The 115343-nt window shown below is 66.9% G+C and carries 110 protein-coding genes and 1 tRNA gene (2 of these 111 cut by a window edge); 42 read left to right on the forward strand and 69 right to left on the reverse strand.

All coding sequences use genetic code 11. The features are described 5' to 3' along the window. Together recG and RIE32_04185 are read right to left on the reverse strand one after the other, a co-directional pair. On the reverse strand, positions 1-662 hold the 5' end (the start) of the coding sequence (gene recG, locus RIE32_04180) for an ATP-dependent DNA helicase RecG (protein ID MEQ9095439.1). It extends 1495 nt beyond the left edge of the window; 662 of the gene's 2157 nt are visible here — the first part of the coding sequence; it begins with the start codon at positions 660-662; its stop codon lies off the left edge, out of view. Next, positions 659-1003: a DUF971 domain-containing protein gene (locus RIE32_04185; GenBank protein MEQ9095440.1), complete on the reverse strand. Its 345-nt coding sequence runs from the start codon at positions 1001-1003 to the stop codon at positions 659-661. The genes recG and RIE32_04185 overlap by 4 nt, the downstream gene beginning before the upstream one ends. A 54-nt stretch (positions 1004-1057) precedes the next feature. Between RIE32_04185 and pyrF the strand changes: the two genes are divergently transcribed. After that, a complete protein-coding gene (pyrF, locus tag RIE32_04190) occupies positions 1058-1939 on the forward strand; it encodes an orotidine-5'-phosphate decarboxylase (GenBank protein ID MEQ9095441.1) in 882 nt (293 codons plus the stop codon). A gap of 125 nt (positions 1940-2064) precedes the next feature. Here the strand turns inward: pyrF and RIE32_04195 are convergent, their stop codons facing one another. Together RIE32_04195 and RIE32_04200 are read right to left on the reverse strand one after the other, a co-directional pair. Next, a complete protein-coding gene (locus RIE32_04195) occupies positions 2065-2709 on the reverse strand; it encodes a hypothetical protein (protein ID MEQ9095442.1) in 645 nt (214 codons plus the stop codon). A 349-nt stretch (positions 2710-3058) separates the two neighbouring features. Then, the gene (locus tag RIE32_04200; GenBank protein ID MEQ9095443.1) at positions 3059-3619 is read right to left on the reverse strand and encodes an NADH-quinone oxidoreductase subunit I; all 561 of its coding nucleotides are present in this window, start codon (positions 3617-3619) and stop codon (positions 3059-3061) included. A gap of 123 nt (positions 3620-3742) precedes the next feature. Between RIE32_04200 and RIE32_04205 the strand changes: the two genes are divergently transcribed. The 10 genes from RIE32_04205 (at position 3743) to egtD (ending at position 15604) form a co-directional block, all read left to right on the forward strand. After that, positions 3743-4765: a hypothetical protein gene (locus tag RIE32_04205; GenBank protein MEQ9095444.1), complete on the forward strand. Its 1023-nt coding sequence runs from the start codon at positions 3743-3745 to the stop codon at positions 4763-4765. Positions 4766-4867: 102 nt separating this feature from the next. Then, the gene (locus RIE32_04210) at positions 4868-5023 is read left to right on the forward strand and encodes a small basic protein (GenBank protein MEQ9095445.1); all 156 of its coding nucleotides are present in this window, start codon (positions 4868-4870) and stop codon (positions 5021-5023) included. A gap of 72 nt (positions 5024-5095) precedes the next feature. Continuing rightward, positions 5096-6277, forward strand: a complete 1182-nt coding sequence (locus RIE32_04215; GenBank protein ID MEQ9095446.1) for a pyridoxal phosphate-dependent aminotransferase — start codon at positions 5096-5098, stop codon at positions 6275-6277. Positions 6278-6317: 40 nt separating this feature from the next. Further along, positions 6318-7721, forward strand: a complete 1404-nt coding sequence (locus RIE32_04220; GenBank protein MEQ9095447.1) for a hypothetical protein — start codon at positions 6318-6320, stop codon at positions 7719-7721. A gap of 22 nt (positions 7722-7743) precedes the next feature. Further along, positions 7744-8784, forward strand: coding sequence for a MoxR family ATPase (locus tag RIE32_04225; GenBank protein MEQ9095448.1), 1041 nt, complete (start codon positions 7744-7746; stop codon positions 8782-8784). Next, positions 8781-10877 carry a SpoIIE family protein phosphatase gene (locus RIE32_04230; GenBank protein MEQ9095449.1) on the forward strand — a complete coding sequence of 699 codons (2097 nt, stop codon included), beginning with the start codon at positions 8781-8783 and terminating at the stop codon, positions 10875-10877. Before RIE32_04225 ends, RIE32_04230 begins: the two co-directional genes overlap by 4 nt. A gap of 31 nt (positions 10878-10908) precedes the next feature. Further along, a complete protein-coding gene (locus tag RIE32_04235; GenBank protein ID MEQ9095450.1) occupies positions 10909-11658 on the forward strand; it encodes an ATP-binding cassette domain-containing protein in 750 nt (249 codons plus the stop codon). After that, positions 11655-13148, forward strand: coding sequence for a glycine betaine ABC transporter substrate-binding protein (locus RIE32_04240; GenBank protein ID MEQ9095451.1), 1494 nt, complete (start codon positions 11655-11657; stop codon positions 13146-13148). Before RIE32_04235 ends, RIE32_04240 begins: the two co-directional genes overlap by 4 nt. A gap of 114 nt (positions 13149-13262) precedes the next feature. Further along, a complete protein-coding gene (egtB, locus tag RIE32_04245) occupies positions 13263-14570 on the forward strand; it encodes an ergothioneine biosynthesis protein EgtB (GenBank protein MEQ9095452.1) in 1308 nt (435 codons plus the stop codon). Further along, positions 14570-15604: an L-histidine N(alpha)-methyltransferase gene (gene egtD / locus RIE32_04250; protein ID MEQ9095453.1), complete on the forward strand. Its 1035-nt coding sequence runs from the start codon at positions 14570-14572 to the stop codon at positions 15602-15604. Before egtB ends, egtD begins: the two co-directional genes overlap by 1 nt. 24 nt (positions 15605-15628) lie before the next feature. On the opposite strand, the gene acs is transcribed toward egtD, so the two are convergent. Both acs and RIE32_04260 read right to left on the reverse strand, forming a co-directional pair. Next, the gene (acs, locus tag RIE32_04255; protein ID MEQ9095454.1) at positions 15629-17653 is read right to left on the reverse strand and encodes an acetate--CoA ligase; all 2025 of its coding nucleotides are present in this window, start codon (positions 17651-17653) and stop codon (positions 15629-15631) included. A gap of 48 nt (positions 17654-17701) precedes the next feature. After that, entirely contained in the window at positions 17702-18472 is a 771-nt protein-coding gene (locus RIE32_04260) for a hypothetical protein (GenBank protein MEQ9095455.1), read from the reverse strand. A gap of 176 nt (positions 18473-18648) precedes the next feature. Between RIE32_04260 and gap the strand changes: the two genes are divergently transcribed. Both gap and RIE32_04270 read left to right on the forward strand, forming a co-directional pair. Continuing rightward, entirely contained in the window at positions 18649-19680 is a 1032-nt protein-coding gene (gene gap / locus RIE32_04265) for a type I glyceraldehyde-3-phosphate dehydrogenase (GenBank protein ID MEQ9095456.1), read from the forward strand. A 116-nt stretch (positions 19681-19796) separates the two neighbouring features. Next, entirely contained in the window at positions 19797-21068 is a 1272-nt protein-coding gene (locus RIE32_04270) for an NF038122 family metalloprotease (protein ID MEQ9095457.1), read from the forward strand. A gap of 17 nt (positions 21069-21085) precedes the next feature. Here the strand turns inward: RIE32_04270 and RIE32_04275 are convergent, their stop codons facing one another. After that, a complete protein-coding gene (locus RIE32_04275; protein MEQ9095458.1) occupies positions 21086-21943 on the reverse strand; it encodes a hypothetical protein in 858 nt (285 codons plus the stop codon). Between the two features lie 390 nt (positions 21944-22333). Between RIE32_04275 and RIE32_04280 the strand changes: the two genes are divergently transcribed. Next, entirely contained in the window at positions 22334-23224 is an 891-nt protein-coding gene (locus RIE32_04280) for a TerC family protein (protein MEQ9095459.1), read from the forward strand. Positions 23225-23236: 12 nt separating this feature from the next. On the opposite strand, the gene RIE32_04285 is transcribed toward RIE32_04280, so the two are convergent. Further along, positions 23237-24091 (reverse strand): 3-hydroxybutyryl-CoA dehydrogenase, encoded by an 855-nt coding sequence (locus RIE32_04285; protein ID MEQ9095460.1) that lies wholly within the window; start codon positions 24089-24091, stop codon positions 23237-23239. A gap of 110 nt (positions 24092-24201) precedes the next feature. On the opposite strand from RIE32_04285, the gene RIE32_04290 reads away from it, so the two are divergent. Genes RIE32_04290 through RIE32_04305 form a run of 4 tightly spaced genes read left to right on the forward strand, consistent with a single transcriptional unit; the run spans position 24202 to position 26226 of the window. Beyond that, positions 24202-24510, forward strand: a complete 309-nt coding sequence (locus RIE32_04290; protein ID MEQ9095461.1) for a tetratricopeptide repeat protein — start codon at positions 24202-24204, stop codon at positions 24508-24510. A gap of 21 nt (positions 24511-24531) precedes the next feature. Further along, a complete protein-coding gene (locus RIE32_04295; GenBank protein MEQ9095462.1) occupies positions 24532-25179 on the forward strand; it encodes a RecX family transcriptional regulator in 648 nt (215 codons plus the stop codon). A 37-nt stretch (positions 25180-25216) separates the two neighbouring features. Continuing rightward, positions 25217-25810, forward strand: coding sequence for a hypothetical protein (locus RIE32_04300; protein ID MEQ9095463.1), 594 nt, complete (start codon positions 25217-25219; stop codon positions 25808-25810). Further along, positions 25807-26226, forward strand: a complete 420-nt coding sequence (locus RIE32_04305) for a rhodanese-like domain-containing protein (protein MEQ9095464.1) — start codon at positions 25807-25809, stop codon at positions 26224-26226. The genes RIE32_04300 and RIE32_04305 overlap by 4 nt, the downstream gene beginning before the upstream one ends. Before the next feature lie 8 nt (positions 26227-26234). Here the strand turns inward: RIE32_04305 and RIE32_04310 are convergent, their stop codons facing one another. Further along, positions 26235-29726 carry a PAS domain-containing protein gene (locus RIE32_04310; GenBank protein MEQ9095465.1) on the reverse strand — a complete coding sequence of 1164 codons (3492 nt, stop codon included), beginning with the start codon at positions 29724-29726 and terminating at the stop codon, positions 26235-26237. Between the two features lie 404 nt (positions 29727-30130). Here RIE32_04310 and RIE32_04315 point away from each other — a divergent pair, with 404 nt between their 5' ends. Together RIE32_04315 and asnB are read left to right on the forward strand one after the other, a co-directional pair. Beyond that, on the forward strand, positions 30131-30721 hold the full coding sequence (locus RIE32_04315) for a hypothetical protein (protein MEQ9095466.1): 591 nt from the start codon (positions 30131-30133) through the stop codon (positions 30719-30721). A 116-nt stretch (positions 30722-30837) separates the two neighbouring features. After that, on the forward strand, positions 30838-32805 hold the full coding sequence (gene asnB, locus RIE32_04320) for an asparagine synthase (glutamine-hydrolyzing) (protein MEQ9095467.1): 1968 nt from the start codon (positions 30838-30840) through the stop codon (positions 32803-32805). 14 nt (positions 32806-32819) lie between these two features. On the opposite strand, the gene RIE32_04325 is transcribed toward asnB, so the two are convergent. Next, complete coding sequence (locus RIE32_04325; protein ID MEQ9095468.1) at positions 32820-33755, reverse strand: mechanosensitive ion channel family protein; 936 nt, start codon at positions 33753-33755, stop codon at positions 32820-32822. 30 nt (positions 33756-33785) lie between these two features. Next, positions 33786-34634, reverse strand: coding sequence for a DUF481 domain-containing protein (locus RIE32_04330; GenBank protein ID MEQ9095469.1), 849 nt, complete (start codon positions 34632-34634; stop codon positions 33786-33788). Between the two features lie 162 nt (positions 34635-34796). Here RIE32_04330 and RIE32_04335 point away from each other — a divergent pair, with 162 nt between their 5' ends. Next, positions 34797-35516 (forward strand): peptidoglycan recognition family protein, encoded by a 720-nt coding sequence (locus tag RIE32_04335; GenBank protein ID MEQ9095470.1) that lies wholly within the window; start codon positions 34797-34799, stop codon positions 35514-35516. 24 nt (positions 35517-35540) lie between these two features. On the opposite strand, the gene RIE32_04340 is transcribed toward RIE32_04335, so the two are convergent. Next, positions 35541-36347, reverse strand: a complete 807-nt coding sequence (locus RIE32_04340; protein ID MEQ9095471.1) for a YggS family pyridoxal phosphate-dependent enzyme — start codon at positions 36345-36347, stop codon at positions 35541-35543. Between the two features lie 82 nt (positions 36348-36429). Here RIE32_04340 and RIE32_04345 point away from each other — a divergent pair, with 82 nt between their 5' ends. Further along, positions 36430-36921, forward strand: coding sequence for a redoxin domain-containing protein (locus RIE32_04345; protein ID MEQ9095472.1), 492 nt, complete (start codon positions 36430-36432; stop codon positions 36919-36921). 28 nt (positions 36922-36949) lie between these two features. Then, positions 36950-37022: transfer RNA gene (locus RIE32_04350), tRNA-Ile, on the forward strand. 22 nt (positions 37023-37044) lie between these two features. On the opposite strand, the gene RIE32_04355 is transcribed toward RIE32_04350, so the two are convergent. After that, positions 37045-38733, reverse strand: coding sequence for a DUF1338 family protein (locus RIE32_04355; protein MEQ9095473.1), 1689 nt, complete (start codon positions 38731-38733; stop codon positions 37045-37047). An 83-nt stretch (positions 38734-38816) separates the two neighbouring features. Here RIE32_04355 and RIE32_04360 point away from each other — a divergent pair, with 83 nt between their 5' ends. Continuing rightward, positions 38817-40124, forward strand: coding sequence for a hypothetical protein (locus RIE32_04360; GenBank protein ID MEQ9095474.1), 1308 nt, complete (start codon positions 38817-38819; stop codon positions 40122-40124). On the opposite strand, the gene RIE32_04365 is transcribed toward RIE32_04360, so the two are convergent. Beyond that, positions 40121-41461: a M24 family metallopeptidase gene (locus RIE32_04365; protein ID MEQ9095475.1), complete on the reverse strand. Its 1341-nt coding sequence runs from the start codon at positions 41459-41461 to the stop codon at positions 40121-40123. The two genes, RIE32_04360 and RIE32_04365, sit on opposite strands and share 4 nt — an antisense overlap. A gap of 79 nt (positions 41462-41540) precedes the next feature. On the opposite strand from RIE32_04365, the gene mscL reads away from it, so the two are divergent. Genes mscL through RIE32_04385 form a run of 4 tightly spaced genes read left to right on the forward strand, consistent with a single transcriptional unit; the run spans position 41541 to position 44253 of the window. Then, positions 41541-42005 carry a large conductance mechanosensitive channel protein MscL gene (gene mscL / locus RIE32_04370; GenBank protein MEQ9095476.1) on the forward strand — a complete coding sequence of 155 codons (465 nt, stop codon included), beginning with the start codon at positions 41541-41543 and terminating at the stop codon, positions 42003-42005. 28 nt (positions 42006-42033) lie between these two features. After that, positions 42034-43137, forward strand: a complete 1104-nt coding sequence (locus RIE32_04375; GenBank protein ID MEQ9095477.1) for a PCRF domain-containing protein — start codon at positions 42034-42036, stop codon at positions 43135-43137. Between the two features lie 42 nt (positions 43138-43179). Continuing rightward, positions 43180-43530 (forward strand): hypothetical protein, encoded by a 351-nt coding sequence (locus RIE32_04380; protein MEQ9095478.1) that lies wholly within the window; start codon positions 43180-43182, stop codon positions 43528-43530. A 33-nt stretch (positions 43531-43563) separates the two neighbouring features. Continuing rightward, positions 43564-44253: a nicotinate-nicotinamide nucleotide adenylyltransferase gene (locus tag RIE32_04385; protein MEQ9095479.1), complete on the forward strand. Its 690-nt coding sequence runs from the start codon at positions 43564-43566 to the stop codon at positions 44251-44253. Positions 44254-44353: 100 nt separating this feature from the next. Here RIE32_04385 and metK read toward each other — a convergent pair whose 3' ends face one another. After that, on the reverse strand, positions 44354-45544 hold the full coding sequence (gene metK / locus RIE32_04390) for a methionine adenosyltransferase (protein MEQ9095480.1): 1191 nt from the start codon (positions 45542-45544) through the stop codon (positions 44354-44356). A 195-nt stretch (positions 45545-45739) separates the two neighbouring features. Between metK and purM the strand changes: the two genes are divergently transcribed. The 3 genes from purM (at position 45740) to RIE32_04405 (ending at position 48609) form a co-directional block, all read left to right on the forward strand. After that, the gene (purM, locus tag RIE32_04395; protein MEQ9095481.1) at positions 45740-46921 is read left to right on the forward strand and encodes a phosphoribosylformylglycinamidine cyclo-ligase; all 1182 of its coding nucleotides are present in this window, start codon (positions 45740-45742) and stop codon (positions 46919-46921) included. A gap of 400 nt (positions 46922-47321) precedes the next feature. Beyond that, positions 47322-48236 (forward strand): prepilin-type N-terminal cleavage/methylation domain-containing protein, encoded by a 915-nt coding sequence (locus tag RIE32_04400; GenBank protein ID MEQ9095482.1) that lies wholly within the window; start codon positions 47322-47324, stop codon positions 48234-48236. Positions 48237-48330: 94 nt separating this feature from the next. Beyond that, positions 48331-48609: a hypothetical protein gene (locus tag RIE32_04405; GenBank protein MEQ9095483.1), complete on the forward strand. Its 279-nt coding sequence runs from the start codon at positions 48331-48333 to the stop codon at positions 48607-48609. Between the two features lie 105 nt (positions 48610-48714). Here the strand turns inward: RIE32_04405 and RIE32_04410 are convergent, their stop codons facing one another. From RIE32_04410 to RIE32_04600, 39 genes are all read right to left on the reverse strand, one after another. Continuing rightward, positions 48715-49899: a hypothetical protein gene (locus tag RIE32_04410; protein MEQ9095484.1), complete on the reverse strand. Its 1185-nt coding sequence runs from the start codon at positions 49897-49899 to the stop codon at positions 48715-48717. Beyond that, positions 49896-50444, reverse strand: coding sequence for a 2-amino-4-hydroxy-6-hydroxymethyldihydropteridine diphosphokinase (gene folK, locus RIE32_04415; GenBank protein MEQ9095485.1), 549 nt, complete (start codon positions 50442-50444; stop codon positions 49896-49898). Before folK ends, RIE32_04410 begins: the two co-directional genes overlap by 4 nt. 77 nt (positions 50445-50521) lie before the next feature. Then, the gene (locus RIE32_04420; protein MEQ9095486.1) at positions 50522-51385 is read right to left on the reverse strand and encodes a FliA/WhiG family RNA polymerase sigma factor; all 864 of its coding nucleotides are present in this window, start codon (positions 51383-51385) and stop codon (positions 50522-50524) included. Positions 51386-51913: 528 nt separating this feature from the next. Next, positions 51914-52789, reverse strand: coding sequence for a P-loop NTPase (locus RIE32_04425; GenBank protein ID MEQ9095487.1), 876 nt, complete (start codon positions 52787-52789; stop codon positions 51914-51916). 41 nt (positions 52790-52830) lie between these two features. Further along, on the reverse strand, positions 52831-54312 hold the full coding sequence (gene flhF, locus RIE32_04430; protein MEQ9095488.1) for a flagellar biosynthesis protein FlhF: 1482 nt from the start codon (positions 54310-54312) through the stop codon (positions 52831-52833). 125 nt (positions 54313-54437) lie between these two features. After that, the gene (flhA, locus tag RIE32_04435) at positions 54438-56555 is read right to left on the reverse strand and encodes a flagellar biosynthesis protein FlhA (GenBank protein ID MEQ9095489.1); all 2118 of its coding nucleotides are present in this window, start codon (positions 56553-56555) and stop codon (positions 54438-54440) included. After that, entirely contained in the window at positions 56555-57649 is a 1095-nt protein-coding gene (flhB, locus tag RIE32_04440) for a flagellar biosynthesis protein FlhB (GenBank protein MEQ9095490.1), read from the reverse strand. The genes flhA and flhB overlap by 1 nt, the downstream gene beginning before the upstream one ends. Then, positions 57642-58427, reverse strand: coding sequence for a flagellar biosynthetic protein FliR (fliR, locus tag RIE32_04445; protein MEQ9095491.1), 786 nt, complete (start codon positions 58425-58427; stop codon positions 57642-57644). Before fliR ends, flhB begins: the two co-directional genes overlap by 8 nt. A 27-nt stretch (positions 58428-58454) precedes the next feature. Further along, positions 58455-58709 carry a flagellar biosynthetic protein FliQ gene (locus RIE32_04450; protein MEQ9095492.1) on the reverse strand — a complete coding sequence of 85 codons (255 nt, stop codon included), beginning with the start codon at positions 58707-58709 and terminating at the stop codon, positions 58455-58457. A gap of 10 nt (positions 58710-58719) precedes the next feature. Next, positions 58720-59715 carry a flagellar type III secretion system pore protein FliP gene (fliP, locus tag RIE32_04455; GenBank protein ID MEQ9095493.1) on the reverse strand — a complete coding sequence of 332 codons (996 nt, stop codon included), beginning with the start codon at positions 59713-59715 and terminating at the stop codon, positions 58720-58722. Beyond that, positions 59712-60416 (reverse strand): flagellar biosynthetic protein FliO, encoded by a 705-nt coding sequence (locus RIE32_04460; GenBank protein ID MEQ9095494.1) that lies wholly within the window; start codon positions 60414-60416, stop codon positions 59712-59714. Before RIE32_04460 ends, fliP begins: the two co-directional genes overlap by 4 nt. A gap of 90 nt (positions 60417-60506) precedes the next feature. Next, positions 60507-61124 carry a flagellar motor switch protein FliN gene (gene fliN / locus RIE32_04465; GenBank protein ID MEQ9095495.1) on the reverse strand — a complete coding sequence of 206 codons (618 nt, stop codon included), beginning with the start codon at positions 61122-61124 and terminating at the stop codon, positions 60507-60509. A gap of 158 nt (positions 61125-61282) precedes the next feature. Then, positions 61283-61813 carry a hypothetical protein gene (locus RIE32_04470; GenBank protein ID MEQ9095496.1) on the reverse strand — a complete coding sequence of 177 codons (531 nt, stop codon included), beginning with the start codon at positions 61811-61813 and terminating at the stop codon, positions 61283-61285. Positions 61814-61840: 27 nt separating this feature from the next. Continuing rightward, positions 61841-62587 carry a flagellar motor protein MotB gene (locus RIE32_04475; protein MEQ9095497.1) on the reverse strand — a complete coding sequence of 249 codons (747 nt, stop codon included), beginning with the start codon at positions 62585-62587 and terminating at the stop codon, positions 61841-61843. A gap of 3 nt (positions 62588-62590) precedes the next feature. Beyond that, positions 62591-63376, reverse strand: a complete 786-nt coding sequence (locus tag RIE32_04480) for a motility protein A (GenBank protein MEQ9095498.1) — start codon at positions 63374-63376, stop codon at positions 62591-62593. A 117-nt stretch (positions 63377-63493) separates the two neighbouring features. Continuing rightward, a complete protein-coding gene (locus RIE32_04485; GenBank protein ID MEQ9095499.1) occupies positions 63494-63691 on the reverse strand; it encodes a flagellar FlbD family protein in 198 nt (65 codons plus the stop codon). A 24-nt stretch (positions 63692-63715) separates the two neighbouring features. Next, positions 63716-65476, reverse strand: a complete 1761-nt coding sequence (locus tag RIE32_04490; protein MEQ9095500.1) for a flagellar hook-basal body complex protein — start codon at positions 65474-65476, stop codon at positions 63716-63718. A 39-nt stretch (positions 65477-65515) separates the two neighbouring features. Further along, complete coding sequence (locus RIE32_04495) at positions 65516-65962, reverse strand: hypothetical protein (protein MEQ9095501.1); 447 nt, start codon at positions 65960-65962, stop codon at positions 65516-65518. After that, positions 65959-66381: a flagellar hook capping FlgD N-terminal domain-containing protein gene (locus tag RIE32_04500; GenBank protein ID MEQ9095502.1), complete on the reverse strand. Its 423-nt coding sequence runs from the start codon at positions 66379-66381 to the stop codon at positions 65959-65961. The genes RIE32_04495 and RIE32_04500 overlap by 4 nt, the downstream gene beginning before the upstream one ends. Positions 66382-66418: 37 nt before the next feature. Continuing rightward, positions 66419-67582 (reverse strand): flagellar hook-length control protein FliK, encoded by a 1164-nt coding sequence (locus RIE32_04505; GenBank protein ID MEQ9095503.1) that lies wholly within the window; start codon positions 67580-67582, stop codon positions 66419-66421. Then, the gene (locus RIE32_04510) at positions 67545-68270 is read right to left on the reverse strand and encodes a hypothetical protein (GenBank protein MEQ9095504.1); all 726 of its coding nucleotides are present in this window, start codon (positions 68268-68270) and stop codon (positions 67545-67547) included. The genes RIE32_04505 and RIE32_04510 overlap by 38 nt, the downstream gene beginning before the upstream one ends. Positions 68271-68303: 33 nt before the next feature. Continuing rightward, positions 68304-68762 (reverse strand): flagellar FliJ family protein, encoded by a 459-nt coding sequence (locus tag RIE32_04515; protein MEQ9095505.1) that lies wholly within the window; start codon positions 68760-68762, stop codon positions 68304-68306. Positions 68763-68765: 3 nt separating this feature from the next. Beyond that, entirely contained in the window at positions 68766-70121 is a 1356-nt protein-coding gene (locus RIE32_04520; protein ID MEQ9095506.1) for a FliI/YscN family ATPase, read from the reverse strand. Next, positions 70118-70822, reverse strand: a complete 705-nt coding sequence (locus RIE32_04525) for a FliH/SctL family protein (protein ID MEQ9095507.1) — start codon at positions 70820-70822, stop codon at positions 70118-70120. The genes RIE32_04520 and RIE32_04525 overlap by 4 nt, the downstream gene beginning before the upstream one ends. A 22-nt stretch (positions 70823-70844) precedes the next feature. Then, entirely contained in the window at positions 70845-71882 is a 1038-nt protein-coding gene (gene fliG, locus RIE32_04530) for a flagellar motor switch protein FliG (GenBank protein MEQ9095508.1), read from the reverse strand. A gap of 24 nt (positions 71883-71906) precedes the next feature. After that, positions 71907-73616, reverse strand: coding sequence for a flagellar M-ring protein FliF C-terminal domain-containing protein (locus RIE32_04535; GenBank protein ID MEQ9095509.1), 1710 nt, complete (start codon positions 73614-73616; stop codon positions 71907-71909). Between the two features lie 152 nt (positions 73617-73768). Continuing rightward, the gene (fliE, locus tag RIE32_04540; protein MEQ9095510.1) at positions 73769-74077 is read right to left on the reverse strand and encodes a flagellar hook-basal body complex protein FliE; all 309 of its coding nucleotides are present in this window, start codon (positions 74075-74077) and stop codon (positions 73769-73771) included. Positions 74078-74127: 50 nt separating this feature from the next. Then, positions 74128-74544: a flagellar basal body rod protein FlgC gene (flgC, locus tag RIE32_04545; GenBank protein ID MEQ9095511.1), complete on the reverse strand. Its 417-nt coding sequence runs from the start codon at positions 74542-74544 to the stop codon at positions 74128-74130. 16 nt (positions 74545-74560) lie between these two features. After that, positions 74561-75010 carry a hypothetical protein gene (locus tag RIE32_04550; protein ID MEQ9095512.1) on the reverse strand — a complete coding sequence of 150 codons (450 nt, stop codon included), beginning with the start codon at positions 75008-75010 and terminating at the stop codon, positions 74561-74563. A gap of 51 nt (positions 75011-75061) precedes the next feature. Beyond that, the gene (locus RIE32_04555) at positions 75062-76579 is read right to left on the reverse strand and encodes a sigma-54 dependent transcriptional regulator (protein MEQ9095513.1); all 1518 of its coding nucleotides are present in this window, start codon (positions 76577-76579) and stop codon (positions 75062-75064) included. A gap of 5 nt (positions 76580-76584) precedes the next feature. After that, entirely contained in the window at positions 76585-77505 is a 921-nt protein-coding gene (locus RIE32_04560; GenBank protein MEQ9095514.1) for an ATP-binding protein, read from the reverse strand. 2 nt (positions 77506-77507) lie between these two features. Beyond that, positions 77508-77990 carry a flagellar export chaperone FlgN gene (gene flgN, locus RIE32_04565; GenBank protein MEQ9095515.1) on the reverse strand — a complete coding sequence of 161 codons (483 nt, stop codon included), beginning with the start codon at positions 77988-77990 and terminating at the stop codon, positions 77508-77510. 122 nt (positions 77991-78112) lie between these two features. Further along, positions 78113-79033 (reverse strand): hypothetical protein, encoded by a 921-nt coding sequence (locus RIE32_04570; GenBank protein ID MEQ9095516.1) that lies wholly within the window; start codon positions 79031-79033, stop codon positions 78113-78115. Between the two features lie 36 nt (positions 79034-79069). After that, positions 79070-79951, reverse strand: a complete 882-nt coding sequence (locus tag RIE32_04575) for a serine/threonine-protein kinase (protein MEQ9095517.1) — start codon at positions 79949-79951, stop codon at positions 79070-79072. Between the two features lie 409 nt (positions 79952-80360). Beyond that, a complete protein-coding gene (locus tag RIE32_04580; GenBank protein ID MEQ9095518.1) occupies positions 80361-81029 on the reverse strand; it encodes a peptidoglycan recognition family protein in 669 nt (222 codons plus the stop codon). A 193-nt stretch (positions 81030-81222) separates the two neighbouring features. Continuing rightward, complete coding sequence (locus RIE32_04585) at positions 81223-81456, reverse strand: hypothetical protein (protein ID MEQ9095519.1); 234 nt, start codon at positions 81454-81456, stop codon at positions 81223-81225. Positions 81457-81663: 207 nt separating this feature from the next. Beyond that, positions 81664-82179: a tRNA (cytidine(34)-2'-O)-methyltransferase gene (locus RIE32_04590; protein MEQ9095520.1), complete on the reverse strand. Its 516-nt coding sequence runs from the start codon at positions 82177-82179 to the stop codon at positions 81664-81666. A 5-nt stretch (positions 82180-82184) separates the two neighbouring features. After that, positions 82185-83513 (reverse strand): TlpA disulfide reductase family protein, encoded by a 1329-nt coding sequence (locus tag RIE32_04595; GenBank protein ID MEQ9095521.1) that lies wholly within the window; start codon positions 83511-83513, stop codon positions 82185-82187. Between the two features lie 189 nt (positions 83514-83702). Further along, the gene (locus RIE32_04600) at positions 83703-84557 is read right to left on the reverse strand and encodes an RNA methyltransferase (protein MEQ9095522.1); all 855 of its coding nucleotides are present in this window, start codon (positions 84555-84557) and stop codon (positions 83703-83705) included. A 111-nt stretch (positions 84558-84668) separates the two neighbouring features. On the opposite strand from RIE32_04600, the gene RIE32_04605 reads away from it, so the two are divergent. Continuing rightward, on the forward strand, positions 84669-85544 hold the full coding sequence (locus RIE32_04605; GenBank protein MEQ9095523.1) for an undecaprenyl-diphosphate phosphatase: 876 nt from the start codon (positions 84669-84671) through the stop codon (positions 85542-85544). Between the two features lie 8 nt (positions 85545-85552). Here the strand turns inward: RIE32_04605 and RIE32_04610 are convergent, their stop codons facing one another. The 3 genes from RIE32_04610 to RIE32_04620 are packed head-to-tail and all read right to left on the reverse strand — an operon-like array spanning position 85553 to position 87641. After that, on the reverse strand, positions 85553-85828 hold the full coding sequence (locus RIE32_04610; GenBank protein ID MEQ9095524.1) for a hypothetical protein: 276 nt from the start codon (positions 85826-85828) through the stop codon (positions 85553-85555). A 9-nt stretch (positions 85829-85837) separates the two neighbouring features. Beyond that, on the reverse strand, positions 85838-86803 hold the full coding sequence (locus RIE32_04615) for an alcohol dehydrogenase catalytic domain-containing protein (GenBank protein ID MEQ9095525.1): 966 nt from the start codon (positions 86801-86803) through the stop codon (positions 85838-85840). Between the two features lie 34 nt (positions 86804-86837). Then, entirely contained in the window at positions 86838-87641 is an 804-nt protein-coding gene (locus tag RIE32_04620) for a HEAT repeat domain-containing protein (GenBank protein ID MEQ9095526.1), read from the reverse strand. Between RIE32_04620 and RIE32_04625 the strand changes: the two genes are divergently transcribed. Next, complete coding sequence (locus tag RIE32_04625) at positions 87640-88317, forward strand: hypothetical protein (protein ID MEQ9095527.1); 678 nt, start codon at positions 87640-87642, stop codon at positions 88315-88317. The genes RIE32_04620 and RIE32_04625 overlap by 2 nt on opposite strands. A gap of 12 nt (positions 88318-88329) precedes the next feature. On the opposite strand, the gene RIE32_04630 is transcribed toward RIE32_04625, so the two are convergent. Then, a complete protein-coding gene (locus RIE32_04630; protein ID MEQ9095528.1) occupies positions 88330-89070 on the reverse strand; it encodes a hypothetical protein in 741 nt (246 codons plus the stop codon). A gap of 9 nt (positions 89071-89079) precedes the next feature. Beyond that, the gene (locus RIE32_04635) at positions 89080-89910 is read right to left on the reverse strand and encodes an ATP-binding cassette domain-containing protein (GenBank protein MEQ9095529.1); all 831 of its coding nucleotides are present in this window, start codon (positions 89908-89910) and stop codon (positions 89080-89082) included. 100 nt (positions 89911-90010) lie between these two features. Here RIE32_04635 and RIE32_04640 point away from each other — a divergent pair, with 100 nt between their 5' ends. From RIE32_04640 to RIE32_04650, 3 genes are all read left to right on the forward strand, one after another. Next, complete coding sequence (locus tag RIE32_04640) at positions 90011-91015, forward strand: NAD(P)H-binding protein (protein MEQ9095530.1); 1005 nt, start codon at positions 90011-90013, stop codon at positions 91013-91015. Between the two features lie 166 nt (positions 91016-91181). Then, a complete protein-coding gene (locus tag RIE32_04645; protein ID MEQ9095531.1) occupies positions 91182-92177 on the forward strand; it encodes a hypothetical protein in 996 nt (331 codons plus the stop codon). A gap of 118 nt (positions 92178-92295) precedes the next feature. Further along, the gene (locus RIE32_04650) at positions 92296-94779 is read left to right on the forward strand and encodes a VacB/RNase II family 3'-5' exoribonuclease (GenBank protein ID MEQ9095532.1); all 2484 of its coding nucleotides are present in this window, start codon (positions 92296-92298) and stop codon (positions 94777-94779) included. Here the strand turns inward: RIE32_04650 and RIE32_04655 are convergent, their stop codons facing one another. Continuing rightward, positions 94780-96219, reverse strand: a complete 1440-nt coding sequence (locus tag RIE32_04655) for a DUF839 domain-containing protein (protein ID MEQ9095533.1) — start codon at positions 96217-96219, stop codon at positions 94780-94782. A gap of 204 nt (positions 96220-96423) precedes the next feature. On the opposite strand from RIE32_04655, the gene RIE32_04660 reads away from it, so the two are divergent. Further along, entirely contained in the window at positions 96424-97122 is a 699-nt protein-coding gene (locus tag RIE32_04660; protein MEQ9095534.1) for a hypothetical protein, read from the forward strand. On the opposite strand, the gene RIE32_04665 is transcribed toward RIE32_04660, so the two are convergent. From RIE32_04665 to RIE32_04675, 3 genes are all read right to left on the reverse strand, one after another. Next, the gene (locus RIE32_04665) at positions 97119-98123 is read right to left on the reverse strand and encodes a 2-hydroxyacid dehydrogenase (protein ID MEQ9095535.1); all 1005 of its coding nucleotides are present in this window, start codon (positions 98121-98123) and stop codon (positions 97119-97121) included. The genes RIE32_04660 and RIE32_04665 overlap by 4 nt on opposite strands. A 110-nt stretch (positions 98124-98233) precedes the next feature. Then, a complete protein-coding gene (locus RIE32_04670) occupies positions 98234-103669 on the reverse strand; it encodes a S8 family serine peptidase (protein MEQ9095536.1) in 5436 nt (1811 codons plus the stop codon). 327 nt (positions 103670-103996) lie between these two features. Beyond that, positions 103997-105250: a glycosyltransferase N-terminal domain-containing protein gene (locus RIE32_04675; protein MEQ9095537.1), complete on the reverse strand. Its 1254-nt coding sequence runs from the start codon at positions 105248-105250 to the stop codon at positions 103997-103999. Between the two features lie 172 nt (positions 105251-105422). Here RIE32_04675 and traT point away from each other — a divergent pair, with 172 nt between their 5' ends. Next, complete coding sequence (gene traT / locus RIE32_04680; GenBank protein ID MEQ9095538.1) at positions 105423-106268, forward strand: complement resistance protein TraT; 846 nt, start codon at positions 105423-105425, stop codon at positions 106266-106268. Between the two features lie 114 nt (positions 106269-106382). Then, positions 106383-107204, forward strand: a complete 822-nt coding sequence (locus RIE32_04685) for a DUF1932 domain-containing protein (protein ID MEQ9095539.1) — start codon at positions 106383-106385, stop codon at positions 107202-107204. 1 nt (position 107205) lies between these two features. On the opposite strand, the gene RIE32_04690 is transcribed toward RIE32_04685, so the two are convergent. The 5 genes from RIE32_04690 to RIE32_04710 all read right to left on the reverse strand — a co-directional run bounded on the left by RIE32_04690 (position 107206) and on the right by RIE32_04710 (position 111423). Further along, complete coding sequence (locus RIE32_04690) at positions 107206-107988, reverse strand: hypothetical protein (GenBank protein ID MEQ9095540.1); 783 nt, start codon at positions 107986-107988, stop codon at positions 107206-107208. Between the two features lie 327 nt (positions 107989-108315). Then, complete coding sequence (locus RIE32_04695) at positions 108316-109041, reverse strand: lysophospholipid acyltransferase family protein (protein ID MEQ9095541.1); 726 nt, start codon at positions 109039-109041, stop codon at positions 108316-108318. A gap of 45 nt (positions 109042-109086) precedes the next feature. Next, positions 109087-109224: a hypothetical protein gene (locus tag RIE32_04700; GenBank protein MEQ9095542.1), complete on the reverse strand. Its 138-nt coding sequence runs from the start codon at positions 109222-109224 to the stop codon at positions 109087-109089. Positions 109225-109239: 15 nt separating this feature from the next. Continuing rightward, positions 109240-111126 carry a ferrous iron transporter B gene (locus RIE32_04705; protein MEQ9095543.1) on the reverse strand — a complete coding sequence of 629 codons (1887 nt, stop codon included), beginning with the start codon at positions 111124-111126 and terminating at the stop codon, positions 109240-109242. 18 nt (positions 111127-111144) lie between these two features. Continuing rightward, positions 111145-111423, reverse strand: coding sequence for a FeoA family protein (locus RIE32_04710; GenBank protein MEQ9095544.1), 279 nt, complete (start codon positions 111421-111423; stop codon positions 111145-111147). Positions 111424-111570: 147 nt separating this feature from the next. Between RIE32_04710 and RIE32_04715 the strand changes: the two genes are divergently transcribed. Then, the gene (locus RIE32_04715; protein MEQ9095545.1) at positions 111571-112773 is read left to right on the forward strand and encodes a GC-type dockerin domain-anchored protein; all 1203 of its coding nucleotides are present in this window, start codon (positions 111571-111573) and stop codon (positions 112771-112773) included. A gap of 478 nt (positions 112774-113251) precedes the next feature. Here the strand turns inward: RIE32_04715 and RIE32_04720 are convergent, their stop codons facing one another. Continuing rightward, positions 113252-113758, reverse strand: coding sequence for a hypothetical protein (locus RIE32_04720; protein MEQ9095546.1), 507 nt, complete (start codon positions 113756-113758; stop codon positions 113252-113254). A gap of 103 nt (positions 113759-113861) precedes the next feature. Here RIE32_04720 and RIE32_04725 point away from each other — a divergent pair, with 103 nt between their 5' ends. Then, positions 113862-115217 (forward strand): replication-associated recombination protein A, encoded by a 1356-nt coding sequence (locus tag RIE32_04725; GenBank protein MEQ9095547.1) that lies wholly within the window; start codon positions 113862-113864, stop codon positions 115215-115217. Continuing rightward, positions 115217-115343, forward strand: the beginning of a protein-coding gene (locus RIE32_04730; GenBank protein MEQ9095548.1) for a prepilin-type N-terminal cleavage/methylation domain-containing protein. Its footprint extends 563 nt past the window's final position; only the first 127 of its 690 coding nucleotides appear in the window; its start codon is at positions 115217-115219; its stop codon lies beyond the right edge, outside the window. The genes RIE32_04725 and RIE32_04730 overlap by 1 nt, the downstream gene beginning before the upstream one ends.

The following is a 115343-nucleotide window of genomic DNA, read 5'->3' on the forward strand; positions in this document are numbered from 1 at the left end:
GAAACGGCGACCTCGTCCTCGTCCGCAGGCGTGTGCTGCATGCGATACGCCTCGCGAAGCTCCGGCAGGGCGTGGTGGTCGCGGAACTCCTCGGTCAGGTGGTCGTCGATCAACGGCAGCGCCGCGGGGAGCGCACTCGCAATGGCGGCGGCGATGGCGGGGCTCTTCAGACCCTCGCCGGCCGGGTATACGGGCACGAGGCGGCGGTCGAGTTCGCCGGTGGCCTCGGCGGCCGCTTCTTCGGACTCGGGCAGCACGTCGAAGGCGGGGTTGGCCATCTGCGGGTGGTGGTTGTAGAGGGCAACCTTGCCCTGCACACGCAACCGCACGCCGGGCTGGATCTGCTTGCGAAGATACCCGCCGTTGAACCAGACAAGGTCGATCGATCCGCTGTCGTCGGTGAGCTTGGCCTGAAGCCGCTGCTTGGGAAACCGGCCGGCCATCCGCGTGGAGGTGATCTCCCCCACCGCCGAGCCCTGCTCGCCCTCCGCGAGTTCGCCGATAGGCCGCGTAGGTTCGTGCCATTCGTGCCGGGCAGGCAGGTGGGCGACCAGCTTGCCGATGTTGGTCAGCCCGAGCGCAGCCAGTTGCCTGGCCCGGCGGGGGCCCACGCCGGGCAGCTCGATGAGCGGGCTGGTCAGGCTCAGAGTCTGCTCGGTCATCCTGGAGCGTCTTCCTGCTCGCTCGCGGCCGGGTCGATCGAGCGGAGGTAGTCCCAACTGAAGATGCCGGTGCGGTGCCCGTCGGAGAACGTCACGCGGATGGCGTACCTACCGACGAGCTGGGCGTCGACGGCGCGGAGCTCGGAGCTCGACCCGCTATCGGGCACGACCACGAGCGGATTGGACTGCATTTCATCGCGCAGTTGGCGCATGTCGGCCGAAGGAGACATGCGGCGCAGGTAGGCCAGCGGATAGAACGACTCGGCCCCGTCCTGCCAGCGTACCAAGAGGCCCTTCTCGCGATCGAGTTCCAGGCTGGTGGGGGCGGGTTCCTGGGTCATCGGGCTCGTCTCGGGCAGCCGCACGCAGCGTGTGGGCGCTCTATCGTCAAGGGCATGCAAAACGATAGCGCCGCAACCGAGTTCGACCGCACGCTCCATCTCGCCCACGCCCGCTGCGGCGCTCCCCTTTGCGTCGGCATCGATCCGGTGCTGGAGCAGCTTCCCGCGCAATTCGCCGATGGCGAGCCCGCCTCGCGTTTCGAAGCGTTCTCCAAGGGCGTGGTCGAGGCCATTGCCCCCGCCGCCAGCGCGGTGAAGTTTCAGTCGGCCTGCTACGAGCGTTTGGGGGCGCCCGGCCTGATCGCACTGGAAGCAAGCATCCAGGCCGCTCGCGAGGCGGGGCTTGCGGTAATCCTGGACGCCAAGCGCGGAGACATCGGCATCTCGGCACGTCACTACGCCGCCGCGGCGGCGGGCCTGGGCGCCCACGCGATCACGGTGAATGCCTATCTGGGCATCGAGACCATCGAGCCCTACCTCGAGGCCGGCCTTGCCGTGTTCGTGCTGGTCAGGACGAGCAATCCGGGGTCGGCCGACGTGCAGGACGTGCCGTTGCGCTCCGGCGGCACCCTTGCCATGCACGTGGGCCAACTCGTGGCCGAACTCGGACGGTCGAGGCCAGGCGTTCACGCGGTCGTCGGGGCGACGCAGCACGCCCAATCGGCCGTGCTGCGGGCAGTGATGCCCGACCAGCTCTTCCTGTTGCCGGGGCTCGGGGCTCAGGGCGCGAGCGTCTCGGACCTTTGCGCTTTTGCGAAGCACCCGAGCCACACCGGCGAAGATCCGACGCGCGGGCTGCTGCCGACGGCCAGTCGATCGGTAATCTACCCGGCGCCGGGTCCGTCGTGGTTTGACGGCGTGGCCGCGGCTGCCGCCGAACTGAACGGCCACCTCCGTACCGCCATGGCCGTACCGGCCGGCGCTTCGGTTCAATAGAACGCGCACCTGCCGGGTTGTTCGCCACACAATGCGCGCAATGAAAAACCGACAAGCCCATGAGGCCTTGCCGGTGATGGGTCAGTTATCTCGGTCGAGGGAGGCGACCGAGGCGAATTCGAGCCTTAGCGGCGGCGACGGGCGGCCGCAAGCCCACCGAGGCCCAGCGAGGCGGGAGCAGGGATGACCTCGCCACTCACCTGAGTCGAGACGCCGGTGAAGTCGGCGTCGAAGAAGCCGGACGAGCCGCTGATAAACAGCTGGACCAGGGCGCCGTCGTAGGGCGCCTCGCCGGGCAGGTCGGTCGAGAACGAGCCGGCGGTCGGGCCGTCGAACGTGCCGTCGCCGCTGACGTCGTTAAAATCGACGCCGGACAGCAGGCCGTTGAAGGCGATGATGCCGCCCGAGCCGAGCTGGACGAACTCGCCGTCGATGGTGCCCGACAGGGTCTCGCCGTGGACATCGACAATGGTGAACGTGCCGTCGCCGTCAGCGGTGCCGGCACCGGTGATCATCACGTCGATGTCGAAGCTGAAGTCGGCGGCGCCGGTTCCAGCAAACCCGGGCTCGAAGACCGCGGTACCGCCGGGGCTGGCCAAGCGGGTCACGTCGCCCGACGTGGTCGCGTCGGAAGCGCCGGTAAACGAGCTATCGCTCGCGGTGAACGAACCGTTGACGTCGGTGAAGCCAAACGTCAGTATGGCCTGAGCGTTGGCAACGGCGGCCGTGGCGGCAACGCCAGCAACAGCAATAAGCGTGGTACGACCCATCTCTGCATCTCCTCATGGGCAAGGCGCCCGTTCGGTCCATCCCGACATTCGGCCTGTGCGGCCGCCCAGTCTCCCTTTGGGATCGGGACAATCTCCTCTTAGCTTACAGGCTAACCGATCTTCTGCTAGGAATCCAGAGAGTTTTCTGACCTTGACCGCCAAATTATGCGGACGCAGTCTTCAAAACTACCCATTTTCACGGTTGCACGACGTGCAAGGGCAAGACCTGAAAATTATCGGTCGTTTGTTGACGGAAACCAACAAGTCCCATAACCAGCACTGCCCGCCGTCGCACATTCGCAACATGACGTGGCTTGGTTGTGTTTGGGTGTGGTCGTGCAGGCCGAGTTCACATCGGCTTCTTGTCGATGGTCACGTCGTAGACGTGCAGGAGCTTCTCCTTATCGAAGATCAGCTCCTGGCGGCTCTGGCCGGTGATGTCGTACTCGGTCGTGAGCTCGATGGCGTCGACGGGGCAGGCCTCTTCGCACATGCCGCAGAAGATGCAGCGAAGCTCATCGATCTCGAACTTCTTGGGGTACTTCTCGCGGTCGTCCCAGGGGCTCTCCTCGGCCACGATGTGGATGCAATTGGCCGGACAGATGGTCGGGCACATCATGCAGGCCACGCACTTGACGCGGCCTTCCTCATCGCGGTTCAGGCGGTGCACGCCGCGGAAGTTGCTGGCGTTCTGGCCGCCCTCCTCTACGGGGAGGTCCTCCCGCCGCACCTCGGGGTACTGCATGGTGCGGTTGGTGTTCTTGCCGGGCAGGACGCCCTGGCCGAAGCTGGTGAAGAAGTGCCGCATCGTGGTGCCAAAGCCGACCACGACCTCTCGGACGTAGAGCCGCTCGGTGGTCGTCATGGGCGGGGGTGCGATCCGCAGGATGTCCTGTTCTGGCACGGTCATGGGGCCGATGATAGGGCATGGAATGATCGGGTCGACGGCGGCGTGGCGGGAAACGCCGCCCCGGAAGAAATCGCCCGGAAAGCCGATGGACGACGCGGCCTCGGGCCGAGATAGACTGTTGGTATGGCAAGCCGCCGCCCCCCACTATTTGAGTTGCTCCAGCAAGATGATGGCTCTCGCCAGGGCCGCCCAGGCGGCAACGGACGATCGGGCGTGCTTTCTGGCCATCCATCGAAGCCAAGCGAAACGCCCGCGCACGACTCATCCACTGGCGCGGGACATGCGGCCGGGGCGGTCGAGAGCAAGCCCCAAAAATCTGAGAAGTCCACCGCCATCGAGGACATCGGTTCGCCGGCGGTCACGCCCGAACGCCCGGCCCGCAAGGAGAATCCCGCCGCCGCGCCCAAGGCCAAGCCCGTTAAGCCCAAGCCTGAATCGAGCCAACCGACGCCCAAGCCCGAGCGTGCCGCGGGGGCAGCCGACTGGTCGGGCATGCATCCTCAGAGCTCGGTGCGCGTGCGGATGCTGTGGCTGTATGGCGCATTGGTCGCGGTTGTGCTGCTGGTCGTGGGCGTCTGGGCCCTTGGATACAACCTGGGCGAACGCAACCAGAAGGCCGAACTGGGCGCCTACCTCGATCGGGCCGGCCAGGCGGGACCGATCCGGGATCCGCTGGATGATCCGGCGCAACAGGACCAACCCACCGACCCGACGCCGCTGTCGGGCATCGAAACCGTTGAACGCCAGACCCCTGACCAATCTCCGCCGGTGCAGGCCGAAGCCGAGCAGCCGACTCAGCAGCCCGAAGCCAGGCCGTCGCCCCCGGCGGCGGTCGATGTCCTGACCGACGTACGTGAGGCGGGCAACAACTACCTGAAGCTGGCCAGCGGGATGGATCTCGAGCGAGCCCGCGGCCTGGCGCTGCATCTGGCCCGGAACGGGGTGCCCGCGATGGCCATCGACGAGGGGCGCCTGGGCTATGGGCTTTATACCGCCATGGCGGTGCCCAGCGGCCAGTATCGTGCGATGGGCCCCCAGCGTCGCGAGCACGAGGACCGGGTCGTTCGCCTGCTCGACCAGACGCCCCAGGAACTCGGCGGCCCATATACCCCCCGCGGGCAACTCTGGATCCGCTTCGACGGCTGAGGACGGTGGAGCCAGCGGGCTGGCCCGAGGAACGCACCTCGTCTATCATCTCCGCCCGGGCCGGCGAATCGGCCGGGGCTGTTCTTGCTTGGAGAATCGGTCATGAGCCTTCACAGTTCGCTTCGCACGGGTGGCGCCTTGGTTCAGAAGCGGTCGGTCCTTACGCGGGCCGAGCGAGTCGCCAAGCTGCTGGCCGAGAAGAAGATGCCCAAGGACGAAAAGAGGGCCCTGGGCCTTCCGAAGGTCCGCGTGCATTGATCTGGCTTACTCCATCCCATCGATTCCTCGCCGGACAGCGCTTTTGCCGTTGATGGAGGGAACGATGGGGGCATGGATGTACGCCGCCTCGTAACCGAACGCGCCCAGGCCGTTGACGCCTCGGGCATCCGCCGAATCTTCCAACTCGGCGCCCAGATCGAAGACCCCATCAACCTGAGCATCGGGCAGCCGGACTTTCCGGTGCCCGAGCCGATCAAGCGCGCCGCGATCGAGGCGATCGAAGGCGATCAGAACGGCTATACGCAGACTCAGGGCATCGCGCCATTGCGCGAGAAACTCGTGGGCTGGCTGTCAAGGGACCTGGGCTGGACGTTCGGCGGCCCGGGTGACCCGGAGGTGCTGGTCACCAGTGGCACCAGCGGAGCCTTGTTTCTGGCGTTCATGGCGCTGGTCGGGCCGGGCGACGAGGCGATCATCCCGAACCCCTACTTCGTGATGTATCCGCACGTGGCCACAATGTGCGGCGGAAAGGCCGTGCGCTGCGACACGTATCCGGACTTCCGCATGACGGCCGAGCGTGTCGAGCCGCTGATCACCGACCGGACCAAGCTGGTGCTGTACAACGCGCCTTCGAACCCGGCGGGCGTGGTTGGCAGCGTGGATGAATGCCGAGAGTTGCTGGAGCTGTGCCGCCGCAAGGGCGTGCTGCTGATCAGCGACGAGATCTACGACGAATTCACGTTCGACGACTTCGAGTCCGACGCGATGGTGGGCGAGCCGGGCTCGCCCCGGTGCCCCTCGCCCGCACGGTTCCTGGGCGCTCAGGACGACGTGCTGGTCATCCGAGGCTTTGGCAAGACGTATGGCGTGACGGGCTGGCGGATGGGCTATGCCGCCGGGCCGGCCGAACTGATGGGCCACATCGCCAAGTTTCAGCAATACACATACGTGTGTGCGCCGTCGATGGCCCAGCATGGGTGCATCGCGGCGATGGACGTGGACATGACCGAGACCGTGCGCGCGTACAAGCAGCGTCGCGATTCGCTGGTCGAAGCCTTGAGCCAGTGGACGGAGGTGGCCGTGCCGGGCGGAGCGTTCTATCTGTTTCCCCGCGTGCCGGAAGGGAAGACCGGAACCCAGTTCGTCGAAGAGGCCATCGCCCGGAAGCTCCTGGTGATCCCCGGGGGCATCTTCAGCGACCGGGACACGCACTTCCGCCTGAGCTTTGCCTCGTCGCCCGAAACCATCGAACGGGGAATCAAGGTGCTGGAGTCGCTGTACGCGGGCGTCTAGGTGACGAGTCGATATTATCGCCCTGAAACCGGAGAACACCATGATCGCTCGCACGCTCGCCCTGGCCTCGATCATCCTGACGACCTGCGGAACCGCCCTGGCACGTGATCCCGAGCAACTCAGCCGCTGGGCCGAGGAGGGCAAGGCCCGGGCCGAGAAAATGCGCGGCCTGCTGTTCCTCCGCGACGTGCCGGTGGAACTCATGTCCCGAGCTGAGATCGAGCAGGAGATCCTGGAGATCGTCGATCGCGATATGCCCCCCGAGTGGCGCGTGCAGATCGACCGTGGGTACAAGGCCTTCGGCCTCGTGCCGATGGACTCGGACGTGCTGAACGACATGATCAAGCTCGTCGTCTCGCAGGCGGGCGGGTTCTACGACCCCGAGGCCAAGCACGTCATCCTGCCGGACGATCTGGAAGAGTTCATGGGGCAGATGGTCGGCCAGATGGCCGCGGGCGCACCGGGGTTCATGGACCCGATGATGCGCAACATCCTGACGCACGAGTTCACCCACGCGTTGCAGGACCAGCACCATGACCTGAACATGATCATGGGCCTGGCCATGGACGACGACGACGTGAAGCTGGCGCTGACCGCTCTGGTGGAGGGGGATGCGACGCTCATCGGTACGGGCGCCATGATGGATGCCGGCGGCGACATGACCCAGTTGCTCAAGCAGGACCCAGCCGCCATGGGCGCGATGATGGGCGCCGGCGGGGGCATGATGGGCGCCGAGGCCAACGCCATGCCCGCGATCCTGAAAGAGACGCTCATCTTCCCGTACGTGCACGGGTACGTACTGGTCGCGACGATGGTGCAGGATGGCGGCTTCGAGCGCGTGGACGCGGCGTTCGATGACCCCCCGCTCTCGACCGAGCAGTTGCTGCACATCGAGAAGTATCTGGGTGAACAGCGCGATGAGCCGGTGGAGATCACCCTGCCAACCGTCAACCTCGCCGAACTGGGGTGGAAGCCGGTGGCCCAAAACACGTTCGGCGAATTCCAGACCCGGGTGCTGCTGGGCAACTCGCCCGACGCGATCATGGCCGCCGAGGGCTGGGACGGCGATCGGTTCCAGGTGTGGGAGCACGAGGACGGACGCCTGGCCGCAGCGTGGATCAGCGTTTGGGACAGCGACGCCGACGCCAAGCAATTCGCCGAGGAGTTGGCCTATCACGAGGGCAAGCGATTCGAGGGAGATGCCGCCCGCCAGAAGCGGCGGGACGAGCAGGGCCGCCTGGAAATCGCCGTGGGTTCTCGCCAAGACCTTTCCTGGGTCACCATCGAGGGCGATACGGTCTTGCTGACGCGCGGCTTCCCGGCGGATACGGCGGGTGTCGTCGAAAGCTCGATTCGCGGGTTGTCGACGCGGTCCATCAAGACGTGGGCAAGCGTGAAGGCCGCGGCTGAGGCGGGCGAGCAACTGGAAGTGCCCGTTCCCTGAACCTGTCGCCGACGGAGACTGCATGGACGCGGATCAATCCACGCCGGAAGCCACCCAGGCCGCTGCCGAGAAGTTTCGGAGCGATTACGCCGCCGTGCGCGATCAGGTCGCCAGGGTGGTCGTGGGCCAGCGCGAGATCGTCGATGGCTTGCTGACCTGCCTGTTCACGGGTGGGCACGCGCTGCTCGAGGGCGTACCGGGCATCGGCAAGACGCTCATGGTGCGCACGCTGGCCAGCGCGCTGTCGCTCGACTTCGGCCGGGTGCAGTTCACGCCCGACCTGATGCCCGCGGACATCACCGGCACCACGGTCATCGACGAGGTGAAAACCGAGGGCGGGCACGTCAAGCGGCAGTTTGCTTTCCAGCGTGGGCCGATCTTTGCACAGATGGTGCTGGCCGACGAGATCAACCGCGCGACGCCCAAGACGCAGAGTGCGCTGCTCGAAGCCATGCAGGAGCGCCGGGTGACGGTCGCGGGCACGACGCACGAACTGCCAGCGCCGTTCTTCGTGCTTGCGACGCAGAACCCCATCGAGCAGGAGGGCACGTACCCGCTGCCCGAAGCCCAACTCGATCGCTTCTTCTTCAAGCTGCAGGTGGGCTACGCGTCTCGCGAGGAGATGGGCGAGATCATCGCGCGAACGACCGGGGCCACCCATGCCGACGCCGAGCCGGTGCTCGACTCGGCAACCATTCTGGAGCACCAGAAGCTGGTTCGGCGCGTGGCGGTCACCGATCGGGTGCGGGACTACGCCATCCGTATGGTGCTGAGCACGCACCCGAAGGGTCGCGATTCGGACGGTCGCTTTGCCACGCCCATGGTGAATCAGTACGTGCGGGTCGGCGCCTCGCCGCGTGCGGCCCAGGCACTCATCCTGGGCGCCAAGTGCAGGGCCCTGGTCGACGGCCGCCCTTCCGTGGCGATCGAAGACGTGCAGGCCATCGCCCTGCCGGCGTTGCGGCATCGCATCGTGGTGAACTTCGAGGCCGAGGCGGAAGGCGTCCACAGCGATCCGATCGTTGAGAACATCGTTCAGACGCTGCCGTTGGAGGGCGGGTGAGCACAGGACTCGTGGGCAGCCCGGGACTCCTGGGGCGCGTGTCGATCCGCGTGGTGCTCCCGTTGCTGATGGGCCTGCCCGTAGCGCTCGCCGCCTTCGTGCTGGTGGAGCTGTGGAGCGAGAACACCACCGAGACGGCGCGTCGCTTGAACGCCTCGGAGATGGCCCAGATCCACGGCCGGATCAACGAACGGCTGGCCACCCTGCTCGAAACGCCGGCCCGGGCAACACGCGTGCAGCGTGGGCACATCATCGATGGTCGACTGGACGTGGCCGATCTGCGTTCCTGGCGGCAGCCCCTGTTCGAGTTCACAACCGCGATGGACATGCTCAGCGGGCTCAGCTGGGGCAGCGCCAATGGGCAAGCCGTCTGGGTGTTCCGCTATCCCGGCAAGCTCCACACCGAGTTTGCCATCGCAGATGACCGAACCGCGGCGGAGAACGGATCGAGCGAGACGGGGTACGTCGTCGAATACGCCGTGGACGCGGCCGGCGACATCATCGACCGCACGGGCGGCTATCCGTACGACCCGCGCGTCCGACCGTGGTACGTCGGGGCGGTGAAGCTGGGGCGGCCCACGTTCCTCGAGCCCTACGCGTGGCTCAACGTTGATGGGCAGGCCACCACGCTTGGCCTGCCGTTCGTCGAGCCCGTCTACGCCCGCCCGGATGTCGAGGGCAGCACCGGTGATCTGATCGGCGTGCTCTCGGCAGAAATCGGGCTGGAAGATCTCTCGGCTTTTCTGCGCACGCTTCGGGTCGGCCAAGCGGGCTTCGTGCTGGTGATCGACAGCGGCGGACGCTTGATCGCCCACTCGTTGCCTCCCGAGCAGGTGCCCACGATCGCCGAGGTCGACGGCTTGCCGGTGGCGCCCATCGCGGCTCAGAGCGGCGACGCCCGGGTGCGCGACGCGGCGAACCACGCGGCACGGGTGGTTGCCGAGGATCGTGAATCAAACGACTCCGGCGAATCTTCCTCGCCCTCCACGCCGCCGACGAGCATCGCCTCGATTGCGTCACAACCGATGCTCGTGCGTGTCTCGAGCTATCAAGAAGCACCGGGGCTGGACTGGCGGATCATTACCGCCCTGCCAGAAGCCGAGCTGCTCGATCCCGTGACGGCTACGCGTTCGAGCAGCGACCGCGCAATCACGATTGCATTCGTATCGACGTTGTTGCTCGGCTTAACGCTTGGATTGCTGGCGACGCTTCCGGTGTCGCGCCTGGTGCGAGAGATTGGGCGCGTCGGCGAGGGCGAACTCGACGAGAAGATCGAGCCCGGCGCGACGGCCGAACTTGGCCGGATTGCCGAAGCGGTGAACGTCATGGCCGAAGACCTCAAGGACCGCGTGCGACTGCGCGAGAGCCTGCAGGTCGCGATGGAGGTGCAGAAGAACCTGCTGCCGCAGGGCCCGCCCACGATCGAGGGACTCGGTATCGCCGGCCACAGCTCGTATTGCGACGAGACTGGCGGCGACTACTACGACTACCTGCACATCGAGGGCCTGGATGATCGGTGCGCCGCTCTGGCGATCGGCGACGTGGTCGGGCACGGCGTCGCGGCGGCCATGCTGATGGCGACCGCCAGGGGAATCTTGCGCAGCCGTTGCCACGAGCCCGCGAGCTTGGGCGATCTCTTGACGCACTTGAATGAGCTGCTCGTCCACGATACCGGGGGCGAGCGATTCATGACCATGCTCCTGGTCGTGCTGGATTCATCAGACGGACGCATGTCGTGGGCGTCGGCCGGCCACGGTCCGCCGCTGGTGTACATCGCTCGGGAAGATCGGTTCCTGGATCTGGAAGGCGGGGGCATCCCGCTCGGATTATTCGGATCAAGGCCTTACGAGACGTACGAGACCCAGGCACTGGCCCCGGGCGACGTGGTCGTGCTGGCGACCGATGGCATCTGGGAAGCCAAGCGTCTCGATGGTGAGTTCTATGGCATGGAACGCCTGCGGAGCATCGTGCGCCAATCGTCGAGCCAGGACGCACAAGCCATCGCCGACGCCATCCGCGAGGATCATCTGACGCAATGCGGGGAACACAGCAACGACGACGACGTGACGCTCGTCGTCACCCGGCTTTCCTGATCTGCCGCCCGCCGACGCGCTAACCTCGTCCATGTTCGGGCTGCAAGGCATCCGCAAGTCCTTCGGCGACACGCCCGTGCTCGCCGGAATCGACCTGGTGATCGAGCCTCGCACCACGGTGGCCTTGATCGGCCCCAGCGGGTGTGGAAAGTCGACGCTCCTGCGGTTGATGAATGGCCTGCTCGTGCCCGATGCGGGCACGGTCGAGTTCGATGGACAGCCGATGCGCGGCGAGGCTTTGACGCCCGCACGACGTCGCATCGGATACGTGGTGCAGGAGGGCGGGCTTTTCGCCCATCTCACGGCGCGAAACAACGTCACGCTGCTCGGGCGACGGCTTGGCTGGAATCGAAGCCGGGCGCGTGAGCGATCGGCGGAGCTTGCCGAGTTGGTGCAACTGGATGCGTCTTTGCTGGATCGGTACCCGCACGAACTCAGCGGCGGCCAGCGCCAGAGGGTGGCGCTCATGCGGGCCCTGGCCAACGACCCCGAAGCCCTGCTGCTTGACGAGCCCCTGGGCGCCCTTGACCCGATGGTGCGGGCCGACCTCCAGGATGATTTGAAGGAGCTGTTCGACCGCCTCGACAAGACCGTTGTGCTCGTGACGCACGATCTGGCTGAGGCTCAACACCTGGCCAGCCGCGTGGTGTTGCTGCACGAGGGCCGCATCGCTCAGGATGGTCCGCACGAGACGTTGCTCCAAGAGCCGGCAAGTGATTTCGTCCGAAGATTCGTCAGCGCGCAGCGACGGCTGCACGGGCTGGAAGGGGCGGCGTCGTGATTCGTCTTGCCGTCCTCGCGCTCGTGCTGCTGGCGACGACCGTTCGTGGTCAGGAAACGCTGACGATTGGTTCAAAGAGCTTTACCGAATCGGTGCTGCTCGGGGAACTCCTGGCCGAGAAGGCCCGCCGCAAAGGGCTCTCGGTGGAGCACAAGGCCTCGCTTCGAGGCACGCGCCTGGTGTTCGAGGCGGTCCGCTCGGGGGCGGTCGACGTCTATCCGGAGTACACCGGCACGCTGTTGCGCGAGGTATTCGCCGACCGGGGGCTGTCAACCGAAGCCGAACTGCGCGCGGCTCTGGCCGAAGCCGGGCTGGCGATGAGCGACCCGATCGGCTTCAATAACACCTACGCGATCGGCGTGATGCCCCCCACCGCCGAGGCCCTTGGGCTGACGAACATCAGTGATCTGCGATCGGCGCCCGACCTTCGCTTTGGCTTCACGAACGAGTTCATCGAACGCAACGACGGGTGGCGGGCGCTGCGCGATGCGTATGGACTTCCGCAGACCGACATCCAGGGCATCGACCACGACTTGGGCTATCAGGCGCTGGGGAGCGGCGCCATCGATGCGAAGGAGATCTACACGACCGATGCCAAGATCGAGAGCATGGGCATTGCCGTTCTGGGAGATGATCTGGGGCATTTCCCCCGCTACGACGCCGTGTGGATCTACCGCATCGATCTTGCCGAGCGCATGCCCGACGCGGTCGCGGCCATCGAATCGTTGACCGGGGTTCTCGACGAGGCGGCCATGTCGGCGCTCAACGCCCAGGTCGACGTGGAAGGCCGCGAAGAACGCGACGTCGCGCGAAACTACTTCGACACCGGCGGCGTCTCGGCCGGCGTACTTGGCCTGAACGAACGGATCCGCCAGGCCGCGGGCGAGATTCCGCTGCGTACGGGCGAGCACGCCATCCTCGTGGGTGTATCGATGTTGCTGGCGATCGCAATCGCCGTGCCCATGGGGGTCGTGGCGGCTCGCTCGCGCGGGTTCGAGCAGGTCGTGCTGGGCGTCAGCGGCGTGCTGCAGACCATCCCCAGCCTGGCGTTGCTCGCGCTGCTGGTCAGCCTGCTGGCGATCACCGGACAGATTCCCACGATCATCGCGCTGTTCGTCTACTCGCTGTTGCCCATCGTGCGGACCACGCATGCCGGTCTCACGCAGATTCCACAGTCGGTGCAGGATTCGGCTCGCTCGCTCGGACTGCCGCGTGGTCGCATGCTGCTGGACGTCGAACTTCCGTTGGCCGTACCCAGCATCTTCGCGGGCATCAAGACGGCGGTAGTCATCAACGTGGGCACGGCCACGCTGGGTGGCTTCATCGCCGCGGGCGGCTACGGCGTGCCGATCCTTGCCGGTATCCGCCGCGTCGACACCGTGCTCATCCTGGCGGGGCTCGTGCCGGCGGCGCTGATGGCCATCATGCTGACGCTGCTCCTGGACGTCGTGGAACGCGCGATCTCACCAGCCGTCGCACGCAAACGTTAGAAGTTCCTCATGCGCTGCGGGCAATCCACAATGTTCGTCGACCGGGGTGACGCTGCCCGAAGTTCGGGCTAGCCTGTGGCGATCCGCAACGCCCAGCACGAAAGGACGGGCGCCATGGGACTCAGCATCGCACGGGCTCCGCTCACTGGCGCGTCGCTGGCCGAACGATACGAGGCCGTTCGTGCCGCGACCGACGCGCTGCGTTCGCCGCTTCACGCGGAGGATTGCGTCGTCCAATCGATGACCGACGCGAGCCCGACCAAGTGGCACCTGGCGCACACGACGTGGTTTTTCGAGCAGTTCGTGCTGTCCCGCGTAGGTCCCGATCGACGCTTCGATGATCGATTCGCGTATCTGTTCAACAGTTATTACACGCAGGTCGGTGATCGCCAGCCCCGGCACGCCCGGGGCCTGATGACGCGGCCCAGCCTCCAGATGGTGCTCGACTATCGCGCCCACGTGGACGAGCGAATGCTCGAGTTGCTCTCGCACGACGGGCTGGACGAAGAAACCACCCGCATCACCGAGATCGGGCTCAACCACGAGCAGCAACACCAGGAACTGCTGCTGACCGACATCCGCCATGCGCTGTGGTGCGGCATTGCCTGCGAAACGTATGACCCGGCGCCCCACGAGCCCGACCCGCGACCGGAAGACCGCGGTCGCTGGATCGAATTCGAGGCGGGCTTGCTGTGGGTGGGCTGCGACGGCCCGGACTTCTGCTACGACAACGAACAGCCATGCCACAAGGTCTACCTGCGACCGTTTGCCCTGGCCAGCCGACCGGTGACCTGCGGGCATTTCATCGAGTTCATCGAGGACGGCGGTTACGACCGCGAGCACCTGTGGCTGGACGAGGGTGCAGCGGCCGTGAAGGCCGAGGGCTGGAGAGCACCCATGTACTGGGAGCGCGAAGGCAACCGGTGGCGCGTGTGCACGATGCACGGCGTGCGCGACGTCGACCCGGCCGAGCCGCTGACCAACGTAAGCTTCTTCGAGGCCGAAGCGTTCGCCCGATGGGCGGGCTGCCGGCTGCCGACCGAATTCGAGTGGGAAGCGGCGTGCCTCCGCGATCTGGAGCGCGCCGGAGCCCACTGGCGCGACGCGGTCGACCGCGGCCACATGCTCGAGCGGGGCGTTTTTCACCCCGCCACGCCGGCGCCCGGGCCGGGCCAACTTGAGGGCATGTTCGGATCGGTCTGGGAATGGACGCGCAGCGGCTACGACCCCTATCCGGGCTATGCGGCCGAGCCCGGCGCCCTCGGCGAATACAACGGCAAGTTCATGAGCAGCCAGTACGTGTTGCGCGGGGGTTCGTGCGCGACCGCGGCGAGCCACATCCGTCCCACGTACCGAACGTTCTTCCACCCCAACAAGCGCTGGCAGTTCAGCGGACTGCGACTGGCCAAGGACACCGCCTGATGACTTCCACCGATTCTTCTGCCGAGCGCCGCGCCGTGGTGCTCGAAATCGATACTGCGCAGCAAGGCACGCCCCGCGAAGAAGCCACGGGCCGTGCCGAGGAATTGTCGGCCTTTCGAGTCGATGCTCTGCACGGACTGGGCCAGCCGCAGAAGTCGATTCCAAGCAAGTACCTCTACGACGCGATCGGCGCGACCCTGTTCGAGGACATTACCGAGCAGCCCGAGTACTACCCGACCCGAACGGAGACGGCGCTGCTTCGCATGCACGCCGCGGCGATTGCCGAGGTCGTGGGCCCGGGCGTGACGATCGTCGAGCCGGGCAGCGGCGCGGGCGAGAAGGTCGAGATCCTCATCGAATCGCTGGCCTCGCCGCGCGCGATGGTGCCGGTCGACATCGCACGCGAGCAGCTTCGCCGCGTCGCCCGCACGCTGGCCGGGCGGCATCCGTCCCTGGAGATCGTCCCGCTGTGGGCCGACTTCACGCGCCCCATCGATCTGCCCGAGCGGATCGAGAGCCTGCACCCAAGACTGGTGTTCTTTCCCGGCTCGACGATCGGCAACTTCCTGCCCAGCGTCCAGCGCGAGTTGCTGGACTCGCTGGCCCAGCTCGCGGGCCGCGATGGCGCCGTGCTCGTCGGCTTCGATCGCATCAAGGACGAGTCGGTGCTCATCCCGGCCTACGACGACGCGGCGGGCGTGACTCGCGCTTTCGAACTCAACATCCTCGAGAGGCTCAATCGCGAACTGGACGCCGATGCCGATCCCGCCAACTTCCGCTATGAGGCCCGGTGGAACGCCGAGCACGCGCGCATCGAGATGCATCTGGTCGCCGTGCGCGAGCATGCGATGACCGTCGCGGGCCAGCGGTTCACCTTCGCCGAGGGCGAGAGCCTGTGGAACGAGAGCAGCCACAAGTACGACATGGCTCGAATCGAAGCGCTCGCCACCAGCGCAGGCCTTCGCGTTGAGCAGGCCTGGAGCGATGACCAGGATTGGTTCACGCTCGCCCTGTTGCGTCCGACCGGCACATGAGCCCAGGCCGAGCGATGATCGGCGTTACTCGTCGCCGCGAAGCTTGGCCAGCACGGTGAAGTCTTCGAGCGTCGAAGTATCCTGGCCGGTATCGGCCTCGCCCGCGGCGATCGATCGCAGCAGACGCCGCATGATCTTGCCGCTGCGGGTCTTGGGGAGCGCTTCGGCGAATCGCACCTGGTCGGGCCGGGCGATGGCGCCGATGACGTCGGCAACGTGCGCACCCAGCTGCTTCTTGAGTTCGTCGCTGGGCTCGACGCCGCCGGCCAGCGTCACGAACGCGGCGATGCCCGTGCCCTTGATCTCGTGGGGCACTCCCACCACCGCCGCTTCGACGACCGCATCGTGGGCGACCAGCGCGCTCTCGACTTCCATCGTGCCCAGCCGGTGGCCGCTGACGTTGATGACGTCGTCGATGCGGCCCATGATCCAGAAGTTGCCCTCCGTGTCTTTTCGCGCGCCGTCGCCGGCGGTGTACACGGGCTTACCATCGATCTTCACCGTCGAGAAGTAGGTTTCGATGAACCGATCGCGGTCGCCGAACACGCCGCGCAGCATGCCCGGCCAGGGTTTGCGGATGACCATCAAGCCGCCGCGCTCGCAATCGACCTCGCTGCCGTCGGGATGGACGACCGCCGCATCGACGCCGAAGAAGGGCCTGGTGCACGAGCCCGGCCGCGTCGGGATGGCGCCGGGCAGGGGCGTGATGACGTGGCCGCCGGTTTCGGTCTGCCAGTAGGTGTCGACGATCGGGCACTTGCCCGAGCCGATGACCTCGCGGTACCACGTCCACGCGGCGGGGTTGATGGGTTCGCCCACGGTGCCCAGGACCTGCAGCGACGAGAGGTCGTGCTTGGCCGGGTGCTCGTCGCCCCACTTCATGAAAGCGCGGATGGCCGTGGGCGCGGTGTAGAAGTGCGTGACCTTGTGCCGTTCGACGACGTCCCAGAAGCGGTCCTCGTGCGGCTCGTTGGGCGCGCCCTCGTACATGAGCGTGGGCACGCGGTTTGGCAATATGCCGTAGACGATGTAGCTGTGCCCGGTGATCCAGCCGCAGTCGGCGGTGCACCAGTAGACCTGGTCCTGGCCCGGCGTCAGGTTGAAGACTTTCTTCGCGGTGTGCGCGGTGTAGAGCAGGTAGCCCGCGGTGGTGTGCACGATGCCCTTGGGCTTGCCCGTCGAGCCGCTGGTGTAGAGCAGGAAGAGCATGTCCTCGGCGTCCATGGGCTCGCACGGGCACTCGGGGTCGGCCGCCTCGGTCAGGTCGCGCCAGCAGTGGTCGCGCCCCTCGATGCAGTTGATCTCGTTGTCGCATCGCTTCAGCACGACCACGCCGGTGACCGGGGAAGCGTCGCCCATCTTTTCGATGGCCTGATCGACGTTGTCCTTGAGCGGCACGACCTTGCCCCGCCGCCAGCCGCCATCGCAGGTCAGGATGATCTTGCTGTTCGCGTCGGTCACGCGGTCGGCGATGGCCTGGCTGCTGAAGCCGCCGAAGATGACCGAGTGCGGGCAGCCGATGCGGGCGCACGCGAGCATGGCGACGGCCAGCTCGGGCACCATGCCCATGTAGATGGTGACGACCTCGCCCTTGGTCGCGCCCAGCTTCTTGAGGGCGTTGCCCAGGCGGGCGGTCTGCTCCTGCAGGTCGCGGTAGGTCAGGCGGCGGACCTCGGGCGCCCCGCCGTCCATGGGCTCGCCCTCCCACAGGATCGCCACGTCGTCGCCGTGGCCCTCCTCGACGAACCGATCCACGCAGTTGTCGCAGGCGTTGAGCTTTCCGCCGTCGAACCACGTGGGCTCGGGGAAGTCGCCGGTGAGCACGCTCTTGAACGGCTCCATCCATTCCAGCCGCCGGGCGACCTCGCCCCAATAAGCCTGGGGATCCTCGATCGACCGGCGGTGCTCGGCTTCATAGGCCTGGAGCGAATCCACGTGCCAGGGAGCGCCGCCGACGGCCGAAGCCTTGGGCGGCTGGAACACGCGGTCCTCGTGGAGGCTGCTCTGGATGTCCTGGTCGGCATTGGGGCGTGGGTCGCTGGTGGCCATGGGGGCAGCATATGGGCCCGCCAGTGCCTCCGCCGGGTTACGGACCGGTCAGGGCCCGCCCCCGGGCCTGAGATCCGCCGCCAGGTCCGGGTTGTTTGCGAAGAGGATGCCCAGGACGATCCACACGGCGAACAAGGACGCCCAGTAGTTCACCTTGCGTACCCCGCGCTGGCTCCCGATCGTGCAGTAGTACAGTACGAACGCCAGCCAGCAGATGCCCCCCACCAGCGGCACCCAGAACATCACCCCGAGGATGCCCCAGAACTTGTCGTCGTCGCGGAACGCCCCGCCGACCATGTAGATGTAGCCCACGAAGTTCCAGATGACCGCGACGATCAGGGCGATAGCCGTCGCCTCGGGCGACGCGAGCGCGATCAGCGGCAGCAGGACGAGCATCGACAGGGCGATGATCACCGAGACCTTCCCGCCCGACATGCGCGGCGCACTGCGGGATCGCTTGGGCTTGTCCTTGCCGACCTTCGTGCTCATCGCCCGGCCCGAGGCCGAATCGAAGCCGCACTGCATACACACGACGGCGCCCGACGCCCGGCCCATGCCGCACTTGGGGCACGGGTTGGCGTCGACCGCGGGGGCCTCGCCCAGGTAGTCGTCCATGCTGAAGCCCACGCCGCCGCCGGTCGGTGGCGCGGCCGGCGCTGCGGCTCGTGCGGCCGTGGGCTTGGCGGCGGGCTTGGCCCGGGCGGGCTTGCGCTTGGCCTGGACGCACGACTGGCAGGCATAGCGCCCGTTGGAGTCCTTCAGGCGCGGGCGATCGGCGCAATCGGTCCCGCAGACGACACAGATCTTCTCAGATGGCACGGTTCGAGGTCCCCCAGATTGCCGCGGGAGGCTCCCGGCGACCGGCCCGAGCATAGCCGCCCGAGCCGTCCACCCCCACGGGCACCCCCCACCTACCATGCCGCTCGTCGCACGGTTGCACCGGCCGGAGGCCAATCCGGGCCCCGGCGCTCTTTTTTTCGGGAGATTTGCACGCTATGGCCATCCGCTTGGGCATCAACGGTTTCGGACGCATCGGCCGCCTGGTCTACCGCATCGCCGCCCAGAGCCCCGACGTCACCGTCGTGGGCGTCAACGACCTGGTGCCCGCCGACAACCTGGCCTACCTGCTCAAGCACGACACCATGCACGGCCGCTTCCGCATCGACGGCAAGCTGGCCGACGTCCGGGTCTCGGGCAACGACTTCACCGTCAACGGCGAGACCACCAAGGTCTTCGAGGAGCGCGACCCGTCCAACCTCAAGTGGGGCGATCTTGGCGTGGACGTCGTGATCGAGAGCACGGGCTTCTTCACCGCCGGGCCTGACGCCCAGAAGCACATCGATGGAGGCGGCGCCAAGCGCGTCATCATCAGCGCGCCAACGAAGACCACCGACACCGTGCCCACGCTCTGCTACAAGGTGAACCACGAGCAGTACGACCCCACGAAGCACACCGTCATCTCCAACGCCAGTTGCACCACCAACTGCCTGGCGCCCATCGCCAAGGTCATCGACGACAACTTCGGGCTGGCCGAGGGCCTGATGGCCACCATCCACGCCGTCACCGCCACCCAGCCCACCCAGGACGGCCCCTCCAAGAAGGACCTGCGCGGCGGCCGCAACGGCTACATGAACATCATCCCCGCCAGCACCGGCGCGGCCAAGGCCGTCACGCTCTGCTTACCCAACCTCAAGGGCAAGCTGACGGGAATGAGCTTCCGCGTGCCGACGGCCGACGTGAGCTGCGTGGACCTGACCTTCAAGACCGCCAAGGCGACTTCCTTGCAGGCCATCAACGAGGCGATGAAGGCCGCCGCGGCCGGCCCGATGAAGGGCGTGCTCGACTACACCGAGGAACCGGTGGTTTCGAGCGACTTCATCGGCGACCCGCACAGCAGCATCTACGACGCCGACGCCGGCATCGAGCTCAATGACAAGTTCTTCAAGGTCGTGAGCTGGTACGACAACGAGGCCGGCTACGCGAATCGCTGCGTGGACATGGCCCGCTACGTCATGAGCCGCCAGTAGGCCTCCGGGCGCCCAAAAAAGGCGTGCATCCACCGGCGTTTTCGGGTATATTGCACCGGAAGCGACGCCGGTGCTGGCGTTGCGCGCTCGGACCGCGGGGGTAACTGGAGGCCTCGATGCACCATCCGTCCATCGCACCCACGCTGGCCCTGGCCGGTTCACTCGTTCTCGCATCGGCCGGCTTCGCCGATCCCGACCCAACCCCCACCACGCCCCTTATCGAAGTCTTTAAGCCCATCTGCGCCGGGGCCCGCCCACCGCAGGCGACCATCGACGCCATCGGCGCGCGGCACGCGGCGGGCATGCAGGGGGCCGACCGGACCATCATCGTCCCGACCACCGACGCCGGGCTGCGCCTGCGCTTCGAGGTCGCCGGCCCCGCGCCCGCCGGCACGACCGAGGCGCTCGCCGCCATCGCCGACCTGTACGCCGGGATCGTCGCCGACGACGTCGAGCTGACCATCGAGATCCTCTTCGAGCCGCTGGGGACGATCCACGGCCTTCCAATCCTCGGCGCGGCGGGCGACAGCTACCGCTCGCTGCCCTACGCGGCGGTGCGCGCCACGCTGATCGACACGATGGACGGCGACGACGTGATCGAGGCGAGCCTGCCCGACACCACCTCGCTGCGCATCATCTACGGATTGGAGCCCGGCGCGCGTACCGAGGACCGCGACGCGCTGCTCACCGGCGTGGCGCTCCGCGCGCTGCTGGACGGCCAGGCGCCCGCGCCGCTGCCGGTCTCGCTCAGCTCGACCGCGCCGTGGGACACCGATCCGGCCGACGGCGTGGCGCCCGATTCATACTGCCTGCGCAGCGTGATGGCGCACGAGATCGGGCACGTCCTGGGCTTTCAGTCCAACGTCGACCTGCTCTTCGGCGCGACGCTGCTTCCGCTGGACATCTACCGCTTCCGCCAGAGCGACGACGGGGCCGACCTCAACCCGGACACCTACGCCCGGTTCATGACCGCCCCGCGGACGGTGTACTTCGACGCCCCCGGCGCGCCCGACCAGGACGAGGCCATCCTCGACTTCATCGCCGCCGAGATCCCCATGGCCGACGGCGAACCCTGGCAGGGCTCGCACCTGCGAAAGATGGATCCGCCCCTCGGCGCCATGGACCCGGACATCGTCGGGGGCGAGACGGATTACCCCGGCTACCTCACCGCCGCCGACCTGCGGCCGCTGGACGCCCTGGGCTGGACGATCACCCTGGCGTGCCCGGCCGACTGCGACGGCTCTGGCACGCTGGACTTCTTCGACTTCCTGTGCTTCCAGGACGCATTCGACGCCGGCGATCCTTCGGCCGACCTGGACGGCGACGGGGTGCTGACGGTCTTCGACTTCCTCGCGTTCCAGAACGCGTTCGACGCGGGCTGCGGGTGAGCCCGACCGGGCGCGCCTCAGCCGTCGGTCTGCAGGACCGCGTCGGCGGGCGGGTCGAAGTCCGCCTCGTCCAGCGTGTTCACGCGCACGAGCGTGGCTTTGAGGTCGAACACCTCGTCGCCCAGCCAGAAGCCGTCGACCCGGACACGGTGGAACATCTTCAGGCCGTTGCCGCCCTCGACCTCGCGCCAGTCGCTGAAGGCCATGTACAGCGGCTCGGTGGGCAGCCCCTGCGTCAGCCCCACGGGCCGCCCGGTCTGCGCGTCGTAGTGGGAGCGGTGCATCGGGTCATCCGGATCGGGCTCGGCCGTAAACGAGAGCACGGCGGTCTGCTGGCCCTTGAACGCCAGATCGTGCATCCGCTCGAGCGGGGCCGCGCCATCGTCGTGGCTGTTGGTCGGGTTGATGACCGCCAGCGGGAGCGAGGTGAACTCCAGCACCTGGCCGGCCATCTCGTTCCAGCCGTACTCCAGTTCGGGATCCATCACGTAGAGCTCGGCCGGCTCGCCCTCCATCGACCGCCAGTAGCGTTCGCCGTTGACGCCGAACTGCCCCGAGTCCGGGCCGAGCACCATGTCGTAGAACGCCGGCCCCGATCGCGACCACCGGAGGTGGAACTCGATCGGATTGCCATCGCTCTGGCCCTCGAAGCGGACCTCCATCGTCCGGACGCCGTCGATAGCCTCCGCGCCGCCGACGAATGCGACGACCCGCTCGGCCACGGCTCGCGCCTCGGGCTCCATGGTTTCGAGCGCGGCCAGCGTGGGCGAGGGGCCGGCCTGGATCGATTCGTCCGCCTGATCGGGGCCGGTGTCGCAGCCGGTGGCGACCAGGGCCAGTCCCAGGATTATCGCAGCGATGGGTCTTGTGCGCATGGCCGATGCTATCTCGGCGGCGGCCCCCCGCCGCGGGACGCGAGCTTCATATATGGTGGCGCGAGTTTCATATGTGGTGTCGCCGTTCTCACCCCTGAAACCCGCGCCGCCACATGGGAGGACGCCGCCACCACATGTGAGACCCGCGCCACCACCCATGAAGACCGCGCCGCCACATGTCAAACCCGCGCCACCACCCCTGAAGATGTCGTCACCACATATGAAACTCGCGCCACCACATATGAAACTCAGACTTTCTGGGCTTCTTCGCGGATCGTGAACCCCACTGGCGGCATCGTCAGGCCTGTTTTTCCTATCAAGCCCCTATCAGATAGCAGCCGCCATCACGTTCGGCCCCGGTCCGCGCCCGCCGGCCGATAAACTCCGCCCATGCTCGACGCCTTCCTCTCTTCGCTGCCGGCCCTGGACGCGCTCGCACCCCTGCTGTCCCTGCTGGCCGACGACCCCGTCGCCCCCACCCCCACCACCCCCAAGGACGTGGCCTTCTTCAGCGCGGCCGGGCTCATCGCCCTGCTGACGCTGACGACCCTCGAGATCGTGCTGGGCATCGACAACGTGGTGTTCATCGCCATCCTGGCCAACCGCCTGCCCGAAGAACAGCGGGCAAGGGCCCGCACGGTGGGCCTCATCCTGGCGATGGTGATGCGGCTCATTCTCCTGGCGCTCGCGTTCCTGATCATCCAGCTCAACGAGCCCTTCTGGACCATCCCCTGGGTCGAGATCCCCCTCTCGGGCAAGAGCCTAATTTTGCTGGGCGGGGGGCTGTTCCTGATCGCCAAGGCCACCATGGAACTGCACCACATGGTCGAGGAGGGCGGGGCCAACAAGGACGATCCCAGCGCCCGGCCGGGCATCAAGAAGCAGGCGGCGGCGACCTTCGGCAGCGTGCTCGTGCAGGTGCTGCTGCTGGACCTGGTGTTCTCGCTCGACTCGGTCATCACCGCCGTTGGCATGACCAGCAACTACGCCATCATGGCGACGGCCGTCGTCATCGCCATCGGTGTGATGATCGCCTTCGCCGGCCCCATCGCCCGCTTCGTGCAGAAGCACCCGACGATGAAGACCCTGGCGCTGGCCTTCCTGGTGCTGATCGGCGTGCTGCTGGTGGCCGAGGGCGCCGGCCAGCATTTGCCAAGGGGCTACATCTACTTCGCCATGGCCTTCGCGCTGATCGTCGAGGTCATCAACATGAAGGCCGGGCATCGCAAGGCCAGGAAGAACCTGCCCGAGGCAGCGAGCGAAACCGAGATGCCCGCGTGAGACGGCCGCGGGCTACTTCGAGTAGTCGAACACGCCGCGGCCGGTCTTGTTGCCCAATCGCCCGGCCGTCACGAGCTGCTCGAGCTTGGGGCATGGGCGGTAACGCTCGCTGTGCAGGCCGTCGGCCAGCACGTTCATGATGTGGGCGCAGGTGTCCAGGCCGATGAAGTCCGCCAGTCGCAGCGGGCCCATCGGGTGGTTCATGCCCAGCTTCATGATCTCGTCGATGTGCTGCGGCTCGGCCACGCCCTCCATCCAGGCGTAGAAGGCCTCGTTGATCATGGGCATAAGGATTCGGTTCGAAACAAAGCCCGCGCGGTCGTTGGCGGGCACGGCGGTCTTGCCCATCTTTTCGGAGAGTTTCAGTACCGTGTCGGTCACGCCCTGGTCGGTCGCCAGACCGTTGATGACCTCCACCAGCCCCATGACCGGGACCGGATAGAAGAAGTGCATGCCGATGACCTTCTCGGGGCGCTTGGTGGCCGCGGCGATGGCGGTGATGGAGATGCTGCTGGTGTTGGTGGCCAGGATGGCGTCCTTGGCGGTCACCTCGTCGAGCTTGGCGAAGATGTCACGCTTGACTTGCTCGTTCTCGACGACGGCCTCGATGACGATCTGGCGGTCGGCCAGGTCGCCCATGTCGGTCGCGTAGGCGATGCGGCCCAGGGCGGCGTCGGCGTCCTTCTGCTCCATGCGGCCCTTCTCGACGGCCCGCGACAGCAGCTTGGCGTGGGTGGCCTTGCACCGTTCGACCTGGTCGGCCGAGGCGTCGAAGACCTTGACGTCCAGCCCCGCCACGGCGGCGACCTGCGCGATGCCCCCGCCCATCTGACCCGCTCCGACCACGCCAACCTTGTCCACCGCCATGCGTACACTCCTTGGAGAACCCGAACAACGCCGGCCGCGACCGCACCCGGCAAGGACGGCAACACTAGCGGCCGCCCCGCCGGCTGGCACCTGATCGGAGGCTGCCCCGCATGGACCGAATCGCCCAGCTCAGCTCGATGCTCCAGGTCGACCCCGGCGACACCTTCGTGCTCTATTCGCTGGGCCAGGAGCACGCCAAGGCCGGCCGCCACGAAGAGGCCATCGGCTACTACGAGAAGTGCATCGAGGCCGACGCGAGCGAGCACTACGCGTACTTCCACATGGCCCGCTCGCTGGAGGCCCAGGGCGAGGAGGAACGGGCGATCGAGGTGCTGACCCAGGGCTTGGCCCGGGCCACCGCCGACGGCAACCAGAAGGCCGCCGGTGAACTCCAGACGTACCTGGCCCAGCTTGCCTGAGCGCGACCCGGGGGGCATGCCGTGCCCGAGATCAAGACCATCTCGCTGACGCCCACGGGCCCCAACCGCTGGAAGCTGGTCACGCCCGAGCACAAGAACGCCACGCTCGACGACGCGGCCGTGGTCGACGGGCAACTGGTCAGCGGCGACCCGTGGACGCCGGCGGTCCAGGAACGCGTGCGGCGCGTGCTGGCCGAGGCGGGCGCCCGCATCGCCGCCGCCCGCCTGCTGCGGGTGCGGGCTCGATCCAGCAGCGAGCTGCGCGAGCGCCTGCGGAAGCGATTCCCGCGTGAGGCCGCCGACCAGGCCGTCGAGGCGCTGGTGCGCAGCGGCGCCGTCGATGATCAGCGGCTGGCCCGCGATATGGCCGAGCACATGGGCGAACTCCGCCCCCACGCCCGCGAGGCCATCCGCCATCGCCTGGAGCGCGCCCGACTGGACGCCGACCTGCTCGAGACGGCGCTGGATGCCCATGCGCCCAGTTCGGGGGAAGCCGCCCGCGCCGACGAGGCGGCCCGGGCGCAACTGCGCCGGCTCCGGTCGCTGTCGCTGACGCCCGATGCCACGCGGCGGCGCCTGTTCGCAGCGCTGGCCCGGCGCGGCTTCGACGCCGAGACCACCGCCGACGCCGTCGACCGCGTGCTCGGGCCGGCCGAGACCGAGTTCTAAGGCCTGCCCCTGCCGCCCGGGCTGAATAGCATGGGTCATGCCCAGACTTCCCCGAATCGTCGCCGCGTCCGTGACGACCCTCGCGATCGCCGCCGCTTGCGGCTGCGTCGCCCATCGTCCGACGGCAGAGACCTACGGCAAGATCGCCGGCGTCGCGCCGCTGCCGGCGCTCACGCAGGAATCGACCGTGGCGCAATCGCCCGACTCGGCCATCGCCGGCCCCAGGGGCAACGTGCTGGACCGCAGCCAGTGGGCCCCCATCGCGCTTCTGGCGCCCAACGACCTGACCCTGCATCCGCCCCACTACGCCCCCGCCCGGCTGCCGACCACCGGCGATTGGCGTTACGACGGCACGCTTCCCACGCTGCTCAGCGTTCGCCAGTACGGCAGCAGCAATGCCCACCAGCTCAAGAGCCTGGCTTACGAGCCGTTCCTGCAGGCCTGTGACCTGGTCATGATCCCGGTGCGGATGTTCACCCAGACCCCGCCGAACCGCCTGGACGCCTCGCCCGACACCAGCTACATCCGTGCGCCCGAGGCGTGGGACGACCAACTGCCCGCCACGGGCCGGCCCATTGGTCAGACCGGCGGCATGGTCATCTCGCGACCGGCCGAGGCGCGGCAGTTGTGAGCGGCTCGTTCGACGATCAGGGCCTGCCAGCGGGCTATCCGTTCAAGCCCAGTTACGAAATCGCGCCCCGACGCGCCGCCGAGATGATCGCCAACGGCGAAGCGCTGCTGGTCGATGTTCGCCTGAACGAAGAACTGGACGTTGCTTCGCTTCCCGGTGTCGATACACGAGTTCATGCGCCGCTCCACGAATTGAACGAGCACCTGGACGATATCGAAGATGCGGCCGATGGCCGGCCCATCCTCACGCTCTGCCACCACGGCGTGCGGTCGATCAAGGCTGCGCTGGCGCTGCGCAGCTGCGGCTTCGAAAATGCGCTTTCGATTGCCGGCGGCATCGAGAACTGGTCCCTGGCAATCGATCCGTCGGTGCCTCGATACACTCGCGACGGAGCCCACTGCACGCGGGTTGATTGATTGTCTTCCTACGCCGCTTCGCGCGCCGCGCGAGACTGGTTGATGGTCGCGACAAGGCGCTCACGATCGACCGGCTTCTCAAGGTAGGCGTCGCACCCCGCGTCAATGCATCGCTCGCGGTCGCCACGCATGGCGTGAGCCGTCAACGCAACGATGGGCAGATCGCATCCCAGCCTGCGAAGCAACCGCGCCACTGCATATCCATCCATCCTCGGCATCTGCATGTCGGTCACGATGACGTCTACCGGCAGCGGCGTGCGAAGCGACTGTTGGCCGCCCTTGCTCGAGGTAAGCAGTTCGACCCCCTCCACGCCGTCTCGGGCCGTATAGACAGACGCGCCGGCACGGGCAAGGTGGGTCTGGATGAGCCGGAGGTTGTCCGGCCCGTCCTCGATCAGCAGCACACGCACGCCAGCCAGCGGTCCCTGACGTTTGGTTGGATCCGCATCGGCTCGCTTGTGCAGTTCGATTGGCCCCGCCGGGATCGCATGCACGTCGTCCGGCGCCTCGACCCGGATCGAGAGCGTGAACGTGCTGCCCCGGCCCGTTTCACTCTCGACCGAGATGTCGCCATGCAGCATCTCGGCGAGCCGCTTGCTGATGAGCAGGCCCAGGCCCGTGCCACCGAAGCGGCGCGTCATCGAGGCGTCGGCTTGCGTAAAGGCCGAGAAGACACGATCCAACTGTTCCGGCGTCATACCGATGCCGGTATCCTCGACGGCGATGTGCAACACCCCGCCATCGGAAGCTTGCTCGAAACTCATCGAGACACGCACGCGACCTTCCGAGGTGAACTTGAGTGCGTTTCCGACCAGGTTCACGAGGATCTGCCGCAACCGGGTCGGGTCAGTCCGAACGGTTTCGGGAATCGGCGTCATGCAACGCATGCTGAAGTCGATGGCCTTCGATCGGGCATTGACGCTCATGAGTTGTCCCACGCTCCGCAGAATCTGCACCGGACTTGCATCGATGCATTCGACACCCATCCGACCTGACTCGATCTTGGACACGTCGAGGATGTCGTTGAGGATGGTCAGCAGGTGCTCGCCGTTGCGCTTGATCGTATCGAGGTAGGCTGCTCGATCCTGGGCGGGGAGTGACGGATCATCGAGCAATTCGGCGTAGCCAAGGATGGCCGTCATCGGCGTACGGATTTCGTGGCTCATGTTGGCCAGGAACTCCGTCTTGCTGCGATTTGCATCCTCGGCTCGGAGCTTCGCTTCATGTAGCTCGGCTTCGCGCTCAACCTCTGCCGTGACGTCCCGAGCGGTACCGAACAAGCCCGTCACACGGCCTTCTGCATCGCACCTGGCCCGACCTTCGACGGCGACGTATCGAACGCCGTTCGTGGGGTTGTTTCGCTCCAGCGTGAGCGCGTAAGGGGTCCCCTGCTCCTTGGCCCGCTCGATAGCGATTCGCAGTCGCTCGGCGTCTTCGGACCGGTAGCAGCCGATTGCGACCTCGCTCGTCGGCACGACCAATTCAGGATCCAGCTCGAAGAGTTCGAAGAGCTGACGCGACCACGTGACGCCCTCGCTTCGCGCGTCGTAGCTCCAGCTTCCCATTCGGGCGATCGATTGGGCAACTTCGAGCGCTCGATTCGATGACTCCAGCGCGTCCCGCTGGGCACGTTCTTCGGTGACGTCCTGGAAGGCGCCGACGAGCCGTACGACACGCCCATCCTGGTAAACCGGCTCCCCCACGGCTCGAACCCAACGACGAAGTCCCTTTGCCGTCACGAATCGGCACTCCAGGTCCCAGGACTCGCCATGCTCCATGCCTCGCTGGACGGCATCGATGATCTCCGAACGGGAGGGCTCTTCGTAGAAGTCAACGGCGCGCTCCAGCGTGGGCACATACGTGCCAGGCACCTCGTGGATGGCGCAGACCTGATCCGACCAGTACAGACGCTCGGTCGCGACGTCGTACTCCCAGCCTCCGATCGCAGTGATCCGGACCGTGTTGGCCAGCACCATCTCCCGGCGTGCCAGTTCGTTCTGCGCCTCGACCTGATCGTGCACGTCCATCTGGATACCAACGAGCCGGTGCACCTGCTGGCGTCCCATCGCGTGCGTTGCCTTGCCGAACATCCGCACCCAACGCCAGGCGCCGTCGCGATGGCGGACGCGGAATTGGGTATCCACGTGCGGCGACGCACCGTTCGAGTGACGCTCGATGGCGGTTTCCAGGGACACGATGTCGATCGGATGCACCCGGGTGAGCAGGGTCGTCGCGTCATCGAGGAGGTCACCGGCCCGCTCACCCATCATCGCACACCAACGCTCGTCGAAACTGAAACGCCCCGTATCCAGGTCCCACATCCACAGGCCCATGCGGCCGGCTTGGAGGGCAAGGTCCATCTTCTCGTTCGCCTCACGAAGCCGCAACTGAGCCGATTCCTGATCGGTCACGTCCGCATGCGTGCCCACCATGCGCAGCGGTTTGCCCCGGGCATCGAACTCCACGACACGCCCGCTGGCGCGGATCCACCGCCATCCCCCGCCGTACTGACGCATCCGGAACACCACGTCTTCGAACGGCCCGTGTCCCCGCAGGTGCATCGACAGCCTACGAAGCGTTGGGACGACGTCTTCGCGATGCACCCGGCTGGACCAGCGAGTAACGTGTTCAGCGTCACCCGCCGGTTCGATGAAATCGCGGGTCCACTGATCGTCTAGCGAGAGCGCCCCACTCTGGACGTCCCATTCCCAGGTGCCCAGTCGACCAACACTCAGGGCCAGTTCTGTTCGCTCGGCCTGCTCGAGCAGCAACCGCTCCATGCGATGATGCTCGGTCAGATCGCGGGCAGCGGCGTAGACGCGATCGCCCCGCCGACTCGCACGCCATTCGAGCGTCCGCCACGGCTCTTCTCCGACTCGGCAGCGATTCGCGAACACCGTAGCACTGCCATCGTCCTCCAGAGATTCCAGGCATCGCCGCGTCCGGTCGACATCGGCGGGATGAACCAGGTCGAGCAGTGATCGGTTGAGCATCGATTCGATGTTGACTCCCAGGATCCGGGCCCACGCATCATTCATCTTGGTGATCGTGCCATTCGCGTCGGTGATGCACAGGAGTTCGGCCGAACTCTCGAAGAAGCCGGCCAGTTCGGCCAGCACGCACTCGTGCTCCAGTTGCGAGAGCTTCCGCTCGGAAATATCTGTTTCGACGGCGACGAACCCGACTAGGTTGCCCCGATCATCGTGCCGCGGCTGCATGTCGACGAACACCCAGTAGTCGCGACCGTCCTTGGTTCGATTGAGCAACTCGCCCTGGAACGCCCGACCACTCGACAGCCGCTCGAACATCGCCTGGATCGTCCGCGGGTCGGTCTTCTCGCTGAAGAGCACATGGCCCGGCACGCGACCGGCCATGTCCTCGAGCGTGTACCCGGTGATTCGCGTGAATCCGCTGTTGACCCAGAGCGTCCGCCGCTGCGCGTCGGTGATGATGATGGCGTTGGGCGTTCGCTGGGCCAGGCCGTACAGCAGCTCGGGCATGTCCGCCGGCGCGTTGATCGCCGCGGGTCGCCGCCGGCGCAGCGCCCAAGGCCCAGCGCACGCTGCGCCGGCCGCCGCCGAAGCGAGGCCACTCCAGAGCGATCCCGCTGCCCAGCCCGCGGCCGCCGTGCCGCAAAGGGCAACCAGCAGCCATGCGGCGCCCCACGGTGCGCGAACACCAGACCGGCGGGCTTCAGATGGAAACGGCTGCAAACGCACGAGCACGACTCCACGGCGGCCAAACAATTCCTGGGCCCGATAACACGAGCCGTCATCACCCTGCCTACTCGCAGAATCGGACGAATCGTCTCCGGCCTGAAGCGGACCTTTCCCCCGCCCAAGCGATGCTGCCGGGCGGCCTGGCAGCCGCGGGACGGGCCCATGGCGGCCCCTATCATGCCCGGATGCCTCGTCAGCTCATGCGCTTCTACCAGCGCAGCCGGCTCCTGAACATCAACCTCAATCTCGTGCTGGCGGGGCTGATCGCCATTGCGCTGGCCAAGTTTCCCATCATGCTCATCTCCGACTGGCTGGGAAAGGACCAGAAGCTCCTCATTACCCTCATCGCCTACGGCCTGGACACCGTCCTGGACGTGGCGGCCTACTTCGGCCTGCACTGGGTCGCCAACCACTGGAAGCCCTCCGCCGTCCACGGCAAGGGCCCCAAGCCCGAGCGGCCCGCCCACCGCAAGAACTTCCTGATGGACGCCGGCCGAGTGCAGGCCGAACGCATGATCCTGGTGCCGGTCTTTGCCGCCGTCTCCATGGGCATGATGTACGGCCTTCAGCGGTTTGGCGGCGTCTCGGCCTCGTGGGCATTCGTCTACAGCTTCGTGACGGCCATCCTGGTCACCCGTACGCTGCACACCATCAGCGGCATCTGGACGGGCACGTTCAAGGGCGACCACCACTTCGCCGAGGCAACCGCTCCGCCCGACCCCGCCGCGCCAAAACCCATGAAGAAGTCGGCCGAACGAGAGCGTGAGGCCGTCTAGGGCAGCCAAGGCCTACAACCCCCACCATGTGCGGCATCGCCGGCGTATTGCGAATCCATGAACCGGGGCACGAGCCACCCCACCCCCTCGAGGCCATCCCCGAGGCGTGGCTCGACGTGCTCGACGAGGGCATTAAGCACCGCGGCCCCGACGGCCAGGGCCGCTTCCGCGATCGCGCCATCCGCCCCGATGGCAGCGTCGTCGACGTCGCGTTCGTCCACCGCCGCCTGAGCATCCTCGACCACGAGGGCGGCCACCAGCCCATGGTCCACGACGGCGAGCGCCTCCGCCCCGACCTGACCTACCAGCCCGGTGAAGAACCCAAGCTGGCCCACGAGCTATGCCCCGACAAGCCGCTGGTCGCCGTCGTCTTCAATGGCTGCATCTACAACCAGCACGAGCTGCGGACGGAGCTGACGCAGCAGGGGGCGTGGTTCGAGACGGACCACTCGGATACGGAGGTGCTGGTGCATGGGTGGCGGAGGTGGGGCTTGCTCACACAAGATCGCGTCGATGGCATGTACGCACTTCTAGCGTGGGACCGCACTACCGGCCAGCTGGCCGCCGCCCGAGACCTGGCGGGTGAAAAGCCACTTTTTTCTGCACGCGCCCCCCGCGATCGCATTGTGCTATACGCGTCATCGGCCCCGCCAATCGAACGCTGGACGGCTCAAGACGACTCGGAAAACACCCAACCCATCCGCTTCCTCCTTGCTTGGGTGCCATTCGGCTTTCACTATCTCAACCCCACCTCGACACGTAAGACATTCGAAGGGGTGTGGCGGCTTCACGGTGACGGCCCATCAAAAGGCGCCGAATCACGGGGGTCGCGCAGCCCGGACGACCAACGTGACCGCCGCTGGAGCCGCCCCGTTCGCGGCGGGCTCGGGTACGCATTCTCACATCATGTCGCGGTACAGGAGATGCTCGAACGATCGGTTTCCGAACGCCTGGAAGCGGACGTCCCGCTCGGTGTGTTCCTCTCAGGGGGGATCGACTCTGGGTTGCTAGCCGCGATCGCTAAAAAGCACATCGACGAACTGCACACGTTTACGCTCCGGATGCCGGACCCGGGGATCGATGAATCCGAAGCGGCAGCCGAAACCGCACGAACACTCGGTACGAACCACACGGCGTTGGATTGTGAAGCAAACCCGGCCGACGATCTCGTCGGCCTGGTCCAACGGCTGGGCTTGCCGCTGGGCGATAGCTCACTCTTGCCGACCTACTGGCTATGCCGAGCTGCACGCGAACATGTGCGTGTCGCGTTAAGCGGCGATGGCGGCGATGAACTCTTTGGTGGATACCGACGCCACCAGATCGCACCAATGCTCAAACGACACCGGAAAATATTGCGATGCATCCCTGCGCATTTGATTGGTCAACGTGCGTCGAAAGGGAAGAACGCGTATCTAGCAAGGCTCTTGAACGCCGCTCGTCATTGCGGCTACGACGAGTTGTTGGCTATTTTCCAGACTCCTGACCTCCGCCGACTGCTCGGCCGCGACGCGGTGCTCAACCTCCACTATCCAGGCTCCATCGGCGGCAGCGACCCTCTCACACGCGATTTTGCCTACTACCTCCCCGATGACCTCCTCCGCAAGACCGACACCGCCTCCATGTCCGTCGCGCTCGAAGTCCGCGCGCCGTTCCTCGCACGCGAGCTCGTCGAGGCCGCGTTACGTACGCCGCTGGAAGTCCTCATGCCCAACAACGAGCGCAAAGGCCTCCTCAAGCGAGTCGCCCGCAAGTACCTCCCCGACCACATCGTCGACCGTCCCAAGCAGGGCTTCGCCATCCCCATCGGCCAGTGGTTCCGCGACGACTACGGCGGGCTGCGGCAACTGCTCTACGACCACCTCGAGTCGGCCGACCCGTTTCCCGGGCTTGCCGGAGCGGGCGTCGACATCAACATGGGCTTCGTGCGTCAGATGCTGCGCGAGCACGACGCCGCGGGAGAGAAGTCGATCAACCCCTGGCACGGGCGCGACCACTCGCAGCGGCTGTACATGCTGCTGGTGCTCAGCATCTGGGCAAGATGGCTCGACGGGTTGCGACCCGTCGAGCCATCGGATGAATCCTGAGTTGTCGTGCCGGCTCAGCCCTTGTCGAGGGTGACCTTGATGGCGCCGGGCACGTGGAGGTCGCGCTGCGGGAAGGGAATCCCAATGTTCGCCTTATCGAGCGCATACTTCACGTCGCGCGTCAGGCGCTCCTTCACGGCCCAGAAGTCGGCCGCGTTCACCCACACGCGCACCGACCAGTCGATCGATGAATCGCCCAGCCCGCCAAGGTAGACCACAGGCTCTTCGTCGGGCAGGCGCCCCTCGACGTTGCGAGCCGCCTCCATCAGCGTGGCGCGGGCCTGGTCGATGTCGGCGTCATACGCCGTACCAACGGCCACGTCCACGCGGCGTGTCGCGTGGTGCGAGATGTTCTCGATCGTGCTGCCGAAGATCGAGCTGTTGGGCATGATGATGCGCCGCTTGTCGGGCGTGTCGAACGTGGTCGTGAACAGCTCGATCTCGTCGACCTTCGCCGTCACGCCGTTGACGTTGATGACGTCCCCCACTCGATAGGGCCGGAACACCAGCAGCATGACGCCGGCGGCGACGTTGCCCAGCGTACCGGACATCGCCAGACCGATCGCAAAGCCGAGAGCCGCAAGCACGGCCGCGAAGCTGGTCGCCTCCACCCCGAAGGTCTGGAGGATGGTGACGGCGCCCATCACCATGATGGCCCACTTCACCAGGTTCCCGAAGAACTTGGCCAGCGTAATCTCGACGCGGGCCTTGGTGATCGCCTTGACCGTCAGGCTCTTGGCCCACTTGGCCACGAGCAGAACGATAATGATCAGAACGATCGCAACCACGATGGGCTGCAGCACCGTCCACACTTCGGCCATCGTCACCTGATCGACCTGACCGCTGCTGAGCTTCTCCCACAGGCCCGATGCGGCCTGCTGGAGTTCGGTCGGCGGAGGCGTTGCATCGCCCTGAGCGGCCACGTCGGCCCCTTCATCTTGCCATCGCATGATCGTGTTCTCCCACGGTAAATGAAGCGACTAGAACGTCGCCAGAATGGTCACGAAGTAGTTGACGTCGTTTTCCTTCGAATCGCCAGAGTCAGAGTCGTACTCGTGCTCCACGCCCATGCGCAAACGCAAGTCGGCGTCTTCAGAAAGCAGGACGTCATAGGACGCGTAGCTCACCGCACGCAGCTCGCCAAAGTCGTCAAGGGCCGGGAAGACCTCCGTACCCGCGGCGAACGTGTTCCGCTCGTTGATCTCCCAGAGGAAGTCCAGACCCAGCAGGGCTTCGGGATGCCACTTGTCGTCCGTTCCGCCAAACTCACGCGTCGCACCAGCACCGATCCGGCCCGTGAGGGTCGCCCGGTCCTGCCCGCCGTCCAGAAGGGCTCGCTCCTTCAGGAACTCGTACCCCAGACCGCCGAAGAGTTGCAGACGCGTGTCCCAGTCCTCGAACTGGTCGTACTCGTAGATGCCCAGCACGAACGTGAAGTAACGCTCGCCGGGGTACTTCCAGTCGTTCTCGAAGCGGGCGCGGCCCTCGTTCTCCGAGGCGGTCCCATCGTCCTCGCCGTACAAGTATCGCGCCCGAAACATGGTGCGCAGCTCGTCGGTCTCGCGCTGGGTCTCAAAGACCGCCCGCAAGTCGAACGACTCGGAGTTTCCGCTTGAGCCGGTCAGGCCCAGTTCCACAGACCGGGTCCACCCGGTCCAAAAGCTCGTGGGTTCGGAGGAATCTTCGACGCCCTCGACGGCAGCGTCCTCGCCTTCGTCCTGATACGGGAGCTCCACAACGGGCAGGCCAAACTCGCTGCCAAACGCCGCGGTCGCGGTCATGGCGACCAGCAGGCAGCCAGCAATACGGACTTTGTTTGAATCACGCATGGGGTTCCTCCTGAGCCAGCGTTGACCGTTTCCACCAGGAAGAACCGGTTGTCCCCCGCCGACTGAGTAGATTTTTAGACGCCGACTTTATCACCGGTTGGGCGACCCGTCGAGAATGAATCTCTCGATGCGAACGGGGCTCTATTCCGATACACTTGTCCTATGGCCGACCACGCTCCCACACGGCGCCAAGTCATTTCGGGCGGTCTGGCGCTGGGCGCCCTCGCCCTGGCGGGCTGTGCGCCCTCGCGGACCCGCGTATCGGGCCCGCCCTCGCCCGTCTGGCCCACAAGCCGTCGCCTCACCAGCGGCGTGTACCCTCCGCCCGAGGGCGCGACGCGTCCCATCGAGATGCCAGCGCCTACCGGCGCGCCCCGCGTTATGCCCCGCAGCGCATGGACCGGTACCCAGCCCACGCTGGCGCTGGCCAATCGCATGGGACGGGTCGAACGAATCACCATCCACCACGATGCAATGGACGCCGCGGGTTTCCGGTCGGCGGGCGAGGCTCGCCAGCGGTTGGCTGACATCCAGCGCGCCCACGTGGGCAATGGCTGGGCAGACATCGGGTACCATTACGTCATCGATCCGACCGGGACCATCTGGGCCGCCAGGCCCGTGCAGTTGCAGGGCGCCCACGTGCGCGACTGGAACGAGCACAACCTGGGCATCATGATGATGGGCAACTTCATGCACGAGCGCCCCACGAGCGCAGCGCTCGCGTCGCTGCAATCGCTCGTGCGCAGCGAGAGTGCCCGCTACCGAGTGCCCGCCGCACGAATCAGTACGCACCGCGAGTTGGCCACCACCGCGTGCCCGGGCGACAGCCTGCAGCAGCAGATCGATATCGCACGTAATCGCCGCATCGCCGGCTTCGCCTAATTCGCCTCGAGTATTGTTTGATCCTTACTCAGCCGATTCGGACGCATCCGCTTCCGATGGCTCGCTGAAGATGGCGCTCCCGACCCGTACGAGGTTAGCGCCTTCTTCGATTGCGACCTCGTAGTCGCCGGACATCCCCATAGACAGGATGTTGAAGTCCTTGCCGACCAATCCCTCGCTGACAACATCCTCAAACAATTCACGACACCGCGCGAAGGTCGGTCGGCTGTCTTCGGGCTTGTCTCCATCGGGTGCCATGGTCATCAGGCCGCGCAGGTGGAGGTGGATCATCGAGTGGATCTGCTCGACGACGTGGAGCACGGCCGGCGAAGGGCAGCCGGCCTTCCCGGCTTCGCCCGAGCAGTTGACCTGCAGCAGGATCTCGACGGGGCGGTCACGCTTCAGCCCCACCTCCTGCAACTCCTCTGCGACGCGCAAGCTGTCGACGCTGTGGATCAGTCGGCAGACATCGGCAACCTGCCGTGCCTTGTTGCGCTGCATCTGCCCGATCATGTGCCAGCGGATAGGCTCGTGCTTCGATGCCGGGTCTCCCCCAAGGGCCGCGCCCATCGAACGCATCCGCGAGGCCTGCTCTTCGAGCATCGGGGCACGCTGGAGCAGCTGCTGGACGCGGTTCTCGCCAAAATCCCGGTGACCGGCCTGCACCAATTGGAGGATCTGATCCGGCTCGGCGTACTTGGTCACGGCGACCAGCAGCACCTGCTGGCCGCGACGACCGGACTTGGCCGCGGCACGTTCGACGCGTTCTCGCACCGAGGCGTATCGGTGGAGGAGGTCACCCTCTTCCGTTGCGGGTCCTGCGGTCGGCATGTCCTAGCATATGCGCCGCCCCGCCAAGGCGCGTCCACTCGATCGACCCGATTTCCTGGATTCCCTCTCGGAGCCTTGAAGCATGCCCGCAACGACCACCCTGCCCGCCCGACACGAGCCGATCGCCGCTGGCGACGTCGCGCCAGACTTCACCCTGCTCGACCAGGACCGCAACGAGTGGACGCTCTCGGAAGCCTTGAAGCAGGGCGACGTGGCCTTGTGTTTCTACCCAATGGACTTCAGCCCGGTCTGCTCGACCGAGATGCAGTGCGTCAACGACGAGTTCGATCGCTGGAAGGACAAGGGCGTCCAGGTCGTGGGCGTCTCGTGCGACAGCTTCTTCACCCACAAGGCGTGGGCCGACGCCATGGGCCTGAAGCAGACCCTCGTCGCCGACATGCACCGGGCGGTCTCGAAGGCCTACGGCTTCTACTGGCCCGACCTCAACGTCTCCAGCCGTGGCACCGTCCTCGTAGGCCGAAACGACGATGGCGCCCCGGTCGTGCGGTGGGTCCAGCAGCGCGAGATCAAGGACGCGATGAATCTCGACGACTTGCTCGCGCAGCTCGCTTGAACCGACGAATCTCGCAAGCCCTCGCCACAGCCCCGTAGCTCAGCGGTTAGAGCAGGCGACTCATAATCGCTCGGTCCCCGGTTCGAATCCGGGCGGGGCTATTTACTTCAGAAGACAATGGCTTCAGACCACGCGCTGCACCCGCGTGGCGCGTTCCAGCCGCTCGCGCTCGGGCTTGGTCACCCTGTCCAACAGCCCCAACGCTTCATACACGCCAAGACGTGAACCGGCATCCACTGCCGCATATGCCGCATCGGTATCGATCAACCGCTTGCCCATGATCTCCTCGAGTTGCTCGCGTGAGTACTCGGGCCGGTTCGCCGCGGTCGATGCCGTGCCGTACTGGCTCAGGTTGCTCGCAAAGATGCCCGCCGCGCTGACCGGCAGAAAGTCCTCGTACCGCAGCCCCTCGCGCGTTGCATATCCACGCCGCACCAGCTCGGCCATGTCCGTGGTGTCGATCGACCCCGCCGCCGCGCGCCCCGCGTCCGTCGGTGCATACTCGGCGTACACAAGCCCTTTCTCGAGCAACTCCTCCAGTGAATCTGGGAAGCTCGCAAACGCGTCCCGTTGCATGCGCAGAAACGCCTCTTCATCGCGCTCGGCAAGTCCGGGCTCGTTCGCACGTGCTTCCTCGAACGCCGCCAGGCACTGGTCGTACATCGCCCGCCCCGCCAGCGTCGTCGCATAGAAGCGCTGCTCGATCTCGCCGAACCGGGCGGTGTGCGACGACTCGACCTCTGAGCCATCCGCCTCCACGAACACCACCGGCTCTGTCAACGCCTTGTATGCGTCCTGACGCAGCAGCACGGGCGTGTCGGCCGATGGCCCCTCGGTGAAGTCCTTGAACCCCGAGTGCGGCAACTTCGTCAGGTCCAGGTCGTCCTGCTCCAGGCGATCCGCCAGCGCCCGCACGAACGTCGCCAGCTTCGCCGAATCGACGTCGGCTTCGCCCGCACCTGCGATGCGCTCGGCACCCAGGTGCTTGAAGTGCAGCGTCAGCCAGTCCGGCCCGCTCATCAGCATCATCCGCTCGAGCGCCCGCGTCGCACGCTTCTCGTATGTCGCCCGATCGCTCTGGCCCATGCAGAACTTCATCGCCGCCGTGTACACGTCCATGCAGAGCGTGTTGGGCGTCAGGTGGTTCAGGTGATGCCGCTCGAAGCACGCGATGTCCGCGGCGATCTTGAACCCACCCTCGCAAAGGTCTTTGTAGAGTTGGTGGTCGCGGGCGCGCCCCGTCCACTTGAAGATCCGTCCCGTCGCTTCGGCGATTAGCTCGTTCGCATCATCCCAGCTCAGCCCGCCCTCGCCCTCGCACTTGTCGATGAGCGCAATCGCACGATCCGAGAACACCTGTCGATCCGCGAGCGCTTCCTCGATTCGTTTCTTCGTGGCCTCGTCGAAGTAGTCGGTCATCAGCAGCGACGTAAACACGCGATGCTCGGGCTTGTGCGGCGAGCGGAACGCCGTCGCGATCACAGGCTGGCTCTTGGCCCCGATCGCCGTCATGTCATAGAAGTTGTGCGGTTCCATGCCGAAGCACCCGAAGAACCGCGCAATCAATCGGTACTCGTCGGGCCGACCGATCCGGATCGCCCCGTGTCGCTCACCACTGGTCCGCTCGATCTCCTCATCGCTGACCGCAAACCCCGGGTGCCGCGCAGCCAGCACATCGCACACCGCCCGATTGCACACTGCGTTGACCGCCAGCGCCTTGTCATACAACGGCACCTCGGCCCCGAACATCGCCGAGAGCTCGGCGAAGAGGTGGTTCTGCATCTCGATCCGGTCGGCGAAGGTGGACGACATCTCACGCTCCGTTGAAAGGCGGTCGGGACCAAACACAATCCTACGCACGGCCACCTATCGTCCCGACTCAAAGGGAGAACCCAATGCGTCCGAACCGAAACACGCATCCGCGCCGTACCGGCTCCGCAGCCATCGCAGTCGTGATTATCGTCGCGGCCATTCTGGCCGCAGCCGCCGCTGGCGCGTTCCTCTTCCTGCGCCCTAGCGTTCCTCCCCTCCCCCAAGCCGACTACGCCCAGCAGGTCAGGGAGAAAGCATTACGTGAAGCCGGCGTCACCGAGCAGAATGCGGCCCGTGCCGAGGCCGCCCTCGCCGAGTTTTATCGGGTCTACGAGTCCGATCTGGCCGCGTTGTACTCGCCCGGCAGTGTTCAAGAGTTCTGGCCGGTCTATTCGGACTTCGCCAAGTTGGATGCCGATCCGCAGGCTCGCCAGGAGTTCGATGAGGCCGTGGCCGCCACCAAGGCGTCACGGGTGACCGACAGCATGGACCGGCTCGCATCCGCAGCCGGTCTCGAGCCACGACTCGATCCCAGTGGCGTCAGCGGACTGAAACTTCGCCGCCTCTCGTTCGTCGACCGGCTCCAACTCCGCGACGCCATCCTCAACGACGATCCCCAGGCCGCGGCCGAAGCCTTTTCACGAGCCCAGAAACTCGCCAACGTCATCGGCAAGCCTGGGTACTCGAAAATGGACCTGCTCGCCGCTGGCGGAACGAGGTCAAGCGTCGAGAGCGTCATCCTGGACGCCCTGACGAGCGGCAGGATCGACGCCGAGATGGCCAGGGCGCTCCTCGACGCCACGATCCCCCACGATTTCGCCACCCTCGACCAATTGCTCGAAGGCGAACGCGCGATGCTCCGCATGGAGATCCTCGACCGATCCAAGAACTCCGGCCGCGACGACCAGTCGCTCGCCGAAGCGGAAGCCAAGACGCTCGAGTCATGGAATACTCCGTTGGACGAGCGACTGAAGGCATCCAAGACTCTCAGGGATTGGCAATCAGATGACTGGAAGCGATCGGAGCTCATCAAAGAGCGAGCGCCCAGCTATTACGGCTTCCTGGAGACGGCCACATACGCGGATCACATCCACCCCGGCTTCCATCTCGCGCTCGCGATCGAGACCTTCCGCCCGGAGCAAGGCAGCCTGCCAGACTCGCTCGACGCACTCGTGCCCGACTACCTCAAAGCGATCCCAGACGACCCCATGACCGGTGAGCCCTGGGTGTATCGCGTCGACGAAGAGAGCCCGCAGGGCTACACGCTCTACGCCGTCGGCTTGGACGCCGAAGACAACGGCGGCCACCAGCCCATGAATCCCGAGGCCGCGCTCAATGCGGTGAACGGCCCCGGCACCGACTTCGTGGTCTTCTTGCGTCGTCCACGCTAATCGAGCCGCTTCGCGATCGCGTCAGTGAGAACCTCACACTCACCCTCGCGAACGATCACATCATCCTCGATCCGCACCCCCTGGATCTCTTTCCGCAGCGAATCGACCACGCCCCACTGCACCGCGTCGCCAAACTTCTCCCGCGTCTCGGCCACGTCGATCAGGCCGGGGATGAAGTACAGCCCGGGCTCAACGGTGAACCCGTGCCCGGCCTCCAGCGGGATGTCGACGCGAACCCCCACGCCGCCCGGCCCCTTCCGCGGCGCCCGCCCGGGCAGCCGTCCGCCGGCGCCGCGCACGCCCAGGCCGATCATGTGGCCCACGCCATGCGGGAAGAACAACCCCGCCACGCCGCGATCGACCAACTCAGCCGCGTCACCCTTGATCGCCCCCAGCCCGATGAGCCCCTCCAGCACCACCTCGCTGCACCGCCGGTGCACCTCGTGCCATTCGGTGCCCGGCACGCACATCGCCAGCCCCACCTCCTCGGCCTCGGTCACGATGTTGATCACGTCCTTCTGTGTCTGCGTCGGCTCGCCCACCGGCCACGCACGGGTCACGTCGCCCGCGTAGCGCTTGTGGGCCGCGCCCGCATCGACCAGCACACACTCGCCCTTGCTGATCACGCGCTCTCCGGGCGCAAAGTGCAGCACGGCCGCGTTGGGCCCGCTGCCGACGATCGTGTCATACGGTGTGCCGTCGCCCCCGTTGCGGAAGAACTCCGCCTCGATCTCGACCTGCAACTGCCGTTCAGTCATGCCCGCCGCCTCGCCGCTGGTCAAGACGCGGTGGGCGTACGCGTGCCCCGCCGCCGTCGCCGCGCAGGCCTTGCGCATCAGTCCGATCTCGACATCATCCAGCACCCGTCGCGAGTGAAGGAATGCCTCAGCCAGCTCCGCGCTCAGCTCTTGATCCACGCCGCCGCCATACCCACCAACCGGGCAGCCCAGCATCGCCACCGCACGCCCGCGCCGTTGCGCAAGCCACGGCCCCAACTCGGCCAGCGGCACCCCCTCCCACGTCACGTCGCCCTCCCACGTCCGGTGTGCCTGCGTCACCTCGGGCGCGAACGCCCACCAGCAGTCGCCGTCTTCCTCGAGGTCCACCGCCAACACCCCGCCCGGACACTGCTGCTCGGTCAGGTAGTAGTAGTCACTGTGGGCCATGAACGGATACACCCGGTCATGCTGCCCCGGCACCGGGATCATCTCACCAGCCCCCAGCAAGACAACGGGCAAGGCCCCAACACTGACCTCCTGCGCCCGCTCACGAAGGGCGGCATGCGTACGGCGGCGACGGGCGAGCAAATGATCGGCAACGGCTGAGTCGTTCTTCATATACGCCAGTGTATCGCGACCGGCATCCGGGTTTCGCTATGCTCTCAAGCACGCACTCGACGCCCAAAAGGAGGTCGCCATGGGCCTGATCAAGGAATTCCGAGAGTTCGCCGTCAAGGGCAACATGATGGACATGGCCGTGGGCATCATCATCGGCGGCGCCTTCGGCATCCTCGTCCGCTCGATCGTGGACGACCTCATCATGCCCATCGTCTCCATCCCAGGCAAGGCCGACTTCTCGAACTACTACATCGGGCTCACCGAGAAGGTCCGCCAGGCCAACGCCGACGCCGCTGTGCCGCTGCCGCTCGTCGAGGCTCGCCAACTCGGCCCGGTCTTCGCCTACGGCAACTTCATCACCGTCTTGCTCAACTTCATCATTATGGCTTTCGCCGTCTTTCTCATCGTCAAGGCCATGAATACCGCCCGCCGCCACTTCGAGCAGGAAAAGAAGGCCGAGGCGGCCGCCCCGCCGGTGCCCCCGGCCGAAGTCCAGCTCCTGACCGAAATCCGCGACGAACTTCGTGGCAGGCGGGTCGAGTGATCGCCCCGCCCCCCGCCAACAATCCCCCGTGACCACTGCCGCCGACTCCCTCGCACCCGCCGTCCGCGCCAAGCTCGAAGCACTGAGCGAGCAGTATCGCGCAGCCGGACGCCAACTCGAAGACCCCGACGTGCTCGCAGACCACGAGAAGGTCCGCGATCTCTCCATCCGTCGCTCGGCCCTGGCCCCAGTGGTCGAAGGCTACCACCGATACACGCACCTGCTGGCCGAGGCGGCCGAACTCCGCCATGCCATCGACTCGGGCGAAGACGCCGAACTGGTCGAGATGGCCAGGGCCGAACTGCCCACGCTCGAAGCCAGGGCCGCCGAAGAGATCGAGGCCGTCAAGGCCGCCCTGGTCTCAAGCGACGACAACCTCGTCGGCTCGGTCATCCTCGAACTCCGCGCCGGCACCGGCGGCGACGAGGCCCAGATCTGGGCCAAGGACCTCCTGGAAATGTACCAGAAGTACGCAGGCCAGAAGGGCTGGTCCTTCGAAACCCTCGACTTCTCCGGCGGCGAGAGCCACGGCGGGGTTCGCTCGGCTACCGCAAGCGTCAAGGGCGAGGGCGTTTGGGCCGAGCTCAGTTTCGAGGCCGGCGTCCACTCGGTCAAACGCGTGCCCGCCACCGAGTCCCAGGGCCGCGTGCACACCTCTACCGCCACCGTCGCCGTGCTGCCCGAGCCCAAGGCCGTCGAGGTCAAGATCGACTGGGCAAACGACGTTACCGAGCACGTCACCACCTCCCAAGGCCCCGGCGGGCAGAACGTCAACAAGGTCGCCACTGCCGTCCACCTCGTGCACAACCCCACCGGCATCGAGGTCCGCATGCAGGAGAGCAAGAGCCAGCACCAGAACCGCGAGAAGGCCCGCCGCCTGCTCATGGCCCGCCTCTACGAACGACAGCTCCGCGAGGCCGAGGCCGAACGCTCCGCCGCCCGCAAGGGCCAGATCGGCACCGGCGAAAGGTCCGAAAAGGTCCGCGTCTACCGCTACCAGGACGGCATCGTGGCCGACCAGCGCCTGGACACCAAGTTCCAGCTCCGCCAGACGCTGTTCGAAGGCGATCTCGGACCCCTCATGACCGCCCTGATCGAGCAACGAACCGCCCAGCGGCTGGCCGACCTCTAAGTTTCCCTCAAGCCCGCCGCCCGCTCCGCCGATGCCATGGGTATGGGACGCAAGCACGCACTACCGATCCTGATGGCCGCCGCCGGCGCCCTGGTGCTGTTCGTCTCGATCGAACCTCGCCGGGGCCAGGCAACCAGTACGACCGAGCCTCACCGCCCGGCGATCGACCTGGGCACCCTCGAGGGTCGCGACTACGGCGTGCGCATCGAGGTCACCGAAGATGGCCCGCGATACACCGTGGTCGACCACCAGGGCGTCGTCGTCGCCGAACGACTGCCCCTCGAGACACTGGCCGAGCGATTCCCGCTACTGGCGCCCTACGAGTTGTGGGCCAACGAGCGCGGCGAGTCCCTCGGCCCGCTCATGGTCGTCCCCGACGACGGCCTCAACTGAACGGCCTGGGCGTCGCCGGCGCTATCGTCATTCGTGACGCATGTGGCGCCAACACCGCTCCAGATTCCCGATGACTGCCCGCACGTCGCGCTCTTCGGCGGGACGTTCGACCCTCCCCACGTCGCCCACGTCACGCTGGCCGATCTCGGCCGCCAGGAACTCGAACGACGCGAAGGCGCCGCCGCATGCCTGGTCTTCGTACCCGCGGCACGCTCGCCACACAAAGAACACGCTCCCACCGCCAGCGACGCCCAGCGGCTGGACATGCTGCGCCTTGCAATCGCCGAACTCGACCGCTGCACGATCTGGACCGACGAACTCGACCGAGCCACCCGCGGCGAGCCGAGCTACTGGTCTCGAACGCTGCAGCGCGCCACCGCCGTCCTGCCCGATCGAACCCTCTGGTTCATCATCGGCGCCGACCAGGCCGCCAGCTTCCACCGCTGGCGCCAGCCACGCGAGATGATCGCGCTGGCCCGCCCGCTCGTGCTGCCCCGGCATCCCATCGCAACCGCCGACGATCTTCGCACCACGCTCGATGCCACCGGCTTCTGGAACGAGCAGGAACTGGACCGCTGGGTCAGTTCGTTCGTCGATGCAGACCTGCTCCGCGCCGCATCGACCGACGTTCGCGCTGCCCAAGGCGCGCCCTTCGATACGCCGCTGCACCCCGACGTCCTCCGCTACGCACAAGAACACAATCTCTACAACCTCCACGCATGAACAGGGACCCGGCGCAGGTCCGGGCTCTGTCCCGAACCTCCATCCGCGCATGAAAAGACCCGGGCGCGTGCCCGGGCCTCGTTGCTCACAGCGTTTGAGATCAGGCTCCCGCCGCCACCGCGCCGCCAACGGCCGCCTTCAACTCCTCCACCTTGTCGGTCTTCTCCCAGGTGAAGTACGTCCGGCCCTCACGCTCGAACGGCTTGCGCCCGAAGTGTCCATGCCTGGCCGTCAGCCGGTAGATCGGCTTGCGGAGTTGCAGCGTGTCGATGATGCCCCGCGGCGTCAGCGGGAACACCTTGCGGATGGCCTTCTCGATCTGATCCAGGTCGGCCTTCTCGGTGCCGAAGCAATCCACATGCACGCTCGTGGGCTCCACCACGCCGATGGCGTAGCTCAACTGCACCTCGCACACGTCGGCCAGTTCGGCCGCCACCACGTTCTTGGCGATGTATCGCGCCATGTACGCCGCCGAGCGATCGACCTTGGTCGGGTCCTTCCCGCTGAACGCCCCGCCGCCGTGCCGACCGCGACCGCCGTACGTGTCCACGATGATCTTCCGGCCCGTCAGCCCGGCGTCGCCATGCGGACCGCCGATCTCGAACTGGCCCGTCGGGTTCACGTGGATGGTGATGCCCGAGTTCCACCACTCGCCCAGCACGGGCTTGAAGATGTGCTCGATCACCTGCTTGCGCAGCTCCTGCTGCTTGCCGTTCCAGCTCTTGTCATGCTGCGTGCTCATCAGCACCGTGTCCACGCGCACGGGCTTGAGCCCCTCGTACTCGATGGTCACCTGGCTCTTGGCGTCCGGACGCAGGCCCGGGATGATGCCCTCGCGCCGCACGTGCGCCTGCTGCTCCACCAAGCGGTGGGCAAGCTGGATGGGCAGGGGCATCAGCGCCTCGGTCTCGTTGCAGGCAAAGCCGAACATCAACCCCTGGTCGCCCGCGCCCTCGCGGTCCACGCCCTGGGCAATATCGGGGCTCTGCTTGTTCAGCGCCACCAGCACCGCGCACGAGTCGCAGTCAAACCGCATCTCCGCGTCGTCGTACCCGATATCACGGATCGTGTCGCGCACGATGTCCTGGATGTCGACGTACGTGCTCGTGGTCACTTCGCCGGACACCACCACGAGCCCGGTGGCAACCATCGTTTCCACCGCCACACGCGAGTGCGGATCGTCCTTCAGCATCACGTCAAGGATGGCATCCGAAATCTGATCAGCGATCTTGTCCGGGTGGCCCATCGAAACGGATTCGGACGTGAAGAGCGACGTGCGATTCTGGGACATGGAGGTTCGGTCTCCCGGCGGTAAGCCTGTTGAGCCGTCAGTGGCGAGCCTGCGAATTCGGGCGACCGCCGCCAACACGCCCCGAAGACGCACCGACAGCGGACGATCAGCGACAGAATCAGTCTAGCGGCCAAAAACCGGATGTCCTGCCACCGAACCCAGCCAGAACCCCTGCACGCCGTCCTACGCTTGCCCATGGCCACCCCCGCCGGCAAGACGAAGCCCCCCAGCAAACGCTCCAGGACCAGCACCAAGCCCAAAACATCCCCGAACGGCGCCGCCGGCAAGCAGAGCGGCAAGCCCACTGGAAAGCAGAGCCTCACCTACGCCCAGTCGGGCGTCGATATCGACGCCGGCGACCGCTTCGTCGAAGCCATCCTGGGCCTCATGCGCCGGACCCACGGCCCGCGCGTGCTGAGCAACGACGGCGGATTCGCCGGCCTCTTCCGCCTGGACTTCAACGAGAAGCTCTTCAAGCGGAACTACAAGGAGCCCGTCCTCGTCGCCGCCACGGACGGCGTGGGCACCAAGCTCAAGCTCGCGCGAGACACCAACACCTTCGACACCGTCGGCCAGGACCTCGTGGCCATGTGCGTCAACGACCTCATCGTCGAGGCCGCCGAGCCGCTCTTCTTCCTCGACTACCTGGCCATCCCCAGGGTCGAGCACCTCATGCTCGTCGACCTGGTCAAGGGCGTCGCCGAGGGCTGCAAGATCGCCGGCTGCAGCCTCTTGGGCGGCGAGACCGCCGAGCTGCCGGGCATCTACCCCGAGGGCGAGTTCGACATGGCCGGCTTCGCCGTGGGCGTCGTCGAGCTCCGCAAGGCCACAAGCTCCATGAAGGTCGAGCCCGGCGACGTCGTCCTGGGCCTGGCCTCCAGCGGCGTCCACTCGAATGGTTTCAGTTTGGTCCGCCGCGTCGTCGAGCACGCCAGGCTCGACCTGGACAAGACCTACCCAGAGCTCGACCCCGACAAGACCCTGGGCCAGGTCCTGCTCACCCCCACACGCATCTACGCCCCAAGCATCACCAAGCTTCTGCGCGGCTACAAGGTCAAGCGTGTCGTCAGCGGGATGGCCCACATCACCGGCGGCGGCCTTGCTGGCAACCTCGAACGCAGCCTCAACCCCAACGTCGACGCCGTGCTCGATCGCAAGGCATGGACCGTGCCGCCCGTCTTCACCTTCCTCAAGAAGCACGGCAACATCCGCGGCCCCGAGATGGACAAGGTCTTCAACATGGGCATCGGCTACTGCGTCGTGGTCCGCCCCGCCTTCGCCGACGCCGTGGCCGACAAGCTTGCCAGATCCGGCGAGTCGGTCAGCCGCATCGGCGTGATCCGCAAGGGCCAGGGCCGCGTCGTCTTCCGCTCATAAGCACGCGCCCCAACACAACCCTGGCGCACGCCTGGGCTGTTCCCCCCACCCCGCATTTATCAGGGACACCCCGATTTCTCACCCAATCTTCAAGGGAAATCAGGGACAATCCCAAGTGCACCCAATCCCAATCCACCCGCGAATCGTGTTGTGATTCCGTGTGGTTCTGGTATACTGGACCACATAGGGGAGGTCGCGGCGCGTGCCGCCCTCTGTCAGCGAGGCGTCGCTCAAGCCCACGAGGTACATGCGACAGACGGCGTGTTCGGGTTCCGCACAGGTTGATATGACCGCCGGCGTTCCCTCGGCTGCTCTCCCGTTCTGGATCGGGGCAGCCGGCCGGCGGCTCCAAAGACCGTTCAAGGCGACCCGCCCACACCACAGCGACGGGGACAGTTCCATGCGAGTGCAACGACTCGGACGTGATCAGGGCGCGAGGGCCTTCACCCTCATCGAGCTCCTGGTCGTCATCGCCATCATCGCCCTGCTCATCGGCATCCTGCTGCCGGCACTGGGCCAGGCGCGGCTGCTGGGCTACCAGGCCGTCTCGCTGAGCAACGTGCGACAGCTGCAGGTTGCCTTCTTTAATTACAAGGCCGACTTCAACGACGACATCCCGATGAAGATGTCCTGGCGCAACGGCGGCATTGGCGGCTGGTGCACCTGGAGCTACGGAGGCAAGGATGCGTCGCAGTACTGGCGCACCCGTAGCGGTGGCGTCTTCGATGAGCCCGCGTACACCAAGCCCCTGAACCCGTACGTCTATCCCGACCTCACCCTGCCCGAACCCAACGGCTACAACCCCGACCCCAGCCGATTCGAAGAAGGCCGTCCCGACGACGCCCAGCGCGAAGTCCTGGAGATGCCCGCCTTCCGCTCGCCGGGCGACAAGAAGACCCACCAGCGCACCTGGCCCGAGCCCAACAACGAGCTGGGCAGCTATGACGACGTCGGCACCAGCTACCACGTCAACATGCGGTGGTGGGACGCCGGCGACATGCGGCAGTACTCCGCCTGGACGCCCTCCAGCTTCCCCAAGGGCAGCGCCCGCTGGCAGGAAGGCATGAAGCGATTCCGCCAGGCCGAGTTCTTCGATGCCTCCAAGATGGTCTGGATCCACGACCAGACCGCGGACGTCGTCGCCAACGATGACCAGGGCCGCGATTGGCTGGGCGAGTTCAACGAGATCAACAAGAGCGTGATGGCCTTTTACGACGGCCACGCCGAGTACATCTACATCGAGCCCAAGGACCCGACCGATCCCGACGCCAACCTGCGGACCAACGACTACACGTTCATCTTCGAGCCTCGGTGATTCCTGACCGGGCCACCTGACGATGAAAGAGCCGCGCCCCGCGTGGCTCTTTCTTTATCCGCGATGTTCCAATCCACAAGAGGTATCGAGATCCATGTCTGACTTCCTCGAGGAACTCAAGTACAAGCTCCAGCCACTGACCGAGAAACTCGGCGGCGGAGACAAGGCGATCGGCAAGCTGGCGCTCTACGCCGTGATCGTGGTCGTTGGGTTCGGCGTGCTGATCTGGCAACTGTGGCCCAGCAGCCGTCCAATCTCTTCGAACCCGAGAATCCCGCAGGCCGCTGCAACGACGGATGACACGGGCGACGTTGATCGGCCGCCGCCCCCGCCGTCAGGGAGCTCTCGCATGGCGCCGGGCGCCGACGGCTGACGCGACTTGCCAACACGCATCTCAAAGGGGCCCACGCGGCCCCTTTTGCAATGCGCCTTTCGAATCAGGTCGATGCAGCGATCTACTCAGAATGCGTGAGCTCGGTCACCGATCCGACCGCATCGCCGCCCCCACCGCCTCCGCCAGACGTTCGGCCAGCGTCCTGGGCGCGGTGCTGCTCTCCAACGGCGCGGCGACATCCGTTTCGTCCGCATCCGTCGACGCGATGCGATGCCGTTCCAGCAGCATCCACGCGTCACCATCGACCGACAACGCCACGCCCTCGCCCACCTCGCCCAGCCAGGCCGGGGCGCGCTCCACCGCGATGGCGCCCACGCGGTCGGCATCGGCACGGGTCGTCCGCATCACCCGCTCGAACAGGCGAGCCGTCGACGCTTCCCCCACGGCCAGCACCACCACGCGGGCATCGAGCATCAACGCCAGCGACGCAAGCTGTGCCTCGGCCAGTTCGCCCGCCAGCCGGGAACGCTCTTCGGGCAAGCGGGCCACGACCGCCAGCATCACCACGCGGCCGCCCTCGCCCGCCACACCCCGCAGCGTCGTCACACGCCCGCGCGCATCGAAGCCGATGACGTCGCCCATCCGCTCGCCCGCGCGCACCGGGCCGGGCGTTTCGCCCAGCTCGGACAGCGTCGCCACGATCTCGCCCTCCAGCGATGGCGGCTCGAACCACGCCGGATCGACCTCGACCGCGTCGATGGCCGCCCGCGCCACGACGCGGCCGTCCCGCCGGGCCTCCATCGCCACCAGCCGGCCATCGCCGCCAGCCGTCAGCTCGAGCGACGCATCCATCGATACGCCGGCATAGCGATCCCGCTCGCCCGAGGCCACCAGCGACCACGAAAGCGGCGGCAGGAACGCGAGCAACGAGCCGGGCTCATCGGCAAACGCCAGATCGATCTGTGGCGCCAGCAGCGGCGGCAGCACGGCCTCGATCGCTCCGCGTCCAAACGGCTCGGGCAGCGGCGCCACGAACACCCGCTCGCGATCACCCGCACGCCACGCGATCAACCGCCCCGGCTCGGCCACCACGCGCAGTGGATAGCCCCGGCCCAGCGCAAGCGACACCACCGGGGATGCGCCCGTGCGCAACGCGACGGTCATGGCACTCCGCGCTGGCGGCGCACCCTCGCGAGGAATCTCGATCTCGAGCCGATCAGCCACTGACCCCTGGCGATACGCCGCGGTCACGGCATCCAGCGGTTCTTCTTCCTGCGCACACGCAATCGACACGCAGAGCAGGCACGCAACGCACGCCGAACGAATCACGTCCGGGCCTCTTCGTTCGCCGCCGCGCGCAGCGTGGCCGCCAGCCGCCCGACGCTCATGGTCCATCCCGGCGGAATCACCGCCGGCGCCAGGTCGGCCAGCGGCTCGAGCACGAACAGACGCTCGGCCATCCGGGGATGCGGCACCGTCAGCCCCGGCTCGTCGATCGACTGCTCGCAGAACAACAGCAGGTCCAAGTCGAGCGTCCGCGGCCCCCACCGCTGCTCGCTGGCACGATCTCGTCCGTACCGCTTCTCGATGGTCAGCAGTGCGTCCAGCAGTTCCCGCGCGGTGCACTCGACCTCCAGCATCGCCACGGCATTGACAAAGTCGGGCTGGTCCTCCACCCCTACTGGCGCGGTGGTGTAGAGGCGGCTGGTCGCGATGACCCGCACGCCGGCGATCGACCCCAGCTCGCTGGCCGCCCGGATGACGTTGCCCGCCGGGTCGTTCAGATTGCTCCCCAGCGCTACGTAGGCCTTGCGGCTTTCGGGCAGCGGCGGTCGTGCTTCGAGGTACCAGGCGTCGTCGGCAGGGTTGTCCACGCCAAATGAAAGCGACCGCTGGCACGAGGGGCAAGCGGTCGCATCGGTCTATTTCCTGGGCGATCGAGCCGGCCCGGCTACTCCATGGGCTCCAGCTCGCGGGTGCGATGCTGCATCTGGGCCTTCAGCCGCTCGAGGATCGCGCTGTGCATCTGGCTCACGCGGCTCTCGGAGAGCGCCAGGGTCGCGCCGATCTCCTTCATCGTCATGCTCTCGTAGTAGTAGAGGATGACGATGAGGCGTTCGGCCCGGCTGAGCCCCTTGGTCAGCATGTCGCGCAGGTCCTTGCGCTGCATGGTGCGGACCGGGTTGTCGGCGCCGTCGCGCATGACCTCCAGGTCGCGCGTCTCCCCGCCGCTGCTGTCGCTGGCCTTGCGAGTCATCGACATGGTCGAGACCGCCCGGCTGTCGCGGCGGATCTTGTCGAACTCTTCCTTGCCCACGCCAAGGCGCTGGGCCACCTGATCGTCCGACGCCGGCTGGCCGGTCTCCATTTCGATGGAGCGCCGCACGCCGTCGACCTTGGCTGACCGACTGCGAACGAGCCTGGGCACCCAGTCCATCGCACGCAGTTCGTCGAGGATGGCGCCCTGCACCCGTCGGGCGCAGTACGTCTCGAACTTCACGTTCTTCTCGAGCTGGAACGCCGAGATGGCGCCCATCAGCCCGAACATGCCGGCCTGAACCAGGTCATCCACGTCCACCTCGTCGGGAAGACGCGCGTGGATGCGCTCGGCGTTGTACCGCACGATGGGGAGATACTTCTCCCACAGGAAATTGCGGATCTCGTCGCTCGGCTCGGAAGCGTACAGCTTCCACACCTCGCGGATGTCCATCTCCGCATAGACCGAATCAACCGGAACCTCGGCGGTATCGATCGACGGGCGGACGCGTGCCGAGCGGAACGATGACGATTTGGACGACTTGAGAGCTGTGGGCATGGTCGGCTCCCTGACCCCTGTTCCATCGAGCCCGATACCCCGGGAAGACCGGTCTTCAGGCTGTGGTCGCGCGTGCCATCCGTGGTCACGCGCCTTTGAGTATACAGAATACCACGGTCGAACGCCAGCGTTTCAACAATCTACGAAGATGTTTTCTGTTTTGCGCTATCGGGGCCAGGCTCCGCGACACCCCGAAGCACCCGCTCGCGTTCCACCACACGAAGTGCAACCAACTCGAATACGTAGCCAACCGCCAGGCCAAGCCCATAACAGCCAAGGCACGACACGATCGCCCGAAGCAGCACGCTCGACGCGTCGCCCGACGACCAGAGGCCCGAAAGCATCGCCACCGAGAACCCGCACAGACCGCAAAGCGGGCCGCACACGCGCGATGGCAAGGGATGGATCGATCCTGACGGCGGCATGTGCCACCTCCATCGGCCAAGAGCCATGGCGACTCAAGCCGATTTGCGCACCAAGAAAGTTTTCAGCGCAAGAAGTGCGCAACGCCGCACCGAGCGAGCGTTGCTATCGGCCCCGCACGAGCCGTGCCAGCAGCCCGCGTACGGGGCCGCCCTTCCGATCAGAATCCGATCGATGCACGTCCATCTCGTCGGCCAGTCGTTCGACCACCTTGTTTAAGTGGCGCGTAGCGCTCGACTTGGGCGCCGCGATCGCAAGCGGACGGCGCACGCGAGAGCAGCGCTGCACGATCGGATCTTCCGGCACGAACCCAACCATCGGCAGCCCGCAACCAAGGAACTTGGCCGCCACTTCAGCCACACGCGCATGCGCCGCCTCCGCGTCGCCGGCGTCCTTGGCCCGATTGATCAACAGATACGGAATCCGTTCGCACGATACGCACCGCAGGCACTTCACCAGGGCGTACGCGTCGGCCAGCGAGGCCGGGTCGGGCGTGGCCACGACAATGGGCATGGAAGCCCGAGACAGTCCGTCGCGCACCGAAGCACCCAGCCCCGCCCCGTGATCGACCACCACCACGTCCATGGCCCTGGACAGCAGATCAACCGTTTGCGCGACCGCGGTTCGGGCATCGGTGCTCGAGGCATGCTGCAGCGGCCCAACCATGCCGGGCACCACGATCATGCCCGCCGGGCCACGCATCGACATCCGCCGAACGAGATCGACCGTCACCCGATCACCCTGCGCCACGCGGGCGACGGCCTCGGTCAGCCGCGCCGTCGGCCGGAGCCCGCACGCCAGGTCTACGTTGGCAAGCCCGAGGTCGGCATCGACGAGAGCCACGCGCAAGCCACGCTTGGCAAAGGTGATAGCTGAAGAGACGGCAAGTGTCGTTTTTCCGACGCCGCCCTTGCCCGATGCGATGGCAACCACCGGCGCCCGGCGGACAGGCGCCTCCGACTGCACCCGGCGCTGTGCCATGCGCCGCAGGGCAGAAGCCTGATCGCAGGCGGCCGCGGGCGTCACAGCCCGGCCCCGGTCAGTGCCACGTCGTTGCGCGGCTCCGCCTTCCGCGTGCCGCCCGCGCCCGCCAGCACGAGGCGCGCGAGCCGATCGGCCCGGCCTGGCTCGATGTGGTCGGGCACCTCCTGGCCAGTGGTCACGAAACTCAGCGGCAACCCCAGGGCATGCACCATGGAGATGACCATGCCCACGCCCTCGGCCTCGTCCAGCTTCGTGAAAAGCACCCGGTCCGGATTGGCCCGTGCGAAGCCGGCTGCCGCACTGCGAAGCGCCCCCGCGCCCGCCGTCGCCGACAGCACCAGGTGCGTTTCGTGGGGACGGGCGGCCTCCAGATACTCGGACAGCTCATCCACCCGCTGCCCATCGCGGGGCGAACGGCCCGCGGTATCGATCAGCACGACGTCGCAATCGCTCATCGCCCGGCAGGCCGAGGCCATCTCCGCTGGGCTCATCACCACCCGCAGGGGCACGCTGATGATGCTCGCGTAGGTCCGCAACTGCTCGACCGCCGCGATCCGGAAAGTGTCGGTGGTGATGAGCCCCACGCGTTGCCCACGCCGGAGCTTGTACGCAGCCGCGAGCTTTGCGATGGTGGTGGTCTTTCCCACGCCGGTGGGCCCCACCAGCGCAATGGTCAGCGGCCCCTCTTCGGTTCGACCCCGGCCGGGCGTCGCGACTCGCACCATCTCCGCCAAGGCGCCCTGCACCGCCGGGCCGACCAGCGACGAATCGCAGAGCTCCTCACGCGTCAGTTCCGAACGGACGCGAGACACCACCTCATCGGCCAGGTCGCGGTCCACCTCGGCTTCGACCATGCGCACGTACGCCTCGCTCAAGGCCTCGCCCAGGGCCGAGGCCGATACCGGCCCCGCCTGCTGGGTATGCAAGAGCCGCCCCAACATGTTGCGTAGCGACCGCAGCTCGTCCTCAACCCCCAGTGAACCACGCGCCCCCGTGTTACCCGAGCTGCGCACCCGCATCCGTTCGGCCGACCGAGAGGGCGGAGCCTCGTCGGCCATGGTGGTCACCGAAGCAGGCGCGCTCGGCGTCGCCACCGGCTCGGGTTGCCGCTCGAGTTTCACCGACGCAGCAGGCTCGGGGGACGAAGCCGGTGCCGCCGACGTTGCGAGTTGCGTGTAGCGCTCGAGAATCTCCCGGCGCCGCTCTGCAGAGGTCGGATCGAGACGCTCGTTCGAGCCGCCGGCGTCCGGCTGAGGCTGTTGCGGGGCCCGTGCGGCCGAGGAAGGCCGGGGCTGGCTGGGCCGTTGGGCGGGCGTTCGAGCGTTCTGGCCGCGCTGGCGATCGCGAACCACCGACGCAGGCGACGCGGTCACCTCGACGACGGGCCGGCCACCAATGCCGAACAGCCCGCCGACCTTGTAGTTGCGCGTATGCAGAATGATCGCATCGCGACCCAGCTCTCGCTGGACCGCGTCGATGGCGTCGGCCATCGACCGTGCGCGATAGGTGCGGATGCCCATGCCCTCCGTGGCTCCTTCTCAAACTAGTCGGGCCTCCGGCCCGGCTGGGTATCGCCCGGACTATCGACACCCGCGTCCGTTCGTAACGACATTTTCATGCCAACCAGACGACGAATCGAGGCGGCCTAGCCCGCGTGCGCCATCGCCGCTTCGCCCGGCGGTCGCACCAGGCCCATGGCATTGAGCTCGATCTTCTGGTCCACCTCGTTGTACCCCAACACGGCAATGCCCGGCAGCCTCGGTTCCATGATCTGGAACAGCACCGCCCGAACCGTGGGCGAGGCCAGCAGCACCGGCGGGTGCCCCGCATTCACCACCGCTTCAAGCGCCTTGGTGATCTCCTGGGCCACGGCATTGCTCACGCCCGCGGGCATCGTCAGCGTCGTCGTCTCGGCCCCTCGATCAATATAGCTGCTGACCAGGTCTTCCATCGCCGGATCCACCGTTGCGCACGTCAGCACGAGCCGGCCGTCGCCCTCGTCCATGGCATACTGGTGGCAGATGGACCGCCGCAGACCATTCCGCACGTACTCGGTCAGCACGTCCACGTCCTTGGTCTTTCCGCCCCAATCGGCCAGGACCTCCAGGATCGTCTCCATGTCCCGGATCGGCACGCGTTCACGCAGCAGGTTCTGCAGCACGTGCTGAAGGTCGGCCAGCTTCACCGAGCCCGAGAGCGCTTCTTCCACCAGCTTGGGCGCACGCTCCTTCACGCCCTCGATCAGGTTGCCCACCTCCTCCCTGGTCAGCAACTCGCTGGCGTGGGCCTTGACCACCTCTGTCAGGTGCGTCGTCAAGACGCTGGCCGCGTCCACCACCGTGTAGTTCATCGACTCGGCCCGCATCCGCATGTCGGTGGTGATCCACCACGCATCCAGCCCGAACGCCGGCTCCTTCGTGGGCTCGCCCTGCAGCTTCCCCGTGGCAATGCCCGGATCCATGGCCAGCAACTGATCGGGCCGGGCCTCCCCGCGCGCCACGTCCGCCCCGCGGATCCGAACCCGGTAGTGCGTGGGCTGAAGCTGCAGGTTGTCCCGGATCCGCACCGGCGGCATGACGAACCCGCTGTCGAGCGCAAGTTGCCGCCGCACCGCCGAGATCCGTTCGAGCAAATCGCTCCCGTCGCCCGTGCCCACCAGCGAGACCAGCGACTGGCCGACCTCGAGTTCCAGCAGATCGACCTTGAGCAGGCTTTCGACCGCTGGCGGGGGCGGAGGCGGCGCGGGTGGCGGCGGAGGCGGCGGCCGCGTCGCACGCTTCATGGCGAAGGCGATGCCCCCCAGGCCCAGCGACGTCGCCAGAAGTGGTACGGCCGGCAGGCCCGTGAACGCAAGCACGCCCAGGAACACCGATGTGATCGCCAAGCCCTTTGGCTGGCTGAACACCTGGCCGGTCAGTTCCTGGCCCAGTTCGCCCTTGTCCCCCGAGCGGGTCACGATGAGCGCCGCCGCGATCGCGATGATGAACGAAGGAATCTGGCTGGTCAGCCCATCGCCGATCGTCAGCCGGCTGAACGTCTCGGCCGTCTGCGAAGCGGGCCAGCCACGCTCGATGGTGCCCACAGCGAACCCGCCGGCGATGTTCACGCCCGTGATGACGATGCCCGCAATGGCGTCGCCGCGCACGAACTTGCTGGCGCCGTCCATGGCGCCGAAGAAGTCCGCCTCGCGCCGGATCTCCTCGCGGCGGTCTCGGGCTTCCTGCTCGCTGATGATCCCCGCGTTCAGGTCCGCGTCGATGGCCATCTGCTTGCCCGGCATCGCATCCAGCGTGAATCGCGCCGCAACCTCGCTGATGCGTGTGGCGCCCTTGGTGATGACCAGGAACTGGACCGCAACCAGGATCAGGAAGATCACGATGCCCACGAATAGCGAATCGCCCGCCACGAAGTTGCCGAACGCCTCGATCACCTGCCCCGCCACGTCCATCGCGTCCTCAGGCGACGTCGCATCGGCGGTCAGGATGAGCCTGGTGGATGCGATGTTCAGGACAAGCCGGAACATCGTCACGCCAAGCAGCAAGGAAGGGAACACGCTGAACTTCAGCGGCCGATCCATGTACAGCACCGTCAGCAGGATGACCACCGACAGCGACACGTTCGTCGAGATCATCAGGTCGAGCAAGAAGCTCGGCAGCGGCACGATGAGCACCGCCAGCAACGCCACGAACCCGATGGGCACGATGATGCCTCGCCACTTCGAGAGCGACTCAAGCCGAGCCAGGATGCCCTCGCCCACCGCCATCAGTCACGCGCTCCCGCCGGGGCCGGCGCCCGATGGCTGCCATCAAGCCGGTACACGTAAGCGAGCACCTCGGCCACGGCCTCGTAGTGCTCGGGGCTGATCGTCTGCCCGACCTCCACCCCCCGGTACAGCGCACGCGCCAGGGGCGGCCGTTCCACCACGGGCACGCCGTTGGTCCGCGCAACCTCGCGAATCCGCAGCGCCACATAGTCGGCCCCTTTGGCCACGACCTTCGGCGCCGCCATCTCGTTCGCGTCGTACTTGATCGCCACAGAGAAGTGCGTCGGGTTGGTCACCACCACGTCGGCCCCGGGCACGTCACTCTGAACGCGCTGGAGGGCAATCTCCCGAGCGATGCGGCCGCGCCGCTGCTTCATCTCCGGATCGCCGTCCATCGACTTCTGCTCTTCCTTCACCTCCTGCTTGGTCATCTTGTTGTCGTGGCGGTGCTGCCACTTCTGATACTTCAAGTCAATCAGCCCGATGATCAGCAGCACCGCCAGCATCCAGATCGCAAGCTCGATGATCGCCCGCAGGCTCATCACCACCGCCGCGTTGATGTCCAGCAGCGGCATGGCGCCCAACGCCGGCACCCAGCGAGCCACGACGAATACCACGACCGCCACGACCAACACCAGCTTGGTGAGGTCCATCAACAGTTTGACGACGCCCTTTGGGCCGAAGATCCGCTTGGCGCCGCTTACCGGGTTCATCCGGTCGAGCTTCGGCTTGACCGCCTCGGGCGAGATTGCCCATCCCACCTGCACGAGCTGCGAGAACAACGCCACCACGAACATCACTGCCATCGTTGGAACCAGGATCAGCCCGATACGTACGCCGATCCATCGCAGCGTGCGGTAGATGTCCTCGACCACCACCGCGTGGCCGGGCGCGCTGCCGGCCATCACGTCACGCATCATCGCCGACATCAGGCCCGTCGCCATCAGGCCGAGCGCCGCGAGCAGCACCGCCGCCCCGGCCATCATGACGACGGCGCCGAAGTCCTGACTCTTGCCGACCTGGCCCTGCTCGCGGGTCTTGCGCAGCTTGTGCGCGGTTGGTTCTTCGGTCTTCTCGCCGGGATCGTCAGCCATCGCTCACCCCCAGCGATCGGGCCCACTCGTGGATCTCGGCAAAGCCATCGGCGATCGCGTCGCCCGCCACGTCCCCGATCGCATAGATCGAAACGGCAAGCACGCTCATGCCAAGGACGATCTGGATCGCAAATCCGATGGTCATGATGTTGATCTGCGGAATCGTCCGCATCAGCACGCCCATGGCCAGGCTCGCCAGGGTCGCCATCAACAGCACGGGCATCGCAATCCGCAGCCCCACTACGAATGCCGCGTCCAGCAGCGTCACCAGTAACTGCGCCGGCGCCGCATCAATCCACGCCGTGCCGGGCGGCAGCGACGCGAACGTGTCCATGACCGCGACGACCATGTGCTCCAGCCCGCCGATCTGAATGAACAGCCCCAGGGCCATCAGATACAGCAACTGCCCCACGACTTCCGACTGGGCGTCGAATTCGGGGTTGTACACCTGCGCGAGCGCGAGCCCGAGCTTGTAGCTGATCACGCTGCCAGCGATCTGCACCGCCACCAGGGGCATCGTCGCGAGCATGCCAATGGCAAGGCCGATCAGCACCTCACCAAACAGCACGACCGCGATCGTGCCCAGCTCCAGCGGTGGCGTCTCGATGCCCCCCTGCGCGACGGCCGGGTACAACGCGACCGTCAGCATCAGCAGCATCAGGATTCGAACCCGCCGCATCACCAACTGGCTGGCCAGAACCGGCGCGAATAGGAACAGCCCGCTCATGCGGGCCGCCACCATCCAGAACGGCAGCAAATGCTCCAGGATGCTCGCCACCGCCGGGTCCAACGGCCACCATCCCCCTCAAAACAGCTGGAACATCTCGACCGTGAATTCAACCAGCTGCATGACCATCCACGGCAACAGCAACAACGCCACGACGAGCATGCCCAGGATCTTCGGCACAAACGAGAGCGTCTGGTCTTGGATCGACGTCAGCGACTGGAACAGGCTGACCACCAGGCCAATCAGCACGCCAACCACCAGCACCGGCCCGCCCACGCGCAGCACGAGCAGCAACACGTCCCGAACCAGTTCCACAAGCCAGTCGCCACCCATGCCAACACCCCTAGACGCCCGGCAGCCAGTTGAGAGCGCCCACCAGTGGCGCCGCCAGCACCACGCCCTCGCCCGCCACGCGAGACACCTGCTCGCTCAGCCGCTCGATCTGCCCCTCCAGTACGAAGCTCTCCAATAGCGAACCGGCAAGCAACTGCCAGCCGTCGGCCATCACGAACAGCAGAAGCTTGAACGGCAGGCTGATGAGTACCGGCGGCAGCATCATCATGCTCATCGAGATCAGCACGCTGGCGATCACCATGTCGATCACAAGGAACGGCAGGTAGATGCGAAAACCCATCAGGAAGGCGACCTTCAGTTCGCTCAGCATGTACGCCGGCACCAGCTCGGCCATGCCCACGTCCGCCCGCGTCAGCTTGCTCGGGTCGCTGACGTCATAGCCGCGATACTCCATGATCGTCAGCAGGCTCGACCAATTGCCCGTCGCCTCGATCTGGTCGAACATGAAGTCGCGAAGCGGCCGCGCCCCCGCCTCCCACATCTGCTCATAGTCCGTGATCTCCCCCTGCTCGTAGGGCACGATCGCCTCGTCATAGATCCGCCCGATCGTCGGCGTCATGATGAACAGCGTCAGGAACAGGCTCAGCGCCAGGATCACCTGCCCTGGCGGCACTGTCTGCGTGCCCATCGCCTGCTTGAGCAACCCAAGCACGATGATGATCCGCACGAACGACGTGGTCATCAGCATGATCGAAGGCACCAGCGTGATCACCGTGAGCACCAGCATGATGCTCACCGCCGTGCTGATGCCCGGCTTGCCGCTTTCGCCTTCGGCGGGCAACGCCTCGGCCGCCGCGCCCAGCACCGACAGCGGATTGATGCCCCCGTCACGCCCTTCGAGCGAAGCGGCCAGTTCCTGAGCGACGTCCGGCGCGGCGGGCTGCGACGCCGAGAAATCCAGCGGCGGCCCAACCACGCCCTGGGCCAGCGCGCCACAGGCAGCCAGCGCCACCGCCGCGAGCATGATCCACACCGACGACCTCACGCCCACACCCCCCGGCCCTTGGGAAGGGGCTCACCCCGCGGGCCGACCTCGATGATCTCGCCGCGCTCCACGCCGTCGCCCATGGCGTCCTGGCCCTGGAAACGCTCGAGCGCCTGCCTGAATCGAGCCGAAACGCTCTCGCTCGTCTCGTCGCGCGTCTGTCGCAAGATCGCCGCGACCTCGCTGGGATCGTCGAACTGAGCCAGCGTGGTGAAGGCGCCACCCTTGGCCGCCAGGCTCTGGCTGAGCAGGAGTACCCGACGGTCGATCCGAAGCAGCACGAGCACTTGCCCCCGGCCGACCGGATACCGCGCCAACACCTCGAGAACACCACTGGGCGCCCGTCCCCCCGGCCCAAGCATCGCCGCGACCGAGCCCGTCCGCCGAGACACGAATCGCGCCACCGCGGCCAGCACGAGGATAAGTCCAATGACCATCGCCACCGATGCCAGCGAACGCGTCCAGCTGCCCGCGGACTTGGCAGAGCCATCGCCCTGCCGCGGGATCCCATCGGGACGAGCCATCAAGGGAATCTCGGCCTCGCTCGGCCGCCCCATCGCCTCAGTGGCCGCGGGGGCCTCGGGCTGAGCGACCTCGGCCGCTGGCGCAGTCCCCAGCGGGGGGCCAACCTGGCCATGGGCCACCGGCGTCGCCACCGCGAACGCCGCCCAGACCATCCATACCGCCCGCGGATTTGCCATGTCGCCTTCCTGGCTTGGCTGGCGCGGACTCCGCCGCGCACGTACGTTCAGATTCGCAGGACCCCGATGCTCAGAAGAGCGACCGCCGCTCTAGACGGTCGTCTCGTCTGCCACCTCTTCCCCAGAGTCGATGATCTCGTTTACGCGGATGCAGAAGTTGTCGTTCAGCACCAGCACCTCGCCACGCGCCACCAGGCGATCGTTGACGTACACGTCCAGCGGGTCGCCGGCCAGCTTGTCCAACTCGACGACCGCCCCGGAGTTCAACCGCAGCACGTCCTCGACGAGCATGCGTGTCCGCCCCAACTCGATGCGCACGTCGAGTTGCACGTCGGCCAGCATGTCCAGCCCGTGCTTGGCGCCGCTGACCGCAGACAGGTCAAAGTCAGGCAACTCGAGCTTGGATCCCTTGCCCGAGCCCTGCTGGGCGGCCTTCAACGCCGCCTGGACCACCGAGTCGGCCACGGTCTCGCCACCATCGCCAGGCTGTTCACCGGCCTTATTCCCGATAGCCGCATCCGCCTCGGCCTGGATGCTCGAAAGGGCTTCCTTGGCCGCCTTCAGCGCTTCGGAGGCATCATCGTCGTCGGACGCAGGCCCACCAGCCTCGCCCGCCGGCCGGTCGACATCCTCGCCGTCACCAGCCTCGCCCGGCCGCGCATCTTGTGGGGTCTGATCGTCTTGTTCTTCGGGGCGCTCTTCGGGCATCCTGCTCACCTTCGTGCGCGTGTCACGACCACGCCGGCGCATGCCGGCACGAAAAGCCGGGCTCCGCCGGCTCCCGAGCAACATCGGAGCCCGGGCCCGCTCGTCCGCAGCTTTTGCGTTCTGGCCAGACCCAACGCGCAGATACTGCGCACCCGGCTTCAGTTCCGCGGGAAGCCCCGCAGCTTGGCGATCACCAGGCGCTCGACACGAGGTAAGCCATCCACGTCGTTGCCGAACACGTCATTGATGAGTGCCGTCAACTGGCGGGATCCGGTGCGGAAGTCCGGCTCGCGCAGCTCCGTCAGCTTGGCCCGGCGGAAGATCTGGGTAATCCCTTCCTGGATCTCCGCGGCACGCTGCTCGAGTTGCTTCTGCACGTACTCCTGATTCTTCCGCCGGACCTTCAGGTAGATCTCCGCCTCCCAGATCCACACCTGGTTGCTGGTCATGTTCTGGTACTGCTCGTCTGTCAGCAACACCTCGACCAGTGCTTCGGGGTCGTCTTCCTCGCTCACGATCTCCGCTGCCGCGTCCTTGGGCCCCCCGGACATCATCGTGATGAACATGAACACGCCCACACCCTCGACCGCCATGATCGCCAGGATCACGGCCAGAAGCTTGGGCGAGAGCCCACGCTTGCCCTCGGGCTTCTCGGCGTTGTCGGTGTCCTTGGGTGACTCGTCGGCCATACCTATCCTCCGCGATCGTGTTATCGGCTACGGCCTTCCCGTCCAATTGGGATCCGGATGCGTCTCGTCGGGGTTGATCTCCGTACGGATCACCTGCACGCGCCGATTCGATGCCGCCGCGGCTCCCGGTCCACGGGCAGCCGCCACCGGTTCGGCATCGGCCTTTGCCTCCAGTTCCATGAGCCGCGGATCGAGCCCCACCTCGCTCACCAGGTAGTCCATCACCGCCTTGGCCCTGCGATAGGAAAGATCGTAAAAATCCAACCCCGAAATGCGATCCTCGGCCCCCCACGCGTGGCCTCGAATCTCGATCTTCACGCGATGCCCACGCAGCGCCGGCCCCACTTCCTCGCGCAGCTGCCGCTGCACGCGGGGGCTCAGCTCGAACGACCCCTCATCAAATGTCAGGCTCGCGCCCACCGTGAACTGCAAGCCCTCGTTGATGACGTTCGTGCTCTCGTTGCGGCCCGCGATCGAATCGGTCGTGGTTTCGGCCGAAATGAACGGCTTCTCGGACGATTCGGAGTTGTCGGTGTCCAGGCTGTCGACGGTCGAGAACGGAATGTCTTCGACCCGGATCTTGCCGATGCCGCCCTGGTAGCCGAAGGCCTCCTGGATGCTGCGAACGACGTCCTGGTAGTCGCGCTCCTGCTTCAACTCGCTGAAGGCCGCCAGCAGGATGAAGAAGCACAGCAGAAGCGACATCAGGTCGCCGTACGTCACGACCCACTCGGGCACGCCCTGGGGCGGCGGCTTCTTCCGCTTCTTGGCCATCGATCAGGCCGCCTCACGGGCCGCCGTGAACGCATCGCGTTGCGCCGGCGGCAGGAACGTCAGCAGCTTGCTCTCCACCACGCGCGGGTTGTCGCCGCTCTGGATCGACATCACGCCCGTCACGATGATCGTCTTGACCAGCATTTCCTCGGCGTCCTTGGCAGCGAGCTTGTCCGCAATCGGCGAGGCAAACAGGTTGGCGATCAAGGCGCCATACAACGTCGTGATCAGCGCCACCGCCATGCCCGGCCCGATCTTGCTCGGGTCGTCCATGCTCTTGAGCATGAAGATCAGGCCCAGCAGCGTCCCGATCATTCCGAACGCAGGCGCATACTTCGCGAGCGCGTCCAGCACCGCCTTGCCGCTCTGGTGACGCTCGGTCAGCGCATCAAGCTCGGTATCGAGAATGGTCTGGATCAGTTCCGGATCCGTGCCGTCCACGGCCATCTTCACGCCGCGCACGATGAACGGGTCCTTCATCTCGCTCATCAGGTTCTCGAGGCTCAGGATGCCTTCCCGGCGAGCCACCTCGGCATACTTGACCAGTTCGGCGATCGTCTCGGCAGGGTCCCCCGCCTCGTTGAAGAACGACTTCTTCACCACGCCCACCAGGCCCGTGATGCGCGCCAAAGGAAACGAGATCACCACCGCGCCGGCCGCACCGATGATCACCACGAACACCGACGTCGGGTCCACCAGCGCCATGACGTTGCCGCCACCGCCGATCACCACCGCAATACCGATTGCGGCGACGGCCAAGACGAGCCCAACGACGGTTCCGATATCCATGTGACGCTCGCTCCAACGGGGCACATCGATCGGCGGCACGAGCCGCACGCATACCCCATCTTCATCGACGCGCCTTATCGACCGCTTGAGCCCAAAAACGGACCAACGGCCAATTCCTCAACTCGGCGGCATCAACCGTCGCAGCAGGCGTCCATAGTCCACCGAACGGGTGACGACCTCCGCCATCGGCTCCTTCACCACGATGTGGTCGCCGTTCACCAGCGTGATCGTGGTATCGGGGTTTTCTTCGATGGTCCGGATAAGCTCCGCATTCAGCACGAACGCCTTCCCGTTCAGCCTCGTGAGCGCGATCATGACGCCGACCTCCCCGCTATCACGTCATCGCCCGAGCACGACCAGCTGCTGGAGCAGTTCGTCCGTCGTTCGGATCACGCGGGCGTTGGCCGAGTAGCCCGTCTGTGCCAGAATCAGTCCAATGAACTCGCGGCTCAGGTCGATGTTGGATTCCTCGAGTTGGCCACCAAGCGTCGCCCCGGTGCCGAATCCACCGGGCTCGGTGATGACAGCATCGCCGCTGTTGGGCCCGCTGCGGAAGAGGTTGTCTCCCGCGTCGGCCAGGCCCTGCGCGTTGGCAAACGTCGCCAGGGCGATCTGCCCGATCGGACGGCTCAGGCCATTGGTGAACGAACCCGAAATGATCCCATCGGTGCCGATGCCGAACGCGTTAAGCGTGCCCGCCGGCAGGCCGTCCTGATCATCCACCGCGATGCCCGACTCGCCCTCGCCAACGTCGAGCGCCTGCAGCCGCGAACCATCGCCCTGGAACAACAGGTCGAACGCAAGCGGCTGGGCCGCGCCGTTGGCCACGCGATTCAACACCACGCCCACGGGCTCGGCCTGCCGCAGATTCCCATTGGTATCAAACTCGATCGTCCCCGTGCCCAGCGCGGTGCCACCGGCCGCCTCATCGCTCTCGACGTAGTAACGCCAGGTCGTCCCCTCGTCGCTCTTGTTCTCCAGCACCATCGTCAGATCGGCAAGCACCAGGCTTCCCAGGGAGTCGTACACGAAGAACGGCGTCCGCTGCGATTCGCCATCGGCCTGCCGGGTCGTTTGCGCCGCGAACGGGTTACGCCCGGTGGCCAGGCCATCCTCGTCCAGCACGACGAAGTCCCCGGTCTCGATGTCCAGGTCGTTGGCCTCGCCACTGTTTCCCACGATCTGGATCTGGCCCGTCGCCTCGTCCAGCGTCGCGCCCACGGCGCCGCCTTCTTGTGGTTGAATGCCCAGCGCTGAGTTCAGGAAGTTCAGAAACTCGCCAATCGTCGTCGCCGCGCCGATCGCCAACTGCGAGATCGGCAGCGTGCGACCTCCCTTCTCGGCCCCGCGAATCTGCACGCCGTCGCCAACCGTCGACGCCTCGCCCAGTTGCAGCGTCTGCCCCTCGGCAAACATCGCCATCCCGGCGCCTCGCTGGCCAGGGTTCTCCAGTCCAACCAGCGGCGTGTCGACCGTCAGCGGAGCGCCATCGAGCGACGCGAGCCCCAGGCCGTCGCCGCCGGTCAGAACCGTCCGTGAGCCCTGCTGCGCCACCTCGCCACCCGCATCGAGCACGCCGTCGAACCGCACGGTCGACGTCGCTTCGGCCACCGTCATCGAGCCCAGTTCGATCGTGACGTCCTGCAACTGACCGCGCTGCACCTCGAAGCTGTCGTTGATGCCCCAGCCCTGCACGCGCTCGCCGTTGAGCGTCACCAGCTCGTTGTTCTCGTTCAGCGTGAATGCGCCCGCCCGGCCGTAAAATCGCTCCTCGCCACCCCGCAGCACGAAGAAGCCGGCGCCATCAATAGCGACATCAGTCGGTACGCCCGTGGGTGAAATCGTCCCGCTGCCCATGTCGCGCTGGATGCCCGCGACCTTCGTGCCCACGCCCACTTGGTACGGATTGGTCCCGCCCAGATCGGCCGAAGGCTCGCTCCCGATGCTGAACGTTCTGGGGTTCTGATTGGCCTGGTGCATCCGCGCACTCTTGAAGGCCGTCGTATTAACGTTGGCAATGTTGTTGCCAATGACGTCGAGCCGACGCGTCTCGACGTTCAGCCCGCTCAGGCTGGAAAACAGGGCCGTGGTCGAAGCCATGGGTCACGTTCCTTCAAGTCCACGCACGAAGCGCAGAGTTCAAACCTGTTGCAAAGGTGCGCCCGAAGGCGCCAATTGGCGGAGCAGAACACTGCCATCCGGGCCGGCCTCGCCCGTCGGGCCAGCCGACAAGACCACGTCGACATCGGTCATCAAGGCGCTCTCTGCCGGCGTGCTCTCCAGAGCCGTCCGGCTCTCGACATCGAGCTTGATCACCATGCCGTCGATCAACACGGCCGCAGTCGACGCGCCCTGCGCCTCGGCCACGTCCGCCGCATGTGACAGACGCCGTAACTGGTCGGCACTGAGATCGACGCCCAACTCCGGACCCGACACGACGGCGCGCCCGCCTTCGAGATCGCCCTCCCGGGCCGCCTCCAATGCCGCATGGAATCCTTCGTCGGGCGCCTTGTCAGCGCCACCAAGCCCGAGCAGCCTCGAGCCCAGCCCCACCAGGCTCAGCAGGTCGAGCGGCGTGCCGGTCACGGGAGCAGCTCCGCATACTCACCTACGCCGGTCAGCCGATCGAGCGACAGTGTGGAGCCATCCTGGAGCAACAGCGTCGGCGCTCCATCGCGCGTGCGCACCGCCCCCACGGTTCCCACGATCGACTCGCCGGCTTCGGTAACACCCTCGACGCGTCGGCCCACCAGCGACGTCGCGCTGGCCAGCCGGTTGTCGGCCACCAGCGATTCCAGCTTCTCGGTCAGCTTCAGGTCGCTCTCGATCGAACGCACGCTCGAAAGCTGCTGCACGAGCGCATTGGTGTCATTGGGAGCCAGCGGGTCCTGCGACTGCAACTCGGCCAGGATGATTCCGAGGAATTCCTGGGAGTCCAGTTCACCCATTCGATTCGTCTGGCTGGCGCCCGAGGCAAGCCCCGGGTTGGCGGAAATCGCGCTCATCGGACGTACTCCGGACTCGCGCAAGGAAGCGCCATGCTCATGCGATGGCGTTCAACCTCACCGTTCCCAACGATCGCCAGGGCTCCGCCCCGACGGCCGCGAGTTCGTCATCCTCTCGCGCCGCTCCGCGTCGCGATCCGCCATCCGCCCCATCGCCATCGGACGCGCCTCGCCCGTCGCGATCGCCAGCAAACGCGTGGCCATCCTGGCCCCCGTCGGCTCCGCCATCCTCGTGCATCGCAAGCCGCGTACCAGCCTGCGCCGGCTCCTCAACCAGCCGTACCTCGATGCGCTCAACCGTGAGCCCGCGAGACTCAAGTTGCTGCCGCAGCGCGTCTCGCGAGCCTTCCAGCATCCGCTTCGCCTCAACGTGACGCGCTTCGAACGTCGCCGTCACCTGGTTCTGCTCAACCCGCACGCGCACGCTCAACTGCCCCAGGCTCTCCGGGCGCAGCCGCAGCGTCACCTCGCCCTGGCCCGAGCGCAATGCCTGCGCCAGACCCCGGCCGACCTGTGCCTGGAACGCCTTCTCAAAGCGCAGCGATTGATCCGCCCGCTGGGCCACCGGCGCCTGGGCTCGCCCGCGGGCCGCACCACCCTGCGGCCCGCGGGCAGCATCCACGGCGGGCGCCTGGGCCCCGGTTACGTTCACACGACCCGCCGTCGTGGCGCCAACCGACTGCACCGACGCCACGGCAACGGCTGCCGACGACGGCGGCCGCGCCTGCGTCGCCGAGGACTCGTTACCCGCTCGACCCTCACCCATGCCCCGGGGCTCGGCATTGGTGCCCTGCCCGGACACGGCCGCACGTTCCTGACCGGCAGCATGGCTTACCGGCTCACCCCGTGTCGCTGGTGCAGCAACTTCTTCCGGGGCCGGTGCGGGCCGTGCCGATTGCTGCCGGGCGTCCGCGGCCAGTCGTTCGAGCCCGACGCGCGATTCCTGCGCTCCCGGCCTCGCGCCCTGCGCATGCTCGCGCCGATCCTGCCGACCTTCACGCGCGTCCTGCGCAATCCACTCGGCCGCCGAGTCGTTGCGGACCTCCCCGCGCACGATCCCCGCTTCACCCCCCTGGAACGCCCCCAGCAGCATGCCAAATGCCGCCGCATCGGCCTGCACGCGTACCTCACGCTCGCGAGGAGCCTGATTCCGTGCGTCGCCCTCAGGAGGCTTCGGGCTGAGTTGGACCTGCTGCTGCATCGGCGACCTCCGGCGTCACGCCGTCCGTTCGCAGACGCTCCAGCAAAATCGCGGCCAACGACGCGTCGTTCTTCTCGAACTCGGCCAGAACCTTGTTCCGCTGCCGATCATCCATCGCCCGCAGGTACTCCACCACGATCGCCCGCCCGTCCAGTTCTCCTTCCACCGGCTCGGCCTGTCCGTCCCACATGGCCATAAGCACGTTGTGCGCCGACGGAGCCCGCAGGCCCTGCAGCGTGTCCACCGCGGTCCGGAACTGCTCCTGGCCGAGCAGATTATCCCGCTCGGCGATGCGGGCCTCGAAAGCCGCACGCTGCATCTCGATGGCCTCGGCCAGCCGATCGGTTTCCTGGCGCTCGCGAGCAAGCAGGTTTCGCAGGTCCTCCAGTTCGCGCATCGCGCGGGTCATGCGCTGGTCGGCAGCCATCGTCGCCTCCTGTTGGAGCCGCACGAGTTCCTCCGCAGTCATGGGCGAGGTCATCAGCGTTTCCACCCGATCGCGCAGTTGCTGTACCTCTTGCTGTCTGGCCTGCTCCTCCGCGGCTTCCGCAGCAAGGCGTGCTTCCCGCCCCTCGGGAGTCTCCGCGAGCATCTCCTTGAGCGCATCCACCCGCTCACGGTCCAGCCGCCCCGTCGCTGAGAGCCAGCCCACGACGCCGCCCAATGCCACGAGATTCGCCAGCGCCATGACCGACACGATCGTCCAGAGATTCCGCATCTGCTATCCCTCCGCCGTATCCGCGTGCCCGCGTCGCATCACCGACAGGTCGTCCTGTTCCAGCCGCTCGGCCTTCTCCAGTTCTGCCAACCACGCCTTGTACCGTCGCTCCCGCAGCCGCTCGATTGCTTCACGATGCACCGCTGCCTCGCGTAGCAATGCTTGCGCCCGATCGACCCGCTTCTGAACCCCGGCCAGCTTCAACGCCAGGGCGCGTGCCTTGCGATCCGAACCCAACTCGCCCGCCACGTGCTCACGCAACGATCGAACCGACACGCGACCAACCATCAGCCCACGCGTTACTTCGCGTTCGGCCTCCACGGCCTCACGAAGCGAGTCCATCTGAGCTTCGATCTCGCTCCGCTCACGCTGCACCTGCGCCAGCAGAGCCTGCGCGTTGCGCTCGGCACGCCGCCGCTGCTCCAGCACCGCTTGCAACTCGAACACGAACCGTCGAGCCACCGATCACCCTCCCTCGCCCAGCCGCTCGGAGATCTCACGCCCCAGCGCAAGCAAACGCGCGCACGCGTCCTCGAACCCGATCGCATCACCGGTCGACTGGCGCAGCAAGCCATCGATCGCGGGCATGAACTCGATCGCCGCGTCGGTCTCCTTGCTCGACCCCTTGGCGTACGCGCCGATCCGGATCAGATCCTCGGACTTTGAATAGGCCGCCAGCAGCCGGACCACCGACTCACGTGCCCTCGCATGCGCATCGTCCATGAGCCTGCTCGCCAGCCGACTGACCGACCCAAGCACATCGACGGCCGGATAGTGCCCACGCGTGGCCAACTCGCGGGACAGCAATACGTGGCCATCGAGCACGCCGCGCACCGCATCCGACACCGGCTCGTTAAAGTCGTCGCCCTCGACCAGCACCGTATACAGGCCCGTGATCGAGCCCACGCGTCCGCCGCCCAGCTCGACCGCGCCCGCGCGCTCCAGCATCGCGGCCATGTTCGCAAATACGCCTGGCGTGTAGCCCCGGCTGGTCGGCGGCTCGCCCGCGGCCAGACCGATCTGCCGCAGGGCGTGCGCGTACCGGGTCAGCGAATCCATCACCAGCAGCACGCTGTGCCCCAGATCCCGAAAGTGCTCGGCAATGGCGCAGGCCGACCGCGCCGCCCGCGCGCGCACCAGCGGCGATTCGTCGGCCGTCGCGCACACCACGATGCTCCGCGCGAGCCCGCGCTCTCCCAACGCGTCTTCCACGAACTCGCGCACCTCGCGGCCACGCTCGCCGATCATGGCAACCACGACGATTTCCGCGTCGGTCTGCCTGGTAATCTGCCCGAGCAGCGTGCTCTTGCCAACCCCCGGGCCCGCGAAGATCCCCATGCGTTGCCCGCGACCGATCGGCGTCATCAGATCGATCGAACGCACCCCCGTACGCAGCGGCAGCTTGATCGGCTCGCGCGCCATCGGACCCACACGCATCGGATCCAGCGGCGCCCACCCGTGCTCACGCGGTGCCGGCAAGCCGTCCAGCGGCCGACCCATCGCGTCCACCACGCGCCCCAGAAGGCCCGGACCGACTGCCATGCTGGCCCACGCCTGCAACCCCTCGACGACGTCGCCAGAGCGGATGCCCTCGCCACGCCCCATCAGCATCACGATCGCGCGCTCATCGGCCAGGCCCACGATCTCGCCGAGCTGCTCCCCACCGCCGGCCAGCGAGGACCGCACCCGCACGACCGATCCCACCGGCATTGCCAGACCGCTCACGAGCAGCGTCGAGCCGCGCAGCGCCGAAACACGCCCCGCGACGCCCATCGGGATCGTCGCATCGAGCGCCACGCCAGCCCGCTCCAGCACGCTCATGCCTCTTCGCCCGGCAGCAGCGCTTCCACGATCCGCTCGAGCTGGGTCTCAATCGTCCCATCGATGCGCGACGCATCGGCCTCGACGATCACCGAACCGTGCGACAGCGACTCATCCTCCACCACCGAGGAACTCGCATTCTCGGCCAGCAGGCTCGCCAGCTCGGGCATCGCCTCCCGCACGGCCTGCGCGTCGACCGGCGAGACGCGTACCCGCACCCGGCTCGGCCGCATCGCCAGTTCGAGCGCCTCGCGAAGCTGGAGGACCGCAGCGTCCTCATCCACGTCGATCGTTCGTTTGGCAACCCGCTCGCCCAGCCGGACGGCAAGCGCTACGACGCCCCGCTCGCCCTCGGTATGCAACGCATCGCGCCGCGCCTGAAAGTCCGTCAATGCGCTCCGCCAGGCGGCTTGGAGCGCCTTGATCGCGTCAGCTTCCGCCGCCAGGGCCTCGGCACGCCCTTGCTCCATGCCGGCCTGCCGACCTTCGGCAATGCCCTTTTCCAGGCCCTCGGCATGCCCGCGTTGCTCGGCCCCTTCAAGAAGCCGATCGCGCTCGGCCCGGGCTTCGGCCACGATCCGATCGGCCTCCTGCCGTGCACGCTCCATCATCGCCTCGCCCTGGCGGGCCAGGTCGCCCAGGTCGAGCACCACCGCGTCGCGCGCCAGCGATGCCGCGTCGGCTCGCCGGATCATCGGCATGACATCGCTCCACCATCCACGGTCACACCACCAGCTCGGTGTCGCCGCGACCCTGGATCATCACGTCGCCCGACTCTTCCAGCCTGCGCACGATATCGACGATGCGCTGCTGCGCAGTTTCCACGTCGCTGATGCGCACCGGGCCCATGAACTCCATGTCTTCCTTGATCAGCTCTGCTGCCCGGGCCGACATGTTGCTGAAGATCTTCTGCTGCAACTCCTCCGAGGCGGTCTTGAGCGCCAGGCCAAGCTCGTCGTTGTCGACCTCCTTCAGCACGGCCTGGATGCCCTTGTCGTTCACCAGCAGGATGTCCTCGAATACGAACATCAGGCGCCGGATCTGCTCGACCAGGTCCGGGTCCTCCGACTCGAGGCCCTCCATGATCGCCTTCTCCGTCGAGCGATCCGCCAGGTTGAGCATCTCGGCCACCGTGGGGACACCGCCGCTTTTCTCCATGTTTTGCATCAACATGTTGCTCAGGCGACTCTCCAGCCCCCGCTCGACCTCGCGGATCACCTCCGGGTTGGTCTGCTCCATGTTCGCGATGCGCTTGATCACCTCGATTTGCTTCTGCATCGGCAGCCCGACCAGGATCTCCGCCGCCTTGTGATGGCTCAGGTGGCACAGGATCAACGCGATCGTCTGCGGGTGCTCATCCTGGATAAACGTCAGCAGGTTCTCGCTCTCGGCGCGTTGCAGGAAGCTGAACGGCGTCTTCTGCACTTGCGTCTGGATCTGCGACAGAACCTTGTTGGCCTGCTCCGGATCCAGTGAGTTCAGCAGCACCTCCTTCGCAAAGTCGAGGTTGCCTTCGCCGGCAAACTCGTTCGCCACGGTCAGGTCGTAGAACTCCTTGACCACGGCTTCCTGCAACTTGCTGGGCACCCGCCCCAGGCTGGCCAGTTCCCTGGTCACTTCCTCAACCGTCTCGGGCGACATCGCCTTCAGCACCACCGCCGCCCGCTCGGTGCCAACTGCCAGCAACAGGATGGCCGACTTGGTCGCGCCATCCAGATCAATGGGGTTCGTCGGCAGCTTCTCGTGCGGCTTGCGAGGCACGGCATACTCCAGGCCCGACCGGGCTCACTCGTGGCTCGCGGCCACCCAACTCTGTAGCAATGACGCCGCCGTCTCGGGCGAAGACGCGACAAGCTCACCAACCTGATCGAGCATCTTCCCAGCCCGGACCTGTTCCTCATCCAACTCGATGCCCGACATCGGAATGTCGCCCTCGTCGGCCTCGCCATACAGGTCGCCATCGGCCTGCAGCGCCGGGGGTACACCCACCAACTCTTCGGCCGTCGGCAGTTCGGTCTTCTTGGTTGCCTTGCGCACCAGCATTGCCATCATCGCCACGCTCACGAGCGCCAGTACGCCCAGCACGGCCTTGTCGATCAATCCACCGCCAGCCAGGCCCATGAACCCGCCGCCAGCGCCTCCAGTGACGCCGCCGCCAAGCCCAAATCCTCCGCCGACCTCGCCGCGCACGAGCGTGACATCGTTGAGCATGGACACCGTCACCGCTACGTCCGCCGGATCGCCCTCAACCACGTTCCCCAGCACCAATTGGATGCGCGATTCGAGATCGCTCCGAACCAGGCTGAATCGATCGGCGATCTCCTCGGCCGTCGGCGGCGTGGGCTCTTCGCCCTCCGCGGGCGGCAGTTGGTCCTGCTCGAGCAACCGCAGCACGTAGCTCCGCGGCACGCCCAGCATGACCGATACGCCCTGAAGGTCTCCGCCGGGGTCTTCCAGGTTCTCCGTCGTGCTGGGGAATCGATTCTCGAACGCTGAATCCTCGGTCGTCTCGGTAAAGGTCGACCCCGTCGACGAGCCCTGGCTCACCGACAAGGGCTCGTTCGAGCGCGTTCCCGCCACGCCGCCCTGGGTTGCGTTCTGCTGCACGCGTTCGGTGCGGCTCTCGCTGAGCAGGCCCGACAGCGGCTTCTGATACGTCTGGCTCTGCCGGGTCCGGCGTGCGTTATCCACCCGTGCCAGCACCGCCACCGACATGCCGGGGATGTCGCGCAGGAAGCCGGTGATCTTGTCCTCCAGCATCCGCTCGATCTGAAACGTCTGCTCGAGGGCCTGCCGGGCGGTCAGGCGGCGGTCGTCGTAGGACTGATACGCCAGCCCACTGACGCCATCGACCACCTTTACCGCCGTCGGCTCCAGCCCGGCGACCGAGCCCGCAATGCCTTCGGCGATGGCGTCCACCGTGTCCTGCGGAAGTTCACCCCCCACAGGCCACACGAACACCGAAGCCGAAGGGGAACGCGACGCCCGGCCGAGACCTGCCTGCTCGGGCATGTCGATGGCGACCTGGGCGTGCCGCAACGATTGCCAGTACGACAGGATCTCCGAGAGATACTGCGAGTAGATCGCCCAGTACTGCTGGTGGTTGTCCTGGCGGGAGTTCATCCAGCTGCGCGACTCGATCAATCGCTCGATGAACGAAGCCGTCTGCGGCGGAACGATCCGCTGCTCCATGAGCAGGCCCTGCACCCGCGCCACGTAGTCCGAACGAACCAGGATCTCGCCCTGAGCGTTCGTTTCCGCCTGAATGCCCTGCCGCTCCAGAGCAGCGATCGCCCGAGTCCGCTCGGCCGCGTCGCTCACGATCGCCGCCGGCACCGCCGCCGTCCTCGATGCATACTGGGAAACCAGGAAGAATGCCATCGCCACGATGATGGCCACCGAGCCCACCAACAGCTTCTCGATCGTGCCGAGGCGGCCCAGATAGCCCGCAAGATGGCGCAGCCGCTCCTTGGGTTGTTTGCTGGCCGTCTCCACGCCGTCACTCCCTGGCGCGTTCCACGCGCACATCGCGCGCCGGCCTGGCGCCGGAGCGTCCACTCGTGGTCGGCTTGTCGGGGGCCCGGGCTTGAATACCCGGCATCAGCGGCGCACAACCCGCGCCAACACGCGCAGTTCCTGCGCGTCGGTCACACGCGCATCTGCTGCACTTCCTGATACGCCTCCATCACCTTGTTGCGCATCTGCTGCAACAACTGGAAAGCGGTATCGGCCTTCTGCGTCGCAAGAAGAACACCCTCCAGGTCCGTCCGCTGGCCGGTCATCAGGTCCTCGACCGCCTTGTCGGCGTCCTGACGCATCTCCGATGCCTCGCGGAGCTGACCAAACAGGGCCTTGCGGAATGCCTCGCCGTCCGTTGGCTCGGTCTGGGCCTTGCCGGGCTGCCCATCGCGCAACGGTCCGGTCGATCCGCCGATCAGGCCAACAGGGTCGCTCATGACGCTCCGCCTCCGAATGCTACCGATCGTTCACCGACCGACGTGATGTCCTACGCGATCATCCGCAAAGCCTGGGCCAGCATCGCCTTGGTCACCTCGGCAGCCGCCACGTTCGCTTCATACGCCCGGGACGCCTCCATCGCGTCCACCTGCTCGGCAAACGTGCTGATGTCGGGGCCCATGACGTACCCATCCGCATCGGCATGCTTGCTCGTCGGATCGTACCGCTCTCGTAGCGCCCGCTCGTTCTGGGCCACTTCCCGCACGTGCACGCCCAGGCCCCGGCCCTCCGCGGTCGTCGCCGAGGGATCACCGGCCGCGAGCACGACCTCGCGCCGAAGATACGGCGCGTAGTTGCCATACTGGTCCTCGACGACGTTCGCGCCGGCGATGTTGGCCGAGGCCGCCGTCAGCCGAACGCGCTGCGCGATCATGCCGCTCGTGGAGATGTCCAGGCTACCGAACACGCCCTACCCCGCTTCCTCAGGCCACACGCTGGCTGATTGCCGTCCGCAGCACGCCCACCCGGCTGCGCATCAGGTCTGATGCCACCCGGTACACCCCGTAGTTCTCGGTCATCGACTGCATCAGTCGCTCGACGTCTCGATCGTTGCGGTCGTGCAGGAGCACACCGCCCACGCCCCGGGTGCCTCGTAGCGGCATGAGATCAAGCCCGCCGTCCTCACGCACACGAACCTCACGCGTGCTGCGCATGTCCAGCGAGCCGTGGATACCGCCGTTGCGCGCCCGCCGATCGGCCACCGCCTCGCCCAACACCTTCTGGAAGGCCTTGGGCGACACGTCTACGGCCTGGAAGTTAGGCGTGGTCAGATTCGCCACGTTGTGGGCCAGCAACCGCTGCCGCTGCCCCGTGAAGCGCATCATCGCCTCGAGCGTGGGGAGCGAGCCGGCTTGGAGGGTCTTCTGCAACATCGCGTGGGAACCAACCGCAAACGCCGGGCCAATCTGGCCCCGCGCCACCGTTCAGAGGTCTTCGGGCACCAGCTTCTCGTCCTTCCACTTCTTGAGCTTGATCCCCAGCGTCCGCACGCCGATGCCAAGCGCGTCGGCGGTTCGCTGCCGGTGGCCGTCGTACCGCTCCAGAGTCCGAACGATGGCGTCCCGCTCCATGTCGTCCAGCGTCGTGTCTCCGGGGGCAAACACGATGGCCCCGTTCGATCCCCCGCCGAACCCATCATCGACCCCGGCCCCCACCGCCACGGCTCGCTCCATCACCGGCGAGGGCTCGATCGCCACCGCCGCCCGCTGCACCGGCGTCGTCTGCCATGCGAGCCAGGGCTCGATCATCTCCCGACGGATCACCGCCTCGTCATGGCGCGATCCCGAGGCGCTCAGCACCACCGCACGCTCGCACACGTTTTGGAGTTCGCGCACGTTGCCGGGCCAGTCATAGCCGCACAGCAAGTCCACCGCGCCCGGCTCAAGGCGCACCCGCCCCCGCCCCTCGCGCCGTGCGATCTGCCCAAGGAATGCCTCGGCCAATTCAGGCACGTCCTCCAGTCGATCGGCCAACGCCGGAAGATGGATCGGCAGCACGTTCAGGCGGAAGAACAGGTCTTGTCGGAAGTCCCCCGCCGCCACGGCCTTGGGCAGGTCGCGGTTGCTCGTCGCCAGCACGCGCACATCGATCGAGATCGTCTGGCTGCTGCCGACGCGCTCGAAGGCCCGCTCCTGCAGCACGCGGAGCAGCTTCGCCTGGATTGCCGGGCTGACTTCGCTCACCTCGTCCAGCAGCAGCGTGCCGCCGTGAGCAAGCTCGAATCGCCCCTTGCGCATCTTGTCGGCGCCGGTGAATGCGCCCTTCTCGTGGCCGAAGAGCTCGCTCTCCAGCAGCGTCTCGCTCAGTGCCGCACAATTGACGGCCAGGAAGGGCCCGGTTCGCCGCGGGCTCAATTCGTGGATCGAACGCGCCACGACCTCCTTGCCCGTACCGCTCTCGCCCACGATCAAGACCGTGCCGTGGCTGTCGGCCACCGCCTGTACCTGGGCCTTCACGCTCCGCATGGCCGGAGAACCGCCCACCAGCCGATCGAGCCCGAACGCAGCGCCTCCGGTGGCGATCTTACCACTGGGCTCCACGACGGCCTGGCTCCCATCGGCACGCAACACGGCGTTCTCGCGCCGGAGCTTCGCGTGCTGAATGGCCCGCTTTACGCAGATCAGCAGCTCGTCGCCCTCGAACGGCTTGGTCAGATAGTCGAACGCCCCGAGCTTCATCGCCTCAACGGCCGTCTGGACCGAACCAAACGCCGTCATCAGCACGACGGGCAGCTCTTCGTCGATCTTTCGCACCTGCGCCAGCAACTCGACGCCCGTCATCCCGGGCATCTTCAGGTCGCTCACCACCACGTCGGGCCGCTGGAGCGCCACGCGATCGAGCGCCTCCTGCCCGCTGGTCGCCGCCAGTGCCGTCAACCCCGCGCGCCGCAGCACCGAGCACACGCTATCGCGCATCATCTCCTTGTCGTCGACAACCAGCACCGTGCTCAAGCCACGCCCTCCGTTCGCACCACCGTCGATCGCACCGGCAGCGTCAGCACGAACCGTGCTCCACCGCCGGGCGCCTCGCCCGCATCCACGCGACCGCCGTGCGCATCGACGATGCGCTGCACCATTGAAAGGCCAAGCCCGCAACCGGTCTGGCGCGTCGTATAGAACGGGTTGAACATCCGCTCCACGATGCCCTCGGGCAGGCCGGGCCCCGTGTCGGTCACCTTGTACGCCACCTGCTGCACGCCCCCACGCTCGAACACATCGACCGCCACGCACACCCGCCTGGCGCTCATCGCTTCGGCCTCGGCGATCGCCTCGATGGCGTTGCGAATCAGGTTCGCCAGCGCCTGAGACACCAGCCCGCCATCGATCTCGACCTCGGCGCATTCATCGCCGCCAACCAGTTCCAGCTCCACCCTGGCAACCTCGGCCAGCATCTGGCACGTCGACAAGGCCCGGCGCGCCGGCTCTCGCGGCGAAACCCACGCCGGCGTGGGCTCCAGCTCTCGGGCAAAACGCAGCACATCGCCCACCACGCCGTCAAGCTCGCGCGCCGCGCGCAGGATCTTCCCCGCCGTCTGCCCGCACTCGCCCTCACCCAGGTCATCGCGAAGCATCTCGGCATGCAGCGCAATGGCCGCCAGCGGGTTGCGGACCTCGTGGGCGATGCCCGCGGCCATCTCACCCAGCGCTGCGAGCCGGCGGCTCCGCTCCAGCCGGCGGTTCGCCTCGTGCAGTTCACCCTTCAGCCGCGCCACCTCGGAACGCAAGGCCTCGTGCGTCTGGCCGAGTTCGCCAGCCGCGGCGTTGAACGCCCGCATCAACTCGGCCAGATCCTCGGGCGTCACCGGCCCACCACCGGTCCCCCGACCAGCCGCGAGCATCCCCGGATCGATCGATGCCGGCACGCCCATGTTCAGGCCTCCCGATCCTGATGGATCGGCATCCGCGTGGCCGTTCCGCCGTAGGCACGCACCGCGCCCTTGCCCCGTCCGACGCCCTGCATGCTGCTTCGAATCTGATCTCGCGCACCGTCGAGCTGCCGGCGCGTCTGGGAGTCCTGCTCGTGCACCCGGGCGGCCAACGCCTTCACGCGATCGAGCCGCTCGCCCAGCAAAGCACGCTCGTCCTCGGCCAAGCCGGCCACGAAGCCGTCCCAGTCCTGGCGGACACCCTCCAGGCTCTGGTGTACCTCCACCAGTTCATCCACCACGGCCTGCCGCTCGCCCATCAGGCGCAGCAACTGGTCGCCCTCGCCCTGCGAGATCAGTGCATCCTGCCTGGGCCCGAAGGCCGCAAGTTGGTCATACAAGGCCGCCTGGCGTTCCAGCGCCGGCATTACCCGATCGCGCAGCAATGCCCGGGCAGACTCCGAGCCGCACGATTCGCCGTGGGTCATCCTGACCTCCAGACGGGGCGCACTCCACGCCCTCGCGGGTGCCATCGACCGCATGAGGCAAAAATCTTCAATCTACGCGCAAGAACTGCCGCGACGCAACACGCCCACCAGGCGCCGGACCCTCACTCGTACACGGGCTCGGCCAGCCGCCTGGCCCGCGACGGCGCCTCCTCGGGCTCGGGGGGCTCGGTCAGGTCCATGGGCAGGTACACCCCGTTGGCGTGGTCGCTGTTGAGCACGACCGCGCAGGGCGGCACGAACCGCGCCCCCTCGGGCACCTTCTCGTGCCCGAGCACGAACATCGTCACGCCCCAACGCTCCACCAGGTCTTCCAGGCTCTCGGCGTCGTAGTGCCGGCCCCACACCATCATGTGAGCCGAGCCGGTCAGCGGCTGGTAATCCTCCTCGGTCAGATCGCGGTCAAGCACCCCCACGTCGAATCGCCCCATCATCGCCGGACTGGGCACGCTGTGGCTGCACTGGATCACCCCGCGCGGCGTCTCGCAGCGCAGGGCCAAGGGCATCGCACGCACGAACGCGGCGATCGCCTCGTGCACCCGGTCCGCGTCGTCGCCAAAGACCCGGGCCACGCCGTCGTTGAATGCCTCCACCACGCGTACGCCGTCCTTCACGATGCCCGAGCCCACGATCTGGGCAAGCTCGTGGTTGGCAAGCAGCACGTGCACGTGCTCAGGAAACGCCGCTTTCAGCGCCGCCACCCGCGTCAACGCCCGGAAGCTGAAGTCGACCCCACCCATCAGGTGCTCGCCGTGGATCAGCTCGTGAAGCGTCAGGTGGCTTCGTTCGCTCTCGGCCGTCTCGGCCGGGTCGCCGTGCAGCCCCGCGGCCTCGATGACCCGGCTCAGGTGCAGCGGATTGTCATGGATGTCACCCGTGGCGATCAGGCTGCCCGGCGCCTCGATCCAGTCGATTGACCCACGACGGCAGGATGCATCGCGGCTGGCCTCGGCCGCCGATTCCAGCGTCTGGCATACCACGTCCACCGAAGAGAGATCGAGATCCTCGAACGCATATACGTGCATGCGGGCCGTCCTTTGCCGGCGATGGCATCGCCGCCGTCAGCTCGCCGCCGAGCCTCGCACGGTCAGGCCACGCTCGGCTTCGGCCCGGATGATCCCGTGCACCAGGTTCAACCGGTCGGCCACGTACGTCATCGACTCGGGCCGCTTGGCCGGGTCGACCTCCACGCACCGCATGATCAACTCGTTGAGCTTGGGGTGGATCCGCTCGTTCAATTCGATTGCCGGCTTGGGCTTCTCGATCATGCTGTCGTCCAGCGACCCAAGCAGCGAATTCTCGTCGGCCAGCGCCGTAGGCACCCGCTTGTCGGTCAGCACGGCGTACATCGTCGCGCCCAGGTTGTAGATATCCGTCTTGGGCGTAATCGCCCGGCGGTGCACCTGCTCGGGCGCAATGAAGTCCGGCGTGCCCTGGATGCGAGGCTTCACAGTCCCGGTAGGGCACGACTGGCCCAGATCGATGATCTTCACCACCCCATCGGGCGACACCACCACGTTGTTGGGCTTCATGTCCGCGTGCACGAATCCACGCTCGTGCATGTGCGCCAGCGCCAGGGCCACCTGATGGAATACGTCCAGCGCATCGTCGAAGGTCTTCGGGGGCTTCTGATCCATCGCCACGCCGTCAACTAGTTCCATCACCAGGAACAGGTCCTTCACCTTCAGCAGGTGCTTGCGCTTCATCATCCGTCGGATCTTGCGGATGTTCGGGTGGTCCAGCTTGCTGGCCACCTTGTACTCATACTCCGCCTGCTCCAGGAACCGCTGGTCCTTGGGCGTCTCGCGCTTGACGTGCTTGAGGGCGTAGATCTGCTTGGTCTTCTCGTCCTGGGCCAAATAGATAATCGACGCGGCCCCGCGACCGAGTTCGTCGAGAATCCGATGGCCCTCAATGACCTCACCCTTGGGAAGCGGCTCCACCGGTGACTGCTCCTCCCGACCCCTGATGGGTCCCGCCAAATCACGGGAACCGATTTCCGAAAACCCCGAACGCCCCGATGACCAATCCCTGACAAAGGCGTCCAAACGGGCGACTACGGTAGCCGGTCTATCGGCCCGTCGCGGCCCAGGATTCGCTCCATCCGGGCCCAACGCCTCCAAGCCGCCAGACCCACCGACTCTCGGACGCGCCGACGCCGTACGGCTGGCCCCAACGCCCACCCCCGCAGGGGCTTGCATGCTCGATTGTTCCATCTTCCCGCGAGCGTGGCTCGTCGAATCGACTCACGGACGCCCGGCCGCGGTGGGGAACGTCGCGGCTTGAAGACTTGTTCGGATTGGATCCGGCTCGGTTGCATGCGCCGGCACCGCCCAGGCGCCACGACGGCCGCTACCGGACTGGCACGCCGGCCTCGGCCAGACGCCGGTAGAAGCTCTCGCGAGGGAAATACGGACCCGGATCATCCACACCGGCCACGTCCTCGTGAAGCAGGATGCGGTTGCTAGGGATATCCAGTTCCCTCGCCAGCGTCGATACGGCCGCCACCAGACGATCCATCTGCGCCCGGCCGAAGGCTTCCTGGCGACCATCGCCGATCAGGCACACGCCGATCGAATCGCGGTTGTACGCCAGGCTATCCGGACCAGCCACGTGCGCCCCGGGCTGCTGACGCAGCCAACGCTCGGCCACGTGCAGTTCGCCGTCGGCCATGCCCCGGCCGTTGCCGATTACGAAGTGATAGCCCAGCCCGGCCAACCCCATCGACTGGTGCGCCCGAGCCAACTGGGCCGCATCTCCGTGACGAGACCGGCTGTGGTGGATCACGATGCGGGTCCAACGGCTCTCATCCAGACCCACCGGAGGCTCGGTGATCGCCTCGAGCGGCACGCTCGCCGCCGACGCCGCGAGCGGTGCGATGCTCCGCCCGCCCACCCCGGGCGACCGCTGGCCCTCGACCAGCACCAGCAGTGACGCGAGCACCACCATCGACCCCGCAAAACTCGTCAGGACCATGCCCCGACGCGAACGCAGCAAAGCCGAAACAACGGCCTGTCCCATCGAGCGACTCGAATTGCGTGGCAGCCTGCCAACCATCGTCATTGCCGGGTCCATCCGGAGGTCGTTCGAGCGATGCGAGCGTAGCGCATCGAAGAGCATCAATGCATCGGAAAAGACCGAAGCTCCTCTTCGTTTATTTGCGTCCGATTATCGCCAGAACGTTCCAAACGCAACGATTGCGGAGGTTATGGGCTCACTTGGGCGCCAGGCGGGCCGCAACGTTCGGCCGGGGCCGGCCGAACTCGTCGCGAACAAAGGTGTCCGCGTCCTGATTGCGGACCCGGTCGTAGCGGTGGAACGGGCTGCGAATCTGGTTCTCGGTAATCAGCGGCTCGCGACAGCCGGACAGCATCGCCGCACCCCCGGCCGCGACCAGCAGCAGCCAAGCCTTCCCCACCCCGGACCATCGACGAAATCGCTCAGCCATAAAACAGTGTACCACACGTCCAATGACGTGTGGTACACCGGAGGAGGAGAGAGAGATGCGTGTGGATCCGGCCCTTCCTGGGCGGCCCCCGGCGTCGCGTTCCCTGCCGGGGCGGTCCACATAAAGCTATACGTTGAGCACACTTGTTTGTTCTGAGGCCCACACCGAATCGTTGCAAATTTGCAACATTTGCCGCTCCAGCGACGCCTACCTGGGTAAATGCAAGCACCCCACAAGACCCAAACGACCATCCACCACCATCTGTCGCAGCGCCTCGCCCAAGCCCACGGCCACCGCGGTCGACAGGTTCAAGCTCCGCTCGCCCTCCCGCAGCGGGATGCCAACCCGCCACGCGTCCTGACCCTCCAGCAACTCCGCCGGCAGGCCCCGCGTCTCCTTGCCGAACACCAAGTGGTCCCCCGCCTCGAAATGCGCCTCGAAGTGCGGCCTGCCCCGGCGGGCGGTGAAGTACCACCGCCGGGCCTCCGGGTAGGCCTCCAGGTACGCATGCCAGTTCCGGTGCACCGTCGGGTTTAGCCGAGGCCAGTAGTCCAGGCCCGCCCGCCGCAACGCCTTCTCATCGAGATCGAAGCCCAGCGGCTCGATGAGATGCAAGGCCGCACCCATCGCAAGACAGGTGCGGCCGATGCTGCCGGTGTTATTGGGGATCTCCGGCTCGTGGAGCACCACGTGCAGCCGCGGCCAACTCGTGCCGTTGTCCATCGGGCCTATCGACGGTTCTGACGCGAGAGGTATGCCTCGTCGCGCTGCCGCCGGATCTGCACCGCCGGATCGACCTCCACCATGCGGTTCAGCGCCACCTCGAAGCGGTCGTCCAGCGGGTGGCCCATCCAACGCACCGAGTTGTCGGTGCTGTAGAGCACCACGAACGGCACGTGCAGGTCTCGGATGGTCTCCAGGATGCGATCACCACCGCCGTACACCTCCTTGCCCAGGGACGACGTCAGCAGTTCCAAATCCTTGTCGAGCGCGATCGTGTGCTTGATCTGCGTGCGATTGGTGATGTTCGCCAGCGTCCGGCCATACCGCTCGATCGCCTCGTCGATCACGCCGCGGTTGCGACGTACCTCCTCGCGATCGACCGCGACCCACGGAATCGACATGCCGATCACGACGATGTCCCGGCCGTGCCGACGCTGCAACTCGTCCATCAGCGGCTGCACGCGCTCGTAGCTCGACGGCACCGTGTGGGCCCAGTAATACACCACGCGCACGCGACCGTCCATGTTGGGCTTGGGCGTCACCCACGTCACAAGGTCGGTGTTGAAATCCACGATGGGCAGCGCCGTCTGGCCGCGGTTGTCAAAGTCCGCGTTCTGCGCTTCCTCGGCCGCACGCCAACGCGCCGGCCAGTTCGCGTCCTGGTACAGCAGCGCGTCCTGCGGCGGAATGTCCCAGTTGGGAATGTCTGCCGCATCGTTCTGCGCCACGCGGCCGATCACGCGGGTCGTCGGTCGCTCCGGCTCAGCGCGACGGGACGCCGCCTGCGCCGCGACCTCGCGTGTCTCCTGGCTCACCAACTGCACCGCGTCGCGCACGCTGCCGCGCTCGATATCCGCAAAGCGGATCTGGCCGGCCCGATCAACCACGTAGAAGTTGGGATCCATGTCGGCCTTGATCGCTTCGCGGAACTTCGAGCCCGCATCACGCGCAATCGGGTAGCTCAATCGCAGACGCTCGGCGGTCTGCGCCGCGGTGTCGTAGCCCTCGTCCGAGTGCACGCCGATCACGACCAGCCCCTGGTCTGCAAAACGCTTGGCCATCAATTCAGCAGCGCGGGCCGAAGCGGTCGACCCCGAGTGCCAGCTGGCCCACGTCAGGATGAGCACCGGTTTGCCGTCCAGGTCGTCGGCCGTCAGCGGCTCACCCACCCAGTCGGTCAATCCGCCCAGCAGCGACTTGTCGAACGTGCTGAGTTCCATCGCGTTCAGCGCTTCGCGCCGCTCGCCCGAACCCTCGCGGATGATCTGCTCGCTCTGCGCCAAGCCGGCACTGGCCGCCAGCGCCACGATCGTTGCCGTCAGAATCCCTCGCATACGTGCTGCCCTCTGCGCCGTCCCGACGCCAGTCTGTTCTCGTTGCGTTCTTTGCCAGAGCCATCCACAGCCAAACACGACCCGAGATCCGGGCCCTCGCCGCAGGATACCACGCTCGGCCGGGCCTCGTTGCAACCGCATCGCGGGCCCACTCTCTCTATTGACGCTGCAGACGGCCAAATGTTCCCCTTATCCGGCCCCTGCCTCGCAGAGCGTCGCGAGAACGATCGCCGCCGACACCCCAACATTCAGCGAATCGACGCCCTCGTTCATCGCGATGCGCACCCGATGCTCCGCCGTCGCCATCGCGGCCTCGCTCAGCCCGGGCCCCTCGGCCCCCAGAAGCATTGCCAGGCGATCCGGCGGACACCGCAATTCAACCCCACCCAGTGGCCTCGCCCCCGCGTCCGGCGTGAGCGCCAGCGTCCGCAGCCCCATCGAGACCAGCCGATCGAGGTCCCCGGGCCAATCAGCGGCCCGCGCCGTCGGCACCCGCAGCACGTGCCCCATCGACACCCGCAGGCTCTTGCGGTAAAACGGGTCCGCACACCCCGGCCCGAGTAGCACCGCCGACCCCACCGGCGCCAATGCCGACAGGCTCCGATACAGCGATCCCACGTTGTCGTGGTTGCTCAGCCCCTCGAGCACCAGCACGCACGGAGCCGCCCGAACAACCTCCTCCCACGATGCCGCCTCGCCCCGCTCGCCGATCGCCAGCACACCCCGATGCATGTCGAACCCCACGATCCCCTCGGCCACGCCCCGATCGGCCACGAACACCGGCGTCCCTTCTGGCAACCGATCGATTGCGACCCGCATCGAGAGCAGCCGCGTGGGCGTGATTAGAACCGAACGAACCATGAACGAGGACGCGAACAACTCCCGTGCCACGATCTCGCCCTCGGCAATGAACAGCCCGCCCAGCCCCGTACCTCCATCCCGCTGCACGCGCAGCCATGCGTCCTTCTGGTCGCGATAGGGCTCCAGCTCAGGGTGCGAGAGATCGTGGACTGGGATGAATTCGGGGCCAGCAGCACTCGTCACGGGCTCATTCTGGGCCGCCCGTCACCCGATGGCTAATCTGCACGCCGCCGAACGAAGCAACCGGCAAGGCGTATCGGACCTGACCCGTATCCGCGAAGGAGCGTCGAGCACTTGGAACTCTGGCAAGCCATCGTGCTCGGCATCGTCGAGGGCATCACCGAATACCTGCCGGTGAGCTCCACGGGCCATCTCATCCTCGCCTCGGGCCTCATGGGCCTCAGCGACACCCCCGAGGGCCACCAGGCCGTCAACGCATTCAACATCGTCATCCAGGGCGGCGCCATCCTCGCCGTCCTGGGCCTCTACCGCCAGCGCGTCTGGCAGATGATCAAGGGCCTGCTCGGCAAAGACGCCGACGGCCTCCGCCTGGCGGTTAACATACTCGTCGCTTTCCTTCCAGCCGCGGCGCTGGGGCTGGCCTTCAACGAGTGGATCGAGGCCCACCTCTTCAGCGCCACGGTCGTGCTCGCGATGCTCGCCATCGGCGGCATCTACATGATCGCGCTCGACAAGGCCGTGGTCGCACCGCGCCGCCGCGAAGAGCGCGGCATGACGCTCGACGAACTCCGTCCGTTCCGCGCGTTCATTGTCGGCCTGCTGCAATGCGTGGCCATGGTTCCGGGCACCAGCCGCTCGATGATGACCATAACCGGCGGCGTGCTCGTAGGCCTCAAGCCCAGGGATGCGGCCGAATTCAGCTTCCTCCTGGGCCTGCCAACCCTCGGCGGCGCCTGCGTGCTCACGCTCTTCAAGGACCTGACCCGCGACGACGGCTCGCCCACCATGATCGACGTCATCGGCTGGCCCGCCCTCATCCTGGGCATCGTCGTCTCGACGATCTCAGCCATGCTCGCCGTGAAGTGGCTCGTGGGCTTCCTGAACAAGCACGGCCTGGCGCTCTTCGGTTGGTACCGCATCGTGCTCGCGGGCGTGCTGCTGGCGGCCACCATGGCAGGCCTGGTCTCGTTCATGCCCGAGGCCGCCTAGCCGTTGGTCTATCCGAACACGCTCATCAGCAGCAGCAACAGCACGCCGCCGAAGAAGATCACGTCGACCAGCACGGCCACCGCCAGGCCACTCAGCACGAACGCGAAGAAGCCAAACCAGTCGGGCTTCTTCGCAAGCGCGATGATCGACACCAGCAAGGCAACCGGGCTCAACAAGCCAAACGTCATCAGCCCCGCACACGCGAACAACAACGCGATGCGCCCGGGCGTCGTCGGCACGGCGTCGTACTGCTTCAGCGGTTCACGGGTCGCGGTAGCACGCATGCCCGAATGTTAGAACTCCACCGCCACGTACAGAAGCTCGGGCCGGGAAAGCAGCCGCGGAGCCTCGCTGGGCCGTGTCCGTACCTCGACCAGGCCCGTCGTCTGGACCTCGCCCGAGGCTAGCAGCGGCAGCGCATCGGCCACCGAGCCAAAGCTCGCCCCGATGACCTCCAACTCACCGGCTACCACCGGCGTCAGGTCAACCCGGGCCCCTGCCTGCGGCTGGGCCGCCAGGATGAACGTGCCCCGGGGCCGCAGCATCCCCAGCGCCAGGTCCATGGACGCCTCGCTGCCGACGCAATCCACCACCACCGTCTGATCGCGACGCCGCCCAACCTCGTCGGCGTGGCGATGCCGAACGCCCCACTTCTCGGCGCGTCCAAACGCCTCGGGACGCCAGCCCAGCAGCCGAACCGTGGCGTTCAGCTTGGCGATGGTCTGCACGGCCAGCAACGCCGCAAGGTTGTCCCCCAGCACCGTGACGTACACCTTGCCCTCCATGCGGATCATGCGAGCAGCATGCAAGGCCCTCGAAAGCGGCCCGGCGAGCAACGCCTGATCGTCCGCCAGCCCCTCGGGCACCAGCGTGAGATTCCGCCAAGGGACGGCCACCACCGCCGCCATGCTGCCCGGCACGCCGTCGCTGCCCAGCGTGCCGCCCTCGCGGCAGTGCTGGCTCACGCCCGCTCGGCACATGTCGCACGTGCCGCAGGCAACCGTGGGCGAGCAAACCACCCGAGACTTGAGCAATCGCTCACGCACGCCCGCGGGCGCATCCTCGCCCACCTCGCTCACCACGCCGACGAGATCTCGCCCCAGCACCGAGCCGTCCGGTGCGCCAGCGGCGGCCGATGAAACCGAGGCAGGGACGTCGCCCGCCAGACGCACACGCACGAGCGCCTCGCCCGCGTTGCACGAGGGCGGCGACCAGGAACCGACGACGGGTTGATGCTGGCGGGCGACGATCGCGTCCAAGAAAGGCTCCCGGGGCTACGCAGGGGTCATCGGCCTACCGGGGCGTGCGGGTCAAACCAACCGGCGTCGAACTGGTCTCCGTCGGCGGCAAGGGCATCCAGGGCAGATATTCCCACCAGGCCCGAGACCTTGTGAAGACCGGATAGACGTACGTCTGCTGGTCCGCGAACCACGAGCCATTCTGATCGATCCAACGCTGCCACGCGATGAAATCCAGCCCGAAGTCCTGCCCGGTCAGCAATTCGAGCGATCGCACCACCGCCGCGTGCACCGCCAGGCTCTGCTCGGTATCGGACCGCAGCGAGGTCAGCAGCCCCGTCACCACGTCGCTCTGGGGGTACTGCCCGAGTGCGATCGCCGCCTCCACGCGCACGTTCTGATCGGGCTCGTTCTCCGGATCGATGAGTTCGAGCAGCCGCCCCGTCGCCGAGGGCTCGTGGATCCGCTGCAAGCCGATGGCCGCCGCGCGACGCACCATCGGCTCGGGATCATCCAGAGCACGGGCAAGCAACGCCCCGTCCGCGGCCACGCCATGGATTCCCAACCCACGGGCCGCGGCCGCCCGCACCGCGGCGTATTCGTCCTGCAGGTTGTCCCGGAAGATCGCCAGGATCCGCTCGTCGGGCTCGAGCAACTCCATCGTCAGCCTGACCGTGCCGCGATACCGAGCGTCGGGGTCGTATGGATCCCTGGCCAACTCGGCCGGGTTAACCTGTGTCGTGGCAAAGATCTTGTTGACGATGCTGTCCTCACCAAACTGCACGCCAGTCCCCTGGCAGCCACCCATCAGCAGCAGCAGACCACACATCGCCCCAAGACTCGCCAGACTCCGCGTCATGGCCCATGCTATCGGCCTCGCCGCCGCCGTGTGCGCCACCGCATGCGCCCCCACCCCGATCGCCACGGGCTCGCTGGGCGACCTCCAGTCCCAGTGGTTCTACGTGCCCGGCCCCTACACCACCGTGCGCAGCACCCGCGATGGCGACCAACCGACACGCGTCACTGCCGAGCGTAACGGCCGGTGGACCGTCACTATCGGCGAGCCGCCCACAACGATCGCCGTCGTCAGGCTGCCCGATGGCCGCCCGGCGACCACCAGCATCTCCAACCCGGATCGCAACGAAACCGCCGTTTTTGAGCCCCCCCTGCCCCTCATGCCCGCTGCGGGCCAGACGCCCCCCGCCGTCGAAGAATCCGACGTCGCGCTCTACGAGGGCCTCTCTCCCGCCGCCGACGCACGCCCCAGCCGCACCGGTACCGCCTCACGCACGTTCTTCGCCATCGAGCCAACAACATGGACCATCGATGGCAACACCGTTCCCGCCCAGCGCATGACGCACGTGCTGCTGCTCGACTTCGGCGCAGCCAAGGTGCGACAGCGCTACGAGAGCACCGCCGTCGAGAACCGCGGCGTCGTCCGCGAAACCATGCGCGAACGCATCACCTTCCTCGGCGTTCGCGTCGACGGCCGGGAAGAGCAATTCGAAGTCATCGAGTTCATCGACGAGCGTTGATCGGCACGCGACTCAGAATTGCCCGTCACCCGGCGGGCGAAATCCCACGGGCCGATCGAAGATCTCTCGCATGATCACGGCCTTCTTCAGATCGATGCCCATCGCCATCAGGGGCGTTCCCCGGCGGCGCCCGCCCACCGCAATGGGCGCCTCCACCGGCCTGTCTTCCTGCTGACGTTGCGCCTCGATCACGTCGGTAATAACCGTCGCCTGCACCGGCGCACGCGTTGGCTCGACGGGCCGACCGGCCGGAATAGGCCGCGGACGATCGCGCTGGTCGCCACGGCTCGAAGATCGCTGCGTGGCGCCGCGTGCCGGCTGCGACTGACCCGACTGCTGCGGCCGCGCCTGGGGGCGCTGCGGCCCCTGCTGACGCTGCTGGTGCTGCTCCTGCTGCCGGCGGCGCTGGGCCTCGATGGCCTCGCGGCGCCGCCGCAACTGCTCCTCGAGATCCTGCCGCTTGGTCGACGCACGCTGGCGTTGCTCTTCCTGCCGACGCCGGGCCAATTCCTCCAACCGCTCGCGCTGCGTCTGCTCGGCTTGCTGGCGAGGCCGACCGCTCCTCTCGGATTGCGGCGGCGCCTCGACGCGTCCGGTCCGCAGCGCCTCGAGCTTGGCCTTCTGCCGCGCCTGCTCAGCCTGCTTCTTTTCCTGGGCCTGCTTCAACTGCTGCATCAGCCAACCAAGGCCCGAGATCCCGAACGAGATCGCGATGATGATGATGCCAAAGTTGCTCTGGACCCATTGCCACATGAATCAACCCTAGTCGACAGCCCGCTCCGAAGACGCCATGCGGGGGAGAGCCACCACGCGACCGCCATCCTCGCTGCGGAACCGCTCGAACGCCGCGCCGAACACACCCTCCAGGGCCGAGGGATCTCCCAGCTCCGCCACGCTCATTTCCACGACCGATCCCTCGTCCGAGATCGCAAGCCCCCCATCGGCGACCGACGCCGCCCACGGCAGGTCATGCGCCGCCACCACCACCGCGAGCCCGCGTCCGGCCAACTCCCGCAGCGTCTCGATCAGCCGCCCGGCGTGCCGTGTGTCGAGCGAGCTCGCCGGCTCGTCGGCCAGCAACACCTTCCCCGTAAGGTCACCCGCCCCCAACTGCGCTAGCGCCCGTGCGATCGTCGCACGCTGCTGCTGGCCCACGCTGAGCCTGGGAAGCGCCGCGTCGGCATGCCGCGTGAGGTCCATGGCCTCCATCGCCCACGCCACCGCCTCGCCCGAGCCCCGCCGGCCGGCCGCAAAGGGCCCAAAGCCCACGTACTCTCGCACCGTAAATGCAAACGCCAGGCTCGTTCGCTGCGGCGCCAACGCCAGCCGCTTGGCCCGCTCCGCCTCGCTCCAACGGCCGATCGGCCGGCCTGCCAGTTCCACCGAGCCCCGGCGCGGCGTCAGCACGCCCGCCAGCAGCCGCAGAAGCGTCGATTTGCCCGCGCCGTTCGAGCCCACCAGCGCGACTACGCGCCCGGACCGCAGCGCGAGGTCCACCGGGCCCAGCCCCCGCGTTTGGCCGGCATACTGGTGCGTCAGCCCCGCAACACGCAGGCACGCACCCCCCGATGGATCGGCACTTTCGGTCGCCACGCCCCTACGCTAGTAGCCCTCGGCAGCCCGGGGCGGCATTTTCAAGTTTTGTTCAGCCCGGCAACCACCCACCAAGACGCAAGCTCGGAGACCGGCACAGATGGATCAGAACACCAACGGCAGCTCCCATGGCGCCAAAGGCACCGTCGCCGTCACCGGGGCAACCGGGTTCGTGGGCGGCCACGTCGTCCGCGCCCTGCTCGATCGAGGCTACAAGGTCCGGGCCCTGAGCCACTCGCACAAGGACATCGCCGACCTGCGAGACCGGGATGCCGTCGCCGTCACCGTGGGCGACATCAACGACGCCGACGCCCTGGCCGAACTGCTCCGTGGTTGCACGGCGGCCATCCATCTGGTGGGCATCATCCGCGAGACGAAGAACAAGCGCTTCGACGCCCTCCACGTCGAGGGAACCCGCAGCATCGTCAAGGCCTGCCAGCGGGCCGGGGTTCGCCGATACCTCCACATGTCCGCCCTGGGCGTCGACGACGAGGCGCGCACGCAGTACCAGAAGACCAAGTTCAAGGCCGAGCAGGAAGTCCGAGCCTCCGACCTGGACTGGACCATCTTCCGCCCATCGCTCATCCATGGCCCCGGCGGCGAGTTCACCCAGATGATGGTCCAGTGGAGCCGCGGCGAGATCGCCCCTTGGATCGGCATGCCCTACTTCCGCCGCCCCGAGACCGAGCAACGCGTGCCATTCGGCGGCGTGTCCTACGTCGATCCCGAGGTGCAACCCATCGTTGTCACCGACGTGGCCAACTACTTCGTCGATGCACTCGAGCGCGACGAGACCATCGGTGAGATCTTCAACCTCGTCGGCGCCGAGCGACTCTCCTGGCCCGCCATGCTCGAATACGTCCACGAGCACGTGCCCCACGCCAAGAAGGGCGTCCACCCGCTCTGGGCCCCCGCCGACATCGCCGCCCTCCAGGCAAAGGCCGCCAGCTTCGTCGGCCTGGGCGGGCTCCTGCCCTTCGACGAGGGCATGGCCACCATGGGCGCCCAGGATTCCACCAGCTCCCTGGAGCGCGTGGAGGCCTACTTCGATCGCCAGCCCAAGCCCTTCCGAGATTCGTTCTCGGTCTACGCGGGAAAGCTCTAGCACCCCACAACCCACGTCCGCCAACCCTGGCAAGCTGCGACGGTCGATCCGTGCAGCACGGTTTTGCACGCGCCCCGCGGCGTTGGCCTCACCGCCCGACTGACACCAAGAGCCCGCGTAACGAAAGTTGCTCTCGGCGTCGACCGATGCCACAAAGGAGAGCCGAATGCCCCCAGGAGCCAACGTGGTGTGTGACACGCCCATCTCGCATCTTCGTTCGGCGACCCCCGCCGTCGTCATGACCCTCAACCGAAAGGGCATCACCACCGTCGGCGATCTCCTGGCGGCCTCCTTCGACGAGGTCGCGTATCAGCTCGACAGCTTCGACGACGCCGAAGTCCTGATCGACGAAGCAAAACAGGCAGCCGCGGGCGACCCCGCCGCCACCGCTCCGCCCGCCAACGACCAGACCGAAGACGACCAGGCCGAAGACGCCAAGCCCGACGCCACGCAGGAGGATGACCCCATGGATCAACAGGGCGACAACGACAAGGGCCAGCAGCCAAAGCCCCAGAACAACCCCCAGAACAACCCGAAGCCAACGCCCCCGTCCGCGCCCAAGCCCACCGCCGGCCAGGTCGGCCTGGCCACCGCCATGCAGGCCGTCCTCAGCCTCGACGGCGGCGCCTTCGCATCCATGCAGGCGTCGTCCGCCGCAGCCCAAAGGCTCGCCGCCGCCGCCCTCATCATCCAGCACGGCGGCGGAGAGGACGAAGCCGTCGCCGCCGGCCTCCTGGACACCATCGATCCCAACGCCCCGTGCGTCGATCGCAAGGACGCGTCGGTCCGCTTCGGCGAACCCGCCGTCGACCTGCTCGAACGCGCCGAGCTACTCCTCACCGTCCCCATGAGCCCAAGCGGCAAGCCCTCGAACGTCCACGCCAAGCTCGTGGAAGTCGCCGACGCCTCGGCCCTGCTCGTCGCCACCTGCGGCGCCGTCGCCTCGGCAAGGGCCGTGCTCGCACGCTACCAGAGTTCGGGCGAGGACGCATGGACGCTCTTCAAGGGCGGCCGCGACTTCGCCGTCTGGTACTTCGGCTCGATCTGCAAGGCCCTGGGCCCGGCTCTCAAGAAGTCGGGCAAGGAAAGCCTCAGCCACGAACTCTGGTCGGTGGTCCGGGCCCTCGAGGCCAGCGGCGGCGAAGACCGCAAGGCCGCCTGAAGCTCGATTCATCCGCCGTCCATTCCCAGAGAAACACGCCGCGGGTCGATATGGTTGGGGCCTGACGGGAAGCGACCACGCCTCCCCGGAACCATGCTCCAGGCCAGGAGGGCCCGCCATGTCGACATCTACCGAGGCCGTCCTCAAGTATCGAGAGGCCATCCTCCGCCACGTGGGGCACGACCAGTACGCCCCCTCCACCGTCGAGGTGCTCGCCCAGGACCTGAGGGCCGAAGACCCCCAGCAGTTCCAGTCCGCCGTCGACGCCCTGGTCGACCAGGGACTGCTCTCGATGAGCAACGCCGGCCAGGTCATGCTCCCCAGCTTCGGCGACGCCGACGGCGAGGTCGAGGGAACCTTCAACCGAAACCCCAAGGGCTTCGGCTTCTTCAAGCCCCTCACCCGCGTCCGCGAGGGTGACGTCTTCGTCCCCCCAGACGACACCATGGGCGCCCTCTCGGGAGACCGAGTCAAAGCCAGGATCCGCCGAGACCGCAAGCGCGAATCCTCCGGCCGCGGCGGCTTCGGCCCCCAGTACGTCGCCAGCATCGTCGAGATCCTCGAACGCAAGCGCTCAAGCTACGCCGCCACCATGCAGAAGCGCGGCGCCACCTGGCTGGCCATGCCCGACGGCGACACCTCCATCGGCCCGGTCGTCATCACCGACGCCGATAGCAAATACGTTAACGAGGGCGACAAGGTCATCATCGACCTCACCGAATACCCCGAGGGCCAGGCCCTCGCCGAGGGCGTCATCACACGCGTGCTGGGCGAAGCCGGCCAGCCCGACGTCGAGACCCAGGCCGTCATCGCCGCCTACGGCCTGCCCGCCGACGAATTCCCCGACGCCTGCCTCGACCAGGCGCGCGAATCAACGCGCTACTTCGACGACGCCGTCGCACGCTTCCTGAGCGAAGGCCCCGGCGCCCTGCCCGACCGCCTGGACCTCACCGAAGACTACATCACCACCATCGACCCGCCAGACGCCAAGGACTACGACGACGCCATCAGCGTCAAGCGCACCGAGAACGGCTGGGAACTGGGCATCCACATCGCCGACGTCGCACACTTCATCGCCCCCGGCTCGCCGCTCGACGTCGAGGCCCGCGAGCGCGGCAACAGCGTCTACCTGCCCCGCCACGTCATCCCGATGCTGCCCGAGATCCTGAGCAACGGCATCTGCTCTCTGCAACCGCAAGTCCCGCGCTTCGCCAAGAGCATCTTCATCCACTACGACCTCTCGGGCCGCGTCACCCGCACCGGCGCCGCCCAGACCATCATCAACAGCGCCAAACGCATGACCTACCTCGAAGCCCAGGCCCTCATCGACGGCGACGAAGAAGAAGCCAAGAAGCACGCCCGCACCGAGCCCGAGTACACCCCCAAGCTCAAGAACACCGTCAAGCTCATGGACGAGCTCGCGCGCACCATCCGTGAACGCCGCCGCGCCGCCGGCATGATCCACCTCGACCTGCCCGACGTCGAACTCATCTACGACGACAACGGCCACGTCGTCGACGCCGAGCCCGAAGACGACGCCTTCACCCACACCATCATCGAGATGTTCATGGTCGAGGCCAACGAGGCCGTCGCCCGCCTCTTCGAGCGCATGAACGTCCCGGTCATGCGCCGCGTCCACCCCGCCCCAACCCCCGCGGGCACCGAAGAGGCCCAGAAGGTCGCCAAGGTCGCCGGCTACAGCCTTCCCAAGAACCCAACCCGCGAGCAACTCCAGAGCATCCTCGACGCAACCCGCGGCAAGGCCTCGGGCCGAGCGGTCCACATGGCCGTCCTCCGCACGCTCTCCAAGGCCGAGTACTCACCCGCCCCCATCGGCCACTTCGCGCTCGCCAGCGACGCCTACTCCCACTTCACCAGCCCCATCCGCCGATACGCCGACCTGCTCACCCACCGACTCCTCCAGGACTACCTCGCCCTCACCGCCAACGGCCAGAAGCCCCCCAAGGGCGAGAAGGAAATGAAGCTCCTGGGCCGCAAGCTCAGCGACGCCGAGTCCTTCATCCCCCAGGAAGAACTCGTCACCATCGGGCGACACATCAGTGACACCGAGGCCAACGCCGCCGACGCCGAACGCGAGCTCCGCAGCTTCCTCGTCCTCCAACTCCTGTCGAACAAGGTCGGCGAGGTCTTCGACGGCGTCGTCACCGGCCTCAACACCCGCGGCATCTTCATCCAGATCGACAAGTACCTCGCCGACGGCTTCATCAAGGTCGAGGACCTGCCCGGCGACGTCACCCGCGGCGGCAAGGCGCCCAAGTGGATCACCGTGCGCGACACCGGCGCCCTCGTCGACAAGAACTCCGGACGCAGCTTCAACTTCGGCGACCGCATCCGCGTGCAGATCGGCGCCGTCGACCTGCCCAAGCGTCGCCTCGAGCTCCTCGTCGCCGACGCCGAGAGCCGAGCCGCCGGCAAGGCCGTCACCAAGGGCGTCGAAGGCCTCACCCTCGGCGAAGGCGGCGGCGGACTCGAACACGCCGACGGCGCCGGCTTCAAGAAGATGCCTGGCGGCACCCGACGCAGCCGCAAGAGCAAGGCCCGCGACCGAGGCAAGAAGGACTACCGCCGAGACAAGAAGTGATCAACTCGCCCGCCGGCTCTCCCACGGCCCGGTGATCGCCAGCGTCAGCCCCGCCGTCTGGATGTTCACGAACATCGTCGTGCCATCCGGGCTGAAGCACGCGCCCGCGAACTCGCTGTTGCTCCGCGCATTCCGCCCGATCTTGTAGATCCGCCCCTCCGGCGTCACGCCTACCAGGTACTGCTCGTCCGCCCCATCCTCGCAGATTACAAGATCGCCAAACGGCGCGACCGTAATATTGTCGGCATTGTCGACCAGGCCCGCATCATTGGGCTCGATGAACAATTCCAGCACACCCGGCTGCTTGTCCTCACCGCTCGAGCCCTCGACGGGCGACGGCGTGTACCGCCAGATCTGCCCCTTGTTGATCCGCCCCCCACTCGTGCACGCGAAGTACGCCGACGCCGGCGAGTCGTCGGCAAGCGCCCCCCACCACATGCCCTCGCCGCGAGCGAACCGGGCCGCCCCCTTCGCGAACCCACGCTTCCGCAGGTCGTCCTCGGGGCTCTCGACGTCGTCCATGTCGATCCACCGGACTTCCAGCCGCTCGCCGATCGCGACCTTCTGCCGCTCCCAGTTCCGCGTGTCGAGGCTCAACTGGCCCTTCACGCACAACGCCTGCAAACGCCCGCCGTCGCGCAGCTTACCCGGCGTGTTCGGAACGAACCGATAGATCAAACCGTCGTGCCGATCCTCGGTCTGGTACACGATCCCCGTATCCGGGTGCACGCACACCGCCTCGTGCATGAACCGTCCCATCGCCTTCAACGGCACCGCATCGGCAAGCATGGGCGACGCGCTCACCGGCACCTCAAAGTTGTACCCGTGATCCTTCTCGAAGATCTTCTTCTCGCCGTAACGATCGCTCGCACGCTCTGCCGTCTCCTCGCACGTAATCCACGTCCCCCACGGCGTCGGCCCGCCCGCACAATTCCGGATCGTCCCCGCCAGCGACAGGTACTCCTTCTCCACCGTGCCCGTCCTGGTGTCGTACACGATCGTCGTCGTGCCGCCGTAGCTGTGGTACTCGCCGAACCCCGCGTCATAAAACTTTGCCCGCGGCAGCCGTCCCGCCAGTCGCTGCCCTTCCCCAAACGGGCTGCCGTTCTTCTTGCTCGGGTCCAGCTCATGATTCCGCACGATGATCGTCGTGCCGCCCGGCCCCTCGAACGTCCCCATCGCGTCGGGCAGCCCCGGCACCAGCAGCCCATCGCTCATGGTCTGCCCGATGCAGCTGATGATTTGGTACGCAAACCCTACGGGCAGGTCCAGAATCCCATGCGGATCGGACCGCAATGGCCCGAACCCAAGCCCAATATCCCCGCTCGCCGGCGTCGCCATCGCCCCCCGCGCAAACAGCGACTGCAACCCCCCGAACCCCAGCGTCACCGCGGCGGCGGACTGCAGGAACTGGCGGCGGGAGACTTCAGGCAAGTGCATCGACGCATTCATCCCAAAAAGATACGAGCCCTGCACCGCTTCTGGCCGTATACAGGTGGAAGCACCGACCACATTTAGCGCCCCCTTTGCGCTCCTACGCCCGCAGCCATGCTCACAAAGACCACCGCCCGAACCCGATTCCGCCTGCGAGGCCCACGCCCCCGCTGGTTCGGGCATCCCGGGACCATCGCCCTGATCTCCGCAATGCTCATCGCCGACTACGCCTCGATTCCCGGCGGTTACTGGCGCGGCGGGTCAACCATCAAGACGACTATCGAGCACCTCAGCGGCAAGTGGTTCGGCGTTATGGTGTCACCTCGCTTCTTCCCAGGCATGTACATGCAAAGCGGTAACGAGATCGAGCTCATCTGGGAGACCGTTACGCCCATCCCCGGACAATTGACGTATGGCGACTTAAATCAGCCAGGTGGTCGTATCGACCAATCATGGAACTATCTCGGGCGCCCGGCCTGGCGAAGAAATGAACTCCGCGGCCTCTATCACATCACGCACAAACAAACGTCTCACTCATTCGATCCAAGATTGACGCCCGACCAGACCTCCCGCATGATGGCGATCTTCATCGAGCGATCCCAGTCGATCCCCCACACCCACGACCTTGCGGCGTTTTCTTCTGAGTTCGCAGAGATCCGGAGCTTGTACGCCCAAGGCAAAACCTCCGAACGCATCCCCATCCCCATCGGCTACTACCGCAACGCCATCACCCTCTCCCTGCTGGCCACGCTCATCCTCGCCTTCGCCCACGGCCGCACCGACCTCTGGCTCAAAGCCTGGAAAGACCGCCTCCTCAAACGCTACCCGCCCGGCCACTGCTCCCACTGCGGCTACGACGCCCGAGGCCTCGAGACCTGCCCCGAATGTGGCGCAGACCTCGCCACCTAAGCAACCATCGCCGTCGTCGCCACGTTCTCCCGCGGCACGCTCCCATCCTCGAAACCCGTCAAATTCGCGATCGTCGTCTCGGCGATGTTCGCCAGCGCCTCGCGCGTGAAGAAGCCCTGGTGGCCGGTGACCAACACGTTCGGAAACGTCAGCAGCCGGGCGAACACCTCATCGTCCAGGATCTCGCTCGACAGATCCTTGAAGAACAGGTCCCCCTCCTCCTCGTACACGTCGATGCCCAGCGACCCGAGCCGGCGTGACTTCATCGCACCGATCACCGCGCGCGTATCCACCACCGCCCCACGGCTCGTGTTGATCAGCATCGCTCCGTCCTTCATCTTTCCGAGTGCTTCCGCGTCGATCAGGTGCCGCGTCTTCGGCGTCAGCGGACAATGCAGCGTCACGATGTCGCTCTCGCGCAGCAGCCGGTCCATATCAACGAACTCCACGCCCAGCGACCGCCCCTCCTCGCTCGGCTGTACGTCGTACGCCAGCACGCGGCAGCCAAAACCAAGCAATATGCGACACGCCGCCAGCCCGATCCGCCCGGCCCCGACGACCCCGACCGTCTTGCCCTTCATGTCAAAGCCCATCAGCCCCTCGAGCGCAAAGTTCCGCTCGCGCACGCGGTTGTACGCACGATGGATCTTGCGATTCAGGCACAGCATCAGCCCCACCGCGTGCTCGGCCACCGCCTCGGGCGAATACGCCGGCACCCGGGCCACCGCGATCCCAAGCCGCTCGGCCGCCTCCAGATCCACTTGGTTAAAACCCGCCGCCCGCAACGCGACGAGCCCAACGCCGCAGGCCTTCAACTTCTCCAGCACGGCCGCCGACGCATCGTCCTGGCTGAAGATGACCACGGCGTCGAATCCGCCCGCAAGGTCGGCCGTCACTTCCCCCAGCGACGCCTCCACGTACTCCATCTCGTGTCGCCCCCCGTTTGCTTCCTCCAGCGCCTGCCGATCGAACGCCCGCGTGCTGTACACCAGTGCCCTCATGCCAAATCCAACGCCGTCCACACCCATCCGGCAAGCATCCACCCAACTCCAACAAGAAACCCGCGACCAACCGGCCGCGGGTTTCAGGATCTGATCCGAAGTGCAGAGCCTTAGGAGATGCCGCTCTCGATGCCAAGCGGCACGCCCAGGGTGCCGAACGAGCCGTCGAAGAAGCTGTCCGTCCGGCCCTGGTAGGCCACGATGCCCGTCGAGCTCTTCACCGTGAAGCCGTAGAACACGCCCGTGCCCCCGGCATCACTGGCCGCATCGAAGCGCGACTGGCTGATGAAGTTCCGCAGGTTGAACTCGCTCACCCGCGACGCCCCCGCCACCCGGCGGAACGTCTCCGTGCTGCCATCGGTGAATCGGAACGTGATCTCCAGCAGCGTGTCGCTCAGGCCCGGGTTGTACACCCGCAGGTACTCACGCACCTGACCGCCCTGCAGCGGCGCGAAGCCCTCGCTGAAGCCCCACAGGCTGTGCGCGTTGTTGGCCGTCGAGCTCGACAACGCCTCGCCAAGCCCACGCGTGCTGCTCGAGACCACCACGGCCTGGCTGCTCTCGTAGAACACGCCATAGGGCGTGCCGGTCGGGAACAGCGCGATGTCCGCAACGTTCACCAAACTCACCCGGCCCGCCGCCACGTTCACCGTCTGCCGGATGGCGCCGCCATCCTGGAAGATGAACTGCAGCGTCACCGTCGCAGCCGACGACGACGGGTTGAACACGCTGATCGTCTCGCTCTCGCTCGACTGGCCGATCTGGCCCTCGGCAATGGCGCCCTGCGTCGCACCCAGGTTCGCCTCGCCCAGCTTCGCCGAACCCGCCCCGTTGCCGAAGCTGCTCGACGCCGCCACGATCGGCTCGGTCGCCACGATCGACACGCCGTAGTCGCCCGGCGTGATCCGACCGGCCAGCTGGCCGTTGGCAAGCTCGTTATTGAAGTTCCAACCGCCGCGGCGGTAGCCATCCAGCGTGTACACCAGTTCCGTGGCCTGTCCGCCCTGCCCGCTCAGCGGGAACAGGAACAGGCTCACCTTCGTCGTGTTGCCCGTGGTGTTCAGGAACGTCACGAAGTCGCTGCTGCCCTGTCCGATCGAGACGCTGCCGAAGCTCCACGTCTCGCTGGCGACACCGCTGAACGCCTCACCCGTCGACGAACCAAAATCGAAGTGGCTCATGGTCGCCGCAACCGGCACCGACGAGCGAACCTCCAGCGCGTAGGGCGTGTCCTTGTACACGCCGTCGGCCATGCCCGTCACCGGATTGAACACGTTCGTGTCGCTGCCCATCGCGTACAGCTCGGGCGTCGTCACGGTCAGGGCGTCGGGACTGCGCGTGTTGGCGCCCACCATGCCGTCGAAGATCACCTGGTCCCGCAGCGGAATGCTCGGGTCCTCGTACCGCACGATCACCACCACGCGGGCGTCGGTATTCGTGAAGTTCGTCAGCGGTACGAACGTGCTCGCGCGATCGTTGGCGAATCCCTCGGGGTAGTACTGGCGATACGCCAGGCCCGCCAGACCCTCGCTGTCGTCCGCCGGCGAGGTCGGGTCGTACGTCAGCAGCCCGGTGTCCATCCGCATGCCGTCCGCACGCGTGTTGGTCGCCGTCGCCTGCAGGCCGTTGTCGCCCGCGATGCCTTCCTGGCCCTGCTCGCTCAGGAAGATGAAGTATCGCATCGTCGTGGTCTGGCCCGGGTCCACGTCGCCGATGTCATAGTTCAACGCCATCGTCAGATCGGCCGACAGCCCGTCGGGGTCGGCCACCATCCGATCCAGCACGCTCTGCGGATTGCGCACGTCCGCCGACAGCGAAGCAAAGAATGCGTTCGCCCTCGCATCGGCCGGGTCGGCCGCCAGGGCGATCGCCAGACCGTTGCTGCCCGTAGCCACCGCCATCGGCTGCCCATCGATCACATCGTTGATCGTGAACAGGCTGCCCGTCGTGCTCAAGTTCTGATCGGGGTTGAAGCCCTCGGTCCACAGCACGTCGCTGATGCGGCGCTCGGTCGTGTTCGTGAGCGACACGTCGATGGCGATGAAGTTGTCGCCCGCGCCGTAGCTGATCGCACGGTTCACCAGGAAGCCGTTGGTCACGCCGCTCACCGCAACGCGGTTCACCGTCGGCGTCGACTGGCTGGTCACGTTGAACGGCACGTCCTGGCTGCTGCCCGCGCCATCGTTCACGAACGCGCCGGTATCGGTGCCAAGGCCGAAGAACGCCGGCCGTCCTTCGTTCAATCCGGCCAGGAACTCGGCTCCTCCAAACATGATGCCCAGCCCGTCCAGGCCCCACGCGCCGCTGGCCGACACGCCCGCCGACAGGCGATCACCCGACAGCGAAACGCCCGGGTCGCTCACGCCCGAGTTCAGCTGAACCTCCAGCGAGTATGCGCCCACTGACTGGCCGTCCGCGCCCGAGCCGACCACCGTCGGGTCGTACACGCCCGGCGCCACCGCACGCGACGAGTCGCTGATGCCCACGTAGTACGTGCCGCCGTCGACGAACACGAAGCCCTCGATCGCCGCGTCCAGCTCGCCGGCCGGGTTCGACGACTGCAGCTCATTGCCCGAGGCGTCGAACAGGCGAATCGCCAGGTCCGCCACGCCCGAAGAGGTCGCCTCGACCGAGAACGTGCTGCCCGCGGCCGCCTCGAACTGATACAGGTCAACGTCACGAACCCCAAAGCCGCCGTCACCCAGGAACGCGTTGATGTTCACCGTGCCCTGCGAAGGCTCGATCAAGCGCGCCGTCGTCAGCGTGTCGTTCAACTCAAACGGACCGAAGATGTCGTTCTCAAGCACGAAGTCCAGCGTCCAGCCCAGCAGGCTGCCCACGTCGTTGCCCTTCGTGTCGCGAACCACGAGTTGCCACACGCCCTGCGCCGACGCGCCGTCGAACACGTCCAGCGAGCCCTGAGGACGCCACGAGCCGGTGAACGGCGCATCCGCCGCCGTCGCGCTCAAGATGCTCCGCGTCGCATCACTGTCGAACACCGCGCCAAGCACGTTGTCCGCATCGGCGCCAATGCCGCCAAACAGCCGCACCTGCTGACCCTGCGGGCCAACCAGATCCACCGTCAGGTCGCTCACGAAGCTGTGGTTGATGTCCAGCGTCACGTTAACATCGCGCACCTCGCGAGAATCGCTCACGAGAATCGAATCCACCAGCACGCTCTGATCCGGCACCGTCAGGCCCGGTGCGTCGTAGCTGTTCCCCCGGCTCACGTCTGCGTCGCCGATGAGCGCCACGTCAAGCCGCAGGTCATAGTTGCCGCGAGACTGCGTCTGACCGCTCGCCGGCACCAGCGGCAGATACGACTCATTGCCGAAGCCGCTCACGCCCACGTAGTACACGCCCGCGCTGGGCACGAAGTAATCGATGAACGGGTCGTTGCCGAAGAACTGGTCGTTGATCGCCAGTTCCTGGCCCGCCGCGTCGAACAATCGCAACACGCCGTCCAGCGTGCTGGGCGTGGGAAGCTGCTGCGCCAGCACGCGGGCCGAGATCAGGCCGCCACGCGGAAGATCCAGGCGATACAGGTCCACGTCCAGCCCACCGAAGACGCCATCGCCAATCGTCCGGCCGGCAAACGTGACCGTGCCGTCACCACCGCCGGGAATGATCGCCGGCGTCGCCGTCGCCAGGCGGTCGTTCGGCTCGCCGATGCCCGGGGCCAGGATCAACTCGAACTCGTAGATCTCGTCCTCACCGCTCGTCGAATCGCCGTTGAGGAAATTGCCCTCGTCGTCACGAATCGCCGTGTTGTCGATCGTCAGCCGGTAGTCGTCGATCGCGCTGAGCGAGCCAACGGGCGTCAGCGTCAGCACCGTCCGCGAGGCGTCCAGCGTCGCGGTCGACAGGTTCACCGTCACCTCGTTGCCGTCGAAGAAGCTCCCATCCCCTCCAGCCCGGATCAGCGAGATCCGGCTCAGGATGTCGGCCGGCAACGATTGCACCGGCTCGCTGAACGACACCTGCACCTGGTTCACCGGCGAACCGGCGATCTGCCCAGGGCTCACCTGCAGCACCAGCGGGCCATCAGTCGTGATGATCTGCAACGCCCGGGCCGCGTTCACGCGACCATCGGCCACCACGCGGTCCTGCAACGCCGGAATCGGATCCGACGAGTCAATCAGGGCCTGGGCCACCTGCTCGGGCGTCAGATCAGGCCGCACCGTCTTCATCAGGCCGACGATGCCCGCCACGATCGGACCCGAGAAGCTCGTGCCGTCGATGTACGTGTACTGGCCGTTCACCGCCGTGGTCAGGATCGCCTCGCCCGGCGCCGCCACGTCCACCGTGGTCTCGCCGAAGTTCGAGAAGCCCGCCAACTCGTCGCGGTTGTTCGTCGCCGCCACCGACACGATGCCCGGCAGGTTGTACGCCGCCGGATACGCCGTGAACGAGTCGTCGTTGTCGTTGCTGTCGTTGCCGGCCGAAGCCACGAACGTCGCGCCCGCCGCGATGAAGTCCTCGATCGCCTGACGCTCGAAGTCAAACTCCTCGAACTCCTCGAAGAAGGTCGGCGCGAACGCGCCGTAGCTGTTGTTGCTCGCCACGATGTTCGTGCCGCTGTTGATCAGCCCGGTCAGGTACTGGTGGGCCGCGATGATCGCGCCACCCACCAGGGCGCCCTGCTCGTTGGCGATCTTGATCGGCAGGATCGAGACGTCCCAGTTCACGCCCGCGATGCCGATGCCGTTGTTGCCGACCGCACCGATCGTGCCGGCCACCGCCGTGCCGTGACCGCCACCAACCGCCGTGTCGTCCGGGTCGTTGTCGCCGCCGAACTGGCCCGTGCCGCCCGGGCCAAAGGTCGCCGTGCCGAAGTCCCAGCCACGAACGTCGTCGATGTACCCGTTTCCGTCGTCGTCGATGCCGTTACCCGGAATCTCGCCCGCGTTCGACCAGATGTTGTCCGCAAGGTCCTCGTGGTACCACTCCACACCCGTATCAACCACCGCGATCACCACGCCGCTCGAACCGGTCGTGACCTCCCACGCTTCCTCGAGCTTGATGTCCGCGCCCGGCGTGCCCTGCGGCTGGCCCGGGATGGGTTGCCCCTCGTTGTCGATCCACCACGCGCCGTCGTTCAGCGGGTCGTTGGCCACGCGCTGGGGCGCATACGCAACGTTTGGCTCAACGTTGATCAGGTTGCCCATCCGCCCCCGGATCCACTCGATCGCCACCTCGTTCAGCGGATCAGGCGTCAGGAACTCGACGAACCGCGTACCGCGGTGCATGTACCCGTCGATCGCGATCCCAAGCTCGTTCACCAGCTTGCTGAACTCGGCAGTCAGCGTTTCCTTATTGACAGAGCGATCGAACGTCGCGATCCACGAATCCTCGATCGCCGCAACCTCGCCGCCCTTCCACGGACGAATCTCCACCCCATCGGGAAGCTCCACCGTCGAAGACAGCAGCACGCGAGGCTCCAACGCCTCCACGATGGTCGGAACGTCCCCACGACGAGGCGTGGCGGCGCCAGCCAGGCGAAACAGGTCGGTCAGGCGACGGCGAACGGATGGGCTCGTGGGCATCGGAATCTCCAACGGCGACGCTCTATAGCGTGACGGCATCTCGATAGGGACGCTTCGGGGCTACTGGCCCCAGCCAAGGCTCGGCCGGGACGCGCGGGTGGGTCGGTGGGCACGGTCGGCTGCGACACCGAACCATGGTGTGCGGCCCGAGGGACTCATGCCCAAGGGCCGCTCGGAGCGCTCCGCCGGACGGGGCTGCCCGGCCAGAGTCCGCGATGGCGTCCTCGCCAACCGCCGCTCCCACACAAGCATACGACCGACCGGGTCGCACTGTTGCTCAATCCGCCGCTAGTGTAGCCGCATCCGCCAACCCAGCAGCCGCCCCCCTCACCCCAGGGCCACCCCCGCCAACTCCAGCAACATCGAAGCCTGGCGCTCGCTCGCGCCCCGCTGCTCAGCCACGCATTGCAGCGCCGCCGCCGACATCGAATCCCGCACGCCCCCATCCCCGAACAAATCCTCAATCACCCCGCGCAGCCCCGCCGCGTCCACCACCCGCAAGGCGCCAGCCGCGCCCAGGACGCCCACCACCGTCGCAAAATTGGCATGGGCAGGCCCCGTCACCACCGGCCGCCCAAGCGCCGCAGGCTCCATCGGGTCGCTCCCCTGCACCGGCCCATCCACAGGCCCGAAGCTCCGCCCCACCACCACCACGTCCGCCAGCTCGTACGCCGCCCCGAGCTCACCCAGCGTGTCCAGCAGGAATCGATCTCCCCCACTCGCAACACCCGCCGAACGCCGAACGCACCCCGGCAACGCCGCCGCCGCCTCGTCGAAACGCTCGGGCTTCCGCGGCGCGCACACCAGCTGCACCCCGTCCGGACATGCCGCATCCAGCAGCGCCTCCTCCCCGGGACCCGTACTACCGGCCACCAGCACCGGCCGACTCCGATCAATCCCCATCGCCGCCGCCAGCCCCGCCGCCCGATCAGACACGTCGCCGGGGTACGGATCCGGTGCCGAATCCCACTTCAAGCTGCCCGTCACCCGCACCCGCTCCGCCGGCACGCCCATCGCAACGAACCGGCGTGCATACGTCTCGTCCTGGGCCCCCACCGCGGCCAGAGATCCGAACGCACCCTTCAGCACCGGCCGCAGCTTGCGATACCCAGAAAACGAACGCTCGCTGATCCGTCCATTGATCACCGCCACAGGCACGCCCCGCTTCCGACACGCCGCCACGAAGTTCGGCCACAACTCCAGCTCCGCCAGCCCAACCACGTCCGGCCGCACCGCGTCCAGAAATCGCCGCACCGCAAACGTCGCGTCCAGCGGATACCGCCGCACGTCGCACGTGGCCCCATACAACTCCCGCGCCCGCGCCAGCCCCGTATCCGTCGTCGCCGTCACGATCACACGCGCCCGTGGCGTCAGCAGCGGCACCAACGCCCGCACCGCGTTGGTTTCCCCGACCGACACCGTGTGCAGCATCACCCGAGGCCGGCCATCCTCGTCCTTGCCCGGCAGCGGCTCGATCCGCCCGAAACGCTCACCCCAGCCCCCGCGCGCCTTGCGGGCCCACCACGGCGCCGTCGCCGCCGCCACACCCAGGTACACCGCGTTGGTCACCGCCCCGATCACGCCCCAGAGTAGCCGACAACCCCCAATCACCCCTGCGCGTCTCGCCAGCCGATCACGCTCTCTCCAACATGCCGGCGCCGAGGAGGCACGCCCGCCGGCACACCTAGGGATACCCTGCGAAGGGAAACCGCCAGATCCGACGGGAATCAGGAACATCGTGAAGGAGTCCGAGATGCACAAGAACGCCCGCACAATCCTGCTCGCGGCCACCCTCGCCGCCGGCATGCTTGCCATGGCCACCACCTCCGGCTGCACCGCCGCCGCCCGGGGCCTGGGCAAGATGACCGCAAACAAGTACGCCAGCGCCCAGTCGGGCACCGTCTGGGTCGTCCCCCCGCCCCAGCTCGAGCCCCCCGCTCCCGAAGACAAGACCGTCTACATCTCCTACCAGAACATCTCCGACGCCGACGTCGACCTCACCCAACTCCTCCGGGACGCCGCATCTGCCCAGGGCTGGCAGCTCGTCTCCAACCCCCAGGAAGCAACCTACCGCCTCCGCGCTCGTACCCGCTTCTTCGGCGAGGTCGAACCCGAGTCCGGCGGCGCCAGCGCCGCACGCGCCATGGGCTGGATCAGCGGCGCCGCCGTCGGCGTGGGCACCTATGCCCTCGTCGAAAGCGCAACCGACAGCTGGGCCGCGGGCGCCGCAACCGGCGCAGCCGCGGGCGGCCTCGTTGGCCTGGGCATGACCAACGCGTCCAAGGTCCGCGAGTGGGCCCTCATCACCGACTTCGTCCTCGAGGAGTACAGCCCCGATCCCATCGAGTTCGAGCTCCTCGCCGACAGCGATTCCTCCAGCACCACCACCGCCGGCGTCGGGTCAGGCCGGGCCGCCGACGGCGGCGCCACCAGCCAGCGCACCGGCACCAGCGCCACCATGACGCGCACCAGCAACTACTTCCCCCACGGCGTCCGCCTCAGCGCATGGGCCAACCAGATGAACATGAAGGAAGGCGAGGCCATGCCCCTCATCCGCGAGCGCCTCGAGAACGTCGTCAAGCAGATGCTGCCACAGTAATCCCGGCGCGACCACACCAAACACTCGCTGAGAAACACTTCACGATCCACCGGGCCCGGCAGGCACACCCTGACGGGCCCTTGTCTTGCGCCCGCGCACCCATAGCCTGCTCCCATGACCGCAAAACCCCCACGCAACATCGGCGTCCTGCATCCCGGCGCCATGGGCGCCGCCGTCGCGCACGCACTGGCATCCAACAACCACGGCGTGGGCTGGTGCGCCAAGGGCCGAAGCAAGGCAACCACCCTGCGCGCCTCAGGCCTCCGCGAGTTCGGCTCGCTGCTCGACCTCTGCCTCTGGGCCGACACCATCATCAGCATCGTCCCGCCCCACGCCGCCATCGCCACCGCACGAGACGTCGCAGCCGTCGGCTTCCAGGGGCTTTACGTCGATGCAAACGCCATCAGCCCCGCCACCGCCGCCACCGTGAAGGCCACCGTCGAGCAATCCGGCGCAACCTACGTCGACGGCGGCATCATCGGACCACCACCGGCCAAGGGCCAGACCAGCCGGCTCTACCTGTCAGGCAAGAAGGCCGCCGACGTCGCCCCACTCTTCGAAGGCTCCTCCTTCGAAGCGCCCGTGCTGCCAGGTCCGGGAGACTTCACCGCAAGCGCCCTCAAGATGGTCTACGCAGCATGGACAAAAGGCAGCGCCGCCATGCTCATGGCCACCGCCCAGGCAGCCGAAGGCCTTGGCGTGCTCGAAGCCCTCCAATCCGAATGGGAGCACTCCGCCCCGGAAATCGCCAGGCGATACGAACGCACCAGCGACGCCGTCGGCCCCAAGGCCTGGCGTTACGTCGGAGAAATGCTCGAAATCGCCTCCACGCTCGAGGCCACCGGCCAGCCCGCCGGCTTCCATCACGCCGCCGCCAGGGTCTACGAGCGCATCGCCGAAACGCACCCGCGCGAGACCGACAACGCAAGCGCCTGACTCACGCCACCAGCGACGGATTCTCCTCGCACAGCGTCGTCGTGCCATCCTCCGAGAAGCTCACCGCGACGAATCCCGGCAATCCGAAACGCCCGAACCGGTGCGCGGTCACCCGATACAGCACGCGCTTCGTGTTCGGCGGCAGGCTTGCATCCCGAATGAACGGCATGCCCATGTCGCACAGATACTCCCACCGACCCTTCCCGATCCGGCGGTGCACCACGTAGTGAATCGGCAGCTTGCCCGAACGCTTCGCCGCTTCCTGGTCGTGCTCGTCACGCTCGGGAAAGCACACGAACCCGATCTGCAACTGACCGTTCTGCCACATCTGCACGCCAAACCGCCGCGGCGTCGGAACCGGCTCGCCGTCATCCTCCACCACAGGCTCGGGCCGCTCCCACTCGCCAAGCGGACACTCCAGCACCGTCTCCAACTCGGCCTCGAGCTTCCGCATGCCCTGCATCATCACCCGATACTGCGTGTGCGGGTCCAGCGTGGCCGGGTCGGCCTCCATCAAGTCCTCGCTCACCGGCTCGGGCCCCTCCGGCCCGCCATCCAGTTCCGCGATCATCGACTCGAGTTCGCACAGGATCTCGGCCAGGTCATACAGCTTCTCGGGGTCGTCTTCCATCCCCCCCAGCGCATCCTCCATGTCGTCCAGCTTCTCGACTAGCCAGTCCATGATCCGCACATACCCCGGCGTCGCCTCGGGCAACGAATCCAACGCCAGCCGAATCTCGCCCCGCTCGCCGTTAAGTCCAGGATTCTCGGTCGTTCCAGCCATGCCAAGCTCCGATAGTGCCGTTAATCCCAGCGGCTTCCACCGCCTGCACCACCTGTATCGGCAAGCCCCCCACCCAACTCCAATTCGATCTCAACCCTTTAGCACCCGATTCGGGCACGATTGAACGCCGCCCGAGGCTCCAACGAATTCCTCCTCCGCGACCTCCGCGCTCGAAAAACTCGCACCCACCACCACCGAAGCGCGCAACCTGCCGGCGCTCCACGAGAAACGGCTTGACGCCGCAAGCCGTTGCCATAACTTCAGATCATGCTCGACGAGAATCTCAATCCGATCCGCACGCCAATCCACGAACGAAATAAACAGCGCTCACGCCTCGACGCCCCAGCCGGTCCAGGCCTCGTACCGGGCCTGAAGGTCGGCTGCTACCTCCCCGGGACCCTGCTCACGCCCATACTCAATCGGGGGCATCACGCGAATCCGGGGCCGGCTGGTTCGCGCCAGGGCGCCCCACGCCGTCGGCGCCATCGCCGCGTCCTCGATCACGATCGGCAGCACGCGAGCCCCGCTCCGGCGGATCAACAAACCGACCCCGGCCTGGAACGGCCGCAAGGTCTGAGGCTTCCGCTCGATCCCACCCTCGGGGAACAACCCCAGCACCCCGCCGATCGAAAGGTGCCGCAGCGCCTCCCGCACCCCCGCCGGGTCGCTGTTGGCCCGATCCACGAAGATGATCCGGCCAAACCGCCACAGCCACTCCCCCGCCGGGTGCCGCATGTCGGCGGCCATCATCCACCTGGGCTCGAACGGCAGCACCGACTGGACCAGCAGCGGATCGACCCCCGACGCGTGGTTGGCCACCACGATCAAGGGGCCCACGCCCTCCAGCCCCCCGCCGGGGATGAACTCGGGGATATTCTCCCGCCCCTCCAGCCGCGGCGGATGCCGCAGCCGCACGTACCCGCGGATCACGTGGTACGCCAGGTTCCCCAGCACGTCATCGCCGCGCGGCCCGCCCAGCAGCCGGCCGGCCGCCATGGCCACGCCAAGCCACAACACGAGCGCCAGGATGAGCCAGAAAAGCCAGGGGGGCATGAGGGCAACAGGTTAGCACCCATTAGGTTCAGTTGCGAGCCAGAGCTACCGCTTCGGCGCCGAGATCGTCAGCCCGGTGCGCTTCTTCGGGCGCTTGGCCGGCCGCACCGCGCGCACCATCACCGCGATGGCCCCTGCCGCCGCCAGCGTCACCACCCAGAACTGCCAGTCACCCCACGGCACGGCTCAGCCCACCAATCAGCCTATCGCGCTCGCCACGCCGTACACGATCGCCGCGGCAACGTAGGCAACCCCCGTCATCCACCCCGCCTGGAGCGCGGCCCACTTCCACCCGCCGGCCTCCTTGGCCGTGACAACCAAGGTCGGCAGGCACTGGATCGCCAGCACGAAGAACACCAGCATCGCCCAACTGGTCGCCGGCGTAAACACTCGACTGCCATCATCGCGCTGCGCCGTGGCCAGCTGCTCGCGGATGCCCTCGTCCTCGGCGTCCTCGGTGCCGGCGATCTGAACCGCCATCGTGCTCACGAACACCTCGCGCGCAGCAAAGCTGGCCAGGATGCCGACGGTCAACTGCCGATCGGCGCCGATCGGCGCGAACACCGGCTGCACGGCGTCGCCGATGCGCCCCAGGAAGCTCACCTCGGCGGCGCGCTGCGCATCGTCGGGGTCGGCCGGTTTGGGATAGGCCGAGAGCCACCACAGGATCACCGAGATCGCCAGGATTACCGTGCCGGCCTTTCGCACGAACAGCCAGCCGCGCGCGGCGGCGGTCTTCGTCGCGCTAACCAAGCTCGGCCACTGGTACCGCGGCAATTCGAGCGCCATGGCCGGACTCTTGCCCCTCAGGATGGTCCGCCTCGCGAGGATGGCGGTGAACAGGCCGGCCAGCGCGCCCAGCACGTAGCAGCCCGTAAACGCCACGGCCTGCAGCATCGTGCTCTCGGGGAACAAAATCTGCGTCAGCAGCACGTACACGGGGATGCGAGCCGAGCAGCTCATGAAGGGGATGGCCAGGATGGTCGCCACGCGCTGGCGGAAGTCGGGAATCGCGCGCGCAGACATGATCGCCGGGATCGCGCACGCGTGCCCGCTCAAGAGCGGCACGAAGGCGTGGCCCGGCAGGCCAAATGGTTTGAGCAACCGGTCGATGACAAAGGCCGCCCGCGCGAGGTAGCCGGTCTGTTCCAGCAGCGCGATCAGGAAGAACAGCAGCACGATCTGCGGCAGGAACACCAGCGTGCCGCCGACACCCGCGATCACGCCGTCGGCCAGCAGGTCGCGGATCGCGCCGGCGGGCAACGTGCTGCTCACCACGCCCGCCAGCCAGCCGAAGCCAGCTTCGATCGCGTCCATTGGGATCGTCGCCAAACTGAAGATCGCCCAGAACAGGCCGGTCATGATGGCGGCGAAGGTGGCCACGCCCAGGATCGGATGGGTGAAAGCCAGGTCGAGCCGGTCGGTGACGGCGTCGTGTTTGCGCACATCGGCGGTGCAGGCCTTCGTGTAGACCACGTCGGCCCACGTGTCGATATCGCTGGGGCTGAGCGGGCCGGCGGCAACCCTTGCGCGCGCCAGTGCGGGCAGCACGTCGGCCACGCCCTTGCCGGTCTTGCCCGAGGCGATGACAACCGGGCAGCCGAGCGCCGCCTCGAACTTCTCGGCGTCGATCTTGATGCCCTGGCGCGCGGCGGCGTCGGTCATGGTGACGACGACGATGGTTGGTAAGCCGAGCGCGATGACCTCGCCGGCCAGGCGCAGGTTGCGCGGCACGTTGGTGGCGTCGACGACGATGGCGACGGCGTCGGGCTGGCCGTCTGGGAAGCCCTTGATGGACTGGTCGCCCGTCAGCACGCCCTTGGCGATGCGTGACTCGTTGGTGTTGAGTGTGAGGCCGTAGGCACCGGGCAGGTCGGCGAGCATGACGGGGCCGCCCGGTGTTTGCACCTGCGCCAGGTGGGCTTCTTGTGTTGTGCCGGGGAAGTTGGCGGTCTTCTGGCGGAGGCCGGCCAGGGCGTTGAAGAGTGTTGATTTGCCGACGTTGGGGTTGCCGACCAGTGCGGCGGTTTGCACCCTGGGGATGGTCACGCCGACGGGGTTGGTAGGGAGCGTGACCGGGGGCATGGCGACCTATCTAGAGAATCAGTGCGGCAGCACGTAGAGGCTGTCGGCCAGGTCGCGGCTCAGGGCGATGCGGCAGCCGCCGGCGTGGCCGTCGACGTGGACGATGCAGGGCTGGCCGGCCTTGCAGACGCGGAGCTGGCAGCTCGGGCGGAGGCCCATGGCGGTGAGGTGGGCGGCCGAATCGTCGGCGAATTCGGCGGCGTCCAAGCGGCCGGTCTGGCCTCGCGTGAGTTGGGTGAGGCGGACGCGGGCGGGGGCCTTGGCGGTGGTCTGGGTGGCTGTGTTCGTATGGCTCACGGGTGAGTCTAGCGGTATTGAGACTGGTTCGCAAGGAGAGATCGCCATGGGCGGGGGCGGATTTTGGGTATGATCTGCCGGCCGGGCCCGCCGAGGCCCCCCGCCGAGGCCCAAGGGTGGCCGGTACGGAAAACTGGAGAGAGAGCGATGCGAACCGGGACGCGGGGATGGTGTGCGCTGCTGGCATTGGTCGCGGCGCTGGCGGGTGGACGGGCGACCGGGCAGGACTGCGAGCCGGTGCTGCTGGGCACGCACGACCTTGGGCAGAACTATGCGAAGCTGCTGATCGACGGGGACGTGCTGTACCTGGCGTCGGTCGACCTGCACGTGGTGGCCTTCGACATCTCCGACCCGCTGGAGCCGGTCGAGATCGGGCGCGTCGCCTCGCGCTTTGGGGCCAATGACCTGGTGCTACACGGCGACCTGCTGCTGGTGGCCAGCGCGGGCACCGGCGGCGGCGTGACGATCTACGACGTCTCGGACCCGGCGGCCATGCGGCAGGTCTCGGACGTCTCGATGGTCGAGGGCGCGCCCATCAGCCCGATCGGCGTGGACGTGCACGAGGACCGGATGTACGTGGCGGGCATGCTCGACGGGTTGCTGGTGTTCGACATCGCCGACCCGAGCGACCCGGCGTATCTGGGCAGCTTCGAGTTCGTGTTCGAGGCCTACGACGTGCAGGTGGGCTCGTTCATGATCGGCCCGGACGAGCGCATTCTCGCGTTCATGGCGTATGAGTTCGGTGACTTTGGCGTGGTCGACATCACCGACCCGACGGCGGGCGTGATGGTGTCTCGCCAGGAGACGGGCATCCGCACGTTCCAGGTGTTGCTCGACGATGATCGCGTGTTCGTGCACGGCACGGGGTATGGGCTGAGCACGTTTACGCTGGACGATCCGAGGCGCCCCACGCGGCGCTCGCGCGTGGAGCCCCCCAGGCAGGCGCACCAGATGGCGCTGTCGCAGGACATCATGGTGGTTTCGGCCGACAGCGATGGGTTCACGATCGTGGACGTGGAGGACGCGGGGTGCACGCGGGCGATCTACGACACCGGCCGCGTGCCGGGCGGGCGTCGCGCTGGCATCGCCTCGCGGCGGACGAACGCCGGCGGGCACTTCATGTACGTGGTGGCGCGCGATGGCGCGGTCGAGGTGTGGGACATCGCCTCGTGCCGGCCGGGGCCGTGCGTGGCCGACTTCACCGGCGACTGCCAGACGACCGGCTCGGACTTCGTGGCCTTCGAGATCGCCTTCTCGCGCGGCGAGGCCCGGGCGGACCTGGACGGGGACGGTCGGCACACGGTGATGGACTATCTCGCGTTTATCAATGCGTACCTGGAAGGGTGCTGAGCGGCGGGCCGACCAGCGGGGCGAGACCGGGGCGGGCGGCTATTGGGAAGCGCCGGGCCCGCTGCGAGCGGCCGGCGGTGTGCCATGCGTTGCCGACGGCGTGCCATGAGCCACCGACGGCGTGCCGGGAGGCGTTGCGGGTGCGTCGGGAGAAACTCCGGACGCGGCGGGAGGAGCTCCGGGCGCGTCGGGAAGAATTCTCGGCGTGCCGGGAGGAGTTCTCGGCGCGGCGGGAACTCTTCTTGGGGGCGCCAGGGCGGTTTCTCTATCGGACCCCGCGCCGCGGGGGGTTATGGGCGGGGGTCACGAGCGGCGGCGCGTCGGTCGCGCGGGCGCGGGGGTTATGGGGGGTTGGGGGCGGGCGTGGTGGGGTGGCAAGACCAGGGCATGGCTCGCCAGAAGGACCATCACCCCGGCCCTCTCCCTGGGGGGGGACAGGGGATGACGGAGAAGGCCCTCCATCCCACGCCGCGCTGATCTAAAGAGCTTTCGACTTCATGTGCCGGGCGCGCTTGTGGGTGATCGCGCCGGCGAGCAGCGCGGCAAGGACGAGGACTCCGACAACTGTGAGTATGACGGCTGTGTCGATGGCCGCGTGCCTTGATGGTGCGCGGGCGACAAAGTCGTCTACTGACCGCCAGTTGCTCGTGCCGAGTAGGTGCTGGGCGTTGGCCTGGGAGACGCTCGTGACGCCGGGGGTTGGGACCACTGACAAGAGACTTGCAGTACTGGTGTCAATCGTTGCCACGTGTTCGACTGCCGCGGAGCCGTGCAGCGTGCGGGTCGTCAGGGTCGGCGCGTACTCGAGTTCTCCAAGGAAGAGCACACTGACCTGACTTGGGCTGCTCTCGGACACCGCGATCACGTCCGCGTATTGCCACTTTGCGAACACATAGCTGTTCGTGTGCGACAACCAGAACAGGTCTAGGTGCATGCCGGTGCTGACGTTCGGGCTGAGTTGGCGATCGTCGTAGTAGGTTTGCATATGCCGAAGACAACTCGAGTGGGACAAGGGATTGCCGGTATACATCGCCGAGAGAGTCCGGGTTCGGCGGGCAGACTGGTCGTAGGCGGTCGTACGATCGGATATGAGCGATCTGTTTGGGGCTGAGCGGGCGAAGCGGCGGCGGCGGGTGGAGCCGTCGGCGGCGAGGATGCGGCCTCGGTCCATTGATGAAGTCGTCGGGCAGCAGCATATTTTGGGACCGGGGAAGCTGCTGCGGCGGATGCTGGAGGCCGATGCGCTGACGAGCCTGATTTTGCATGGGCCGCCGGGGACCGGGAAGACGACGCTGGCTGGGCTGATCGCCGAGCACTCGGGGCGGCACTTCGAGGCGGCCAACGCGGCGTCGATCGGGGTGAAGCGGGTGCGGGAGGTGTCGGACATCGCGCGGGCGCGGCTGGAGGATGGCGGGCCGCGGACGGTGCTGTTTCTGGATGAGGTGCACCGGTTCAGCCGCAGCCAGCAGGACGTGCTGCTGGAGGACGTGGAGCGCGGGGTGCTGACGCTGATCGGGGCGACGACAGAGAACCCGCTGTTTGCGTGCAATGCGGCCTTGGTCAGCCGGAGCACGCTGTTCCGGCTGGAGCCGTTGACTGAGGACGAGATCGTCGAGGTGTTGCGGCGGGCGCTGAGCGATGACGAGCGTGGGTATGGGAAGGTCGACATCGAGGCGCACGAGGATGCGCTGCGGGTGTGGGCGGTGAAGTGTGATGGGGATGCGCGGCGGGCGTTGACGGCGCTGGAGGTTGCGGTTCTGAGCTCGGGGAAGGATGGCGAGCGCATCGTCATCGATCGGCAGGTGGCCGAAGATTCGATCCAGCAGAAGGCGGCGGTGTATGGGGACGACGAGCACTACGACTCGGCGTCGGCGATGATCAAGAGCATCCGGGGGAGCGATCCGGACGCGGCGTGCTACTGGATTGCGCGGATGCTCGAGGGCGGGGAGGACCCGCGGTTTATTGCTCGAAGGTTGGCGATTCTGGCGAGTGAAGATGTCGGGAACGCGGACCCGCGGGCGGTGATGGTCGCGGCGGCGGCGTGGGAGCTCGTGGAGCGGATCGGTCTGCCCGAGGCGCGGATCACGCTGGGGCATTGCGCGTGCTATCTGGCGCTGGCGCCCAAGAGCAACGCGGCGTACAAGGCGATCGATGCGGCGATCGCGGATGTCAAGGAAGGGCGGACGGTGCCGGTGCCGGTGTATCTGCGGGATCCGAATTCGTCGCCGCTTTCGGTTGGGGATGCTACTGGCGTGCGCACCAAGGAGGTGGGCGGGGAGAAGTATGAGTACAGCCACAACGCGGCTGGGGGGTTGACGGGGCAGGATTATCTGGGGGTTGCGAAGCGGTATTACGAACCGGGTGAGACTGGGGAAGAGGCGGCGATGGCGGCGCGGCTGGCGGAGATTCGGGCGATGCGGCGGAGGCGGAAGGCGGAGGGTTGATGCGGCGCGGGTTCACGCTCATCGAGGTGCTGGTGGTGATTGCGATCGTCGCGGTCTTGCTGGGGGTGTTGTTGCCGGTGCTTGCGGGGGCGCGGGATGCGGGGCGGGCGGCGGTGTGCTTGTCGA

It is taken from the genome of Phycisphaerales bacterium (genome assembly GCA_040221175.1).
Lineage (GTDB): Bacteria > Planctomycetota > Phycisphaerae > Phycisphaerales > UBA1924 > JAHCJI01.

What these genes read in the sequence shown, in the direction of transcription:
- RIE32_04380 (MEQ9095478.1), top strand. Translation starts at nt 43,180, where the DNA reads ATGGGACGCAAGCACGCACTACCGATCCTGATGGCCGCCGCCGGCGCC.
- traT (MEQ9095538.1), top strand. Translation starts at nt 105,423, where the DNA reads ATGCACAAGAACGCCCGCACAATCCTGCTCGCGGCCACCCTCGCCGCC.
- RIE32_04580 (MEQ9095518.1), bottom strand. Translation starts at nt 81,029, where the DNA reads ATGGGACAGGCCGTTGTTTCGGCTTTGCTGCGTTCGCGTCGGGGCATG.
- RIE32_04215 (MEQ9095446.1), top strand. Translation starts at nt 5,096, where the DNA reads ATGGATGTACGCCGCCTCGTAACCGAACGCGCCCAGGCCGTTGACGCC.
- flhA (MEQ9095489.1), bottom strand. Translation starts at nt 56,555, where the DNA reads ATGGCGGTGGGCGAGGGCATCCTGGCTCGGCTTGAGTCGCTCTCGAAG.
- RIE32_04520 (MEQ9095506.1), bottom strand. Translation starts at nt 70,121, where the DNA reads ATGAGCGTGCTGGAGCGGGCTGGCGTGGCGCTCGATGCGACGATCCCG.
- RIE32_04505 (MEQ9095503.1), bottom strand. Translation starts at nt 67,582, where the DNA reads ATGCAGCAGCAGGTCCAACTCAGCCCGAAGCCTCCTGAGGGCGACGCA.
- egtD (MEQ9095453.1), top strand. Translation starts at nt 14,570, where the DNA reads ATGACTTCCACCGATTCTTCTGCCGAGCGCCGCGCCGTGGTGCTCGAA.
- pyrF (MEQ9095441.1), top strand. Translation starts at nt 1,058, where the DNA reads ATGCAAAACGATAGCGCCGCAACCGAGTTCGACCGCACGCTCCATCTC.
- RIE32_04235 (MEQ9095450.1), top strand. Translation starts at nt 10,909, where the DNA reads ATGTTCGGGCTGCAAGGCATCCGCAAGTCCTTCGGCGACACGCCCGTG.
- RIE32_04620 (MEQ9095526.1), bottom strand. Translation starts at nt 87,641, where the DNA reads ATGACGCGGAGTCTGGCGAGTCTTGGGGCGATGTGTGGTCTGCTGCTG.
- fliN (MEQ9095495.1), bottom strand. Translation starts at nt 61,124, where the DNA reads ATGCCCGAAGAGCGCCCCGAAGAACAAGACGATCAGACCCCACAAGAT.
- RIE32_04195 (MEQ9095442.1), bottom strand. Translation starts at nt 2,709, where the DNA reads ATGGGTCGTACCACGCTTATTGCTGTTGCTGGCGTTGCCGCCACGGCC.
- flhB (MEQ9095490.1), bottom strand. Translation starts at nt 57,649, where the DNA reads ATGGCTGACGATCCCGGCGAGAAGACCGAAGAACCAACCGCGCACAAG.
- RIE32_04420 (MEQ9095486.1), bottom strand. Translation starts at nt 51,385, where the DNA reads ATGCCCACAGCTCTCAAGTCGTCCAAATCGTCATCGTTCCGCTCGGCA.
- RIE32_04335 (MEQ9095470.1), top strand. Translation starts at nt 34,797, where the DNA reads ATGGCCGACCACGCTCCCACACGGCGCCAAGTCATTTCGGGCGGTCTG.
- gap (MEQ9095456.1), top strand. Translation starts at nt 18,649, where the DNA reads ATGGCCATCCGCTTGGGCATCAACGGTTTCGGACGCATCGGCCGCCTG.
- RIE32_04225 (MEQ9095448.1), top strand. Translation starts at nt 7,744, where the DNA reads ATGGACGCGGATCAATCCACGCCGGAAGCCACCCAGGCCGCTGCCGAG.
- flhF (MEQ9095488.1), bottom strand. Translation starts at nt 54,312, where the DNA reads ATGGGCATCCGCACCTATCGCGCACGGTCGATGGCCGACGCCATCGAC.
- RIE32_04585 (MEQ9095519.1), bottom strand. Translation starts at nt 81,456, where the DNA reads ATGGCTGAGCGATTTCGTCGATGGTCCGGGGTGGGGAAGGCTTGGCTG.
- RIE32_04355 (MEQ9095473.1), bottom strand. Translation starts at nt 38,733, where the DNA reads ATGTCGTCCACCTTCGCCGACCGGATCGAGATGCAGAACCACCTCTTC.
- RIE32_04630 (MEQ9095528.1), bottom strand. Translation starts at nt 89,070, where the DNA reads ATGTGGCAATGGGTCCAGAGCAACTTTGGCATCATCATCATCGCGATC.
- RIE32_04640 (MEQ9095530.1), top strand. Translation starts at nt 90,011, where the DNA reads ATGGATCAGAACACCAACGGCAGCTCCCATGGCGCCAAAGGCACCGTC.
- RIE32_04315 (MEQ9095466.1), top strand. Translation starts at nt 30,131, where the DNA reads ATGCCTCGTCAGCTCATGCGCTTCTACCAGCGCAGCCGGCTCCTGAAC.
- RIE32_04560 (MEQ9095514.1), bottom strand. Translation starts at nt 77,505, where the DNA reads ATGGGCGTGCCGGCATCGATCGATCCGGGGATGCTCGCGGCTGGTCGG.
- RIE32_04270 (MEQ9095457.1), top strand. Translation starts at nt 19,797, where the DNA reads ATGCACCATCCGTCCATCGCACCCACGCTGGCCCTGGCCGGTTCACTC.
- RIE32_04500 (MEQ9095502.1), bottom strand. Translation starts at nt 66,381, where the DNA reads ATGAGCGCGATTTCCGCCAACCCGGGGCTTGCCTCGGGCGCCAGCCAG.
- RIE32_04185 (MEQ9095440.1), bottom strand. Translation starts at nt 1,003, where the DNA reads ATGACCCAGGAACCCGCCCCCACCAGCCTGGAACTCGATCGCGAGAAG.
- RIE32_04205 (MEQ9095444.1), top strand. Translation starts at nt 3,743, where the DNA reads ATGGCAAGCCGCCGCCCCCCACTATTTGAGTTGCTCCAGCAAGATGAT.
- RIE32_04550 (MEQ9095512.1), bottom strand. Translation starts at nt 75,010, where the DNA reads ATGTTGCAGAAGACCCTCCAAGCCGGCTCGCTCCCCACGCTCGAGGCG.
- RIE32_04525 (MEQ9095507.1), bottom strand. Translation starts at nt 70,822, where the DNA reads ATGCCGATGATCCGGCGAGCCGACGCGGCATCGCTGGCGCGCGACGCG.
- RIE32_04285 (MEQ9095460.1), bottom strand. Translation starts at nt 24,091, where the DNA reads ATGGCGGTGGACAAGGTTGGCGTGGTCGGAGCGGGTCAGATGGGCGGG.
- RIE32_04490 (MEQ9095500.1), bottom strand. Translation starts at nt 65,476, where the DNA reads ATGGCTTCGACCACGGCCCTGTTTTCCAGCCTGAGCGGGCTGAACGTC.
- RIE32_04670 (MEQ9095536.1), bottom strand. Translation starts at nt 103,669, where the DNA reads ATGCCCACGAGCCCATCCGTTCGCCGTCGCCTGACCGACCTGTTTCGC.
- RIE32_04330 (MEQ9095469.1), bottom strand. Translation starts at nt 34,634, where the DNA reads ATGCGTGATTCAAACAAAGTCCGTATTGCTGGCTGCCTGCTGGTCGCC.
- RIE32_04695 (MEQ9095541.1), bottom strand. Translation starts at nt 109,041, where the DNA reads ATGCCCCCCTGGCTTTTCTGGCTCATCCTGGCGCTCGTGTTGTGGCTT.
- RIE32_04210 (MEQ9095445.1), top strand. Translation starts at nt 4,868, where the DNA reads ATGAGCCTTCACAGTTCGCTTCGCACGGGTGGCGCCTTGGTTCAGAAG.
- flgN (MEQ9095515.1), bottom strand. Translation starts at nt 77,990, where the DNA reads ATGACCCACGGCGAATCGTGCGGCTCGGAGTCTGCCCGGGCATTGCTG.
- RIE32_04470 (MEQ9095496.1), bottom strand. Translation starts at nt 61,813, where the DNA reads ATGGCCGACGAGTCACCCAAGGACACCGACAACGCCGAGAAGCCCGAG.
- RIE32_04220 (MEQ9095447.1), top strand. Translation starts at nt 6,318, where the DNA reads ATGATCGCTCGCACGCTCGCCCTGGCCTCGATCATCCTGACGACCTGC.
- RIE32_04625 (MEQ9095527.1), top strand. Translation starts at nt 87,640, where the DNA reads ATGGCCCATGCTATCGGCCTCGCCGCCGCCGTGTGCGCCACCGCATGC.
- RIE32_04720 (MEQ9095546.1), bottom strand. Translation starts at nt 113,758, where the DNA reads ATGCAAACCTACTACGACGATCGCCAACTCAGCCCGAACGTCAGCACC.
- RIE32_04400 (MEQ9095482.1), top strand. Translation starts at nt 47,322, where the DNA reads ATGCGAGTGCAACGACTCGGACGTGATCAGGGCGCGAGGGCCTTCACC.
- RIE32_04485 (MEQ9095499.1), bottom strand. Translation starts at nt 63,691, where the DNA reads ATGATCGCGCTCACGAGGCTGAACGGGAAGGCGTTCGTGCTGAATGCG.
- RIE32_04665 (MEQ9095535.1), bottom strand. Translation starts at nt 98,123, where the DNA reads ATGAGGGCACTGGTGTACAGCACGCGGGCGTTCGATCGGCAGGCGCTG.
- RIE32_04690 (MEQ9095540.1), bottom strand. Translation starts at nt 107,988, where the DNA reads ATGGCTGGAACGACCGAGAATCCTGGACTTAACGGCGAGCGGGGCGAG.
- acs (MEQ9095454.1), bottom strand. Translation starts at nt 17,653, where the DNA reads ATGGCCACCAGCGACCCACGCCCCAATGCCGACCAGGACATCCAGAGC.
- RIE32_04705 (MEQ9095543.1), bottom strand. Translation starts at nt 111,126, where the DNA reads ATGCCCCCGGTCACGCTCCCTACCAACCCCGTCGGCGTGACCATCCCC.
- RIE32_04325 (MEQ9095468.1), bottom strand. Translation starts at nt 33,755, where the DNA reads ATGCGATGGCAAGATGAAGGGGCCGACGTGGCCGCTCAGGGCGATGCA.
- RIE32_04360 (MEQ9095474.1), top strand. Translation starts at nt 38,817, where the DNA reads ATGCGTCCGAACCGAAACACGCATCCGCGCCGTACCGGCTCCGCAGCC.
- RIE32_04645 (MEQ9095531.1), top strand. Translation starts at nt 91,182, where the DNA reads ATGCCCCCAGGAGCCAACGTGGTGTGTGACACGCCCATCTCGCATCTT.
- RIE32_04685 (MEQ9095539.1), top strand. Translation starts at nt 106,383, where the DNA reads ATGACCGCAAAACCCCCACGCAACATCGGCGTCCTGCATCCCGGCGCC.
- RIE32_04480 (MEQ9095498.1), bottom strand. Translation starts at nt 63,376, where the DNA reads ATGGATATCGGAACCGTCGTTGGGCTCGTCTTGGCCGTCGCCGCAATC.
- RIE32_04650 (MEQ9095532.1), top strand. Translation starts at nt 92,296, where the DNA reads ATGTCGACATCTACCGAGGCCGTCCTCAAGTATCGAGAGGCCATCCTC.
- RIE32_04510 (MEQ9095504.1), bottom strand. Translation starts at nt 68,270, where the DNA reads ATGGCGCTGGCGAATCTCGTGGCATTGGGCGGCGTCGTGGGCTGGCTC.
- RIE32_04660 (MEQ9095534.1), top strand. Translation starts at nt 96,424, where the DNA reads ATGCTCATCGCCGACTACGCCTCGATTCCCGGCGGTTACTGGCGCGGC.
- RIE32_04290 (MEQ9095461.1), top strand. Translation starts at nt 24,202, where the DNA reads ATGGACCGAATCGCCCAGCTCAGCTCGATGCTCCAGGTCGACCCCGGC.
- mscL (MEQ9095476.1), top strand. Translation starts at nt 41,541, where the DNA reads ATGGGCCTGATCAAGGAATTCCGAGAGTTCGCCGTCAAGGGCAACATG.
- egtB (MEQ9095452.1), top strand. Translation starts at nt 13,263, where the DNA reads ATGGGACTCAGCATCGCACGGGCTCCGCTCACTGGCGCGTCGCTGGCC.
- RIE32_04610 (MEQ9095524.1), bottom strand. Translation starts at nt 85,828, where the DNA reads ATGCGTGCTACCGCGACCCGTGAACCGCTGAAGCAGTACGACGCCGTG.
- RIE32_04725 (MEQ9095547.1), top strand. Translation starts at nt 113,862, where the DNA reads ATGAGCGATCTGTTTGGGGCTGAGCGGGCGAAGCGGCGGCGGCGGGTG.
- RIE32_04475 (MEQ9095497.1), bottom strand. Translation starts at nt 62,587, where the DNA reads ATGGCCAAGAAGCGGAAGAAGCCGCCGCCCCAGGGCGTGCCCGAGTGG.
- RIE32_04450 (MEQ9095492.1), bottom strand. Translation starts at nt 58,709, where the DNA reads ATGGGTGGCGACTGGCTTGTGGAACTGGTTCGGGACGTGTTGCTGCTC.
- RIE32_04460 (MEQ9095494.1), bottom strand. Translation starts at nt 60,416, where the DNA reads ATGGCAAATCCGCGGGCGGTATGGATGGTCTGGGCGGCGTTCGCGGTG.
- RIE32_04280 (MEQ9095459.1), top strand. Translation starts at nt 22,334, where the DNA reads ATGCTCGACGCCTTCCTCTCTTCGCTGCCGGCCCTGGACGCGCTCGCA.
- RIE32_04310 (MEQ9095465.1), bottom strand. Translation starts at nt 29,726, where the DNA reads ATGCCCGAGCTGCTGTACGGCCTGGCCCAGCGAACGCCCAACGCCATC.
- metK (MEQ9095480.1), bottom strand. Translation starts at nt 45,544, where the DNA reads ATGTCCCAGAATCGCACGTCGCTCTTCACGTCCGAATCCGTTTCGATG.
- RIE32_04590 (MEQ9095520.1), bottom strand. Translation starts at nt 82,179, where the DNA reads ATGGACAACGGCACGAGTTGGCCGCGGCTGCACGTGGTGCTCCACGAG.
- RIE32_04570 (MEQ9095516.1), bottom strand. Translation starts at nt 79,033, where the DNA reads ATGCACGTATATGCGTTCGAGGATCTCGATCTCTCTTCGGTGGACGTG.
- RIE32_04200 (MEQ9095443.1), bottom strand. Translation starts at nt 3,619, where the DNA reads ATGACCGTGCCAGAACAGGACATCCTGCGGATCGCACCCCCGCCCATG.
- RIE32_04345 (MEQ9095472.1), top strand. Translation starts at nt 36,430, where the DNA reads ATGCCCGCAACGACCACCCTGCCCGCCCGACACGAGCCGATCGCCGCT.
- RIE32_04715 (MEQ9095545.1), top strand. Translation starts at nt 111,571, where the DNA reads ATGCGAACCGGGACGCGGGGATGGTGTGCGCTGCTGGCATTGGTCGCG.
- RIE32_04275 (MEQ9095458.1), bottom strand. Translation starts at nt 21,943, where the DNA reads ATGCGCACAAGACCCATCGCTGCGATAATCCTGGGACTGGCCCTGGTC.
- RIE32_04655 (MEQ9095533.1), bottom strand. Translation starts at nt 96,219, where the DNA reads ATGCACTTGCCTGAAGTCTCCCGCCGCCAGTTCCTGCAGTCCGCCGCC.
- RIE32_04300 (MEQ9095463.1), top strand. Translation starts at nt 25,217, where the DNA reads ATGCCCAGACTTCCCCGAATCGTCGCCGCGTCCGTGACGACCCTCGCG.
- RIE32_04365 (MEQ9095475.1), bottom strand. Translation starts at nt 41,461, where the DNA reads ATGAAGAACGACTCAGCCGTTGCCGATCATTTGCTCGCCCGTCGCCGC.
- fliE (MEQ9095510.1), bottom strand. Translation starts at nt 74,077, where the DNA reads ATGAGCGACCCTGTTGGCCTGATCGGCGGATCGACCGGACCGTTGCGC.
- RIE32_04340 (MEQ9095471.1), bottom strand. Translation starts at nt 36,347, where the DNA reads ATGCCGACCGCAGGACCCGCAACGGAAGAGGGTGACCTCCTCCACCGA.
- RIE32_04425 (MEQ9095487.1), bottom strand. Translation starts at nt 52,789, where the DNA reads ATGGCACAGCGCCGGGTGCAGTCGGAGGCGCCTGTCCGCCGGGCGCCG.
- RIE32_04405 (MEQ9095483.1), top strand. Translation starts at nt 48,331, where the DNA reads ATGTCTGACTTCCTCGAGGAACTCAAGTACAAGCTCCAGCCACTGACC.
- purM (MEQ9095481.1), top strand. Translation starts at nt 45,740, where the DNA reads ATGGCCACCCCCGCCGGCAAGACGAAGCCCCCCAGCAAACGCTCCAGG.
- RIE32_04595 (MEQ9095521.1), bottom strand. Translation starts at nt 83,513, where the DNA reads ATGCGAGGGATTCTGACGGCAACGATCGTGGCGCTGGCGGCCAGTGCC.